Below are 115,343 nucleotides of genomic sequence, written 5' to 3'. Positions count from 1 at the left end.
AAGCAACGCTCTGGTGATAGGTTCTGATCAGGTCGCTGTGATTGATGGTCAAATCGTCGGCAAGCCACTGACTGAAGAGAAAGCCTGCAAACAATTACAGGCAGCCTCGGGGAAAAGCATCACCTTTTATACCGGGCTGGCGCTCTTTGACAGCCGCAGCGGCCAAACTCAGGTGGAAGTCGAACCTTTCACTGTGCATTTCAGAAACCTGAGCCAAGATGAAATCGCCGACTATGTTCGCCGCGAGCAACCACTCTGGTGTGCCGGCAGCTTTAAGTGTGAAGGCTTGGGCATCGCCCTGTTTCGGGCCCTTGAAGGACGGGATCCCAACACACTAATAGGTTTACCCTTAATCCTGCTCATCGAAATGCTCTCCCGTCAGGGTATAAAAGTATTGGGAGATGCTGCGGCGCCAGTAAGCTGAAGGCTCAGGCGCTGCCTCTTACCTGTACCTATTCCCTCCTACAGACTTGCCAAGGCACATGTGGCACTGTGATGCAAGATGATACGGGTGTCGGATGGGTCTGAATCTTATCACAACAAGGTAAATTGAAGTGCGTCAGCGCGGCTTTCGCTCTACACTAATAACAATTAATCAACATATCTCTTTTGATGATCCCTTGTAGAGTGAAAAGATGACAGATACCGAAGAAGCCTTGGCTCTACTGGCTGCTCCCTGCACAGATAAACGCTTTTTTCAACGGGCACTGCGCGCACTCGCCTTGGTGACCCAATGTCGCTGGGCCGGCTTTGGCCGACTCAAAAACAATTCCCAAGGCGAAATCATCGCCTTTTGTGACAACAAACAGTCTCTGCCTGCTTTTGAGTTTGAATTGGCCGGCTCTCCCTGTGAGTCCCTCTATCAACAACAGGAAACCAGCACTCACATACTCCACGCCCGTGATCTGCAGAAACGATTTCCCCATTTTGCCATGATCCGCGAGATAGGCGCCCAGAGTTATCAGGCCGAGTTGATCCTCGGCAGTGATGGCAAACCGGTCGGCCATATTTTTGTACTCGACACTCTCCCCCAGGCCGAAAGCGCCAAGTCAAAAGAGTTTTTCCGGATCTTGGCCCAGCGTATCGGTCTCGAATATCACAGAATGTTGGTCAGTCGCGAGCTATCCATGCACAAGCAGATGATAGCCACCACAGATCATCTGTTGGCATTTATCGGTACCGACTACTGTTACCGTATGGTCTCCAAAGGGTATGAGCAGCTTTTCAACCGCGTTAAAGAGGAGATCATAGGTAAGCATATTACTGAACTGCACGGTGTAAGCGTGTTTGAGAAGAAGATCCGGCCGCTACTTGAGCGGGCCTTTAACGGCGAAACGCTGGAAGCCAATCAGTGGTTGCATCCACCGCATCTGGCCGCGCCGTTACTGATGAGTGTACGACACTCACCCTGCATCAATGATGCCGGCGAAATTTGCGGCGTCATAGTCTCGTCCCACGACATCACCCGTCTGTCGGCGCTGGCCTTATCCAGCCTGGGCACTGAGCCATTGGATCTTAATAGCGGAAGCCTTGGTGCGAAGGACTTGAGCACAAAGAACCTGAACAAAGAGAACTTGAGCGCAGAGCCCCCAAACGCGAATAACCTGAGTACCCAATTGGGCCAGGAGTTGAAAACCGCCAATTCCTGAACTTGCACTTCACTTTATTTAGGGACTGTATTCCCGTAAGCATCATAGGTGATGTAAAAGCCCCAATGGCGTGTCGATAATAGCTTTGGGCGCTGCTTCATGTAAGCGTTCGCGACTATGGGCGCCATAACTGACCCCTATGGCATCCATACCGGCACAGGCAGCCATATTGAGATCGTGTACCGAATCACCCACCATCAAGGCTCTCTCAGGCGCTATCTTTAATTCAGCCAATAGCTGTTGCAGCATGTCCGGGTGTGGTTTACTTCTCGCCTCATCGGCGCTGCGACTGGCATGAAAAAACTCTCCAAGCCCAGTTTCCCCCAGTACACGTTCAAGACCTGCCCTTGCCTTACCTGTCGCCACTGCCAGCAGATACTTCTCACTGCGCAGCTGTGACAGCAGTGCCGGAGTTTCACTGAAAAGTGGGCTAGGCGTGGTATCAAGCAGCAGGAACTGCTGCTTATATTCCTCTCTGAGCGCCTGATATTCGCCAACACTTCCCGCTGGATAGAGGCATTGCAAGGCCTCTGTCATAGATAGGCCAATAATGTCACGTACTGCCTGCTCCGAGGGTATAGGCAAGGCCATTACCCTTGCCGTATTTTCCATACAGCGGACAATCTTGCCTATTGAGTCCATCAGGGTGCCGTCCCAATCGAATATCAGCAGCTCGTATGCCTTCATGGCCTGTTTCCTTATTCTTTGCTATACCCGAGTAAGTTTATCCAACAACTCAAGTAACTCAGGATCCAAAGGAGCCTGCACTGTCATTTCAGTCTCTGTGTCAGGGTGAGTGAACTTAAGTTGCGCCGCATGCAGAAACAAGCGATTCAACCCGAGTGCCCGCATACTGTCATCAAACTTTTGCTCACTGTACTTTTCGTCACAAGCAATAGGATGACCGGCATACTGGCAGTGTACCCGGATCTGATGAGTACGACCGGTAACCGGGCTGGCCTGCACCAGTGTGGCACCGTCATAACGCTGCAAAATTTTGAAGCGGGTTTCCGAGGCCTTGCCTTCGGTATTTACCCGCACAATGCGTTCACCCGATTTGAGCGTCAGCTTCAGCAATGGCGCCTTAACCACCTTGTCGTGCTTTTGCCACTCACCACGAACCAGCGCCTGATAGTCTTTTTGCATCTGCTTGTGCCTGAGCTGGTCATGCAAGTGCTTTAGCGCGCTGCGCTTCTTGGCAACCAAAAGCACTCCGGAGGTGTCTTTATCCAGACGGTGCACCAACTCGAGAAACTTTTGTTGCGGTCGCAGGGATCTCAGCGCTTCAATCACGCCGTAATCCACACCACTGCCACCGTGTACGGCGATGCCGGCCGGTTTGTTCAGTACCAGAATATGCTTGTCTTCAAAAAGAATTCTGTCCTCTAGGCGCGATACCCGCTCCAGGTTGGCGGAAGGCGCCGTGCGGTAGTTTTCTTCACTGACCCTAACCGGCGGAATGCGTACCTGGTCCCCTTCGGCCAACTTGTATTCAGGCTTTATCCGTTTCTTGTTGACCCTGACTTCGCCCTTGCGCACTATGCGATAGATCATGCTCTTGGGCACGCCCTTGAGCTTGCTGAGCAGAAAATTGTCAATGCGCTGGCCAACATTGTCTTCGTCAATGGTCACCAGGCGAACTTGCTGATTGGGTGATGGCGTCTCGGTATTCATAACACTTATGTTGCGGTTCGGGGCGCGCTATTGTACAACATGTTGAGGCTTTTGATTGCCGATTTTTTTGAATTCAGCTATATTTCAGCGGCGAACCCTGCGTATTGATGAGCCATTGCTCAATCTATGAACGGTTCGAACAGTGGAAAGCGCTTGAGCGATGTCTGACCTCCGAGGTCGCAAATAGTTGATTTGCAAACCGTACATAAAAGAACACTACTGAAAAAATTGTTTTTACGGTTAAACCTGGATGGAATTACGAAATTCAGACCACTTTCAAGCCGCCACTATGCTGTTTTCGAAAGTTAATGTTAACTCGTCATCAAACGACACGGCTCGACTTCGGCATTACCGGATTATTATTGAAGAATTTATGGGGTTGGTTGATGTTTTACAACGAATTCCTTGTTTTTGTAATCATTGAAAAATAAGCCATAAATAGGATGCGACACGCAGCGAATGCGTCTAACAGCAATGCGCACCTCCCTGCCTGGAGGAACGCCGAGAGGCGTCGCCCGAATGAGACCAGGCCCGTAATGCAGCGACCAGTACGTTTGATGACCTCTTATTAAGAAGAATGACGTCATCATGAAACGGATGTTAATCAATGCAACTCAATCCGAGGAGTTGCGCGTTGCCCTGGTTGATGGGCAACAGCTCTATGATCTGGATATCGAAAGCCCAGGCCATGAGCAGAAGAAAGCCAATATTTATAAAGGTAAAATCACCCGCGTAGAACCCTCTCTGGAAGCGGCTTTTGTTGACTATGGTGCCGAACGCCATGGCTTTCTGCCACTGAAAGAGATCGCCCGCGAGTACTTCCCCAAAGGTTACTCCTTCCAGGGTCGTCCCAGCATTAAAGAAGTGGTCAGTGAAGGCCAGGAAGTCATAGTTCAGATAGATAAAGAAGAACGTGGTAACAAGGGCGCCGCCCTGACCACCTTTATCAGTCTGGCCGGCTCTTACCTGGTACTCATGCCCAACAACCCTCGCGCCGGTGGTATCTCCCGTCGGATAGAAGGTGATGAGCGCACTGAGCTGAAAGAGGCCATGGAAAACCTGGAAGTGCCCAACGGCATGGGGCTGATTGTCCGCACCGCAGGTGTTGGCAAGGCCGCCGCCGATCTGCAGTGGGACTTGAAGGTATTGCTGCACCATTGGACAGCGATTCAGGAAGCGGCCGAGAGTCGCCCTGCTCCTTTCCTGATTCATCAGGAAAGCAATGTTATCGTTCGCGCCATCCGTGATTACCTGCGCCGTGATGTAGGCGAAATTCTGATCGACCACCCACAAATTTATGCCGATGCCAAACAGCATATCTCCCTGGTACGTCCTGATTTTGTCGACAGAGTCAAACCCTACTCATCTGAAGTGCCGCTCTTTACCCACTATCAGATTGAGTCACAGATAGAATCCGCATTCCAGCGCGAAGTCAGACTGCCTTCCGGCGGCTCTATCGTTATCGATCCCACCGAAGCACTGACCTCTATCGATATCAACTCCGCCAGAGCCACCAAGGGTGGCGATATCGAAGAAACCGCACTGAACACCAACCTGGAAGCCGCCGACGAGATTGCCCGTCAATTGCGTCTGCGCGACTTGGGCGGCCTGGTGGTTATCGACTTCATCGATATGACTCCGGTCAGACACCAACGCGAAGTGGAAAACCGTCTGCGTGATGCAGTTCACCATGACCGTGCCCGTGTGCAATTGGGCCGTATTTCCCGCTTCGGTCTGATGGAAATGTCCCGTCAGCGTCTGCGTCCGTCTCTGGAAGAGTCCGCCGCTCACATCTGCCCACGCTGTAACGGCCAGGGCACCATTCGTGGTACCGAGTCGCTGGCACTGTCGATTCTGCGCCTGATGGAAGAAGAAGCCATCAAGGAAAACACCTCTCAGATTGAGGCCATAGTGCCCGTGGATGTCGCGGCTTACCTGCTGAACGAAAAGCGCAAGGCCATACGCATCACTGAGCAGCGCCATGATGTTGAAGTCTATGTGATCCCGGATCCACACATGATGACCCCGAACTACCGCGTGGTGCGTCATCGCAAGGACGACCAGATCTCTGAAGTCAGCTACCAGCGTGTGGAAGAGCCGGAAAACAAACTGTATGAACCACGTAAACTGGAACGTGCTGCTGCACCCAAGCCAGCCTTGAGTGGTTTTGCTACACCTCTAAAGCAGGAAACTGCCGAAGCACCGCAGACAGCCAAACCGGCGGCCAAAGCCGCAACGACTGAAGCGGCCAAGCCCGGAATAATTTCCCGTTTCTTCGCCGCCCTGGGTGCCATCTTCTCCTCTTCCGAGCCACAAGCCGACAAGAAGCAGGAAAAGAGCACTAAAGACAATCAGGAAGGCAGCGGCCAGAACAACCGCCGTAACCGTCGCAATGACCGCAACGACAGACGTCGTAAGAGTGGTGATGACAAAGACGGTAACCGCGATTCACGCAGCCGCAACCGTAAATCGTCCGCCAATGAGCGCCCTGCCCGTGATAAAGACGAGCAAAGCAACAAGCGTCAGGCAAACGACACCGGCAAGCCAACCCGTGGTGACCGTAACGACAAGGCTCCCAAGTCAGAAGCTGTAGATGAACGCAAGAGCCGCAGCAAGGCCCGTGACGAAAGCGAGCAGGAACCAAAACAGGAAGCCGCCCGTGAGCGTCGCCAACGTCGCAACCTGCGTCGTAAGGTGCGCATTGAGGCCAGCGATGCACAGGAAGCCGTTGACAATACAGCAGAGGCAACCAGCGCCGAAGTGAAAGCCAGTGCCCAGGCCAAATCTAAAGTAAAGGTCGAGGCAAAAACCGAGGCCAAGCCAGCTCGCGCCAAAGAGAGCGATGCCAAGGATAACGCCGAGCAAGCTGACAAGCCGCGTCGCAGCCGTCGTAAGCCTGCCGCAGCTCAGGCTGAGTCCAAGGAAATGGAAGTTCAAGCCGAAGTTGAAGCCAAGTCAGAAGCCAAGAGCGAAACCGCTACCGAGCTGAAGGGTGAAGAGTCAACTCAGGTTGCCACTAAAGCCCAAGGCGCAGAGGTGTCACAAGACATTCAGGCAAGCGCCGAAGCCAGCCCTGTTGCCAATGCTGAGCAAATCGCTGAAACCAGTGTTCAAGCTAGTGGTGTTCAAAGTGATGCCGAAGCCATCGAGAACACTGAAGAAGACGATAAGCCCAAACGTGAAGGCCAACGCCGTAGCCGCCGCAGCCCTCGTCATCTGCGCGCAGCCGGTCAGCGTCGCCGCCGTACTGAACAGGAAGGCGAAGAGTCTGAAAGCACTGAAAAGGCAAGCACTGAAAAAGCAGCCTCTGAAGTAGCAAATAACGCTAAAGAAGAGGTTGTCGCCGAGGCATCAGCGCCTGCCGCTGCCGTTGAAGTCGCCGCTGAGCAAGCAAAGCCTGCCGACAAAGCTCAAGAGCAAGCTGAACCTCAAGTTGTTGCCAAGCCGGCTCCTCAGGTTGAAGCCAAAGCTGAAGCAACAGCCGAAGCTCAGGTTGAGACCAAGCCTCAAGCCGAGGTCGCTGCCAAGGTAGAAGTCGTTGCCGATGCAAAAGCCGCCGAAGTCGAGGTAAAAACTGAGCCCAAAACAGCAGAAGCCGAGCCAGTGACAGCGCCTGAAGCCCAAGCTGAAAAAGCTGAAGTTGCAAAAGAAGCTGCGCCATCAAAAGCGGCAGAGAAAGCGAGCGAAGCGCCCAAGGCAAAAGCTGCTGAAGAGATTGCATCCAAGCCCAAGGCAGAAACTGCATCGGCAAGCGTCGCCGCCTCTGCCCCTATGGCCAAGCCGGCTGCTATCAGCCGCCCTGCGCGCCAGTCAAGCAATGAAGCCAAGGAAAGCCCGGCAGCAACACCTGCAACAACCCAGGCAAGCGCCGCACCAAGAGTCAGTCGCTTCAGCACTATGGTTGGCTCAGATACAACCAAGCCACAGGTGGATCAACGTGCTCACGTTGAAGTGCCCAAAGGCCGTGAGTATCAGGCCAATGGCGAAACAGCGCCACGCAAGAGCCATGGTAACAGCGCCGAGTCAGATATGGCCCGTCCCTGAACCTAAGTGTTGCTGAGAAAAAACCATGCCCGAGGGCATGGTTTTTTTATTTTGATCTGCTTCACACTTCTGTCACAACAGAAATTTTGCTAGTATGCGCAACTTTGTTTTTAACCCTCAAGATGGGATCCCAAGCTGAATGTTTGAACTGATACGCCATAAAACCAGCAGTCACAAGGCGGATATACTCTCCGGCCTAACGGTTGCTATGGCGCTGGTGCCCGAAGCGGTAGCCTTTGCCTTCGTCGCTAAAGTAGAGCCTATGGTGGGCCTTTATGCCGCCTTTATTATGGGACTGATCACGGCTCTCATCGGCGGCCGTCCCGGCATGATATCTGGCGCCACCGGCGCGATGGCCGTGGTCATGACCAGTCTGGTGGTGTCCCACGGCGTCAGCTATCTGTTTGCCGCCGTAGTGCTGGCCGGAATAATTCAAATTACCGCCGGAGCACTGCGTCTTGGTAAGTTCATTCGCATAGTGCCTTATCCTGTAATGATAGGCTTCGTCAACGGCCTGGCCATAGTCATATTCCTGGCGCAACTGGGGCAATTTCAGGTCAAAGTCGGCGAAGAGGAGATGGCCTGGTTACCCGGTGCAGATATCTGGCTGATGCTGGCGCTGATAGCCATGACTATGGCTATCATACATTTTCTGCCTAAGCTGACCACAGCCGTGCCTTCATCCCTGGTGGCCATACTGGCAGTAACCGCTCTGGTGGTGGGCCTGGATTTGGATACCCGCAACGTGCTCGATTATTTGCGCAATATGAGCGGTAATCCTGAGGCAACTATCGCCGGCACACTGCCAAGCTTTGCCATTCCGGCCGTGCCCTTCAACCTGGAAACCCTTTATATCATAGCGCCCTATGCCGTTATCCTGGCAGCTGTTGGCCTGATTGAGTCTCTGCTGACCCTGACTGTGGTCGATGAGATGACCCAGACTCGCGGCCGTGGCAACAAGGAATGTGTCGGCCAAGGCGTGGGTAACGTCACCAGTGGCTTTTTCGGTGCCATGGGTGGCTGCGCCATGATTGGTCAGTCGATGATTAACATCAACTCAGGGGGCCGCGGTCGTCTTTCCGGGATCACCGCCGCCCTCACCTTGCTGTGCTTTATTCTGTTTGCCGCCGCCTTTATCGAGATGATCCCACTGGCCGCCTTGGTCGGGGTCATGTTTATGGTGGTACTGGGAACCTTTGAATGGGCCAGCTTTAAAGTAATGCGCAAGGTGCCCAAGCACGATGCCTTTGTTATCGTGCTGGTGACTGTGGTGACGGTATTTACCGATTTGGCGATTGCGGTATTTGTCGGGGTGATAGTATCTGCGCTGGTATTTGCCTGGGAGCATGCCAAACAGATCAGTGCTCAAAAGAGTATAGATGCCAACGGTTGGGCGGTTTACCGCCTCAATGGCCCACTGTTTTTCGGCTCGGCGGCTTCGTTCCTTGAGTTGTTTGATGCCAACAATGACCCCAAGGATGTCGTGGTCGACTTCCAGTCATCCCGGGTCTGTGACCACTCGGCTCTCGATGCCATAGACACCTTGGCCGAGCGCTATGTGAACCAAGGCAAACGCCTGCATCTTCGTCATCTTTCCAACGACTGCAAGCAGTTGCTGCACAAGGCCGGCGATCTGGTGGAAGTCAATCTGATTGAAGATCCCAGATACAAGATTGCCGACGACAAGTTAGACTCGTAAATTAACACTGTCCAGACCATAGAAAAACGGCAAGCTGAGGCTTGCCGTTTTTTTATTCTACTTCAGCTTGGCACTGAAACGCCGTCGCACCTTATCCAGCTTGGGTTTAATCACCAAGGCACAATAGGGCTGCTCACCATGGAGCGCAAAATAGTCGTTATGATAGTTCTCCGCCGGATAGAAACCATCAAAGGCGGTCAACTCTGTCACTATCGGCGCGCTAAAGACGCCTTCCTCATCCAGCGCCTTAATCATGGAGGACGCCGTCTCAATCTGCTTATCCGAGTGTGCGAAAATCACCGAACGATACTGAGGCCCCACATCGTTGCCTTGGCGATTCAAGGTGGTGGGATCATGACTGGCAAAGAACACTTCCAACAGCTCGGCATAGCTGATGACAGTGGGGTCAAAAACTATCTGCACCACTTCGGCATGGCCGGTTGCGCCGCTGCATACCGCCTTGTAGTTGGCATCTTTTGCCGCGCCGCCGGCATAGCCGGAAGTCACTTGCGTAACCCCGGCCAAGCTTAGAAATACCGCTTCTGAGCACCAGAAACAGCCGCCGCCCAGGGTGGCCGTCTCCAAACGCTTTTCAGTTGTCGGCTGCTGAGCCTCGGCATCATCTATGGCCTCAAAGACCATGGAGACAGAATTGACGCAATGTCGCAAATTCTTGGCGGTTAACCCCTCTCCTTCAAACACATGTCCCAGATGACCACCACATTGACTGCAAACGATTTCTGTTCTGCGACCATCGGCGTCGGGTATCCGGGTGACGGCACCAAAGATTTCATCGTCAAAGGCGGGCCAACCACAATGGGCATTGAATTTATGCTCGGACAAATACAAGGGGGCACCGCATTTACGGCACAGATATCGCCCCTTGGCATTGTGTTGATACAGCTCTCCACTGAAAGGGCGCTCTGTGCCTTTTTCCTCTATGACATAACGCTCAAACTCGTTCAGGGGTTTCATTTAACGCTCCTCGATTGCTCTGCGTAACCCATAAGACCCGAATTGCAGTGGTTACCGTTCACTCTAGTTACACAGAGCCATAAAAGTGACTTGGATCACTTTACGTTGCCCCTATAAAGACATCAAGGTAGACTTGCGCCCGGGTCACCCGACTGCCAACAAAATGTCCTTAGAGACACGAGTATCGGGTCAATAAAAATAACCAAGAAAGATGATGATGAAACTGGAAACCATAGACTATCGCGCCGCAGATGCTGCCGAGCGCTTTGTAGAATCCCTGCGCAGCACCGGCTTTGGCGTGTTGCGCAACCACCCTATTTCACAACAGTTGGTGCAGGATATCTACCGCGACTGGCAGGAGTTCTTCAACAGTGAAGAAAAACAGGCCTTCATGTTCAAGCCGGAAACCCAGGATGGTTTCTTTCCTGCGAGCATTTCAGAAACCGCCAAAGGCCATACGGTCAAAGACATCAAAGAGTACTTTCACGTCTACCCCTGGGGCCGCATTCCTGAGCAATTGCAGGACAACATCCTCACCTACTACCAAGAAGCCAATGCGCTGGCCGCCGAGCTTCTGGACTGGGTCGAGGCGCACTCGCCTGCCGAGGTGGCAGCCAACTACCGCACTGCGCTGTCGCAAATGATAGCCAATAGCCACAAGACGCTACTGCGGGTACTGCATTATCCGCCAATGACAGGTGATGAGACCCCGGGCGCCATTCGCGCCGCCGCCCATGAGGATATCAACCTGCTTACCGTATTGCCCGCCGCCAACGAGCCCGGGCTACAGGTGAAAAGCCTCGATGGAGAATGGCTGGATGTTCCCAGCGATTTTGGCAACCTTATCATTAACATAGGCGATATGCTCCAGGAGGCTTCCGCCGGTTACTTCCCATCGACCACTCATAGGGTGATCAATCCGGAAGGTGCCGATATGAGCAAGTCGCGGATCTCACTGCCGCTGTTCCTGCACCCTCGCCCCGACGTAGTGCTGTCAGAGCGCTATACCGCCGACAGCTACCTGATGGAGCGCCTGCGCGAACTTGGGGTTATCTAGCGCCTGCGGGCGCTTTTTTCAGTTCGGAATGCTACAATAGCGCTCTTTTTTTCAGTTTTCAGCAGGATAAGCAATAGATGGCGATTCAATGGTATCCGGGACACATGCACAAGGCCCGCAAAGAGATAGAAGAGGTGATGCCTCAGATAGATCTGGTGATCGAAGTGCTGGACGCCCGAATACCTTACAGCAGTGAAAACCCCATGGTGGCCAAGCTGCGCCAGGACAAGCCTTGTATCAAGTTGCTGAATAAGTCTGATCTGGCCGATCCCGAGATAACCAATCGTTGGATTGAGTACCTGGAGCAGGAACAAGGAGTGCGGGCACAAGCCATCACTACCCTGCAACCTGCCATGGTCAGAAAGATCCCCGAGCTGTGCCGCAAACTGGTTCCCGTGAGCGAAGGTGCGCTCAAGGATATTCGCACCATGATCATGGGCATCCCCAATGTGGGCAAGTCCACCATCATCAATACCCTGGCCGGCCGGGTGATTGCCAAGACAGGTAATGAACCTGCGGTGACCAAGGCGCAGCAAAGGATCAACCTTAAAAACGGCATAGTGCTGTCCGACACGCCGGGGATCCTTTGGCCCAAAGTGGACAATGAAGCCTCGGGTTATCGCCTGGCGGTCACAGGTGCCATCAAGGACACCGCCATGGAATATGAGGATGTGGCCCTGTTTGCCGCAGCTTACTTCCTGCATGCCTACCCGGAGGCGATGATGGAGCGTTATAAGCTGACCTCCCTGCCCGCCACCGACATCGAACTGCTCGAAGAGATAGGCCGCAGGCGCGGCGCCCTCAGAAGCGGCGGTCATATCGATTTACACAAGGCCTCGGAACTGCTGCTACATGAGTTCCGCTCAGGGAAAATCGGCCAGCTGTCACTGGAAACGCCGGAAATGGCCCAGGCAGAAGAGGTCGAAGTGGCCAAGCTGCTGGCGGAGAAAGAGGCCCTGAAGCAGGCAAAGAAAGAAGCCGACAGGCTGAAGCGCTCCGGCAAACGCCATCAGGGTTAAGTTACCCTCAAGAAACAAGCTTAGCGAAAACAGGCCGCCATTGTGGTCTGTTTTTGTATGTCACTTATCCAACCAATTATCCAACTAAATTCCGCATAAGCTTTATGACTTAAGTCCTTTGCAGAACCGCTCACCGCGCCGGCGGGATACTCCTGGGCCTGGCGGCCTGGATCCTGGCAAACAGCCCAGCAATGCTTAACTCCAACAGATCCAAAACCTGCTCAAAGCCGCTGTCGCCACCATAGTAAGGATCCGGAACTTCCCTGATGGGAGTATCGGCAAAGTCCAGCATCAAGGCCAGCTTGTGTTTGTAAATCTGCGGACAAGCCTCATATAGGGCCTGAAGATTCTCACGATCGGCCGCCAGAATAAGATCGAAATGAGCAAAGTCCCGCGCGCACACCTGCCGGGCTTTGATCCCTGAAAAATCCAGCCCGCGCCGCTCACCGGCGGCGCGGGCGCGCCTGTCCGGCGACTCCCCTGAGTGATAACCTATGGTGCCGGCAGAATCCAACTCCAGTGTCAGTCCCATGGCCTGAGCCTTGGCCCGGGCTACAGCTTCAGCACTTGGTGAGCGGCAGATATTGCCCATACAAACCATCAAGATACGGTTGATTTCACCCTCACTGACACTTGGCACACTTTGAAATTCCACCTTAAGGTTCCTTATTGGCTGACACGGCAGGATTGCGTTCTGCATCCGGGTCGGCCGCAGAGACTTTTGCCTCAATAGCCTCTGCCGGGAAACTGAGTCGATAGTCGGATCTTACCCTAAGGAAGCGGGCAAACCTAGGCTTGCCGCCCGAGGTCAGCCCGGAGAAAGCAAAGGTCACCCAGGTTCCGGGAAGTGGCGGTGAAGCCCTCTCGGCATCGGTGAAACCTGTTCCCAGACGAAAGCTTACCCCAGCCTCGGTTTGCACCAGCAAGGCGCCCATCATGCCTTGATACTTGCCCTTTCCCGGAAGTATCGCCAGTACTCGCGCCTCGGCATCTTCCACAGGTTTGAGTTTTAACAAGGCATCACTGCGCCCCGCCAGATACATGGCATCGATGCGGTGCGCCATCAGGCCTTCGCCCCCTTTGGCCACCACCTGTTGTAACCACAGATGTAACTCTTGCGTGCTGCTCAGACGCCGCTGCTCGATGACATAGAGATAAGGGGTCAGTTGGTGATACTGCTTGAACGCCTGATAACGTTCAGCAAAAGCCATTTTCAGCCCGGGGGCATCGAACAGATAAAAACCCAGCTGGCGCCAGGAGTCTGCTTCGCCTAAACCTCTGGCCAGCAGCGATGCAGTATTAAAGCTGTGATAGCCGCCCCAAAGCTCTCCTTCGAGTGCCACGGCAGGAAAGTCCTTCACAAACCAAATTGGTGCAGGAATCACTCTGCCCGAGCGGCTCAGCAAACGCCTGCCGTCCCATCTGGCGCGGACACCATCGAGTTTTTCACTGACAAGAAAATCCTTGATATCGGCCTTTTGTTGTTGCCAACGACCGGCCAGCTCCGGGGCCGGTAATTCTCTATCACCGGCCGCCGGAAACGAGAGCATAAAAGACAAGGCCAGCAGAAAAGTTTGCAGCAGTAACAGCATGGCCGGAAAACGTTTAAGGTATGCTGTTGTCGGTAACGATTGCAGATATTGCATAAGCCCTCCCTGGCTATCGGCCAATTGCCTGCTACATCCTATAGCAGAGACCAAAACTACAAAGATCAAAACTACCAAGAGTATAGAAAGTCGTGGCGGTTATGGTGACAACTAGTTTAACGATTATCGAAACGGCCCTACCCGCTTTGCCAAACCTCCCACCATGCCATAATAACGGCCAAACACCCGTGGTAGGTGCAGTAACTGTTATATCAGCGGTAAGATGAGCTGCTATAATGCCGCCGCACCTTGGAAACCTCAGCGCCACTGCACTAATAGCCAAACTAGTCACGAGTGACCAACGCGAGGTCAATAAAGGAAGCGACAAGTTGCAACCCCATTAACCCAGGAACCTTTCACGGTTCAGCGGGTCTTTATACAGCAACCGGCCTTAGCCACAGATCAAGAATTGAGAGAATATGAAACCCGCCAACAATCACGGACTGAAACGCATTTTCCGCGCCACCGGCTTTTCCATCAAGGGCTTATGCTCAGCCTGGAAACATGAAGCCGCCTTTCGCCAGGAAGCCGTACTGGCATTGTTAATGATCCCGCTGGCGTTATATCTGGATGTGGCCAAGACAGAAAAAATACTGCTGATAGCGACGGTATTTATTGTCATCATTACCGAGCTGTTGAATTCGGCCATTGAAGCCGTGGTCGACAGAGTGGGTGATGAAATTCACCCCTTGAGTGGCCAGGCCAAAGATATTGCCTCGGCGGCGGTCTTTATCAGCCTGTGTTTATGCGGCCTGACCTGGGCCGTGGTTATCTGGCCTCTGGTGTTCTAAAGCGCTTTGGTATGTTGATGCACGCTTTGGTATTTTGAATGCTTCAGTAGTAAGGCAACCGGGCATCAAGGCAAAACGCTCAATGCCCGGCCAAGTTTAGAACTGACTTCTGAGGTAGTTGACCGCTTGCAGTATCTGCTCCAGGCGGTCGTTGCCCGGCAAGTAGGCTACGTAAACATTGCGCCTGAGCGGTGTCTTATCATCAATCACAAACAACTCCCCTTTCGCCAGATAAGGTTCAATCATGTTTTGCGGCAAAAATGCACTGCCACCATTATTGAGCAGAAAGTCCAGCGCAATACGAGCCGAGCCGGTATGCAGTACAGGAATGGGTAACTCGGCATAGTCTCTGGCATGTTGGATATTGAATGCCGTGCCCCAATCGACCTTGATGTAATGCCTGTCCGTCAGTTCATCGACGGAGGAAGCCACCTCTGTGCTCACCAGATGCAGCGACACCTCCCCTATCTGCAACAACTCAAACTCTTCCAGCTTAGGGGGATCGAAGGCAATGGCCAGATCCAGCGTTCGGTCCATCAACTGTTTGGTCATGGCCGCCGGTGCCAGAATTTCGGTGCGCAGCGCCACTCCGGCAAGCCCCTGATGTAAGCCTTGCATATATCCCTGCAGATAAGCGTCCCAGATATTGGGCGCCGCACCGATAACCAATTGTACCGACTGGTGCTCACTCAAGGAGATATCCTGTTTGGCCCGCTCCCAAGCGGTCAGTACCGCTTCGGCATGCGCCAGCATCCGCACCCCGGCCGGGGTCGGTTGTATGTTGTTTCGCTGCCGCTCAAACAGCTCGACGCCGAGAATACTCTCCAGCTGCTTAACCCTGAAAGATACTGCGCTACGGGTCAAATAGAGGTTCTCGGCGGCCTTCCCAAAATGGCGGGTATGGGAAACTTCCAGAAATGTCTTGAGTAAATCCGTGTCCATAAAAAATTCTTTATCGTCATAGACAAATTTTTTTGATTTATAAATCAATCATACTAGCCAATACTCTGCTTGCAAATCTCCTCAAGAACCATTTTGTAAGGAATATCGCCATGTTGACCACGACTCCTTCACCATCGGCACTGCAAAGTGCGTCTATGCAACAAGCCGCCAATGAGAGTTTCGTCAGCGAACGCCGTTTCTATGACGACAAGAACTTCCCCAAAGGCTTTCGCCGCAGTGGGGATTTTACTTACAACGAAGCAGAATTACTCGAAAAACATGGCGTTGCCATGAAAGCTCTGGCAGAGGGACGCCAAGCCCCCCGTAACCCGGAGGAGAGTCATTTTGTTGAAGTTGTCCGCGGAAATTCCGCTCCCGGTAGCTTGTTGGAAAAGATCTGGGTAAAGTATGTCAAGTTGGCTTCAGGGAAGCCTTTCTACGCAGTTGTCGGCACCACTTTGGTGAAAAAGGCCGATGCTGAGTATCTTGACGATATGATAGATGACGATGTTCAGGATGAGCCTGAACTTGAGGATGACCAATGAAAATTAGGGTTTGCGACTAAATGCGTGGTTGGATTTTATATAAAGAGACCGCGACTCAGCTAAAACCTGAATTGTATGAGATTAACCGATTGTTGGAGGCCGCCAAGGCCGACAATATCGAACTTGAGGTCTATGCTCCCGATGAGTTTGACCTTACAGTGACCCGAGAGGACAACAAGAGTATTTTACTGAACGGGCAACCAGTAGAGTTGCCCGATTTTATTATTCCTCGTATGGGATCGGGTACCACCTATTTTGCCTTGGCGATTATCCGCCATCTGGAGCGTCTTGGCGTTTATTGCCTTAACTCTTCCAAGGCGATAGAAACCGTTAAGGACAAGCTGTTTTCCCAACAACTGTTGGCCGAAAAGAATCTGCCAACGCCCAAGACCATGTTGGTAAAATTCCCGGTCGATGTTGACTTGGTTGAACGCCACTTGGGTTTCCCTGTGGTGATCAAGACACTGTCCGGCTCGCAAGGCAGCGGCGTATTTCTGTCACACAAGGCACGTGAGTTCGATGATCTGATGCAGCTTATCGAGGCCACCAACAAGAATGCCAACATCATTCTGCAGGAGTTTATCTCCAACAGTCATGGCCGGGACTTGCGAGTCTTCACCATAGGTGGCCGGGTAGCGGGTTGCTACGAGAGACGCGGCCAAGAGGACAGTTTCAAAGCCAATGTCAGCGCCGGTGGCTCAGCCAGCCCCTTTGCGGTCACACCTGAAATAGAGTGGCTGGCAACCCAGACAGCCAACATACTGGATCTGGATGTTGCCGGGATAGATCTGCTGTTTGACAACGGTCACTACAAGATTTGCGAGGCCAACTCCTCGCCGGGCTTTGAAGGACTGGAGTCCTGCCTTCACCTGGATATAGCAGCACAAATACTGCACTTTATCCGTATCCGTTTGGGCATGTTCAACAAGGACTCCAAGAAAAGCGACAGCAGCGAGTCCGAGGCCTGATCCGAACACAAGCTTTAATATCAGACTGAAGCGCTCCTTTATGGGGCGCTTTTTTGTGGTAGATCATAAAAAACCACACATTTGTAAACATTCTATTCACAAAAACCATCATTCTGGTTTAGACTCTCTGCAGTCGCGCGGATTTTCAGCATTCGAAAATACAAGAAGTGTCATCCTGCAAGCTACAGCCGGCAAGCACTCAAACCGCGCACGTGCCGATTTATCCCGGAAAAGGAATCTCTGAGAAGGCACTTGGATTATCTGAGTAACGAAAAGAGATTACCCATTGTTGACACCACACTCTATTAACAATTCAGGTTTGAGACTGTCGCTGACACTCGCCCTGCTCTGCTGCGCCACTACCCAAGCCCAAGCCGGTGAGTGGAGCTTGAATATTGGTGGTTTCTACTCTCAGTCCGACACCAATATGCAAGTTACCGATCCCTTGGTCGGCAATGATTTCGATCTGGATTTTGAGTCTGATCTGCAGTTGGCGGAAAACGAGTTTCTGCCTCTGTTTGAATTGGGATACCGTTTCAACGATAGGCACCACATCTATTTTGACTGGAAACAACTGCACCGCAGTGCCGAAACTCAAGCGGTCAGTCGGCCATTTCAGATCCAGATTGACGATACCGTCTATGATGTCAAGGCCGGTGGCCAGCTGGGCACCACGCTCAATATCGATATCGCCCGTATCGGCTATGGCTATGATCTGTTTCAAGGCAACGGCTATAACATAGGGGTCAGTGTAGGGCTGCATACCATGTTCATTGAAAGCAGCTTCGAAGGTTCAATCGGGGCCTGTGCCACCTCAGAGCTCAGCGGCAATATCTGCAGCGCCCAGCCCATTCCCAGACTGGTGGATGAAAGCGTTACCGCACCTTTGCCGAATATTGGCCTCTTTGGTGACTATGAGCTGGCACCCGGTTGGCAATTTAATTTGCATGCCCAATATTTTTCCGTGCGCCTTGATGATCTCAAGGGCTCACTGGTCGATATCAGAGCCGGCATGAAAACCACCCTGAGTGATCGTTGGGACATCACCTTGGCCTATAACTATTACAAAGTGGATGTGGATGTGCGTCAGAGCGCATCGGACGCCGCGGTAAAAGTGGCCGACTACAACCTCTACTATAGTTTTATCGGCCCTATGTTATCGATCAGCTACCGTTTCTGAACTTGTTCTCCGCTTGACGGTACAATCACGCTTTTTCCTGACGCTTTTTCCTGACGCTTTTTCCTGACGCTTTTTCCTGACGCTTTTTCCTGCCCCCTTTCCCTGACCATAGTCGCTTATTGGCAGCTCGAGTCAAAGCTGTCATCCACTATCTTTTGCCGACAATCACCAAGTATTCCAGTCCTCTCGCCTGCCAAGCCTCTCAAAAAGTGAGTTTGATAAAAATCCACTCTTGCTCACAGTTACGCATCTGATAATGGTTATCATTTAACAGAAAGGATGAGGGAGGAGGCAAAGATGAGTAACAAGCTGGCAGTCACAGGGCTAAATGATCCTATCGCCCAAACACTTTTTATCCCGCTCTATATGAAATCGTGCCAATCCAAACTGAAAGATGCCTTCTTCTCAGATCCTTGGGCCTGCGCGCTTATCGAACAATTTGATTATGACTTCTCAAGTTTTGACCAATCTGTATTGAGCTCAGTAGGGGTCGCCATCCGCGCGGGTTACTTTGACAGACTCACGGCGGATATTATCGCTACGGCACAGTCCTGTGTTGTAGTCAACCTCGGAGCCGGGCTCGATGCCCGCTTTCAGAGGGTTCAAATGCTGATGGGAAACACGATGGAGGACAAGGCCTCGTTTTACAACCTGGATCTGCCTGAAGTGATTGCCCTCAGAGAGCAGCTCCTTCCTGCGGACAGTTGTGAGACATGCATCAGTGCTTCTGTATTTGATAGCGATTGGATGGATGAACTCAATGCCCGTCATCAGGGCGCAACCTTTGTTTTTATTGCTGAAGGCCTGCTGATGTACTTCGACAATTGTCAGGTACAACAGTTGCTTCAAGAACTGGCCAGCAGCTTTCCTGGTTGCCATATTCTATTCGACGGTATCAGTCGCTGGATGAGGGACAATTCAGATAACCACGACAGCGTAAAATATGCCGGTGCCGGTTTTAAGTTGGCGCTCGACTCGCCACGGGAGATTGAGCAATGGCATGGAAAGCTAAAGGTGATTTCAGTCGCGCATTACGCCGATTTCAAAGAGTGGAAACGAGTAGGTTTCTTCAATTATCTGCTGTCCAAATACATTCCCAAATACTTCCACTCCAGTTTTCTGGTGCATGCCTGTGTCGAGCAGCCATGAAAAACAAAGGCATTCAATTAATTACGCTTTCAAGTGACAAGAAGCATGGACAGGTGTAACCCTTTTTGAGTCACACCTGCCACCAAACTCAGCGCTGATCCTGAGCCCGGCGCTTCTTGAAGTCCGAGTCTTCAAGCCATTGGGGCCAGTCATTGTTATTGGCCAACCGCGCCAGAATATCGCTTATCAAGGCCAAGTCCTGCCGAACCCCATCCAGACTCCAGCTTGGGTCATAATCATCGGCTGCCTTATGATATTTATGGGCAATATAATCCGGGTCTGTATCCCCCAAACTCATAAACAGCAAGCCGGGTACCCCTTCCTTGGCCAGAGCGAAATGGTCCGAGCGGAACATCAAGCCATTTTGCGGCCGGGGATCGGCCTTGACGTTGCGTCCCTGCCCTTTGGCAGCATCATTCAAATACTGCTCCAGCTCTGACACACCCTCACCATAACGCAGGATGTAATCCACGCCTTTACCCATATTCATGCCGTCTATATTGAGAAATGCCACCAGCTGCTTGGTGGGAACCGGAGGATTTTCGGCAAAGTACTGGGCGCCAATGAGTCCGGTTTCCTCGGCAGTAAAAGCGCTGAACAGAATCGAGCGTTTCGGGGCATCAATGCCCTTTTGCTGTTTGAAATGCTTTGCCAGTGCCAGAACACCGGCCACACCTGAGGCGTTATCCACAGCGCCGTTGAGCACCACTTCCTTGCCATCTTCAATGGTCTTTCCCAGGTGATCCCAGTGAGCGTGCATCACCAAGTATTCATTTTTGTGCTCGGTTCCAGGCAACAAGGCCGCCACATTGTGGGATTGCGCCAGTTCTATCTTGTTGTTCAAGGTCAGATTGGCCTTGAGTTTCAACGGCACCGCCTTGAAGCCTTTATTGACCGCCTGTTGCTTCAAGGTATCAAAGTCCAGACCCGCCTGGCTGAACAGCTTCTTGGCGCTATCGTGCTGGATCCACCCCATCACGCCAACCGATGATGCGTTGTTGTCTTTATCCACCAGGGTGTACTTGGTATTGGTGTTGCTGTTACGCACCACTCCCCAACCGTAAGCGGCGGGCGCAGTTTCATGCACAATAAACACGGCTTCGGCGCCCTGGCGGGCCGCTTCTTCATATTTATAGGTCCAACGACCGTAATAGGTCATGGCATTGCCCTTGAATATCATGGGATCCTGAGTAGCAAAGCCAGGATCATTGACCAGCACAATCAGCGTCTTACCACGAACATCCAGGCCTTCAAAGTCATTCCAACCGTATTCCGGGGCATTGATACCGTAGCCGACAAATACCACCTCGCTGTCTTGCAGCTCCACCTTGGGCGTCACTCTTTGAGTGCGGGCGGTGAACTCCTCACCGTTGCTGAAACTCATTGAGCCCAGCTTAAGCTGCATATTCTGATCTGCAGTGATCCTGGCCATGGGCACGGCTTGCAGGTAACTGTTGCCAAACCCGGGCTCAAGCCCCATCTCCTTGAAGGCCTCGGTAAGGTAATCCAAGGTCAGCTGTTCACCGGCCGACAGAGGCGCACGGCCTCCAAAAGCATCGCTGGCAAGGGTTTTCACATCCTGGCGATAGCTGGATTCATCCAGTTCAAAGGGGGCGGCCAACGCCAGAGCCGGCGTTAACAGTGTGGCCAACAGGCCACACACAGAGGTAAATTTCACGACTTCATTCCTTGCTATTATCTATTTTGTTCAGCCATTGTAACAGCGGGGCAGCATTCGGCAATCAGCGCAACAAGGTGACATTCTGTGAGCCTTTGGATCCACAAGCGGCTTAATTTATGTCAAGCTGAATAGGTAATTGCATTGACAATGAGTTCCCCTATGGCCATGACTCTGCTTCAACAAGCCGCCCAATACCTGAAAAAAGCCTTGCCGTTGATGTTAAAACATCAGATACCGACAACGCCGGTCAACTATGCGCTCTGGTATGCCTATGTCAGCGAGCGCAACCCGGCACTCAATGCCAGCCTGGATGAAGCCGTCAGCCAGTACAACACCTGTCCGCCCTCCACGGCGGAACTCCTCTACCGTCATCATCTGGCCCCGGAAGATGAACTGGATGTCAGAGATATGCGCCAGAGTATGGAGGCGATAGCGACCGAGCTGTCTCAGTCACTCAAGGATACCAGCTGCGATGCCGACAGTTTTCGCGCCAAAATCGAGCGTAACTTTGGCCGTATCAGCCGCTTGGATCAGGACGCCATGGATCTTGAGCAGGTAATGGGCATGGTCCGAGCCCTGGTGAAAGACTCGGATGATATTCGCAGCAGCACGGATTATTTGAGCTCGCAACTGAGCAAGGCCCAGCAGGAGATAGACAGTCTGCGGCTACAGCTGCAAAACACCGAAAAAGACATATTGTTTGATGCCCTCACCGGCTGCCTTAACCGCCGTGCCTTCGATGCCGACTTCGATAGCTTGTTGAGTCAGTCGCCGAAGGGCTGCTGCCTTATTCTGGTGGATGTGGATCACTTCAAGCGTTTCAACGATGAATATGGGCATCTTTTGGGGGACCAGGTGCTCAAGGCGGTGGCCAAGCGTCTGCAGGATAGTTGCCGTGACGGCACCAAGTTGTATCGTTTCGGTGGTGAAGAGTTCGCTATTCTGGTGCCGACCAGTCAGCTGAGAGTAGCCCGCCAACTGGCCGAAGCCATGAGACGGGCACTGGAGAAGGTTAGCGTCAGAGACAGGCGCAAGGGCCAGCTCATAAGCAATATCAGCGCCTCCTTCGGGGTTGCCGAGTGGCAGCAACTGGATACCCGCCAATCCCTTACCGAACGCGCCGACACCTTGCTCTATGAAGCCAAGCGTTTGGGCCGCAATCGGGTGATGCCGATATCAGGCTGAAACCGCCAGCGTCTGCAAGGCTTCTGCCTGCACCACAAATCTAAGCTCGGCGCCGCCGCTCAGGCTGTCGAAGGGATAACAGGTGATCAGCGTCAATAGCCGCTCATCACTGCCCATCAACCAACGTGTCTCAGATTCATGCACGACTGCGGTAGCCCGTATTCGATAAAAATGGATCTGGCCATCCATGCCCTGCAAGCGGATCTCCTGCCCCACCCTGGCCCCGGCCAGAATCGCGAAATGGGTATCCCGGTGACCGGCAATCACTGTATTGCCTGTCTCTCCGGCGCTGGCTCCCGAGAGCATCTGCGCCGGTCCAAAGGCCAGATTACGGCCACTGGCCCCGGCCAGCACATAGAGTGGCTCATGCTTGCCTATCCACAATTTGGCCGTGGGGTGGGTATCGGCCCAGGACCAGGGTTTGTGTGCCTGGCCGTCAGTCAGACTCTTGGCCCAGGCCTTTTCAATCAAAAACTGGGCGAACATGGCTTTGGCTTGCATATATCCTCCTTTAAACAGCATGGCCGAACCCGCCACGACCAGAACCACTATCACTATTGAGCAGATATCGCTAAAGCGCCCCCTATTGACCAAGGGCATAGCGCCTGCTGTCAGGGCCTGATGAGCCTGGCTCATCGCCCCGCCTCCTCACAAGCACGGCGGCCAAAGGCCCTGGGGAAAGCCGCCAGCATCAGCGCCGCCAGCAAACTTGCCAACCCCAGCAGCAACATCAGCCGGCTGTCGGTGGCGGTCTGCGGCAACTTACCCTGCCAGCCCTTGGGCGCATGACTGGCCACTTGCCCTTCCCGGGTCGTCGCGGCGTCCGGATTGACCGGGGTGACATCCACTGCAACCAGGCTGGTGTACGGACTGACCAAGTGGTACTTCAGCGACAGCGCTGTGACCTGGCGTTCAATGCGTTCACTGTTGGCAGCATCTTTGGCCAGCTCCAGCGCGGCTATCTGTTTTCCGGCCCAGATGAGATCCAGCCCTTTGGGCTCAGCCTTGGCATTGAGCGCCAGCTCCTGCTGCCAGAATTGGCCATCGATAAGACCGGATACGATAACTGCCTTGTGGGCATTGCTACGCTGTTTGATGCTCACCAATACCGGCTCACCCTGATAGAGATCCGGGATTTGTGCCGGCCAGTAATCCGGCACTGTGCCGTCAGGGTAGCGCAGTGACACATCTGTGATCCTGGGAGCAGAGATTTTTTCCAGCAAGGCAACCACCTTTTGCTCCACCTCCTGCATCTTGCCAATATAGGTAAAGCTGCCACGCCCCAGCTCGGCGGCGCGCTGCATAAAGTGGGAGTTGGGGGCACTGCCTATACCTACGGTAAACAGACGGTTGTCGCCGAGCCTGTCTTTAATCAGTTCAAACAGCGCCTGTTCATTGCCTACGGCGCCATCTGTCATGAAAATCACTTGCCTGAGCGCCTTACTCTCACCTTGCGAACCAATGTTATTTTGAGCGGCAAAATCATTGTTCAATGCCAGCTCAAGCGCCTTGGCCATCTCGGTACCACCGTTGGCTTCCAGGGCGCGAATAAACTGCTGCGCCCGACCTATATTGTGGGCCGTCGCCGGCAAAGAGTTGGCCGCCATGGTTTGCACTGCAGAGTTGAATTCAACAACATTGAAACTGTCCTCCGGTTTGAGACTGCTCAAGGCATACAGCAATGCCTGTTTGGCCTGAACAATTGCATCTCCCCCCATGGAGCCCGAAGTATCTATCACCAGAATAAGCTCCCTGGGCAAGGGCTTGGCCACCTCTTTGCTCTGTGGAGGCATCAACATCAATAGACTGTATTCATCCCTGGCAGCTTGGCCTTCGGCCTGCGCTAAAGAAGGTGCTGGGGTATGGGTCTGGCCTTGCTGGCTGAACAGCGCCGCTGCGGGCTTAACGCCCGGATCCGCTTGCCATTGCAACACAAAGTCGCTGTCGGCCTTGGTATTGTCTTGTTGCAACTGCACCCGAATACGGCCATCACTCAGGGTTTGTTGAGAAATAGCATGATAAGGGGATTCCAGCGACAGCAAGGGAAAACCGGCATCCAGGATAATATCCAAACTGAGGCGATTCTCCTGGCCACCGTTGTGCGCATGGGGGCTTTGCGCTTGGGAGCTTTTAAGATCAGAGCTTTCGCTATCTGTACCGGCAAACATCTTTTCAAGGCCCGCGGCTTCAATCACAGGACTCAGCAACCGCGCCGCCTCCTCCACACCCTTGAAGCTTTGCAGCATGCTTTGAGGCAGATAACGGGGCGTGTGGGTCATGGGAAAGCGCAGGCTAAACTGACCATTACGGTAATCCAATGCCTGCTGGTAGCTGAAGCTGACTTTAAGGGTTTCCCCCGGGGCCAAATTAGCCACCTGAGTGGTGAACAGGTTGGGCCGCTCCTGACTCAGTAAACTGGCGCGCTTGCCCTGAGCCTTGGCCTGCTCAAAAGTGCGCTTGGCCTCTTCCTTTGGTTGAATAACCCCCTCGATGATCCGCTCACCTATTCTCAGCTGCATGCTGTCCACCGCCGCCTCATTGGGCAGCGGGAACAGGTAACGGCCGTGGATCCACTCCTGGGTATCATTGGTGAATGACTGGGTGACGCTGACTCTGTTACTCCAGCCACTGATGCTCATGCTGACTTCGGTTGCCAGTGCCGGGGCCTGAGTGTCGCCAAAAGCGAGCACCCCGGCACCTGGCCATTGCGGATTATCAATCAGTTGAAGGGTACCTTCCTGAGCCTGGACACTTGCAGGCTCTTCGGCAAATTGGGGACCATTCTCGGCCCAGGCTTCAACCGAGCTCACCAGGTTAAACACCAGCAGTGCCAGCAGGGCAAAGCCTGAAAATTGCAGGGCGTTGACGGCCCTGCATAAATAAGTATCAGAATCGCTGTGACTGGCGGCGGGCATTCTCTGAAACTGCTCGTTTTCCTGCCGAGGGATATCCATATTCATTTTGTCGCTCCCTCTCAATTACCGCTTTGTTGATTGGCTGCCAGAGCAGCTCCCTGAGTCTGCAATTTCAGCGTGACCCGACGGTCAAAGAAGTCACTCTCGCGGCTCTGTTTGGCACTGAGGGGAGAACTGGCACCCAAAGCCTGGGTTTGCAAACGCTCTTCGGCAACGCCTTGGCTAACCAAATAGCTTTTCACCGCCTCAACTCGCTGTTCAGACAGCGTCTGGTTGTAATCAGAATTACCACGGCGATCGGCGTAACCGGTCAGATCCAACATCAGCTCAGGCGACAGGCTCATGGCATAGGCCAAATCGTCCAGCTGGCGGGCAAAGTGGGGTTCGATTTCGGCGGTGCCGGTACGAAACTGCACATTCATACCCACTATCAACTCTTCGAGCTGGGTAGCCCGGTCGCGGGAAAGCGCATTAAGACGGCTCTGGGCATCGGCGTATTGCAACGATAACTCCTTCAGTGCTCGCTGCTTCTCACTGAGACTCGCCAGTTGTTCGGTTTGCTCGGCCAGCTGTTGCTGCTGACTCTTGAGCTGCTCGTCATCGCCCACAGACTTACCCACTATGCCGCCGGTGAAGGCACCGATAACAGCCCCCACAGGTCCCCCAACCACGGCGCCCAGCAGTGCGCCTGTGCCAAAGCCAACCAACTCTTCGTTGTGGTCTCTCTCCTGAGTCGGTAAGTTTGGCTGGCTGTCGGCGTGCGCCAGAGAAGAAGTCAGCAACAGTGATGCCATGATCAGGGAGGCTATGGGGGTCTTTTTCATCATCTCGATTCCTTTTGTCTTGTAGAGCTTGCTGCCCAGTTGGCAGCGTTCCTCGTCGTTGAGATGATTAAACCCCATTGAAATGGCAAGTCTGGGGAGCAAAAATGGCACTTTGGCTATCAATTGTGGCAACAAAATGGCAATTGGAAGCGATCGCTTTTTTCACGGCTAAAATCCTGTATAGTCACGGCTATTCACGGCTCGGCAGGAACAAGAGGCAGATGAAACGCATTGCCATAGTGGAAGATGAAGCTGCAATAAGAGAAAACTACAAAGATGTGCTGCAATCACAGGGTTACTCTGTGCAGACTTACGCCAACCGCCCCGAGGCCATGCAGGCCTTCAACACCCGCTTACCGGATCTGGCCATTATTGACATAGGTCTGGAGCATGAAATCGATGGTGGCTTTACCTTGTGCCAGTCGCTGCGGGCGATGTCGGGCACCCTGCCGATTATTTTTCTCACCGCCAGAGACAGCGACTTCGATACGGTTTGTGGCCTGCGTCTGGGTGCCGATGATTACCTGAGCAAAGATGTCAGTTTTCCCCATTTGCTGGCGCGGTTGGCGGCGCTGTTTCGCCGCTGCGAACTCGCCGGCAGCAGCGCTCCGGCCGATACCCTGATGGAGCGCGGCGCCCTCACCATAGATGCCAACCGAATTCAGGTATACTGGCAACAGCAGCCGATTGAATTGACAGTGACCGAATTCTGGATGGTGTACGCCCTGGCCAAACATCCCGGCCATGTGCGCAGCCGCACCGAATTGATGCAGGAAGCCAAGATTTATGTCGATGACAGCACCATTACCTCCCATGTAAAGCGGATCAGGCGCAAGTTTATCGCCGCCGATCCGGCCTTTGACTGCATTGATACCGTCTATGGCATGGGTTATCGCTGGGATCCCGAATCTTGAAGTTTCCCTCCTATCACCCGCCAATAGGCCTCAGAACCAAGACCCTGGTACTGTCGCTGTTTTTGCTGTGCCTGCCCTGGCTTGGCTATCAGTATGTGTGGGAGATGGAAAAATATCTGCGTCACGGCCAGGAGAAAACCCTGGAAGGGACTACTCAAGCCCTGGCTACGGCGCTGCATGAAAGACCCAGGCTGTTCGACAGCCAGGCCAGTTTCCTCAATCAAGTAGAAAAGGGCCGCGATCTCTACGCCTATCCGCTCAACGGCCCCATTCAGCTGGATGGCCGCCTCAATGATTGGGAGGCCTACCGCCATCGCGCCATGACCTATGGCGAAGAGCATACCCTGATGCGCTTGAGTGACAGCCAGTCAACGCTGAGCTTTACCCATATGGTAGGTAAATATGGCGGCTACCTTTACGGCTTTTTCGAGGTAACGGATCCAAAGGTGATTTACCGCGGCCGCAACAGCCTGAGTGTGGATCGCAACGACTATCTGGCTATCGCCACCCTGGCCCCGGATGGCCGTTTTCGCCGCTACACCATAGCCAACAAGCACGATGGCTGGCTCAGCGCCTTCGAGTTGCCTGAAAATCCGGCGCTCAGCGCCCCGGTGACACCAGAGGTCCGCATTCAGGGCCAGTGGTTGAAAACCGATAAGGGTTACAATATTGAACTCAGAATGCCGCTGGAGATGGTGGGCAGTAAACTCAGTTTTGCCATTCATGATGTCAACGACAAAAAGAGCCGCAGGCTGGAAGCCATAGTTGGTACCTCGGCCACTGACCGCGCCGACAAGCTGGGGACGGTTCTGGTACCATCACCGGAAATTGAAAGTATTATCAAAGGTATGGGGCATAACAGCTCGCGGATATGGGTGGTGGATGTCCATGGCCGGGTGCTGGCCAAGTCGGGCGATATTCGCGCCGATTCCAGTGTCTGGACCCGCTCGGTCGAGGAGGAGCGGCAACCGGAAAGCTTCTTTGGCAAACTGGAACACGACTATCTACACCCCATCTACTACACAGTGCTGACCAAGCCGCCTATGGATTTTATCGACTCACTGCAGGACTCGACCGAACTCGGCGGTAGCCATATTCGCCGGGCGCTGAATGGCCAGATGGCCTCCACCTGGCGCCTGACACCGGATAACAAGGCGGTGGTGTTGGCGGCGGCCAGCCCCATCTGGATTGACGATAAGGTGATGGGCGCCGTGGTTGCCGAGGAAACCACCCATGGTATCCGTACCCTGCGTAACCGGGCACTGGAGAAGCTGTTCAATGTGATCCTGACCGTGATGGCCATGGGAACCCTGGCACTGTTTGTGTTTGCCTCCGGGATCTCCAGCCGCATTCGCAAACTCAGGGATCAGGCCGAGCGCGCCATCGACAGCCAGGGGCGGGTTCGCGACACCATTCCACCTTCAAAAGTGCGCGATGAAATTGGCGATCTGTCGCGCAGTTTTGCCAATATCGTCAACCGATTGGGGCAATATACCCACTATCTGGAAAACATGTCCTCGCGGCTATCCCACGAATTGAGAACCCCGGTGGCCGTGGTACGCAGCTCATTGGAGCACTTGAGTCTGCAGCAACTGGACAAGGACACGGCCAAGTACGTCGACCGCGCCCAGGAAGGGGTCAATCGCTTGTGGCTGATCCTCGCCAACATGAGCGAAGCCACCCGGCTCGAGGAGTCCCTGTCCCAGGCCGAGATAGATGAATTCCCACTGACCAAGGTTGTGGCAGGCTGCGTCGCCGGGTATCAGATGACTTACAAGGAACAAGGTTTCGTGCTGGTGTTGCCGGATGAACCTTTGACCATGCGTGGCGTGCCTGAATATGTCGCCCAGCTGATGGATAAGCTGGTCACCAACGCCATTGAGTTCAGCAAAGCCGATACCGATATCCGCATCAGCCTCAAGGTGCAGGGCAAACAGGCCCTGCTCAGGGTGGAAAACCAAGGGCCACTGTTGCCGGAAAACATGACCGAGCAGATCTTCGAGTCCATGGTCTCAGTGCGGCCACAAACGATGCAGTCCAAACCTCATCTGGGACTGGGACTTTATATCGCCAGGCTTATCACCGCCTTCCATGGCGGCCATATCAGTGCCAGCAACCTGAGCGACGGCTCAGGTGTCGAAATTCGGGTCAGCCTGCCGCTGCTTTAAGCCGCGGACAACTTGAACAAGTCTCAAGCCCGCCGCACTGGCAATGACAAGATTCAATGTTAATATGCCTCAAAGGGGCGCTCGCCCCGCAATCACAGACAAGAGTTGCATCCATGAAGAAAGCCACCAAGCTGGTCTCGCTCGGCCGGGACAAAAAGTGGAGCAAGGGAGTGATCAATCCTCCCGTGTTTCGAGCATCAACCGTCGTATTTGACAGCATGGAACAGATGCGCCACGCCACGGCCAATCGCGCCAAAGGGGAGATGTTCTATGGCCGCCGCGGCACCCCGACTCACTTTGCCTTTCAGGCGGCCATTGCCGAACTCGAAGGTGGTGTTGGCACTGCGCTCTACCCTTCAGGCTCTGCGGCCATCAGTGGCGCCCTGCTGTCTTTTCTGAAGGCCGGTGATCACTTGCTGATGGTAGACAGTGTCTACGAGCCCACCCGGGATCTGTGCGACAAGCTGCTCAAGGGGCTGGGGATTGAAACCAGTTACTATGACCCCTTGATTGGCACCGGTATCCGCGAGCTTATCCGCCCCAATACCAAAGTGCTGTTTCTGGAATCTCCCGGCTCCATCACCATGGAAGTCCAGGATGTGCCGACCCTGTGCCGCATCGCGCATGAGCATCAATTGGTCACCATGCTGGACAACACCTGGGCCTCTCCCATCAATTGTCGCCCGTTTGAGATGGGCGTCGATATCTCGATTCAGGCCGCTACCAAGTACATAGTGGGTCACTCGGATGTGATGCTGGGTACGGCGACCGCCAATGAAGCACACTGGGATACCCTGAGGGAGAACAGCTATCTCATGGGCCAATGCACCTCTGCAGACGATATCTTTCTGGCGGCCAGGGGGCTGAGAACCCTGGGGGTGAGAATGGCGCAACATGAAAAAAATGCCCTCAAAGTGGCCAATTTCCTGGCGCAGCGCCCGGAAGTGGATCACCTGCGCCACCCGGCGTTTGCCAGTTGCCCGGGGCACGAGTTTTTCCTGCGTGACTTCAGCGCCGCCAACGGCTTATTTTCCTTTGTGCTGAAAGAGGGTAACCGCCAGGCGATGACCGCCTTCGTCGAAGGGATGGAGCACTTCAAGATGGGATTTTCATGGGGTGGCTTCGAGAGCCTTATTCTGGCGATATCCGGTATAGAGAAATTGCGCACGGCAACCCAGTGGGAAAGCAGCAAGCCCCTGGTGAGACTGCATATAGGTTTGGAAGATCCGGACGATTTGATTGCCGACCTCGAGCGAGCCTTCGAGCGTTATCACACCGCAATGCAGGCTTAATCAGCAAAAAGCCCGCTTGAATGCGGGCTTTTTAAGCTTATCGCTGTTAGCGTCAGTCAAAGTCCAGCTCATCTGCCGACACTCCTACGCCCAATTCACGGGATAAGGCCATCTGCTCACGAATATCCTCTATTCGCCTGCGTGCAGCGCTTATCCGTATGTCTTTTTTACTGACCCGGTTATTGGATGTCAGTGTTCCCTCTTGGGCCGCTTCGCTCTTGCCTCTACTCACAGATTGATTAAATGACATGTTCTTCCCTTAACTTCACGCCGGTTCTCTCCAGCTGTCTCAAGAGCGCTTCCTGCTCACTTGGGGCAAAGCCGGTAACCCGGAGTTAAAAACGACACATCCGGTATTAAACACACCGGCAACCCTCACATCATGCCTTATTAAAGAGCCCGTTCCTATCGGAAAGTTCCCTTATTTTAATTCCGTTCAGCAAAAACTCAGGCGTATAAAAAACAAACAAGTGCAAACGCTCAATTAATTAACGCACGACACACCTTATAAATGCATAGAAACATTTGCTTACTATTATCGGTGATACAATTTTGTTTAAATAAAAACATATATTTAACAATGTATTTTAAAGAGCAACAAGAGCAAAAATAACATATTGATTTTAAATAGATTAACTCTTCATCCTTAGTTGTTTTATAAATGTTAATTTTAAATTAATTTTAAATTAATAAATATAGACAAGTGTTGCCAAATCTAGGTTTAAATTGAATCATATCTTTGTCATTGAAACATTTGACAAACAAAATAAAAACATTACCACGCAAGGCAATTTACAATAATAATCAAGGAGAGAGATATGACATCCATATCTACAACAGCCAAGGCCGTTCGCTTCGGTCTTCTGGCTGCTGCAACCAGTATTGCTTGTACAGGTTTCAGTTATGCTGAAGATAAGCCTGAAACATTTGAACGTATTGAAGTCACAGGTTCAAAAATCAAGCGTATAGGGGAGATAGCACCAACACCCGTCACAGTGATCACAGGCGATGGCCTTATCGAAGCAGGTGTTACCAACGTAGCAGATCTGCTGCATAAGATGCCTAACACTCTGGTTGGTCTGTCACCGGAAACCACCAACAACACTGTTTTTGCCAGTGGTCTAAATAACACTGACCTGAGAGGACTGGGCTCCGACCGTACTCTGGTGCTGGTTAACGGCCGGCGCTTTGTAGCCGGCTCGCCAAGCTCAGGCGCCGTGGATTTAAACAACATCCCAACCGCCATGGTTGAGCGTATTGAAATTACTACAGGTGGCGCTTCTGCAGTTTATGGCTCTGATGCCATTGCCGGGGTGGTCAACATAGTGACCAAAACCAGTTTTGATGGCTTGGCTATCGATGCTTCTACCACCCGTCCTACCGAAGATGGTGGTGAAGAGGAATACGCCTCGCTGACTTTCGGCTCTGACTTGGGTAAAGCCAACTTTGTGACCAACATCAGTTGGTCACGTCAGGGGCAGATTTCATACATGGACAGAGAGTTCCTACGTGAAGCGCCGATTGTGGTTCGCAATCAGAATGCCAATGGCCCGAATGATCCGCAGGCAGTAATGTGGGGCTATGGTCAACAGGTACTGGCTTCATACAGCAAGACAGGAACTTTTGTCTCCAACGGCACCCGTTATACCTTCAGCGATGACGGTCAAATTCGGCCAATGGATCTGGGTCAGCCACTGCCGCCGCTGACCAGCGGCCGGGTGGACTATCTCGGTGGTGAAGGCTACAACTTTGCCGAGAACTCTTTCATCAAGACGCCACTGGACAGGATCAATTTCTTTACTGTCATGAACTATGACATCAATGATGATCATAAATTTACCATGGAGGCCAACTACACCAAGTCTGAAGCCTATGGTGAAAGTTCACCTGCATTCCTCAACTTCCGTCTGTACGATGACAATGCCCTGCTCTCACCCGAAGCGGCGGCTTTGGTGACGGCCGGCGAATCCAAGGCTGGCGCTGGGGTAAACGTAGGCTATCTGGCATCTGATTTCGGCAACCGTAAATACAGTCAGGACAGAACCACAGCGCGTTTGGCACTGGGTGTTGAAGGTGCGCTGTCCGATACCTGGTCCTATGACGTTTACGCCACTGTTGGCCATGTTCAAGCCGACACCGAATGGTATGGCGAAATGTTCGAGCAGCGCTTCTATGACGCTGTCGATGTGATTAAAGATACCGACGGTAATCTGGTATGTCGTGACGAATACGCCCGAGCCAATGGCTGTAAGCCTCTGAACGTATTCGGCCGCGGCCAATATGATGAAGCCGCCTACAACTGGGTCAGCACAGATGCCATTCGCCGCTCATCGATAGATCAATACGTCGCCGGTGCCTCTGTCAGCGGCGATCTGTTTGAACTGCCAGCCGGCTTTATCGCTGCTGCATTCAGCGTTGAATACCGTAAGGAAACGGCTGAAACCCTGCCGGATCCGGCAATGCGTGAAGGTTTACTGTTCAACAACCAGTCTCAACCACTTTATGGTGAGTTTGATGTGACCGAGGCATCAGCCGAATTGTCCATCCCGCTGCTGCAGGATGTGATGTTGGTGCAGGATCTGACGCTGGAAACCGCTTTCCGTTACATGGACTACTCCACCTCCGGCTCTGATACAGCCTGGAAAGTGGGTATCAACTGGGCGCTGAACGACGATCTGCGCATCCGTGCCAACCGTTCAAAGTCTGTACGGGCACCTAACATTGCCGAACTGTACAACCCATCCAGCCAAACCTTCCGCACGATCAACGATTATTGTGCTGCCAGCTTCAGGAACAGGATCAACCCTGATTACCTGGACAATGTGTTGGCCAACTGTGCGGCTCAAGGGATCCCGACCGACTTTGAACCTTCCCAGGACTGGTACGGTTCAACTCGTCCAGGCTTTATTGTGGGTAACCAGGACCTGAAAAACGAAGTAGCAGACGACATCACTCTGGGCTTTGTGTACACCCCGTCTTACCTGGAAAACTTCAGCCTGACGGTGGATTACTGGAAGTTCGACATGGAGAACGTGATCAACAGCTTCAGCGGTGGTGAAGTGGTCAAGTACTGCTATCAGTCCAGCAGCTTAGATAACGACTTCTGTCCTTTGCTTGAACGTGATCCCGATACCCATGAGATAGTTAACTACTATGAGAAGCCGGTTAACTCGGCATCCAGTATCACTTCAGGTTTCGATATTGAAGCCAACTATCGCCTTGAAACCAGCTTCGGTGACTGGGGCTTCCGCCTGTTCAGTACTTATCTGGAAGAGCGTTCATTCAACTCTACCGGATTCGCCGATGATGAAGTCAAGGAAGTGGGTGAGCAGGAGCGTCCACGCTGGCGTCACCGCTTCACCACAGACTACACCTACAATGACTTCTCTGCCGTGCTGACAGCCAACTATCGCAGCGGCACTGTGCTGGACAACGAATGGTCACCCAATCAAAACAACTATAACGACATCCCGTCTTATACCACTTTTGATTTGACCAGCCGTTACAACATCACAGATGCATTGCAGGTTCGCGCCGGCATACTCAACATGTTTGACCGCACCCCACCTCGCCAGCCAGGCGTATATAACCAAGGTGCTTACTACGACATGCTGGGTCAGCGCATCACCCTGGGTGTGAATTACAAGTTCTAATCCAGTAGCAACCCCAAAAAAGCCTCGATCTCGAGGCTTTTCTTTTTATATCTTGACCTATCAGTTTACCGCCCTTGGCTCATAGGCATCGGTTCCCCATAGCGGCACAGTGGACAGGGCGTGCTTGTGGCTGCCGTTGGTTTCTTTGGTGGAATAGGACAGATACAGGAGTGTCTGGTGTTCGCTGTCATAGATACGTCTCACCTTGAGGCTCTTGAACAAGATGCTCAAGGACTCGGTAAACACTATCTCGCCCTTCTTCCCCAGTTCGATACTGGCCAGTTGCGCCTTGGTTATCGGTCCTGTCTGGCGACAGCTGATACTCATATCCGATGGGTCGGCAAAATCCAGATTGGCCTCTATGCGACTGATATGACAGGTTACACCGGGCAGTTTGGGATCTGTCTTGGCATCTATGATCACATCTTTGGTGGTAAATACGCCCAGGCTGACCTTGCCCACATCATCGCCGCACCCGGCGAGCAAGCCTGTTGCCGCAGTCACGACTAAGGTGGCCAAGAGTGGCGTTTTTTTCAGTGCCATGAAGAGTCCTCTTTCAATTAAAGTGCAATTTAACGGTACAGGCGCTCGGCCCAGCGGGTCAAGCCGGCCACCACTGAGCCGAAGTGATCGCCACTGACTAAAGCCACATCCGGGAAACGCGCGCGGATCTGCTCGGTAATATACGGGCTCTTGGCGCTGCCACCTGTGAGATAAATGACATCCGGCTGACATCCCCCTTCCGCCAAAGCCTGGGTGATAAGCTTGTGCACCGTTTCGAGCGATTCATCGATGGCGGCGACAAAGGTGGCGGCATCGACATTCACAGTCAAGGGCTGCGGTTTGGGCGATTCGACAAAACCTATATCCATAGCGGCTTGCTTACTGTCGCTCAGGGCGATTTTAAGCTGCTCGGCACTGCGCACCAAACGATAACCCAGCTGATCTTTTTGCACCTTCAATAAGCGCGCAAGTTTCGCCTGCTCTTTGGCATCCCGCTGCAGCTCTTCAATCAACTTGCGACTACTCAAGGCAGAAAACTCCCGCTGGGCACTGACATCGTTGACGGCGACCGCGTTCCAGAAGGGTTGCCTTGGCATAGGCTTGCCTGTGATCAGCGCACTGCCGAGCCCCAAGTGCGGCATAAAACCAGCCATCGCCAGAGCGATATCCAGATCGTTGCCCCCTACCCTTTGACCACTGTGGCCCAGGCAGTCGTCACTGCGATCTTTCTTGTCTTTAAGCTCAGGCCCCATGCGCACAAAGGAGCAGTCGCTGGTACCGCCGCCAATATCCACCACCAGCACCCGCTGCTCCCGGGTGAGTGTCGACTCAAACTCAAGGGCAGCCGCCATAGGCTCATACAGAAAAGCCACATCGGTGAACCCGGCGCGCCGGGCCCCCAGAGTCAAAATGGCCTCGGCTTGCCGGTTGCTCTGCTCGCCGCCAATGCCCTGAAAGTTAACCGGCCGCCCTATCACCACCTGGGAAATAGCCTGTTTCAGGCTCTGCTGTGCCCGGGTATGAATTTCCTGCATCATCAGGGTGACGATATCTTCAAACAGCGCCATCTGATTGCTGAGCAGGCCCGAAGCACCGAGGAAGGACTTGGGCGAGCGAACATAGAAGCCCTCTTCCGGCATCTCCATATAGGTTTCAATCGCCTGATTGCCGATGAATACCGCTTGCTCGTTGGCAAGCAAATCCAGCTCCAGGCGCGCCGTTCGGGCGCGACTCAGCTCGGCGGCGCGTTTGGGTTTGAAATCAGCCTGGGCCGCCGAAGGCAAGCGCTGCAGCACAGATTCGGAAATGAGTTCCCGCTCCATGGCATAAATGGTCGACGGCATATAGTTGCCATCCTCGGCCAGAGGCAAGAGCCGGGTCTGGCCCCCATCCATCACACCAATGGCGCAGTTGGCACTGCCATAGTCAAAACCTGCAAACATTCCGTCCTCCTGCTTTCGCTGGCTCGAAGTGGCCCGGGCGCCGCTTTTTACTTTGAAGACAAAGCCTCAGCGCCCTCTCCCGGCCAGGAAACCGGCCGAGAAAAAAGAGCGCAACATAGCATAAGCCGGGCAGAAAGCCCAATCGCCAATATCGCTCTCTTTGACCAAAGTGGGGGCATTGTCATTCTTTCGACATAAATTCACTCTACCTTTAAGGAATGCTTCTTGCGTTCTTGCTTTCTGGTAAAGGGCTAAGGCCATTTGCTGCAAACCGCGCCTTGTATCCAGGTCTATAAGCCAACGCAGAGCACACATGGGACTTGTTCGCACCTTCCTTAGCGCCGGCGCAACCCCGAATTCAAACCTGAGCCGGGCCGAAATAGCGTCAAACCAAGAAACTGCGCCCCGCCTTTATTCTCTGATTACAAGCGGATATCGGAGTGTTATTGTATATCTGCCGGGCTTTCTCTATGTCCGGCGTCTGCTCACGAGGAGTCTTTGCCGTGTCACCGTCCGTCGAAAAATTTTCTCTGGATAAGGAGCTTTCCTGGCTGTCTTTCAATGAAAGAGTCTTGCAGGAAGCAGCCGATCCTCTGGTTCCTCTGGTGGAACGGGTTCGCTTTCTGGGCATATTTTCCAACAACATGGATGAGTTCTTCCGGGTCAGGGTTGCTGCGGTGCGTCGCTCGATTCTGTTATCCAGCCTGCAGGAAGGTCGCAACTCCAGCCGCCATTTAATGGCCAAGATCCAAACCAAGGTATTGATACTGCAAGAGCGTTTCGACGCCATTTACGGCGAGTTAATGCGGGAACTGGCAAGACACAGCATCTTTCTCATCAATGAGAAACAGCTGAGCGATTTTCATAGCCAGTGGCTGAAGAAACACTTCAAGGATCAGCTCAAGCGCCACATCACGCCGCTTATCCTCAGCAACCGCTCCGAGCTGTTCAAACAACTCAACGATGACACCACCTATCTGGCGGTGTGCCTCTACAGCCGGGAAAAGCGTCAGTACGCCCTGGTGGAAGTGCCCACCAAGAATGTACCGCGTTTCATCCAACTGCCGGCAGAAACCTCGAAGCGCCGCAAGCATTTGATTTTGCTAGATAACATAATCAGACACTGTGTCGATGAGCTATTCGCCCCCTTCTTCGAATATGAAGAGATTGAAGTCTTCTCCATGAAGCTGACCCGCGATGCCGACTTCGATCTCACCGATGAGCTGGAACAGAGCCAACTGGAAAAGCTCACCAAGGGCCTGAAAAAGCGCCTCACCGCCGAGCCGGTACGTCTGGTGTATGACAAAGAGATGCCGGAGCATATGCTGAGCATGCTTACGGCGCAGCTGAATATCTCCAATACCGAGTGCCTGATCCCCGGCGGCCGTTACCACAGCTTCAAGGACTTTATCGGCTTTCCCAATCCGGGACGCAAATACCTGGAAAACGACAAGCTTCCGGCACTGGACTCGGCCGGATTCAGTGTCTGTGCCAACAAGTTTGACGCCATTCGCCGCGGCGACATCATGCTTTATTACCCCTATCACAAGTTTTCCCACTTTACCGAGCTGGTGCGCCAGGCGGCCTATGATCCTGCCGTCAAGTTCATCAAAATCAGCCTCTATCGGGTGGCGAGAAAGTCCCATATCATCCAGTCGCTGATAGATGCGGTGAAAAACGGCAAACAGGTCACCACTGTGATTGAACTCAGGGCCCGTTTCGATGAGCAGGCCAATATCGAGTGGAGCCGGGTGCTGGCCGAGGCCGGCGTCAAGGTACACCATGGGATCCCAAGCTTGAAGGTCCATGCCAAGATGTGCCTTATCGGCCGCGAGGAAGCCGGTGCAATGCGCCTCTATGGCCACATTGGCTCGGGTAACTTCAACGAGGGCACGGCCAGGGTGTATACCGACCTTTCGCTGTTTACCGCCAATCAGGAAATTGCCGCCGAAATAGAGCAGGTATTTGAGTTGATTGAGCACCCTTACAGACGGGATAACTTCCAGCATCTGATAGTTTCCCCCTATGATGCGCGCCAGAAGCTGACCGGCCTTATCGAGCAGGAGATCATCAATGCCCAAAGCGGCATCAAGGCCGCCATCACCCTCAAGCTCAATAATCTGGTGGATGAGGCGATGATCCAAAAGCTGTATGAAGCTTCCAGCGCCGGCGTCAAAATCCGTCTGCTTATTCGCGGCATGTGCGCGCTTATTCCCGATATTCCCGGGATCAGCAACAATATTGAGGTCTTCAGCATAGTGGACCGATTCCTCGAGCACTCGCGGGTGATGCTGTTCCACTCAGGCGGTGAAAACAAACTCTTTCTCTGCTCCGCCGACTGGATGGGGCGTAATATCGATAACCGTATTGAAGTCAGCACCCCGGTATATGATCCTGGCTTGAAGCAGATGATCCTCGATACCCTGGCGCTGCAATTTACCGACAACATCAAGGCGCGGGTGATCAACAAAGATCAATCCAACCCCTACCGTAAGCGGGGCAACAAGCGTAAGGTAAGATCCCAGATAGCCATACATCAGTATCTGGGCAACTACGAAAAACAGCGGCAACTGGATCTGGCCAAGCCCCAGGAACCGACGCAATAGCAAAATGAGGACCACCTTGACTGCAACACCCAAGCATTTTGTCGCTGTGGATATGGGCTCCAACAGCTTTCATCTGGTGATAGCCCGCGAGCAGGATGGCAGCATTCAGATCCTGCATAAAGAGAAACGTCTGGTACAGTTGGCCGAGGGGCTGGATCTGGACAACAGGCTGGATAATGACGCCATAGCGCGCGGTCTCGCCTGCCTCAAGGATTTCAACCTCAGGTTTTCCACTCTGGATCAAGCCAGAGTCAGACTGGTGGCCACCCACACTCTGAGAGTCGCCCGTAACCGTGAGGCCTTTATCGAGGCTGCCAGGGCCATTATGCCCTACCCGGTCGAAGTGGTCTCCGGCCATGAAGAGGCGCGCCTTATCTACAAGGGCATAGCCCACAGCCAGGAGTTGGCAGAGCGCAACCTCATCATAGATATCGGCGGAGGGTCAACAGAGGTGGTGCTTGGCCACAAGACTCAGGCGCAGATACTCTCCAGCCTGCGCTGTGGCTGTGTCAGTTATAACCAGAAATACTTTGTCGACGGCAAGCTGACGCTGGAGAACTTTCGCGCCGCCCAGGCAGCGGCCGATAAACAGTTTGCCTCACTGGCCAAGGAATATTTCAGTGGCCAGTGGGATCTCACTCTCGGCAGCTCTGGCAGTGTCAAGGCCATCTGCGAAGCGATGCAGCACTTCTTCAACGATGAAACCATCACTCTGCCCAGGCTCAAGCAGTTGAAACAGCAGTTGCTGGACTGGGGGCATGTGGATCAGATTGAACTGCCGCAGGTGGACAGCAAACGTGCACCTTTGCTACCGGCGGGGCTGGCTATCCTGATCAGCTTCTTCAAGAGGCTGCCGGTCACCGAGTTGCAGTTTGCGCAAGGGGCTCTGCGCGAAGGCGTACTATACGAACTTGCCGGGATCAGCCAATTCGGTGATGTCAGCGGCCGCACTGTCGAGAGCATGGCCAAACTCTATCATGTGGACTTGAACCATGCCGCCAAGGTGGCCACTTCCGCCAAACAGCTGTTTGATGCTGTTGCCGACTGTTGGCAACTCGAGCCCTGGCGCTCCCTGCTGGAACATGCGGTGAAACTGCATGAGATAGGGATCCATATCAATTCCCGCGCTCACCACAAACACGGCGCCTACATCATAGCCAATAGCGATCTGCCCGGTTTCAGCCAAGAGCAGCAACAGCTGCTGGCACTGCTGATTGGCAACCAGCGCAAGAAACCCAACCTGGAGGCGCTGGCACAACTGGAGCCCGCTCAGAAATTACGCCTAATCCGCCTAATGGCGCTGCTGCGGCTCGCCGTGTTGCTGAATCTCGGCCGTATCGCCCGCAGCTTGAAAATCACCCGGGTAAAACCCACGGCAACAGGCATGCAGATAAGCCTGCCCGAGCCGCGTCAACGCATCAGCCTGTTTGCCAAAGACCTGCAGCGGGAGCAAAAGCAGCTCGCCCAGTTGGGTTTTGAGCTGCAGATAAGTTATGCCGATAACTGACGTCCTGTGACTAGGCCCTTGTTATATCGGTAACTGGGGTTAATCAGTGGCTATGATGTCAGTGGCTGTGATGCCCGCCTTCAAGCTGCTGCCCATCTGCCGAGTAGAAGCCTGAGCTGCCATGTTGAATAAAGCCCTGGGTGATCATCTTGGCAATAAAAGGGTCTGACTCACTGTCGCCCACATCGGCAAAGTCGAGGTCCTGGAAACCTGAGGTAAGCCGCTTGAAACTCTCCTGGCTCACAGGCGTCAGTTTGCTGAGCCGATAAACAATACGCTGCTCACCTTGAGTGATAGTCATCTCGGCCGGCAGTTCCAGCTCGCTTATCCAGCTCAGTTGCAAAGACTGCGGCTCGGTGGCACTTTTGTTCGCGTGACGATGATTTTCCTCATGACTTTCTTCATGACTCTTGCTCTTAAGGGTATAGCTCTGACGGGTGAAGCAGCTATCCTGCAGGCTTTGGCCCTTTTCAAATTGACTCAAGGCAGCAGGCGATATCAGGTGGAACTGCCTATCGAGATCGGTGTGAATATTCAGCGCCAAGAGATCGCCGCGGCGATAGCTGATAGAGCGTTTCTCCTGGGGGAAATAACGCACATACTCGCCATTTCTATGCCAAGCCTCATAGCTGACAGGGCTGCGCTGATAGATGATGGTATCGTCAAAGCGCGTCAGGGTCAGTTGCTGCTGCCTGGCCTGCTCACCGCTGCCAACAGTGATCTGATAGCTGGCTTGAAAACGACCGGGGTTGGCGGCACAAACATTAGCATTATCGCCAATTGAGCCGCCCGCTTTGACATGGGCGTGCTCTTGGCTGCCAGGCTGGTTGCTGACAGACAAAGTATTGGCCATGGCAAACTGCCCCAGCGAAGCTGTGATCCCCAGAGCGAGTGACAGCGTGAGTGACAATGTGATTGATAATGTGATTGACAACGTGAGTGGGCGACCAAGAACGCGAGGGGCTGTGCAATGAGCTGTGCAAAGAGCTATACGAGGAGCGATATGAAGCGCTACGCGGGAAAAAAGGGGGAACGCTGGCTTGAATGTTACGCGAGACATAATAAACCTACTGATATTACTCTAAAACCAAAGAAGCAGCCTGACACCCTGCCTGAAACTAGGGGCAGGCAGGGGCATCAGGCTGCGAAACGCTAAACCTTATTGCGCCGCGGCGGCCTCGGCCTTATTGACCAAATCACCGGCAAAGTTCATCACATGGAAGATGTGGTTCTGCTCAACCGTACCCTGAACCAGGCTGGCACCCGGGCCGCGAGCGAAGATGGCCACATCTTCACCGGCATGGGTTTCACTTTCCAGCGGCACCAATGCCTCCTGATGGAACCCCACACTCTGGGTGTCTATGTAATTCAGATCCACCCGACCAGGCTCGGCGGCATAGTTGTAACGCTCATCGCCACCGGTCGCCAGCGAGCCAAAGCCCAGGCCATTGGCATAACCAACCGTGGTATAAGGCATGCCGTTGGCATCGGTAGAGTTGGTGACCGACGGCTGACCGTTGGCATCGTTACTCTTCACCAGGCCCAGGATAGGATTACCTCGGGTCGGATAGCCGGCGATGGTGAACACATGGCTGTGGTCGGCGGTAACCATCAGCAAGGTGTCATTGGCCGAAGTCTTCTCCATGGCGACACGTACCGCCTCAGACAAGGCTATGGTGTCGTGCAGGGCACGGGCCGCATTACCGGCATGGTGAGCATGGTCGATACGACCGGCTTCAACGATCAGGACAAAGCCTTTGTCGTTCTTTTTCAGAATATCGATACTCTTGGCCGTCATCTCTGCCAGGGAAGGCTCGCCGGTAACACCGGTCTCGACTCTGTCGTAGTCATATTCCATATGAGAGGAGTTAAACAGCCCCAGCGCATGCTCTGTGCTGCCGGTATCCATCGCCAGGAAGCTGTCACGGTCGGTAACGTAACTGGCGTTGGGGTACTGGGACAGCCACTCGGCGGTCAGATCGCGACCATCGTTACGCTTACCTGCTTTGCCTTCAGGATCGATAGTGGTGTTGGGAATAAACGCGCGGCGACCACCGCCCATAACCACATTGATCCCTTTGCCGTTATTGAAGTCCAGCATCTGGGCGGCAATATCTTTACAGCCGTTGGTGACGGCTTCGGCCGGCAAGTTGCTGTCCGCTTCCCAGTCGCGATCCGGCACATGGGCATAAGTGGCCGCCGGGGTAGCGTGAGTGATACGCGCAGTTGAAACCACACCGGTAGCCATACCCGCCATGGCGGCCAGCTCCAGCGAAGTCACCAGGTTTTGACCGCTGGCGGAGGAACAAACACCGCGCTCGACACCTTCAGCCTGTGAGATCACGCCAACGTCCGTCTTCACCCCGGTGACCATGGCCGTCATGGTGCCGGCCGAATCCGGGGTTTGACCATCAACGTTATATGTCTTGGCCAGGCCAAGATAAGGCAGAGTCTCAAAGGAGAGTGAGTTTTCCTCTCCGGTTTGCCCCTTGAGTTGACCATCGAGGATCCGCGCCGCCGTCACAGTTGAAACGCCCATGCCATCGCCGACAAACAAGATGATGTTTTTCGCCGCCCCCGCCTGGGTGTTATTGCTCATATTGGACGCCTTGGTGACGCGGTTTTGACCATCGACATACCATTGATTAACGGCGGTCCAGTCTTTTCCGTCACTGCCGTTGCTTCCATCCGTGCCCGGGGTACCTGCGGTGCCGTCCTTGCCGTTGTCACCGTCACTTCCACAGGCCGCCAAACCGAGAATCGCGGCCAAAGACAGTACCAGTAATTTCTTATTCATTTCCTTGCTCCCAATTAATACTTAGTACCGCCAAGCTCTTGGGCTTGATTGATAATGTGGAAAATCACGTTCTGCTCCATTACACCCTGCACCAGGTTGGCGCCGGGGCCTGTGGCATGCAGACTAATGTCTTCACCGGCGTGGGTTTCACTTCCCATAGGAATAAGAGCTTGTTGCATAAAGTCTTTGTCTTGAGTGTCCACTGAGGTCAGGTCGTCACGGTTCCCCACAACTGCGCCCGGGCCATTGGTATAACCCAAGGTGGTGTATGGCTTACCATCGAGGGCAGTAGAAAGGTTTCCATCTACGCCGTGTACCAGACCAAGAATGGGGTTACCCCGCTTCGGATAACCTGCGATGGTGAACACGTGGCTGTGGTCGGCGGTGACCAGAATGAGCGTCTCTTCCGGGTTGGTGTTTTCGACCGCCGCCTTAACGGCGTTGGAGAGTTCTACCGCATCGGCCAGGGCGCGCTTGGCGTTACCGGCGTGGTGACCATGGTCGATACGACCCGACTCGACAATCAGCAGATAGCCCTTGTCGTTCTTCTGCAAAATCTCGAGAGATTTCGCTGTCATCTCAGTCAATGAAGGTTCGCCGCCCACATCATCGGCGCGGTCCGCTTCATATTCCATGTGGGAGGAGTTGAACAAGCCCAGCAGGTGATCTGTAGTGCCGGTATCTATGGCATCAAACTCTGTGCTGTTCCATACATAGGCGGCGTTATCCAGGTTGTCGACCCAAGCCTTGGTCAAGTCCAGGCCATCCTTACGCTGCCCTTTCTTGTTCTCGCCATCAGTCACTGTTTCAGGGATAAAGGCGCGGCGACCGCCCCCCAGGGCGACTGACAGGGCATTGTCTTTATCGCGCATCACCATCTGGTAGGCGATATCTTTACACTCGTTGGCTACCGCCTCGGCAGGCAAGTTGGCGTCAGATTCCCAGTCACGCTCCGGGCTATGGGCATAGGTTGCTGCCGGAGTGGCGTGGGTGATACGTGCAGTACTCACCACACCGGTAGATAAGCCTTTGGCATTGGCCAGATCCACCAGAGTCACCAGCTCATTGCCTTTGGATGACAGGCAGTTGCCACGAAGGCTCTGTTCGGATACCGAAATCACCCCCGCTTTGGACTTTACCCCGGTCGCAATGGCCGTCATGGTGCCTGCACTGTCCGGTGTTTGCTGGTTGGTGTTATAGGTCTTGATCAATGCGGTATGGTCAAATTTCTCAAAACTCAGGAAATTCTCTTCACCACCCTGGTTACCGGCCAGCTGCTGCCCTTGGTAGATACGCGCAGCAGTCAAGGTGGAGATCCCCATACCGTCACCGACAAACAAAATGACGTTTTTGGCTTTTGCTTTTGATTCTAATGTAGCCTTGTCTGACACCCGCTGGGCGCTTTCCTTATACCAATGGCTGTCAGTTTGAACACTGGGTAACACGGCGCTATTGGCCGCCATGGTTACCAGGCTGCAAGAGATCAACGCAGCTAATCTATTTTTCATCACTTTCATCATCCGTATTGGGTTGAAGTAAATTGTTCGCTATTAAAAATAAAGCGGCCTGATTGTCAGGGATCCAGATGACAGATTTGATTAATCAAGATTGCAGTTATGTGAAGCTCTGCGTTTAAACGACACAAATCAAAGGAAAAGCTGGCTTTTTGGCCAAGAAACCTGAATGGGGATTGGATGAGGAGAAAGCTGCTGTTTGTTCCTGTTATCGAAAAACCATAGTGACAGGGATAACCAGGACTCTGAACTAAGGAAAGAACGAATAAGAAAAAGGAGCCTGTGGGCTCCTTGGATGATTAGATTTCTTACCGCTATCAACAGGTTTGCTTGGCCTGCTCTTTCTGACGCTGTTTTTGCTCACGGCGCTTATGGATCACTTCTTTGACATCGGCGCCTATGTGAGCCTCACCGCGGCGCTTGGCCAGTTGCATCTGCCGCTCACGCTCGATAAATCGCCGGCGCTGCTTTTCATCCAGCTTATCTATGCAATGGGGACAGCTGACACCCTGCTCATAGGCCGGGCTCTGCATATCGGCCTCGGTTATCGGCATCCGGCAGGCATTACATTGATCGTACTGGCCTTTTTGCAACTGGTGATCCACTGAAACCCGGTTGTCGAAGACAAAGCATTCTCCCTGCCACAGACTCTGCTCTTCGGGCACTTCTTCCAGGTATTTGAGGATCCCACCTTCAAGGTGATACACCTCATCAAAGCCTTGTTGCTTAAGGTAGGCGGTGGACTTTTCACAACGGATCCCGCCGGTGCAAAACATGGCTACCTTCTTGTGCTTGGCCGGATCCAGCTGCTGCTTCACATATTCGGGGAACTCGCGGAAAGTCTCGGTCTCGGGATTGACGGCATTCTTGAAGGTACCAATTTGCACTTCATAGTCGTTGCGGGTATCAACCAGCAGCACATCGGGATCGGAGATCAGCGCATTCCAGTCTTGGGGTTTGACATAAGTGCCGACCACTTCTCTGGGATCTATGCCTTCCACCCCCATGGTGACTATCTCTTTCTTGAGTTTGACCTTGGTGCGGTAAAACGGCATCTCATCATCAAATGAGCGCTTGGAGACGATATTATCCAGGCCATTCTGGGCATCCAACCAGGCCATCAGGGTATTGATGCCGCTTTCCGAGCCGGCCACTGTGCCATTAATGCCTTCGGCAGCCAGCAGCAAGGTGCCGCGAATACCATTGTCTTCCATGGTCTCGAGCAACGGCTGACGCAAAGCCTCATAATCCGGCAGGGAAACAAACTTATATAAAGCGCATACAACTATTTTGGACATCATTACCTCAACTTCTGCTGGCTGGAACCTAATTTCCAGTGCATAACAGCCTCACCTTCTGGAACCTTCCTTAGGTGATCGGCCTCCCAAAATGGGGGCGCCATTCTACCCCAATCACAGTAGCGCAAATAGACAGCAAAAGTAGGGTTATTAGGCGATTTCTGAATCAAGTAGCCGTATCGTAACGACTTAATCCTATACACGTCTTTGGGCAGGCGACCTTGCCTGTCACCCGAGTCATTCCTACAATGGCTGTTTTATTGAAATGCCAAGGGAATCTTGTGACTCAAGTAAGCCGTCAAACTGTGCTGTACAGCTTTCGCCGCTGCCCCTATGCCATGCGCGCCAGACTGGGCTTGATTGCCGCCGACCAGTCTGTCGTGGTGCGGGAAATTCTGCTGAAAAATAAGCCGCAGGAGATGCTGGCCCTATCGCCGAAGGGCACAGTGCCTGTGATGCAACTCGCCGATGGAAGGGTGCTTGACGAGAGTCTGGATATCCTCTTCTGGGCATTGGCGCAAGCCGATCCCCACTCATTGCTGCCGCAAAATCCTGAGGAAGAAAACCTTACCTCAGCCCTGATTGCAACCAATGACAGGGCATTCAAGCCTTTGCTGGACAGATACAAATACTTTGACCGTTATCCTGAGTTCAGCCAGCAAAGCTATTTCGAACAAGCGCTCGAGTACTTGCTGCCACTGGAGCAGAGACTGGCTGAGGCTCAAGGGCTGCAAGAGCAAGCCATGTTGCTCGGGCGTATGAGCGCGGCGGACCTCGCCATCTTCCCTTTTGTGCGCCAATTTGCCCATGTGGATAGAGCCAGGTTCAATGCAGCCCCCCTGCCCTGTCTGACTCAATGGCTGCAGGCCTGGCTCGAGCACCCCTGGTTTATCCGCGCCATGAAACCCAAGCCTCTGTGGCTGGAAAGCGGCGAGCAACAGCCGCTTTAGCGCCTGCCGAGCAATCTTGGCAAGCGTTTGCGTGCTATCGGGATCCCGCCAGGTTTTACAGATGGGACGGTCTGGGGGCGCTGGTATCATCGCCGGCCAAACGCCGCACTTCGGGGGCTTGGCCTTCAGCGACCGCTTGTTTGTAGTTTTGATGCATACGCACCGCCAAGGCCAAATCAGGCCTGATGATCAAACCATCCTCCGCCACATCTATGCCACTGGCTTCACACCAGCTGAGCAGTTGACGTTTACGGCCCGCCAGCACCAGGCTGACGCCGCGGCGCTTCAACAGGTGCGCCAAATCGGCAATCATGGCCATCACACTGATATCCAGATGACTGAAACAGGCCACAGCATCGACTATCACACAGTCCACCGGCTCGGGCTGCTCTTTTAACCTGGCCAGCAGCTGGCGTTTGAAATAACCTGCGTTGAAATAGGTCAAGGGTGAGTTGAAACGGTAGATCATGATCCCCGGGATCGCCGTAGCCTTGTCACTGCGGTCGATACTGCGCAGCACCCCTTTACGATCGACACCGAGCAGCTGCTCAGAGGGTTTCATCACTACCCGGATAAATTGGAACAAACCCAGCAGCACCGCCAGGGTGATCCCCGGGATCACCCCGATAAAGAGCACGGCCAACAGGGTGATCAGTGCCAGGGTAAAGGCGCCGTTGTCGCGCTTTCTCAGCTTCCAGATCCCCTTGATATCAATCAAAGAGAGCGATGCGATAACCAGCACCACCCCGAGCGCCGCCGAAGGGATATATTGCAGCGGCGCAGTCAGGAACAGAGCCACCAGGGCTATCAGCAGCGCCGCTATCACAGAAACCAACTGCGACTTGCCGCCATTGGCATCATTAACCGCGGTGCGCGAATCGGCGCCGCTGATGGCAAAACCCTGAGACAGCGCCGAGGCGATATTGGCAAATCCAAGCGCGCGAAACTCTTTATCAGGATCTATATCGTAGCCGTTTTTGGCGGCAAAGCTGCGCGCTGTCAGCATCATGGAAACGAAGCTCACCATGGCAAGGTTCAGCGCCGGCATCACCAGTTCACGGCTGAGCCCCAAATCAAATACCGGTGCCTGAAACTCCGGCAGCCCCCCTTCAATAGTGCCGACCACCGCCAGTTGATACTGCTGCAAATCAAACAGCCATACCAATAATCCTGCCACCGCAATCGCCACCATGGAGGCAGGTAGTTGCGGCCGCAGACGCTTGACCAGCAGGAACACCAGCAAGGTGGCCAGACTCATGCCCAATGTTGGCCAGTGAGTGCGCGACAGATACTCGGCACCGCCTGCCAGGCGCTCCAGCAAATAGCGGGAGTCGAAGCTAAAGCCAAAAATCTTCGAGAACTGGCCGACGATAATGGTTATCGCCACCCCGTTGAGCAGCCCCATCAAAATCGGCCGCGAGAGAAACTCGGCAAGCACCCCAAGCCGAAAGCGGCTGGCCAGCAGACACCAAATGCCCGTCATCAGGGTCATGGTCATCACCAACTGCCAGTGCACCTTGGCATCGCCGGCGGCCAGTGGCGTCACCACAGCGGCTATCACGGCGCAGGTTGCGGCATCCGGACCCACTATCAGTTGCCTCGATGTACCAAACAAGGCATAAATCAACATAGGTAAAATACAGGAGTAAAGCCCGGCCACGGCGCTGACCCCGGTAAGCTGGGCATAGGCGATGGCCACAGGCAAGGCCACCGCGGTTACCGACAAGGCGGCACGCAGATCATCCCGCAACCATTCTTTTTGGTAATGCAGCAATCCTGCCAGCCCGGGAAGTGATTGAGTCAGCAACTCCCTGGTGTTCCATTGTGGAAAATTAACTCGCATATTCAGCACTCAACTCCATCAATTTAAGCGCATACTGTCCTGAGTGGATAATGTAGTGAGCTTATGCCAGGAAGTCATCCAGGGCGAAATAAAATATTCTCACTATTCACATTTCCGCTTTTGTTTGTCAGTAATGTAAAGAAACGACTTGGGGGATTGGCTAAGGAAGGCGCGAACAAGTCCCATGTGTGCTCTGCGTCGGCTTACGGGCCTGGATGCAAGGCGTGGTTCGCAGCAAATGGCCTAGTCCTTTGCAAGAAGCACAACACAGCAGGCAGACCTGTAAGCCACGCCCTTCGGGGCTTTCACAGCAACCGGCTTTCTGCGTTATCCGACTTCGACAGGCCCCGGCATGCCTTCAGTCAGATGCCTTGAATGCCAATTGTTGTGTAAACCAGAGTGCCACGAGGACTTATTTGCACCTTCCCTTATTGGGCGCCGCGACTTAACATAAACCCCAAGCCCTTTTTCGTGGCATGAATCACACTCCTGACTAAGCATCCAATGCTTTTTGGCCAATATAATGAGGTTAAATTGGATACCCAACCCCAGATAACCAGGCGCACGCCCCAAGGACTGCATCTGGCCTTGCTTATTCCCATGCTGTCGGCCATCGTGGCGATAACGCCTTTGGCTATCGACATGTATCTGCCGGCCATGGCCACCATAGCCGAAAGCTTCCATTCCGATATCACTACAGTGCAGCAGTCTCTGAGCCTGTATCTGGCCGGGTATTCTCTGGGTATGCTTACCTTTGGGCCTTTGGCCGATCGCTTCGGCCGTCGTCCTTTGGTGATCATTGGCCTATCGGGATTTATGTTGGTCAGCCTGGGATTGGCGCTATCGCAAACGATAGAAATGTTTTTAAGCCTCAGATTTGTCCAGGCCTTTATCGGCGCCGCCGCTACCGTGGTGATCCCCGGCTATATCAAGGAGGTCTATGGTGACAATACGGCCAAGGGCATGTCCTATGTCAGCCTAATAATGATGCTGGCGCCGCTGCTGGCTCCATCCATAGGCAGCCTAATTCTGGAACTGGGTGAATGGCATCTGATTTTCTTTATTCTCGCCTTCTATGCCCTGCTGCTGCTCATGCTGGTATTGCTGAAACTGCGTTTGCCTTCGGATATGCAAGGCGCCGAGCGCAGCCGCAAGTCATTCTTTGGCGCCTATGCCACCGTCTTTACCCGGCCCGGGGTTAAGCTGCATATCGGCAGCGGCGTGCTGACTTCATTCGCCTTTTTCTGCTATCTGACAGCCTCGCCGTTTGTCTATATGTCGGTATTTAACTTGGATAAGTCACTGTTTGCCATACTATTCAGTACCAACGTAGGCGCCTTGATGCTGGCCAATATTATCAACTCACGCATTGTTGGTCGCTATGGTTCAAGACGCATGTTGGTTGCCGCCACTATGCTCGGTAGTATTGCCGCTACCGGGCTGTTACTGGTGAACCTGCTCGACTTGAGTTACCACTTTACCGTGGCCATGCTGATCCCCCTGATGGGATGCCTGGGGATAATGTCGGTTAACGCCGATGCCATAGTACTGATGAAGTTTCAGCAGGAAACAGGCACAGCCACCGCGGTTATCGGCACCCTGAGGTTTGGCTTTGGTGCTCTGGCAGGACCGCTGCTGGCGCTGTTTTACACGGGTACTGCCGTGCCCTTTGCCGCGTTGATGCTGGCCTCTGTGCTACTGGTGGGTCTGTGCCAGTTCGCTGTCAGTCGCCGCCCTGTGCCCGAATGCCGCAGTACCGGTTCCTAAAATAAAGCTGGCGGTAAAGCACGCTCAAGCGTTTGAAACCGCTTGAGCGAAAAGCGCCGTTTGTCGATTTCCGCAACCCAAAGAACCACAATTTTCAAAGACTGGGTTCATACACAAGGAATTAGCGGCGCTTTAGACCAAAGTCTAAAAAGATCCTCAATTAGGTATAAAACATAATAAATTCAATACGTAATAAATAGCACTTTAGCAAAACCCTACCGCAATCAGGGCCGCTTTTCGGCGGCAAAAATGAAATTTATTCATGCTCATAAAAAAGCTGCTTCCAGGGGCTTGAAAACTTCTCTCTTTCCAATATGATGAAATTCTGTCCATTGGTGACAGAGACCCATTCCCTACAGGGAAGTGTGCCCCAAGGCCGGGTCGACAGCTGGCCGGAACTACCCTTCCGGCCCGAATTAGAGCGATAACCGTCGCTGTAAAAGTTACTGTTTACCGTAACGGTATCTTATCAAGGAGTACCAAATGGAGATGCTTTCAGGCGCCAGCATGATAGTGCGTTCGTTAATTGACGAAGGCGTAAAACATATATTCGGCTACCCGGGTGGCTCAGTTCTCGACATCTACGATGCCCTGCATCAAAAATCCGATATAGAACATATTCTTGTCCGCCATGAACAGGCGGCCGTGCACATGGCCGATGGTTACGCCAGAGCCACGGGCAAGGTCGGCGTGGTATTGGTGACATCCGGCCCGGGAGCGACCAATGCCATTACCGGCATCGCCACCGCCTACATGGATTCAGTCCCTCTGGTGGTGCTTTCGGGCCAGGTGCCCAGTAACCTGATCGGCAATGATGCCTTCCAGGAATGCGATATGATAGGGATCTCCCGCCCTGTGGTGAAACACAGCTTTTTGGTGACAGATCCCACCGAAATTCCCACCATTATCAAGAAAGCCTTCTATATCGCGGCCAGCGGCCGCCCAGGCCCTGTGGTAGTGGATCTGCCCAAAGACAGCCTCAACCCGGCGATACTGCACGAGTATCAATACCCGGAAGAGATTAAGATGCGCTCCTACAACCCGACGCTTTCGGGTCACAAGGGCCAGATCCGCCGGGGTTTGCAGGCCTTGATGGCCGCCAAAAAACCAGTTCTGTATGTGGGTGGAGGCGCCATTATCTCCGGCTGCCACCAGCAGCTATTGACACTGGCCGAACGACTGAAACTGCCTGTGGTCAATACGCTTATGGGGCTGGGCGCCTTTCCCGGCTCTCATCACAACAACCTGGGCATGCTGGGGATGCACGGCCTGTACGAAGCCAATATGGCCATGCACCATTCAGATTTAATCTTCGGCATTGGCGTGAGGTTCGATGACAGAACCACCAATAATGTCGCCAAATATTGCCCGGATGCCACCATACTGCACATAGATATCGACCCTTCATCCATCTCCAAGACCATCAAGGTGGATATTCCGATTGTAGGCTCGGCCGATAAGGTACTGAACGAGATGCTGCAATTGCTGGATGAAGACAAGGTAACGCCTCAGGATGACGAGGCGCTGCAACACTGGTGGCAGCAAATTGCTTCCTGGCGCAGCCGCAACTGCCTCGAGTATCAGCGCAATGCCGAACGGATCAAGCCTCAGCAAGTGATAGAAACCCTCTATCGCCTGACAAACGGTGATGCCTATGTAGCCTCGGATGTTGGCCAGCACCAGATGTTTGCCGCTCTCTATTATCCTTTCGACAAACCACGGCACTGGATCAACTCAGGAGGCCTTGGCACCATGGGATTCGGCTTGCCGGCCGCCATGGGTGTCAAGATGGCGATGCCGGATGAAACCGTTGTGTGCGTCACCGGCGACGGTTCGATTCAGATGAATATTCAAGAGCTTTCCACCGCACTGCAATACGATGTGCCGGTGAAAATCATCAACCTCAACAACCGCTTCCTCGGGATGGTGAAACAGTGGCAGGACATGATCTACTCGGGCCGCCACTCCCACTCCTATATGGACTCAGTCCCTGATTTTGCCAAAATCGCCGAAGCCTACGGCCATGTGGGGATCAATATCGACCATGTGGATGAACTGGAGAGCAAACTGGCACAAGCCCTGGCCATGAAAGACAGGCTGGTGTTTGTGGATATCAGTGTTGATGAAACCGAGCACGTCTACCCGATGCAAATTCGTGGTGGTGCTATGAATGAAATGTGGCTGAGCAAGACGGAGAAAAGCTGATGAGACGTCGAATCATATCTGTATTGATGGAAAACCAGCCCGGCGCCCTGTCAAGAGTTGTCGGTCTCTTCTCCCAACGCGGCTACAACATTGAAACTCTTACGGTTGCGCCCACCGATGACCCTACCCTGTCCCGGCTGACAGTCGCAGTTGAGGCCAATGAAAGCATTCTGGAGCAGATAGAGAAGCAGCTGCACAAGCTTATCGATGTGCTCAAGGTGTCCAACATCACAGAGTCCACCCATGTGGAGCGGGAACTTGCCTTGGTCAAGGTCAAGGCAAGCGGCGCATTGCGGGAAGAAGTGAAACGCACCGCCGATATCTTCCGCGGCCAAATCGTTGATGTGACAGCCAATCTCTACACAGTACAGATGGCCGGCACCAGCGATAAACTGGATGCCTTTATTGCCGCGCTGACCGAAGTCACCAAAGTGGTGGAAGTGTCTCGCTCCGGAGTCGTGGGGCTTGCCAGAGGCGACAAGGCGATGCGCGCCTGAGTCTCCCCGCCAAAGTCCACGCATGAAAAAACCAGGCTTGAACCTGGTTTTTTACTGTCTGTGAAAACTTATGTTATTGCAGAGGTTTGCTTATCCGGATAACCACCCGGCGGTTGCGGGCCCGCTCGTCACTGGAGTCGTTTGAAGCCACATGGCGGCGCTCGCCGTGCCCTTCGGTATGGATCCTGTCACCCGGGATACCCCGCGCCACGAAGAACTCTTTGACTGAACCGGCGCGCTGCTGAGACACCTTCTGGTTGATACTACGACCACCATAGCTGTCGGTATAGGCGTCTATCAGCACCAGTTCCACTTCGGGAGCATAGGCCAGGTACTCCTGCACCCGCGCCAGCTGCGCCTTGGAATAACGGGTCAACTCGGTACCGCCCATCTCATAGGTAAGCACGGTAAAGGCGATATCATCGAAACTGTAAGGCAATAGATTGGCCAGGCACTGCTTGAACTCGCGGTATTTCTGGGCAAAGTTGGCCGCAGAAAGGCCGACCGCCACCTTGTTGCTTTGGTTGTACCAATCGCTGTAGTAGAAAGTGGGTTCCATACCGCGATCCAGCTCTGCCAGCATGGACCAGGCGGCCTTTTTCGGCACTTCACCATTGAAGTATTTCTGGTAGCTCAACTCGGTAATCGCCTTGGATGTCACCCCGGGACGCCAGGCCGGCGCCTTGCTCATCAAGCGGGCATGGGTCACGGCATCAGGCTTTTGCCACATATCCAGAGTAAACTGCAGATTCAGCTCTTTACCCGCATGACTGGAAAACACCGCCTTGCCGTAGGCGGGAATGTCGTGCTCCAGGCTGCAACCTATGGGGGTATTTTGCGCCACGCGCCAATGAGAGTCGTCAAGTGACGCCACATAGTGCCTGAGATCCGCCATCGCCGACAGCGGCAGACAAAGAGTCGACAGCAGGAACAGTTTACGCCACATAGAAATCTCTCTTTTCGCATACCATGTTGTCTCTATCGGCAAAGAAATTCATTCCTTTAGCCTATAAAAACAACAATCGAACATGACACCCTGTTGATGTTTTAGCATAATAGCCGCTTCGTTATTTTCCAGGGGAAATGCATGACTCAGCCAAGCCTAGCCAACCAACTCAAGCACAGATTCAGGGGCTATTTCCCTGTGGTGATCGACGTGGAGACCGCTGGCTTCAATGCGCAGACCGACGCGCTGCTGGAGATTGCCGTCACCCTGCTGAAGATGGATACCGAGGGCAATCTGGGAATAGACAGAACCCTGCACTTCCATATCGAGCCTTTTGAAGGCGCCAATCTCGAGCCGGAGGCACTGGCATTCAACGGCATAGATCCCAACAACCCTCTCAGGGGCGCCGTCAGCGAGAAAGAAGCTTTTCTGGAAATATTCAAGGCGGTGAAGAAGGCGCAGAAGGCGGCCGATTGCCACCGTTCTATCATAGTGGCTCACAATGCCGCCTTCGATCACGGCTTTGTCAGTAAGGCAATTGAGCGCAATGATATCAAGCGCTCGCCGTTTCATCCCTTTGCCACCTTCGATACCGCCACTCTGGCCGGATTGGCCATAGGCCACACAGTGCTGGCCAAGGCCTGCGCCTTGGCCGGGATCCCCTTCGACAACAAAGAAGCCCATTCGGCGCTTTATGATACAGAGCGCACCGCCGAGCTGTTCTGCTATATAGTGAACCGCTGGAAAGCCCTTGGCGGCTGGCCTTTGCCTGCCGCTGCCGAAACCCCACAGGATGTGGTCTAAACCCGCTCAAAGATACGCTCAAACATAGCAAGTCGGCTCGGACATATAAGCCGACTCAAACTAAAGTGTTTCCCGTCCTCACGCCAAATCCTTTGAGCATCTGGTGTGAGGGCGCATCAAAACCCAGCGACCAAAGACCAGCGTTCAGAAACCCGTTCAGAAACCAGTGACCGGAAACCAAAGATAGCCTGGCTCAAAACCAAAGTCTTGAGCCTCATGTTTAAAGCCCGGTGCGACTATCGAGTTTCAGGGCTTTAATCAAGTCGAATACTTCATGGATTTCTTTGAACACTTGCTCTATGTCTGCGCTGAGATCCAGCGGCTTGAGAAGATCCAGTTGCGGCTCAAAATAGCTGTGCTGACAGGCTATTTTGACAAACAATCGCCCCTGTCTAAAACAGGCTTCCAGCTCGCCTTGATAAAATCCTGATAGTGACAACAAACGTTCCATAGTCGCTGTATTGAGCACATATCTGGCTTCGAGCTGATCGTCACTGTAGACCTCAAATCTACGCTCAAAGTCCGGGTCTTCCAGCTTTACCCTCGAGAGCTTGTTTCTGAACTGCGCCAAGCCATTGGCCATAAAACCTTTATCGCGGCGCACTTGGATGGTCGCGGAAAATGTCTTCGGCAGGTCAAACTCTATCACTATGCCATCGAACAGCGTCTTATATTGGGGACCATTATCGTTCTTGCCTGTGCGTTCGAGTAACGTCAGTTCCCTAAGCAGAAAAGGCACATTAAGATATTTGCCTCTGACCGAGTTTTGAAAATAACCTTTGTCATAGTCGGGAAAGAGACCATAGTCTTTATAGCTTTCCAGTTCAGGCAATCCCGAGGGGTTGAACGCAAAGCTTTTACCGAAATACCCCAGCAGCAGAGGATAGATCTCCTCGACTATCTGGGTACGCAGTTCACTTATCTCACTGCCAGCCCAGATGTTGGCCAACACCACCACCGCCAGAGATAGCACGGCGCCGCCAAAGCCGATAAAAAACACCCCTTCTTTAAAATTCAACATCAAGGCGCCGTAGAAACCCATGGCAAAAAACAGCAAAAATGCCGGAATGCCGATAAAGGTGAGAGGCGCAACTATCTTTCTACGCTCTTTATACCTGGCAGCAGCGGCCTCTCGAACCGACTCATAACGCCGACACTTGGGTGCAATCTTTTGCGCATAATATTGGTCGAAGGCCTGCTTGTCTTGCTCCGGAATAGCAAACTCCATTGAATTCATCCTGTTTTCCTTGCTATTTTTCCGGTTCAATTAGCAACTATCTAGAACCTTTCGTCAAGCTCTTAGCTCTGGAATGGGCAATAAAGGTTTAGATAGGTATAAAAAAAGCTGCCCGAGGGCAGCTTTATAAAGCTATACAAGCAATTACAGCTCTTCAGCGTTCTCAGACAGGTAGGCAGCAACACCGTCTGGGCTGTCTTTCATGCCTTTCTTGCCTTTTTCCCAACCTGCAGGACAAACTTCACCGTGCTCTTCGTGGAATTGCAGCGCATCAATCATACGCAGCATTTCATCGACGTTACGGCCAAGAGGCAGATCGTTAACGACCTGGTGACGCACCATGCCTTCTTTGTCGATCAGGAAAGAACCGCGGAAAGCCACACCGGCTTCAGGGTGCTCAACATCGTAAGCCTTACAGATATCGTGGCGAACGTCGGCTACCAGAGTGTATTGAACCTGGCCGATACCGCCTTTTTCCACTGGGGTGTTACGCCATGCATTGTGAGTAAACTGAGAATCGATAGAAACACCGATCACTTCAACGCCACGCTTCTTGAACTCTTCCATGCGGTGATCGAAGGCGATCAGCTCAGATGGGCACACGAAGGTGAAATCCAGTGGGTAGAAGAACACTACCGCAGGCTTGCCTTTGATTGCTGCAGTCAGGTTGAAGCTGTCAACAATTTCACCAGAACCCAGAACAGCTGCTGCAGTAAAGTCCGGAGCCGGACGGCCTACTAATACGCTCATTTTATACCTCCATCTATGGATTGAGCTGTGAATAAAACAGAATCCGTTTTAACTACAAGCCATTATAAGAGGTGCCATGCACCTGACAACCTATTTAGGATCAATATCACGCTTTTGCTGCATTTTAAGGCTTGTCTGGGTAAGAAATCGGCAAGTGTGCGGCCACGACAATAACCAGGCTCACAAAGCGACTCAATAACCTTAGGATCCAGTTCACAAAGAGAGATTTTTTCCCGCAAACACTGATTGCAGCTGGACATCCAAGCCCCCCCAGTCAAAAATAGCCCCTTTGTTTAGCGAATAAGACTTTACTATGAACGCAGTTGTGATTGCCGTCTGTCTGATGCTCGCTCTCAGCCTGGCCCGGGTCAATGTGGTGATCGCCTTGACGATCAGCGCCCTGGTCGCCGGCTTGATGGGAGGACTGGACATCCACCAGACCATAGAGGCATTCAATACCGGCCTGGGCGGTGGAGCCCAAATAGCCCTGAGTTATGCCCTGCTCGGCGCCTTTGCCGTGGCCCTGTCCCACTCAGGGTTGACCACTTTGATCTCCACTACTGTGATCAAGGCCCTTGGCAAGGATCCCGATAGTCAAAACCTCAAGTGGGTTCGCAGCTTGTTGCTGCTGTCCCTGCTGGCCATGGCTATCAGCTCACAAAACATTCTGCCGATCCATATCGCCTTTATCCCCATTCTGGTGCCGCCACTCTTGCATCTGATGTCCAAACTCAAGCTGGACAGGCGTTTGGTCGCCTGTGTTATCACCTTCGGCCTGGTCACCACTTATATGGTGTTGCCTGTGGGCTTTGGCGGCATATTTCTAAACGACATACTGCTGGCAAACCTGCAGTCCAACGGCTTAGAGGCCCAGTCAGGGGATATTCCCCAAGCCATGCTTATTCCGGCCGCCGGCATGTTGGCCGGACTGTTGACGGCCGTGTTTATCAGCTATCGCAAGCCAAGAGAGTACCGGGAAGAGCAGATCCTCGCCGCCGAGCCGGAAACCGGACTCAGCAAGCGCAACATCATCATTGCCGTGCTGGCCATTCTGGCGACTCTGCTGGTGCAACTGCAGACAGATTCGATGATCTTCGGCGCGCTGGTCGGCTTTATGATCTTCTCATTCAGCGGCGCGCTCAAACATGTGGCCGATGAAGATATCTTTAACCAAGGCGTGCGCATGATGGCCAACATAGGCTTTATCATGATAGCCGCGGCCGGTTTCGCCGCCGTGGTCAAACAAACCGGTGAAGTGCTGACTCTGGTGAGTGCCATAGGGGAATTGATCGGTGACAACAAAGGCCTGGGCGCGCTGTTGATGCTGGTGGTGGGTCTGTTGATCACCATGGGTATTGGCTCATCCTTCTCGACTATCCCCATTATTGCCACCATCTATGTGCCGCTGGCACTGAACTTTGGTTTCTCTGTGCCTGCAGTTATCGCCCTGGTCGGCACCGCCGCAGCACTTGGGGATGCCGGCTCACCGGCATCGGACTCGACGCTCGGCCCCACCGCCGGTCTGAATGCCGATGGTCAACACGATCATATCCGCGACAGCGTGATCCCAACCTTTATTCACTACAATATCCCGCTGCTGATCTTCGGCTGGATTGCCGCCATGGTACTCTAAGCGCTGCCTTGGGGAGTGATGGCCCTGAATACAAAAAGCCAGTCTGTATCAGACTGGCTTTTTTGCTTTAGCGGCCTGTTTTACAAGCCGGGGCCGAGCTTATCAGCGCGGTTTCAGGCCTGAGTTTCTTCTATCAGGCGGTTACCTGAGCCTATCTCAATTTTCCGCGGTTTCATGGCTTCAGGGATCTCGCGCACCAAATCTATATTGAGCAGGCCGTGTTCCAGATGGGCGCCTTCGACGGTCACATAATCGGCCAACTGGAAGGTACGTTCAAAGCCGCGCTCGGCAATGCCCTGATACAGGTATTTACGCTCCGGAGCCTGTTCGCCCTTGGTGCCTTTCACCAACAGCTTTTCGCCCTCGCTGGTGATCTCCAGCTCATCCATGGCAAAGCCTGCAACCGCCATGGTGATCCGGTAACGGTTCTCACCCAAGAGTTCGATATTGTATGGAGGGTAACCGGCATTGCCATTGTTGGCGGCGGCATGTTCGGCCAAACGGGCCAAACGATCAAAACCGATAGCGCTGCGGTAAAGGGGAGTCAAATCATAGTTACGCATAGTCATATCCTCATAGATTAAGCAATATGTAGTGTCGGGCCGAATCATCGCACCCTAGGTTCAAACGGCCGCCCAATGGCACGGCCTTTCATTTATCGGTCAAGGCGCTTCCCCTGCCGACACTCAATAGATAGGGTCGGGCAATGGTATTTCAAGTCCAGGTAGAATTATTTGGTTAAAAATCACTCAAAGCCACATGGCCACCCTGCTCTTTTGCCACAAAAAAGCAGCCCCGAAGGGCTGCCTCTAAAGTGACTTAAAATGCTATTTACTGAGGCACTTCACAACCCAGTGGGCTGTTGGAGTTTTCATAAACGATATCGCCTACCGGCTCGTAATCAACGGCCTTGATGCTTTGCTTCTCTTTCAGGAAGCTGTAGAAGACTTCGGCATCAACATAGCCGGTTTGTACAGGATCCAGCTTGGGATAGCCGTCACCGCCCGCGGCGTTGAAGCTGGGTACAGTGAAGGTGTAGCTGTCTGTTGCACTGTAATCCTTGCCGTTGACTTCGCTGATAGCGACCGACTTGGCCTGACAGTCAACTGTCATTTTCACACCTGTGATCTGGGCATAAGCCCCTGAACCGCGCTGCATGGTAGCCACTACACCCAGATAATCGCTGAGCTCGGCACCTGTCATAGTGCTCAGGGTGATCATGTTACCGAAAGGCTGCACTGTCAGTACATCACGGTAGCTGATATCACCGGCGGCGATAGAGTCACGTACACCACCCGAGTTCATCACGCCGATATCGGCATTAACCTTGGTGGCCTGCGCCATGGCGAGCAAACGGCCCAGGTTGGTCTGCTGACCACGAACCACGGCGCGATCGCCTTCCAGTTTTCCATCGGTAGTGGCGATGATTTCGCCCAGTTTTTCACTACCCTTGTCCTGATATTGCTGCAGCACAGCCTTCACTGTGGTATCGGCAGGGATCGGCTCACCGGCCAGTTCCTCTGTCTTCTTGCCTTCGGCATCCAGTTTTCTCAGGTTGACCGGGATCAGCTTGTAGCTGGCCAGGTGTAGTTTACCGCCATAATATTCAAAATCGGCGCGGCCAACATATTTACCCCATTCATGGGCTTGCATGATCCAGGTGCCGTTTTGCTGATCAGGGCGACAATCATCACCTGGGTTGAAATCGGCATAGCTCTGGGTACCGGGTTCCATACAAACCGGGTTCTGTGAGTGGCCACCTATGATAACCTGCAGCTGTCCCTCTTCCAGGGCGCGAGCCATGGCCACGTCACCCGGGGCGTTGCTGCCGTTCTGGCCATCGGCATAGTGACCCATGTGAGTGGTCGCCACTATGATGTCGGCGGCTTTCTTATCATTGATCTCTTTGATGACCTTTTTGATCTCTTCTTTGGGATCAGTAAACTCAAGCTCGCCGATAAACTCAGGGTTACCTATCTTGGCGGTATCTTCTGTGGTCAAACCTATGACAGCCACTTTAAGACCTTTAACATCGAAAACCTTGTAAGGCTCGAAGTAACGGGTGCCATCTTTTTTGTAGATGTTGGCAGCCAGCATAGGAAACTCGGCGAGCTCACGCTGCATATCCAACACGCTCAGTGGGTTATCAAACTCGTGGTTACCCACGGCCATGGCGTCATAGCCAATTAGGTTCATGCCGATAAAGTCAGGCTCGGCGTTTTGCAGATCCGACTCAGGCACACCTGTGTTGATATCACCACCGGAGAGCAACAGAGTCTGGCCGCCGTTGCTTTCCACTTCGTTGCGTAAGCGCTCAACCAGCGTCTTACGGGCTGCCATACCATACTCACCGTCACTGTTTTCCCAGAAGCGGCCATGGTTGTCATTGGTGTGTAAAATGGTGAACTTGGTGCAGTTATCGGCGCCGCAGACTTCCGGTGCCGGATCCTTGTCATCACTGTTACAACCGGCGAGAGCAGCCAGAATGGCTGTCGCCAAAAGTCCTTTCATCAGTTTATTAGACATAATTAAATCAACCCCATGTTTTTATTTATTTTTACCATCATCATTAATAAGCGGTGAAGCGAACTTCCCGCGCCCGACATACTAGCAAGATTAAGTCGAACATGTGTCATTTTTATTAATAAAAGTGAGCTAAATGTGTGATTTTAAGGCGGGAAATAATACAGTTTGTTTACGTTACCAAATAACCCCCTAAACGAGGGGGATATCAAAGCGGGATATGCTGCGGGACCAGGATTTAAGAACTCTAACCAACCATAGTTATCTTGCTGTTATTTAAGATAATAACTAAAGCTTGCCATGAGACATGGCTATTGTTTGGCAAAACAAACAGCCCGGGTGATAATTTTCTTGCCCCAGGCTGCTTAATTTTCAGGCGCTCAACCCTTAACTGTCACTTAGGGAAGGTGCGAATAAGTCCTCGTGGCACTCTGGCTTGCACAGCAATTGGCGTTCAAGGCATCTGACTGAATGCATGCCGGGGCCTGTCAAAGTCGGATAACGCAGAGAGCCGGTTGCTGTGCAAGCCCCAAAGGGCGTGGCTTACAGACCTGTCTGCTGTGTTGTGCTTCTTGCAAAGGACTCAGGCCATTTGCTGCGAACCACGCCTTGCATCCAGGCCCGTAAGCCGACGCAGAGCACGCATGGGACTTGTTCGCACCTTCCTTAGCTCAAACGCGCCTGCAGCCACTGACTGATGAGATTAAGCTCCTGCGGTACCACGCCGTGCGCCATTGGGAAAGTGTGCCATTCAAGCCGATATCCCCCCTGCTCAAGCGCCTCTTTAGCCATAAGCCCGGCACTGAGGGCAACCACATCATCCTGCTCGCCGTGGCATTGCAAAATAGGTGTATCACGGTTGGCGCTGCTCACGTCTTCCGGCAGTTGCTCACCTCCAGGCAAATAACAGGACAGCGCCATAATACCGGCCAAGGCTTCGGGATAACGCAGTGCGGTAAAGAGGCTCATCACCCCACCTTGGCTGAAACCGGCAAGCACAATACGGTTGGCGGCAATGCCCTGAGCGACTTGCTGCTCTATGAGTTGTCGAACCAAACGCTCGGATTGCAACACCCCTGGCATATCGGCTCTGTCATGGAGATTGAGGCTCTTGATGTCATACCAGGCGCGCATCACATAGCCACCATTGACAGTAACAGCCTGCTCAGGCGCATGTGGAAACACAAAGCGTATCGAGTGATCGGCAGGCAGTCCCAATGCCGGCACCACAGGGGCAAAGCCGTCACCCGAGTCACCCAAACCATGCAACCAGATAACACAGGCCGTGGCCGGCTCCCGGGGTTCAACAACAACGGCATCCAGGGTGGCTGACGACATAACAACATCCTTCTTGATAGGCAAAAAATGTGACCGACATCATATCAGGCTGAAGATTCCTTGCCAGTACCATTCTAAAAATTCGAATAAAAACACATGTATTTCGCGCTTTACCCATAAATAACCACCACCTAGACTGAGATGCGAGCCATGAAAGCAAAGCCGTTAAAGGAGCGACAGATGGGATTATTGCAGCAGGGCAAATGGGTTGATCAGTGGTATCAGACAGACAAAAGCGGCGGCAAGTTCGTCCGTGAAGATGCAAAGCTGCGAAACTGGATCACCCCGGACGGCAGTCCGGGCCCCAGTGGCCAAGGCGGATTCAAGGCCGAGCCGGGCCGCTATCATCTCTATGTTTCACTCGCTTGCCCCTGGGCCCACAGAACCTTGATATTTCGCGCCTTGAAGGGATTGGAAGCGCTGCTCCCTGTCACTGTGGTCGAGCCCCACATGTTGGAAAACGGCTGGGAATTTGCCACAGAGGCGGCGGGCCCAAAGGGCGGCCACCATATCCAGGGCGCCGAGCAAGACCCTTTGTTTGGCAAAGCATTCCTCTACCAAATTTACCAGCTCGCCGCGGCCGATTACAGCGGTCGGGTGACAGTACCTGTGCTGTGGGACAAACATCATCAGACCATAGTCAGCAATGAATCGTCGGAAATCATCCGTATGTTCAACTCCGCCTTCGATCATCTGACCGGCAATAACCTGGACTTTTACCCGCCCCATCTGAGAGAGGAGATAGATACGCTCAACGAGTTCATCTATCCCAATATCAATAACGGGGTTTACCGGGCCGGTTTTGCCACCTCACAACAAGCCTATGAAGAGGCCTTTGAGCAGCTGTTCAGTGCCCTTGACAGATTGGAGTTGCAATTGAGTGAACGCCGCTTTCTCACAGGTTCACAAGTCACTGAGGCAGACTGGCGCTTGTTTACCACTTTAATCCGTTTCGATGCCGTCTATGTGGGCCACTTCAAGACCAATAAACGCCGCATTGAAGACTACCCGGCGCTGAGCCAATACCTGCGCGATCTGTATCAGTACCCCGGCATTGCTGCCACGGTCAACTTTGAACATATCAAACAGCACTATTACTACAGCCATGGGCAGATAAATCCCAGTCGCGTCGTACCCAAGGGCCCCGAGTTAGACTATCAGCGCAGCCATCAACGCCACAGACTGGAATAGTAAATCACTCGGGCGTCAGGCCGTAAAAGTCTGCCAGTTGCTCGAGCTGTTCATCTGAGTCGAGCCGCAGCTGCCAACGCACGGCGCCGGCATCGGCCAGCAGAATGCAAGGGCCTTTGAGCAAACGGATATCGTCGCTCAGCGCCATCAACACTGTCTGCATGGCCGGCAAGCGTACCTGCAGCTCATTGGGACTCAGCAGCAATCGCCCCTGCTCGCAGTCAATTTTCATCCCCTCTCCTCTCAATGGTTTTTCAATCAAAAACGCCCGCAGAAGCGGGCGTTTTCAGTTAAAGCCAAACTCAGTGGTGATGGCCACCGACGCCATGGGCATGACCATGGGCTACCTCTTCATGGGTGGCTTCACGGGCGGAAACGACTTCGATATCAAAGGTCAGCTCGCGACCGGCCAATGGGTGATTGATGTCCACAGTGGCCATAAACTTGCCCACCTTGACCACAGTCACCTGACGCTGGCCTTGATCTGTATTGACGACCGCGCGCATGCCTGGCTTCCATACTTTGGCGCCCATCAGGTGTTTTACCGATACGCGCTGCTCGGCGCCTTCAACACGCTCACCGTAAGTTTCAGAGGCAGGCAAGGTCACACTGAACTTGGCACCTATCTCTTTGCCTTCAATGGCTTTCTCGACTCCGGGCATCATGTTGTCATGGCCATGCAGATAGGCGATGGGATCGTGCCCCTCGTTGGTTTCCAGCACTTCCCCCTTTTCATCGCGCAGTGTGTAATTGAACTGCACCACCATATCTTCTTTAACGCTCATTCTGAGTCCTCAGTATTCATGATTCCGGCGCAGCTTAACAAAACTGTCGCCTGCACTCCACTGCTTTGGATTACCGCCCGGCGCCAGGCACTATCGCCAGATGCTCGAGTCGCTCCAGCACCTGGTGGTTTTTAAGTGCCAACTGACAAACACCACCATCGATTTGATGCTTAACAGAGCAATCCACACTCCAGCTGCGCAGCAGATATCCGGCCAAGGCCGCGTTGCTGGCCACCTTGAGTTCACCATCCTCCATACGATAGTCGAGCATAATCGCCTCCGGATGCTTCAGGCTCGGATGGGGTACCAACACCAGTTCCACCGGCGTCAACCAGTTGTTGTCGGCTGCCGGTTGCTCCTTGGGCAAGGGAGAGCCCTCAAGTTCTCTGGCCTGCTTGATACGGGTCACCACAAAGTCGTTGAACTTGCCATGCTGTCTGTCAAATGCCCGTACATGCCAGCGCTGGCCGTTGTTGACCAGGGCATGGGGCACAATTTCACGGAGGGTTTCACCGCTTGAGGTGGAAACATATTGCAGTGCCAGCGCCTGCCCTTGCTGAATTGAACGCATCAGCGCCGCGATAATCTCGGTATCCGGATGAATAAGCCGCACCGCATCGAAACAGACCTGGCTGGGAACCAGGGGCTGTGACAAACCATCTCCAAAGCCACGGGCCAGACCCGAGAGAATGGCTTCGGGATCGTGATGAAACAGCGGCTTGAATTCATGCTGGCGCTGATAATGACGGCTGGGGTGCATCAGCTTGAGGTTCTGCGGCGCCAATTCACGATAGAGGCTGAAGTCGCGGGTGGCGGCCGCCAATCCGGTGGCAAACTTGGCAATCAGATCCTGACGACTGACCTGGCCAAAATACTGCAGACTGAAATCGATAAAGGCCAGACGCTGACGCTGGCCGTGACTCAACTTATCTATGTTGCTCATCTCGCTGCTCATATCATTCCCTGAGTTCAAATAGGTGAGGGAGAACGCCAATTTCTGCTGCCGGCATTATCCGGGCAGCTTCTTGGCGCCTTTATGAGCTAACATTAGCCAATCCCTTGGCTGCTGGCAATCATTTTGATTAGCAGAACTAGAGTCCCAGGGCTTTAAAGGTTTCGGCAGAGGGGAAGCCGTCGGCTACCAAGCCTTTGCTGAGCTGAAACGCCTGTAAACTGGCGCGGGAGTTACGCCCGAGAATACCGTCCGGCTTCCCGGCATCAAACCCCTGCTCATTGAGCTTTTGCTGCAGCGCCTTTATCTGGGCGCGGCTCAAGCGGGTTTGCTGCGGCGGTGCTTTGGCCAGCCGTCCGGCGCCACTTATTCTGTCGGCCAAATGGCCTACTGAGATGGCATAAAACTCAGAACGGTTCCAACGCTGGATCACCTGGAAGTTATCGTAGCCGAGAAACGCAGGGCCCTCGTGCCCGGCGGGCAGATAGAGTCTGGCTTCCATCTGGGCCTGTGGCAGCACCTCGCCATTGCTCTGGGTCAATCCCAGCGCCTGCCAGTCGGCGAGAGACTTTTTCTGCCCCAGGTGCTGATAATCAAACGCCTCAGGTAAGCGAACCTCCCTGCCCCAGCGTTCGTTGCGCTGCCACCCCAGGTGAGCAAGAAAGTTTGCCGCCGAGGTCAGGGCATCATCTGTGCTGTTCCAGAGATCCGCCTTGCCGTCACCGTCACCATCGACGGCATAACTGGCGTAGGCACTGGGCATAAACTGGGTGTGTCCCATGGCACCGGCCCAGGAGCCTTGCATATCGGCGGCAGCAAAACCATATTGCTGGCTCAGCTTCAGCGCTGTCATCAACTCCTGGGTAAAAAAGCCAGAGCGGCGGGAGTCACAGGCCAGAGTCGCCAGCGAGTCCAGGACCGGCATCTTACCCTTGTAGCCTCCGAAATTGGTCTCCATGCCCCAGAAAGACAAGAGATATTGCGGCGGCACGCCATACTCGCGCTTGAGCTTGTCCAGCAGCGCCTTGTGCTCAACCAGCAGTTCCCGGCCCTTGGAAACCCGCCAATCGGTTACCCGTTTATCGAAATAGTTGGCAAATGTCTGGGTAAACTCGGGCTGACTGCGATCCAGCTCTATCACTCTGGGGACAAACTTGAGTGGCTTAAGATGTGAGTCGATGGTCTGTTGACTGATGCCCTCGGTAAGGGCCTTGTCCTGCAACTCCACAATACACTGAGGAAAAGCCGCTTCCCCGGCTTTTATCAGGGCTTCTACAGGATCCTCATTCTGGGGGGCTGCCAGCGTTTGCGTGGCCAGCAGCAGGGGAAACCAGGATAATACTCTGAACACCTTCCGACTCCTTAAAAGATTAAACACCCCATCAAGCTCCATCCTAACCAGTCGCACAGCGTTTTTTAAGCCCCGCAGGCATAATTCCCTGCCGTTGAGCCGATTTTTAAGCATTTATTCCTGTTTGTTCATCTGAGGTTAAGATTCACTTGGACTCCAGTGCTTATGCCGTATAATGGCGCCACTAACCCTTGCTCAAGAGAGAGATCATGACTGATTTAGCGCCGGCACTGAGCCAATTTATCGATAACGTCAAAGAGCACCAGCAGGTGTGGGGCTTGCAGGACGACTCCGGCGAAGGCTGGGTGGTGTGTGACTCCAGTGAATATGAAGACACAGATGTCATGCCGCTTTGGTCTGATCAGGCGGTGGCCCAGAGCCATTGCACCGAGGAGTGGGTCAACTTCGCACCCGTAGCGATTTCACTGGAAGAGCTGCTGGAGTTCTGGATTGAAGATCTCAACGAAGATGGCGTATTGATAGGTATCGATTGGCGCGCCGAGCAGGAATGTCCCGAAGTTGAGCCGGTAGAGCTGGCCAAGTTCCTGGTGGACGTGGAAGCCGAATAAGCTTTACCCGGTCGGGAGTCACCAAGGCTCCCGACTTCTTTTAAGACTCAGAGCAGCATCTGCACAACCCTATGCCCTGTCCCTTGGTCGACATCCCCTTTAATTGCCGTCACAGCTGCTGGTTTTGTGCCGAACCCTGCGAGCACGTTTTTGCCTTTAGAGCCTCCCCCCATGCAGAACATGCCTCACTGAGCGTGCCAGCCTGTAAGGAGTGCCTGACGCTGGCCCGCCAACATACTCTCACCTCGATATACGAGTGCCGTATTGCGGTTAAAGATGCGTTGATGAAGCGCTACGCCAAACATCTGGCCATAGGGCTGAATTGGACCCGTGAAGAGCTGGAAGAATCGGAGTTTTCCTGCAAAATTCTTGGCGGCTTTAAACGCAGCGCCTGGTTTATGTATGAAGTGGCCAGAGACAGGATCAATGCCAAGGGCTGGCCCCTGTGTATTGATGGGGTTCCGCTGAGCGACGAGACGCCAAATACCGGGTTTGACTTCGACGGTTTGCACTACAGCTCAGTGTTTGCCGCCATAGAGCACTACGCCAAAAACTTTGCACTGGATAAAGACTTTCTGCAGGCCTTGACTGCCATCTGCGGCCGCGACAGATTTGCCTTTGCCGTGCGCCTGGCCAGACTCAACATAGCCGCGGACAAACGCACCAAGAAGCAACTTATCCGCGAACTGGAGCAGGAAAACAGCCGCTAATCAGCCGAGCTGACGAATTCTGTCCTGCACGGCTTCCACCAGCAGATCCGGCTGGAACTTGGAAATAAAACGATCGCAACCCACCTTTTCCACCATCGCTTTATTGAAACTGCCACTGAGTGAGGTATTGAGGGTGATATAGAGATCGGCCATCCGCTTGTCGTTGCGCACCTCATAAGTCAAACGGTAACCGTCCATTTCAGGCATCTCGGCGTCGGTGATCATCATCAAAATCTGATCTGTCACCTTGAGCCCCTGATCGCACCAGGATTTGAGCAGCGTCAGCGCCTCGCGCCCATCGCTGCGTTCAATCACTTCAAGCCCCAACTGCCCCAAAGTATCGCGAACCTGGCGTCTGGCAGTGGGCGAATCGTCGACAATTAAAATCTTGTGCCCCGGCATCTTGGCCACCAAGGACTCATCCAGCACACCTTCCGAGAGACGCACGTCATAGTGGATGATCTCCGCCAACACCTTTTCCACATCGATAATTGACACCAACTCAGTTTTACCCTGAGTCTCAATACGGGTAATGGCGGTAAGGTAATGATTACGGCCGGCAGTCTTCGGCGGTGGCATGATATCGCCCCAGGTCATGTTGACGATATGCTCAACCTTGCCCACCAGAAAACCCTGCACACTGCGGTTGTATTCTGTGATGATAAGGTTAGCGTCTTCGCCCACCGGCATGGGCGAAAAACCTATGGCACTGCGCAGGTTAATGACAGGGATGGACGTACCGCGGATATTGGCGACGCCACTGATGGCGGGATGACTGCCGGGCATGGCAGACAGTTCCGGCAGTTTAACTACCTCTTTGACCTTGAATACATTGATGGCAAACAGCTGGGTCGAACTGATCCTGAACAGCAGCAGTTCCAGACGGTTCTCACCCACGAGTTGGGTACGTTGATCTACGGATTCCAATACTTTTGCCATAACGACTGCGTTTCCAATTTAACTTCGGAGTATTGAGCAAATTATAGTGGTAAAGCGGCACAACAAACCATGCTTCAAGGCAAATTTAGGCTAAATTGTCTTAAATGATACGCACTTGGATGCTGTTATATCGGTTGCAAAAGGATTAAACGCATAAGTGCTTATAGAGTGGAGCTGGGCAAAAACAAACCGCCAAGCACGACAAGGCCCAGCTTGACCCGTCATTATCCTGCTCAAGCTTTGCCGACGGTTTTACGGGCCAGGATGATACCCGCCAGCGCCGGCAACTGGTGTTGGCGGATAATCTCAAAGTTGCCGGTATCTTCAAGAACAGCCAAGAGTTCAGCGTGATTGAAACGGTTTTCCTGGGGATGTTCAAACAAACGCCGACTCAAGGGATTACAGATAGCAACGCGATAAAGCTCTTCCATGACGAAATAGCCGCCAGGGCGCAATACTCTGTGTACTTCGGCCACCGCCTGTTGCCAATCCGGAATATGATGAAAGGTGGCAAAATCGACCACAAGGTCAAACTGGCTATCGGCAAAAGGCAAGGTGCTGCCATCGCCCTGGCACAGATGCAACCAGTTTTGATCCGAATACCGCCCGGCGCAGTGGCTGACCATGTCGAAATCAAAATCGAGCGCCCACACTTCTTCCGCCCCCAGATCCTGACGCACAAGCGCGATTCCCTCACCAAAGCCGCAGCCTATCTCCAAGGCGCGACTAAAAGCAGGTAAAGGCTTGGCAAACAGCTTCAACAACATCCGCCGCTCCAGCTGTCTTTGCAGCCACAAACGCAGCGGATGCCTGACTATCGATTTTTCAAAGCGATTGAGTTGCATGAATGGCAAACCACCCAAGATAATTCATGGTTAATATTTAAGGCCCTTGCGGCGACAATCATCTTCACTCTTCCCCAAAGGGTTCCAGCGGCAGTTGATCCCAATAGATGCCCTGACCGAAGAAGTCTTCCAACAGTTGATTGAGCCGCGAAAAACTGCTCACCCTTTGCGGCTTGCCACTGATACAGTGCCACACGTACCTGTGGCAGTTATTGTCAAACAAGTCATAATCCCGATACTGAAACAGGCTCTCGCCGGCGCGGGCCAGCGCCTGTTCACTGACCAGGGGCATTCTTTGATGATCGCAGGCAACAAACACCTTGCTGCCGCTGCGACCTGCCAGGAAACGCTTCACCGACACTGGCCGCACAAGGCCGCTGCCGTGGAGTTCGGCCAACATACCGTCACCGAGCCAGATACCTGTGTGTTCAATGACCCCGAATACGTGGCAGCACACCAGCATCCCGGGCTGCACTCGTTTGACACTCTGACTGTGAAACCATTCACTGGGTGTCAGCCGCGCCTGCCCCTTGGCCCCCTTTGTCGGCATATCCTTGAGTACTCGATTGCGGGCGACTTTCTTACGCTTCTGCCCTTCATCGGCAAGCCACACGGCGCCGAGTGCGGCAGAGCCGAGCCAGAGTAACGGAAGTGCCATAGCTTTGCTCCTTAACGCCTTGAGTGGCACTTTGAAATTAATCGAATTCGGGCCGCTTGGCAAAGTTCAATTCGACCAAGCTCAGTTCTGACAACGCTCTGCTCAGTGTCAAACCAAGGGAATACACCCAGGAAGTGCTCACCGACTGCTATACCCAGGAGAGGAAATCGGCCACAGGCTCTTTGGCAGCATCACAGCTTTGCGCCAGAAACAGCTCACCACAGGCCAGCGCGTCAGTCAGGGCATTGTGGGCCGAATACGGCGGCAGATGATAGCGGCTGCGGCAAGCGCCGAGGCGCAGACTACCGCTTGGCAGCACCTCCTGTTGCCGCTGCAGGCGGGTCTTTTCCAGCAGCAGGGTATCTATCACGGGAAGATGCAGCTTAGTACCGTATGCCTGCTGACAAAGCCTGCTGAGAAAAGCGCAGTCCAAAGGAGCATGATGCATCAGTAAAATGCGCCCCTGACTTTGCCGTAACAGCCAAGGCAAGAGCAGTTCGGGCGCCAGCGCCCCCTGTTCAAGATGGCGATCCATAATGCCGTGAATCGTGGCGCTCTGACCGACACTGCCGGCAATACTTACCAATTTGTGGCGGGCGCCGCTGAGCTCCAGTCTGCCTTTGTTGATGGGCACCACACCGATGGAGAGTATCTGATCGCAACCCGGCTCTAGGCCGGTCATTTCCAGGTCCAGCGCCATCAAAGGCGCCTCTGCCACAGGCTTGGATAACACAGGACTCAAGGACTGGTAAAAAACCTTAAGTGGCTCCTTAGCCTGCCAACAATGCCAGGCCAGGCGGGCTTTGTGCAGCAAAGGCATCCTAGAAACTCCGGGTAAACTTGAGTCTCAGCGCCGCCTGGGCATCATGCACGACCTTGAAGGCATCCCTGAGTTGATGACGCATCAGTGAAGAGAGTGCCTGCGGCATCAGAAAATTGCTTATCTTCTGGCCTTGCTCAAACTGACGCCCCTGATTGGCCAGCCGCATATGGGCAATAAATTCATGGGCATCGGCAAGATTAAGGGCATCTTTGCGGCTCAACAGCTTGCTCTCCATCAAGGCGCGGATCCGTTTGGCGGTATTGACCTCTTTGACGCCGGCGGCCAATGCATATACCCGGGCGATGTCATTGATAAGGGCGCTGCCCCTGTGTTTAAGATCCATCCCCTTGACCTCACTGCCATCCCTGTCGAGCACGAATTGGCGGAAAAATCCCAATGGCGGCGACTCACTTAAGGCATTGCCGGTCAGGGCCGCCAGAAAGATATCCTTGTCTTTGGTCTGCGCCAGCACCTTGTCTTGCAGCGCATCGAACAGGCTGTCCGGCCCATATACGGAGCGCATATCGAAAAAGATGCTGGCATGCATCAAGGCCTTGGGCTCAGGGGTGTTGACCCAAGAGGCAAACTTCTGCTGCCAACTTGCCAGCGACAAACACCAGTTGGGGTTTTGCGCCATGATATCCCCGGGGCAGTATACATAACCGCATTCGTTGAGCCCGGCGCACACTCCCTTGGCCAAGGCCTGAAAGTAACCTCTGGCATGCTCATCCGGCTCTTCGGCCAGCAATAAACCATTGTCCTGATCCGAGCATGCGGCCTGATCCTGCCGCCCCTGAGATCCAAATGCCAACCAGCAAAACGCCATCGGCGCCTCCCCGAGCAGCGCCTGATTGAGCTGGATAAGCCTGCGGGTAAGCGCATCGGTAACAGAGGTCAGTACCCGGCCAATCTCCTCGGCACGGGCATCGGCACTGATAAGGTTTTGCAGCAAAAGTGGAATTTGTCGACTGACGCCGATAAGGCTTTGCAAATCTTTTTGTCGCTCTATCTCGCCTATCAGCAGCAAAGGTTGGGATGCCTGACTTCGCAGTATGTCTGTGCTGGTGATCATCCCGACCGGCTGCTCTCGCTCCATGACCGGCAGATGGTGAATGTTGTGCTCGCTCATCAGCAGCATGGCTTCAAATACCAGGGCCTGGGCATCTATGTATACGGGCTGGCGGGTCATGGCTTGAAACACGGCTTCATTGCCGGTAAGCCCCTCGGCCAGCACCCGATTACGCAGATCCCTGTCGGTGAGGATCCCCACTAGTTTGTGATTATCCAGTACCAAGACAGACGACACCCTGTGCTTGCGCATCAGCTTGGCCGCATCCGTGATACAAAGGCGGTGATCGACACTGACAGGCTCATGGGTCATCAGGGTGCTGATCCGGCTGGTCGTGGTCAAATCCCTGGCCCGAAAACGACCTTGGTGGCGCAACCGCTTGGCATAGGCGCGGTTGAAGAAGCGATCGAAGCTGCGGCACTCCAGGCGCAGAGTGTCAAACAGCGCCGGTGGCACATGATAGACCAAACCATCTTCGAGGATCAGCACCTTGTTACTGATCTCCTCGCCCGACAGCAAAGAGGGAAAGCCAAAGCAATCGCCCTCCCCCAAGCGGTCCAGCAACTCGCCCTCGGCATCGCGCACTTCAAAGGCGCCGCTGCGAACGATATAGAGCATGGGGTTGGCCGAATCCAGCGGCACGGCTTTCATCGACTTGCTGTAATAACCTATGCCGATGGTGCGGCAACATTGCTCCAGCAAGGGTTTCGGCAGTTCATCGAAAGGAACCGTCTGTTGCAGAAAGCTGCGAATAGGCAGCAGTTCACTCTCATCCATGGGCGGCCTTTAGAGTTGGACTGACTAATCTCAATATTGCCCACTCTGTATCATGCTGGCTATCTGGCTTTAGTCGAATACCGCCAGAACCAAGGCAGAAAGCCCGAAACAGAAAGCCCAAACCAAAGAAAAATAGAAAGTTGAGTATCCAACCCAAACTGCACTGATAAAAAAATCCCCCGGCCAAGCGGGGGATCTTCCATTTATGCAGCATCAGACTATCAGTGTTCCTGCGCCGTGCCTGCACCTTTGGGGAAACGGATGGATTCAACCATTTCCTGTACATGCTCCGGAACAGCGGCTGTCATCTTGGCAACAATAATCGCCACAACAAAGTTGAGTATCATGCCAATCATGCCTATTCCTTCAGGCGAAATACCAAACAGCCAGTTTTCAGCGCTGTTATCGGCAGGATTAATGAACTTGAAGTAGATGATATAAGCCGCGGTAAAGCCAAGCCCCACCACCATACCGGCTATGGCTCCTTCCTTGTTCATCGACTTGGAGAAAATACCCATCACGATTGCCGGGAACAGTGACGATGCCGCCAAGCCAAAGGCAAAGGCCACCACTGCCGCCACAAACCCTGGCGGATTAATCCCGAAGTAACCGGCAATCACTATACCAACAGCCGCCGCGGTTCGGGCATAGAACAACTCCTTCTTGTCTGAGATGTCCGGCATAAAGTTTTTCTTCAACAAGTCATGGGATACCGAGGTTGAGATAACCAGCAGCAAGCCCGCAGAAGTCGACAGCGCCGCCGCCAGACCACCGGCTGCAACCAGAGCAATCACCCAAGCCGGAAGATCGGCGATTTCAGGGGTCGCCAGCACCATGATATCGCGGTCGATATTCATCTCATTGCTGCTGTCGTCGGTGAGATTACCCTTGGCGTAGTACATCTTGCCGTCGCCATTTTTATCATTCCACTTGATAAGCCCGGTGGTTTCCCAGTTTTTGATCCACTGCGGCGCCGACTCATAGGCAACACCTGTCGATTCAGGACCATTGATGGTTTCTATCATGTTCACCCGGGAGAACGCCGCCAAGGCAGGCACAGTGGTGTACATAATGGCAATAAACACCAGCGCCCAACCGGCACTGATACGGGCATCTTTCACCTTAGGTACGGTAAAGAAACGCACAATAACGTGTGGCAAACCGGCAGTACCTACCATAAGCGCAGCAGTGATGGCGAATACATCTATGGTGCTCTTGGCGCCTTCTGTGTATTCAGTGAAACCCAGCTGGGTTTGCAGGCCGTCGAGTTTTTGCAGCAGATACACCCCGGTATTATTCCCGGCGGCGTCTATCAGTTCAGCGCCAAAACCGATTTGTGGAATGATATGGCCTGTCATCATCACAGAGATAAAGATGGCCGGAACCATAAAGGCGAAAATAAGTACGCAATATTGGGCCACCTGAGTGTAAGTGATCCCCTTCATGCCACCGAGTACGGCGTAGAAGAACACTACCGCCATACCTATATACACCCCGGTATCGACATCCACTTCCAGGAAGCGGGAGAACACCACCCCAACACCGCGCATCTGCCCGGCAATATAGGTAAAGCAGATAAAGATGGCGCAAATCACAGCCACCACTCGGGCCGCCTGGGAGTAATAACGCTCACCAATAAAGTCAGGCACAGTGAACTTGCCGAACTTACGAAGATAAGGCGCCATGCACAAAGCCAGCAACACATAGCCGCCGGTCCAGCCCATCAAGTACACACTGCCATCGTATCCGACGAAAGAGACAATCCCCGCCAGCGAGATAAAGGAAGCGGCCGACATCCAGTCTGCGGCCGTCGCCATACCGTTCATCACTGGGTGAACCCCGCCACCGGCAACATAGAAATCTTTGGTAGAGCCGGCTCTTGACCAGATGGCAATCCCTATATAAAGGGCAAACGAGAGCCCCACAATCAAAAACGTTAATGCTTGAACATCCATACGGCCCGCTCCTTAGTCTTCGTGTACGTTATATTTTTTATCTAAGGCATTCGCTTTGGCCGCATATACGAAAATCAGCACTACGAATACATACATGGAACCTTGCTGGGCAAACCAGAAGCCAAGCTTGAATCCCATAAAATGAATTTCATTGAGAACATCCACCAGCAAAATCCCACAACCGTAGGAAACCACGAACCAGATGGCCAGTAGTGCCAGTACCAAGCGCAAGTTTTCGCGCCAGTACCCCTTTGCCTTGTCATTGTTTTCAAAACCCATAGCGACTCCCCTGTGGTAATAATTATTAAGTCACAGTTAATCTAGCAACCGCCGGGAGTGCCACAATCAAGACCTTAGTCTAACCCCAAATTTACACATTAATAACAATTGTAAAAATCCAATATTTATCAGCTGGTTAAAACAAAATACGCCAATAAAACGCTCGTTTAATTGGCGCTTATTATTAGACCAATGTCGAAGTGATTTTCAGGATGGTTTGCATCAGGAAGCGGCCCTTCTCCGCCATGGGAAGGGTCGAACAAGAACCCAAAGCTGCCATAAACGCTTTTATCGAACCGAGGTGGAATAAACTCTTATGACCATTCAGGCTCTTGTCTGAATTTGTTCGGCAGATTAATGCCAAAAAGCGTAAAAAAAAGAGGCCATTCGGCCTCTTGATTGCATTTTCTTGACTGCATTTGCAAAGTGGTCGCTATGGCGCTTCCTGGTTCAAATAGAGGACAAGCGCTGCCAGCTCCTTGGGATCTGAGCTTTGGGAGGTGATCAAATACTTGCCATTGACCAAGAGTGAAGGCACACCACGGATCCCTGAGAGCTGAGTCTGGGTATCATAATTGGCCAACGCCAGCTTGCTGTCGGCCGAGCCCAAGGTTTGGTTAAGCTCTTGCTCATTGACCCCCTGCGCCAAGAAGAAATCCTTCAACTGCTGCGGCCGATCAAAAGCCTGATGTTTCTCATGGATCCTGTTGAAAATATTGCCGTGCACCTGATCGGTTATCCTGAATTTTTGCGCCAGATAATAGGCTTCCTGACTGAGGATCCAGGAGGGACGCCCGGCACCGACCGGGGTTCGTTCAAAATCCAGTTTCCCCTTCAGCAGGGCAGCAGTTTGCTGCATCAAGGGATCCTTGTGATAGCAATGGGGGCAGTTATAGGAGAAAAACTCTCTGACTATGCCACTCTTGGCTTCCGGGATCCCTGGCACCTTGACATAATCGCGCCCTTCCTGAAAATCGGCCGCACTGGCACTGAAACTGCCGAAGGCCAAGAGTATCAGCGGCAAGGCTCTCACCATTCTGGATAAAAAAGACATAGGGTTTCCTCTTGTTCTGTTTTTAGTCACGCTTTTTATTGGCAAGCGGCAATAAGGCTATCAGCCTCGGGGTAACTGTATTCAAAGTCAAGCTCGCGGCAGATGAGAGAACCATCCACCCACTTACCGGTTTCACTCTCTGTTGCAAACTCAGGCGATGCCAGGCCAAGCGCCTTGGCGGCAAGCGGATAGAATTCTTGCCTGGTTGGATGACACGGCGCACAAAGGTTATAGATGGCCCCTGGGTTAGCGGCGGTCAATAACTGCAGGCAGGCATTTATGCAATCATCGAGATGCACCAGATTCACCACGGCGTTTGCTCCGGGCAGCCCTTTCTTGCCGGCCAGGAAGCGCCCGGGGTGACGGCCAGGTCCAACCAAGCCAGCAAATCGGATGACAGTGACTTTGAGACCTTCGTTGGCAAGCGCCAGTATCTTCTGCTCAGCCATCGCCAAGGTGCCGGAATAGCTGTCCGCCGGAGCATCAACAGATGTCGCCTCTGTGACCACGCCCTGAGACTGTGGGTAAACCCCTGAACTACTTATAAACAACAGACGTTTGATGGAACTTGCTGCAATCACAGGCAATAAACGCTCGAGAGAGGACAGATAATCATTGGCGCCACGCCTGAGGCCGGGGGGGATATTGAGCACCAAGGCATCACAGCCATCCGGTAACGAAGGTAAAGGTGCAGGCTCAGCAAGATTGAGGGTTACGGCATCCATCCCCTCTTTTCTCAACAGATCCGCGCCCTCCTCGGTACGCTTACTGCCGCAAACCTTAACGCCTCTGGTCTGCAGTTCCTTCGCCAGTGGCAAACCAAACCAGCCGCAGCCCCAAACCGCAATATGTTTCATCGCCCTACTCCGTTGTAAACCGAGCTCAAGCATAAGACAAATAACAATAAAAACCAGAGGTGGGCCTATGAGTGGCCAAACTTTGGCCGCTCACGGCAAGAGAAAGCGGGTTGCAAACTATTCCAGGGCGCTAAAATAAAAACTGATGCTGGCACCGGTTTGCAGGGTTTTTGAGGCGCCTTCGGTCAGTTCATCAGACTTGAGCACGGCCTCCACGCTGACCTCCTCATCCATCAGAAAGCGCAACTTAGGCTCGCTGCCATCGCGTTTACAGGCCCAGACCTGGGGTTGTCGCACCTCTGCGGTCGTCATCATCACCTTGCCGACACTGTTGTCAGACAGACTCACCAGGGTGCCAGGCGGATATATACCCAGCACCTTGACCAGCGCCGAAATCAACTGCTCCTGATGTTGGCCGACCCGATTTTTAAACAGATAACCCAGGGCAATTTGCGGTGACACCATCTCCTGACGCGCCAATTGGCTGTCATAGTCATTGGCCAGTGCCACTATCTGAGTGGTCAGGGGCAGCTTGGCCAGCTTGAGCCCATCGGGGTAGCCTGAGCCATCGATAAACTCATGGTGATGCATCACTATATGCAGTACCTCATTGCCGAACAGGCCACTGCGCTTGAGCATGTCATAGCCAAAATTGGGATGCATGGAGAGAAAATTGCTTTCATGGGGGCTCAAGGGGCCGCGCTTGCGCCTGATGGCATCGGGCACCTTGAGTTTGCCTATATCGTGCAGCAGTGCCCCCAGAGCGATGTCCCTCAGCTTGTCCTTGGACAACTCAAGCGAATGACCGATCATCAAGGCCAGTACCGCCACCGATATCCCGTGCTGAGTCACGCTGGGAGCGCCTTCACCACTGGACACCAAGGCCAACTTGGGATTATCGGATTCTAACAGATGCTCCAGCATCAGCTCTACCAGAGCTGAGGCTTCACGAACGGCGCCTTCGGGATCGGACACCAACTTACTGACCACGGTACGACTGTCATTAATGGCATTCAAAAAACGCCCCTGGCTCTTGCGTATCGCCTTGCGGGCAGAGGCTTTGGGATCCGGTTTATTGTCCTTTGTTTGCTCTGTTGCCTGCTGCGCCTCGTCTTCCTCTTCAATCACATCATTGAGCAGCTCCTCGTCGGAGAGCAAGATGACATAGGGCACCCCGAGATTACGGATCATCTCTATCTGGCTGGCATCTTTGATTTCTATACGATTGAACAAAAAGGGATGATCTGTCCAGGACAGAGGCAACTTGACTGTAATGCCGGTTTGCAGGCGTGACAGCGGGAGATGGATCCTTTCAGCTTTGGCCACTCAAAGTTTCTCCAGAGAACAACTTGATAAACAAGGTTTTAAAAACCAATACCCAAGAGTCTTAACTATAGACCATTGAAAACCAAGCGTAAGACTTCAGCGCCAAATTTATGACAAAAACAGCATATTTGACAGTGTTTTAGTTCCTAAACGGCCGCTGAAGCCCTTTTCTGTTCATATTTCATCCAAAATAGTTGCAATTGATAACTCTTTAAGCCGAAATATGCCAAGGGGTCTCTGTTTTATATAGCAAAAAACTGCCAACCTTGCCTTGTATGTCACTCCAACTTGTCTTGTTTTTGCCAGTCGTTCAAATAGTGGCGCAAATGAGCCGACTTGGCGAGGTACAGCAAAGACCAGAACAGCAGCAAGGCATCCAGCGCCAAATTCCAACTGAACAGCCAGTCGCTGTGACCAAGACGTTGAATAAGCAGCATGCCGTCTATCCCCAGCAACAGCGCCAACCACCAACGAATTTGCCGAAATAGTGGGATCACCACCTCAAATACCCGTTTACGTTCCGCCACGATCAAACCATAGACCAGCAAGGCGCCGACGCCGGCGGCCAGAGCCAATAGGAAGTCGCTCTTTTCCGGATAAAACAGCCGCACCAGAGCAGCCCTGTCGCTGGCCTGGGTCAGGGACGCTGCAAACACACACCAGCCGCGGGCCAGAAACAGCACTATGATGTAAAGCAGTAACGGCGGCTTGATATGACCGTTATTGTCGAGCCAGCGTACATGTTCAAATTTAAGCAAGGGCAGAATTCCATCATTGTGACTCACCCAGACAGACCCTGGCGCAGCCATCATAAAAAAGTAACCGAAAGCGCTCACGCTTGTGACTGACTCCGGCTTTTAGGCAGATGAACCTACAGGCCTTGAGTCCGAAGCATCTTCCAAAACAATGAGGTGGGTCCTGCGGCGGCGCAATTCAAGTTGTGTAAGACAAATAAGCTAAATAAGGGGGCCTGAACAGACTGTTTGGCTTTTTGAGTCTGAAATGTTAAGAGTCCTTATCAACTCGGGTCAGTTGATGCTAAGTGAACATAAAAAAGCCCTGCAGCTTGGCACAACGTAGTTCACTTAAGCGGAGCTGCCTTGTGATTAACAGGATATCGGGTCTTTGATATTTTTACCGCCCTAGGCCGATTTGGCTTAGGGCGTTTGTCTATAAAAAGGATGGACAAGTCTCCTCGCAGACTGTTTAGACGCTTCGGCGTATTACCTGGTGACACCGCTTTGCTCATGACTTTGAGCTGACTTGCGATGAACTGACAAGCGTACTTAAAGCTGATTTCATTGGGCATTCGACCATGCTCTACTGCCGCTTGGCTCGCTTCTCGTCTCACCAAGTCATAACCAAAGTCGGCAAAGCAGTTTTGAATAGACATAAAAAATCGGAAACCTACAAACAGGTTTCCGATTGTCTCTCATCAGGAGGTTCGGTCAACCGATCCTTATCTGATCTACGTTGCGCAGCTTAGCGGGGCTTAAACAGAGAAATAAAGCTCAGGGCTGCAGCAGCGCCAGCAGGCCGGCTTCATCCAACACCTTAATCCCCAGCTCATTGGCCTTGGTCAATTTGGAGCCAGCGGCCTCGCCGGCCACCACGCAGTCTGTCTTCTTGGAAACACTGCCGGACACTTTGGCGCCGAGCGCCTCCAGCTGCGCCTTGGCGTCAGTGCGGCTCATCTGGCTCAGGGTGCCGGTCAATACCCAGGTCTGCCCCTTGAGCGGTTGCTCGTCTTCAGACGGCGCTTCGATGGCAGGCCAGGTCACCCCGGCGGCCAGCAGTTTATCTATCACCTCAAGGTTGTGGGGCTGAGCAAAAAAGTGCGCCACATGCTGAGCCACTATGGCACCGACATCTTCCACTTCAATAAGCTGCTCGACACTCGCTTGCTTGAGGGCATCGAGCTCTTTGAAGTGCCGTGCCAGGTTGGCGGCGGTGGATTCACCCACCTCACGGATCCCCAAAGCGTAGAGAAACTTGGCCAGGGTTGTTTGTTTGGCCGCCTCTATGGCCTGCACCAGATTGGTGGCCGACTTGAGCCCCATCCGCTCCAGCATAGTCAGGGCCGAAGCCGTGAGTGAGAACAGATCCGCCGGGCTCTGTACCAGCTCCTTATCGATCAGCTGCTCGACTATCTTGTCGCCCATGCCGTCTATATCCAGCGCCTTGCGGGAGGCAAAGTGTTTGATGGCTTCCTTGCGCTGCGCTTCGCAGAACAGGCCACCGGTGCAGCGGGCCACGGCTTCGCCCTCGAGGCGTTCCACCTGAGAGCCACAAACCGGGCATTGCGCCGGGAAACAGATCTCTTTGGCATCCTCAGGTCTTTTTTCCGGCACCACGGCAACCACTTGCGGGATAACATCACCGGCGCGGCGAATGATCACTGTATCGCCAATTTTGACCCCAAGGCGGGCGATTTCGTCGGCGTTGTGCAAAGTGGCGTTGGAAACTGTCACCCCACCGACAAACACAGGCTTGAGCCTGGCGACCGGTGTCACGGCGCCGGTGCGGCCTACCTGAAAGTCGACCCCTTCGAGCAGAGTCATCTCTTCCTGGGCCGGAAACTTGTAGGCGATGGCCCAGCGCGGTGCACGGGAGACAAATCCCAGTGTTTGCTGCGCTTCTATGCTGTTGACCTTGAATACCACACCATCGATTTCATAGGCCAAAGCACTGCGGCGCGCCATAATATCCCGGTAGTAGTCATCCACTTCGCTGAGGTCCTTGGCAAGGCGGATCTCACTGCTGACCGGCAATCCCCAAGTTTTAAGCTGCTGCAACTGCCCAAGGTGGGTGTCCGCCAGCGGGAAGGATTCCGGCTCAACCACACCCAATGCATAAGCGTAAAACGCCAGTGCCCGGGAGGCAGTGATCTTGGAGTCCAGCTGCCGCAAACTGCCGGCGGCGGCATTACGCGGATTGACAAACAGCTTGTCTCCCTTGGCTCGGTTACGCTCGTTGAGCGCCTCGAAGGCCGCCTTGGGCATGAATACTTCACCGCGCACTTCCAACAGCGGCGGATAATCATTGCCCCTGAGTTTCAGCGGCACGGCCCGAATGGTACGAACGTTTTCGGTAATATCTTCACCGACCGCGCCATCGCCCCGGGTGGCGGCACGCTCCAGCACGCCATCGCGATAGAGGATACTGACCGCCAGACCATCGAGCTTGGGCTCGCAGCAATAACTGAATTCGCCGACTCTGTCAGTCACCCGCTTATGGAAGGCGGCAAAGTCTTCTTCACTGAAGGCGTTGTCCAGACTGAGCATAGGTTTGAGGTGAGTCACCTGTTCAAACTTGGCCAGCGCCAGACCACCGACTCTGAGGCTTGGAGAGTCGCTGCGTTGCAGTTCAGGGTGCTCGGCCTCCAGCGTCTTGAGCCGCTGCATCAGGCGGTCATATTCAGCGTCGGGAATGCTGGGGTTGTCATCCACATAGTAGCGAATGTTGTGCTCGTTAATGGTACTTATCAGCTGATCAATTTCGTTTTCAATGGCTTGCATAAAAATTCCGCACAAAACAAAGGCCGCAGAGGCGGCCTTGGATAGAGAGACTCACACAGGCTCCCTGATGGATATCAGCCCTGAGCCCGAATACGGCCCAGGTAAGCTTGTTTGGTGTCCTGATGCCATGGCTGACGCTGGCCGTCCAGCAGATCGGCACCAAGATCATCCGCCAATTGATGGGCGGAATTGAGCATGATGGAAAAGTTCATCAGCGGATCACCGTGACAAGGCAAGGTCATAAACAGAACTATCCCTTGAGTGTTGAACTGCTCCATGTTGTCCGGGTCAAACACCCCGGGCTTAACCATGTTGGCCAGGGAAAACAGCACCCGACCTGTGCCGGCGTTGTCTTCATGGCGATGGAAAATGTTCATGTCACCAAACTTGAAGTTCAGTGCCAACAGGCAAGGCAGCAGCTCAGCACCGCTGAGGCTCTCGCCCTCTTTGGCAACCACATGCAGTACCAAAACATCTGTGGGATCGGGCAACTCATCGTGGCGCGATTCTTCCTTGGCCTGCTCGCGGGTCTGTTGTTCAGTGGCAAGTTGTGGCTCTGGCTGGCTGTTTACCTGATGACCGGCCTGGGCTGTGGTTTGAGTGTCGCTGTGATTATCAGCACCCAGCCCAAGCTCCATCTGCATTTCGGCAGTATCTTCTTCATCATCGATATGTAACACAGGCTCTTGCCGTTGTGGCTTGCTGTTCACTCTCGGCTCGGGTTTGGCGCCTGAGAGGGAAAACGACTGTTCGCCTTCAACTTCATCCTGCTGAGGCGGCTGGAAACCAGGTTTACGCAACTTGCTGCTCTTGAGCTTGGGCGGCTTCTCGTCCGGCGAAATTTTACGCACCCTCACCTCACCAATTCCATCGGCATCGAAACCTTCGCTGTCACGCCGGGCCTGGTCCTTGTAGAAACCTGTCAGCGGATTTTCTTTCAGCGACTTGGGCTGTTGTTTGCGGATAGACCAGAAACCGTGAACCAGCACGGCGATGATGGCAATCGCACCCAACACAAACAATACCAGTTGCAAATTTTCCATTGGTTACCTGTTTTCCTATGGTTATCCGGCGTCGGCCATAGCCACCGCTTCTTCAATATCGACTGCGACTATGCGAGAGACACCCGGCTCATGCATAGTGACACCTATCAACTGATCAGCCATCTCCATGGTGAGTTTATTGTGGCTGATATAGATAAACTGTACGCTGTCCGACATCTCCTGCAAAAGGCGGCAGAATCTGTCGACGTTGGCGTCATCCAAGGGTGCATCGACCTCATCCAGCATACAAAAAGGCGCCGGATTGAGCCTGAAAATCGCAAACACCAATGATAAAGCCGTCAGAGCCTTTTCTCCACCCGAAAGTAGATGAATCGTGCTGTTCTTCTTGCCCGGTGGCCGGGCCATGATGGTCACTCCGGTATCGAGCAAATCATCGTCTGTCAGTGCCAAATAGGCACTGCCGCCACCAAATACCTTGGGAAACAACTCGCCCAGTCCGGCATTGACCTGCTCAAAAGTCGCCTTGAAGCGACTGCGGGTTTCCCTGTCTATCTTGCGGATCGCCTCTTCGAGACTGGCCAGCGCCTTGTTGAGATCTTCATCCTGGGCATCGAGATAAGCCTTACGTTCTTTTTGCTGCTCATACTCTTCAATGGCCGCCAAGTTAATGGCGCCGAGGCGACTTATCTTACGCCGAACCGATTCCAGTTCATCCTGCCAGGGCGCTATTTTTGCTTCATCCGGCAGGTTTGCCGCCACTTCATGCAGCTTGATCTGCTGCTCACTGAGCTGCGCCAATTGGCTGTCGGCCTGACCTTTCAATCCCTCGCGACGTAACTTTAACGTGCTGATTGTCTGAGTCAAGTGCTCCAGTTGTCCAAGCTGTTGTTTTTGCTTTAAAGCTGTACTATCCAACTGCTGTTGCTGCTCGGCAAGTTTGGCCCGGGTGCGCTCAAGCTCCGTCTGCATCCCGTGCTGCAGCGCAAGCAACCCTTCCAGGCGTTGCTCCAGCGGTTGCAGCTCGGCCGTATCTGCATCTTGCTGCGGTTTATCCAGCAATTCCCTGCGCTTATGCTCGGCCTGCTGCAACTGCTCGGTCAACTGTTTATGCCGCTGCGATGCCAACGCCAAGGCGGTTTTCTGCTCCGCCAGAGTCCCGTTCAAGGTTTTTAACTGGCGCTCGAGTTCGCTCAGGCTGACTTTAAGGCTGTTTTTTTGCTGATTGGCCTCGTTGTGGCGCTCACTCAGCAATCGCTCCTGCCGCTGGCGCTCATACAGAGTATCATCGGCAGCAAACTGACTCTCAATCAGCGTCTCCAGCTCAAGCTGCTCCTGCTCGAGGCGCTCTTTCAACTCGGCGATTTCCGCTTCTATCTGTTGCCTTTGTCTGAGTTCGCGTGCCGCCTGCTCGGTGGCCGCCTCACAAGCCATCACAGCGCGGGTCAACGCCAGTTGCTGTTGCTGTAGCGCCTCGGACTTGAGCTGCTGAGCCTGCCTTAATTCGTTGAACCTATCCTGAGCCGCTGTGGTTTGTTGCTGCGCGTGCCGGCTCTCGCTTGCAAGCTTATCGAGCTCGGCCTGAATGGCGCCCAGCTCGGCGGTAAGCTTCACCAGTGACTGGCCATCCTCGGCAAGTGTCAGCTTTACATCATGCGCAAAAAGGTTGCCATCGCGGCAGAGGATCAGTTCCCCCTCTGCCAGCCCCTGCTCGAGCAAGTTGGATGCCTGCTGCGCCGACTCGGCCCAGCGCACCCTGTTAAGCCAGGGGCTTAAGTTGACGCCGGCGCTGACCGGCCCCCAACTTTGGCGGCGAGTCTGAGCAAAACCCTTGCCATCAAATGGTTTGGAGTCAGGATAGACAGCGGCGCGCATCAAGGGGCCAAGCCAGGCCTCAACCACTTGCTCCCAACCGGCCTCAACCTGAATTTCCTGCCAAAGCTGAGTCAAGGCAGTTTGTGTTGCTTGCGTTGCTTGAGCGGCGCCTTCGAGCCACTGACTTATCAGCTCCAGGCGGCCAGTTAGCCCCGAGCGGCGCTGCACCAACTGCTGCTCCGCTTGTCTTGCTTGCTCCAGCGCCTCCTGGGCCTTGGTCAACTCTGCGCCATGCCGTTCGATATCGGTTTTAGCTGCCGCCAATTGTGACTCACACAAGCTGACCTGCTGCTGAAGCTCAGCCGGGTTTGCCCCGTTATCGGCCTCAGGTTGCTGCAATCTTGCACTGAGCTTATCAAGCTGCTCGCTGCGCTGGGCATGTTGCTGCTTAAGATGCTGCTCCCGGGTAGCGGCCAGCTCCTGTTGATGCTTGATATCTCTGACCGCAGTCACCGCCTGTTGCAACTCGCCGGCAAGGCTTTCACTTTGCGAGAGCGCCGCTTCATACTGCTGGCTCAGTTCAAACTGCTGCTCTTCCAGCTCTTCCTGGCGCGGCAAATGTTGCTGCAAACTGTCATCCAGGGTTTGCTCCTGCTGCTTGGCCTGAGTCAGCTGTTCATTCAATGTGGCGATTTGCTGTTGCAGCGCACCCAATTCAGATGCCTGCTGTTTATCCCGTTCTTTGAGATACTTGAGCTGCTGCTCGATACGGGCGATTTCAGTGTTGTTGTGATAAAAATCGGCAACCTGGCGCTGCTCCTTTTCACTGAGTTCATCCTGAGCCAGCTTTTGCCGAGTCAGGCTCAACTCCAACTCTTGTTTCTGCGCCTGTTGCTGGGCCAGCTCGGTCTCCAGCCTTTCTATCTCGCTGTTTTGCGCCTCGGCCTGATCATTGAGCTCCAAAAAACGCATCACCAAGAGTTCGGCATGCAAGCGCCGCTCGCTTTGCTTGTATTCCCGGTAGCGTTTGGCGGCCTGAGCCTGAATCGTCAACTTATCCAGTTGCTTACCCAGCTCGGAGCGAATATCCCCCAGGCGCTCAAGGTTTTCACGGGTATGGCGAATACGGTTTTCCGTGTCCTTGCGCCGCTCTTTATAACGGGAGATGCCTGCGGCCTCTTCGATAAAGACCCTGAGTTCCTGTGGTTTGCATTCGATCAAGCGGGAGATGGTGCCCTGGCCTATGATGGCGTAGCTGCGCGGCCCAAGGCCGGTGCCCATAAAGATATCCGTAATATCCTTGCGGCGACATTTTTGACCGTTGAGAAAATAAAGGGCTTCGCCATCGCGGGAGACCTGGCGCTTGACGGAGATTTCACCGTAGTTGGCATACTGGCCGCCGATACGCCCAAGGGCGTTGTCGAATACCAGCTCAACGCCGGCGACAGAAACAGGCTTACGGGCACTGGAGCCGTTAAAGATAACATCGGCCATGGAGTCACCGCGCAGGTGTTTGGCCGAGCTTTCACCCAGCACCCAGCGCACGGCATCAATCACATTGGATTTACCACAGCCATTGGGGCCGATTATGGCCGTCAGCGGATTGAGAAAAGGGATTTTGGTAGCATCGACAAATGACTTGAAGCCAGCGAGTTTTATCTGTTTGAGTCTCATATTTGCCGTTGGATGTCAGTGCCGATTGTTTTTGTTTTGCGGGCCAATCCTGAAAGAAATTCAATAGCCTGATTGAAACGCCGCCGTCCTGGCCCAAGAAGCTGTATAAGCGCTGTCACTTTAGCAAAGCGGGCCGCATTTTGTAACGTTTTTTATTCCCTTGGCTGCGTTTTTCCCTTGTTTTCGTGGCCTTGGTTGCTCAAAATCGGCCTAAGTATTCTTTTATTGAGAGTAAGTGGTACATGTCCGCATCTTCAAGACCCGCCAAGAGCGGCGTCAACTATTTTCTCGAAGGCTTTAGCCTGATCAAACAACCGGGCTTGCGCAGCTTTGTGTTTATTCCGCTGATGATCAACCTGCTGTTGTTTGCCGGCGTCATCTATTTTGCCATAGGCCAACTGGGGAATGTGTTTGCCTGGCTCGAAGGGCAACTGCCGGACTATCTCAGCTGGCTTAATGTGATCCTCTGGCCACTGGCGATTATCACCCTGCTGGTGCTGCTGTCGTTTATCTTCAGCTCTGTGATGAACTGGCTGGCAGCGCCATTTAACGGCCTGCTGGCCGAAAAGGTAGAGCAACTACTGACCGGCAAGCCGCTCAATACCGGCGGCACCTTGGATTTAATCAAGGATCTGCCGCGGATCCTCGGCCGTGAATGGCAAAAGCTGGTGTATTACCTGCCGCGAGCCATACTGATCTTGCTGCTGTTTTTTATCCCGGTGATTGGCCAAACCGTTTTCCCTGTGGTCTGGTTTATCTTCAGTGCCTGGATGATGAGCATCCAATACTGTGACTATCCTTTCGATAACCACAAGGTGGCGTTCAAAGAGATGAAGTTTGCCCTGAAAAATACCAAGGGCAGCAGTATGAGCTTCGGCGCCGCCGTCACCCTGTTTTCCATGATCCCGATAGTCAACTTTATCGTAATGCCGGTTGCCATTTGCGGTGCCACCTCCATGTGGGTCGACAAATATCGCGAAGCCTATCGCAATCCGGGCATAGCGCCAGATTAAGCGCCGTAAGGCCAATTGAGACACAAAAATGCCTGCAGTTGCAGGCATTTTTTATTGTTGAGGAAAGACCTGCCTTAACAGGCACGCAGAATTAAACTGCCGATGGAGTAACCCGCACCAAAGGAGCTCAACAGGCCCAGCTCCCCCTGTTTGAAGTCCTGGTGATATTTATGGAAAGCGATTACCGAGCCGGCCGATGCCGTGTTGGCGTATTGATCCAGCACCACGGGCGCCTTCAAAGGCTCAGGGGTTTCACCCAGGAGCTTTTTCACCACAAACTGGTTCATATTGATATTGGCCTGATGCAGCCACAGACGCTTGAACTGCTCCGGCGTGATACCTGCTTCTTCGAGCTGCGCATCCAAATGCTGGTATATCATGGGCAGCAGCTCTTTAAAGACCTTGCGCCCCTGTTGATGAAACAACTTGTCTGCCTCGCCGGAAGTGGCCGGATCACAACGGTTAAGGAAACCAAAGTTGCTGCGGATATTGTTCGAGTAATGGGTAAAGCAGCGGCTCGACAAAATTTCAAAGGCTTGCTGGGCGCGGCAAGTTGCGGCCGGCTCCAATACCAAGGCCGTTGCCACATCACCGAAAATAAAATGGCTGTCGCGGTCACGATAATTGACCTGAGCCGAACATATCTCAGGATTGATGACCAACACGCGCCCGGCGCTACCACTGCGAATGGCATTGGCCGCTGTCACCAGGGCAAAAGTCGCCGAGGAACAGGCAACCTGCATGTCAAAGCCATAACCCCGGGTGCCGAGGGCTTGTTGAATTTCAATCGCCATCGCCGGATAGGCCCGCTGGGTGTAGGCACAGGCGACTATCACCAAGTCAATGTCATCCGCCTTGAGGCCGGCGTTATCAAGCGCTTGCTTGGCCGCATGCAAGCCCATTTCAGCCTGCAGTGACAGGCTGTCGCTGGCACGTTCAGGGATCAACGGCATCATGACTTCAGGATCCAAGATCCCCTCTTTGACCATCACAAATCTGTGTTTGATGCCTGACGCTTTCTCAATAAACTCACTCGATGAGTAATTCAGCGCCGCCACATGGCCAAGATCTATCTGGGCACGGTTCTCGGTATTGAACAGGTCAACATACTGATTGAAGCTGTCCACCAGTTCTTGATTGGTTATTCCTTCCGGAGGGGTAAACAGCCCGGTACCGGAAATGACAATCGCATCCTTCATAAACTACCTTCTTATTGTTTTGTGACCGGATCCGCCTGCAGCACCGTCTCTGTTGGACTCATGCGTGGCTTACTCAGATCGATGACAACTGTTGCTGAGATCTTATCCTGGATGGCTTGCCTGTTGGCATCCCAAAAAATCTGCAAGAAACCCAGCAGTCCAGTGGCAAAGCCTGCACCGTATCCCCCGTAACGGCCAAAGGCGTCCCATAGGGAAAGCTTACCACCTCCGAGGGAAATCACCCGCACCCGCATGATTTTTTTGCCTAAAGTCTGACCATCAAACCAGGCAGTGAACAAGGTAAAATAGAATGCCGCCCAGCCAAATCCAAACCCGAGGTCATTGAGCATCCCCTTGGCCCAAGCGAGCAAACTGTATTGTGTTTCTTCCTCCTGCTCGTCCTCTTCAGCTCCCGGTCTTGAGTCGTCTTCGGCAGATGCCGGCTTGGTTTGTGTGTCGATTTTTGCATCGGTTTTTGCATCGGTTTTTACATCGTTTTTTGCATCGGTTTGTGCGTTAGCCCTTTCATTGAGTGCCGCTACAGACTCGGGCTTGATTGAAGCCAACTGCGGCATCAAGTCTGCATTTATCGCCGCAATATCGGCTGAAGCAAGCGGCAAGTCATCCAATGCACCTTGCAGCATGGTCTCGGCCTGGGTACGTGACAGCCCTGCCTCAGCCGCGGCATTGACCAGCAAACCCGCTTCATGTTGGGCACAGGCCTTGTCCTCACACAAACTCAAACGCAACAGCTGCGGCGTCAAGGTCAGCAGTGTCTGCCCCTGAATTTCATTATCGCGACGCTCTTGCAGGCCGTTGACTTTTATCATCTGCGGCACCGCAGACCAAAGCAAAACCACCGCCATAAACAGGTACAAAAGCCCCTTGGCCCAAGTGGAGATCCTGTTGGCGTGATTGTGTATATAATAAGCCAGCAGGCACACCAAAAGCACAAACAGCGGGCCGGCCTGTTCGGCCAGTACTGCGATCAACAAACCGTCTATCGTGATAGCCAGCGCCCTTTTCCAAGGCTTTGCCAAGGGGGTGTAGAGTAGCTCCGGCGCCACACTGAATGCGGCCGGTGTCACTATGCTGCGGGGATCTTTGCCCGGATACAGCTTAAAGCCGCTCTGTTCCCCGGTTCGATTCGGATTTGCCTCCTCGGCATTGAAGTTGTGATCCAAGCCTGCTCTCCTATTTGGAATAGAATGTTGATTTTTGGTTAACATCGAATTGGCGTTGAGATTAACATAAAGCTAAACTGGCTTACTCCGAAGTTACGAATAACAGAGATTCATGTAATAACTAAAAAGAATAAAGAAGAACAAAGATTCACTTCTCTTTGATCTCATGGAGATTATGCTTTAGGGATGCAATCAAAGGAGGCCAGCAAGCCATGAGCAAAATTTTCGAAGACAATTCCTACACCATTGGTAACACTCCACTGGTTCGTCTTAACCGCGTCAGCAACGGCAAGGTGCTGGCCAAGGTAGAAGCCCGTAACCCAAGCTTCAGTGTCAAATGCCGTATTGGTGCCAATATGATTTGGGACGCCGAGAAAAAAGGCCTGTTGACCAAAGACAAAGAGCTGATTGAGCCCACCTCGGGAAATACGGGTATTGCGCTGGCCTATGTTGCCGCGGCCCGAGGTTACAAGTTGACTCTGACCATGCCCAACACCATGAGTCTCGAGCGCCGCAAGCTGCTCAAGGCACTGGGCGCCAACCTGGTACTGACTGATGGTGCCAAGGGCATGAAAGGGGCCATCGAAAAGGCCGAGGAAATCCGCCAATCGGCGCCGGATAAATATCTGCTGCTGCAACAGTTTGACAACCCAGCCAACCCTGAGATCCACGAAAAAACCACAGGTCCTGAGATCTGGAACGATACCGATGGTCAAATCGATGTATTTGTTGCCGGTGTCGGTACCGGCGGCACCATTACAGGGGTGAGCCGTTATATCAAGAACACTCAAGGCAAGGCGATCACTGCTGTGGCCGTTGAACCAGCCGACTCACCAGTGATCAGCCAGACTCTGGCGGGCCAACCTGTGCAGCCGGGTCCGCACAAGATCCAGGGAATAGGCGCCGGCTTTATTCCGGGTAACCTGGATCTGGAGCTGATTGACAAGGTAGAGCTGGTCACCAATGACGAAGCGATAGAGATGGCTCACAGGCTGATGAAAGAGGAAGGCATTTTGGTGGGGATCTCCTCCGGTGCCGCCGTCGTTGCCGCCAACCGCATCGCCGCTCTGCCAGAATTTGCAGACAAAAATATAGTGGTGATCCTGCCATCTGCCGCCGAGCGTTATCTGTCCTCGGCCCTGTTTGTCGGCCAATTCGGCGATCAGGAAAACGTGCAGTAAGTAAGCATAAACCGCAACTTGAAAGCCCTGTCTAATGACGGGGTTTTTTTATACCTCTAACGCTATCAGCCCAAACGCAGCGAACTGAAGACCCCCTTTTGATGCCACAATTCAAAGCAGCAGTAACCACATATTTGCCCTCTTGATCAAAGTTTTATGCAACTGGCCTGTACTTGACTTGGGCTTTGGGCCATAAAGGCTTTTTTTGAACCTTTCCCACGGCTCCCAAGACAATGCCCTTTTTCAGTGAACCCGCCAAACTCAGTGCCTTCGAAGCCAAATTTGAAGCACAAAAAATCGCCTTCGCTCCGGTCAGTTTTCAGGTGACCCGCTGCCTGCTGCAGTTCGATATCCTCAAGCATATAGATGCCGCAGGCGATGAGGGCATTAGCCTTGAGATACTCAAAGAACAAACCGGGCTGACAGAATATGCTCTGGGCGTTCTGCTCGATATGGCGCTCTCCATGGGGCTAGTTTGGCACAAGGGAGACAATTACATCCTCGACAAGACAGGCTGGTTTCTGCTGCATGATGATATGGCCGCCACCAACCTCAATTTTATCCACGACATCTGTTACCAAGGCCTGTTTCATCTGCAACAGGCGCTGGAGCAAGGCTCTCCCGAGGGACTGAAAGTATTCGGCGATTGGCCCACTATTTACCCAGCCCTGAGTCAGTTACCGACAGAAGCGAAACACAGCTGGTTCGCCTTCGATCACTATTATTCAGATCATGCCTTTGACAGCCTGATGCCACGCATATTTGCCAAAGGGCCAACTCATTTGGTGGATATCGGCGGCAACACCGGCAAATGGGCCTTGAAATGTGCCGGCTACAATACACAGTGCCGGGTAACCATAATGGACCTTGCTCCCCAGCTTGAGCTGGCCGCCGAGGCAGCAAAAGCCGCAGGTTTGAGCGGGCGGATATCCGGCCTGGCGTGCGATCTGCTTGCCCCTGACGGCCCCTTTGTGACCGACGGCGATCTCTATTGGATGAGCCAATTCCTCGACTGTTTCAGCGAGGCACAAATCCTGGCCATCCTGCAGGCTTGTGCCAAAGCCATGCCGGCGACAGCCGAACTCTGTATTCTGGAAACCTTCTGGGACAGGCAGCCCAATGCCGCTTCCGCCTACTGTGTCAATGCCACCTCGCTCTACTTCACCGCCATGGCCAATGGCAACAGTCGTATGTATCACTCCAAGGTATTGCTGAAACTACTGCAACAGGCAGGTTTCTATGTCGATGAAGATATCGATGACATAGGGCTTGGGCATACTCTGCTGCGCTGCAAGCTTAAATAAATTTGAATCAATGAATAACTTAATTTCGATTTTATTAATCAAAGACCGATTTTAGACTAGGACCATCAAATTGGAATCTAGAGGTCACAGTATGAAACTCGTTGCCACTACCACTGAAGAACTCAGCACTCACGAGTCCAAGTTCAGTAAAGCCGCCTTCAGGCGGCTGCCAAGCCCTCTGGCCGGGTTGGCGCTGGCTATCGCCAGCCTGGGCTGGGCCTGGGAAAACGTGTCAGCAGAATTTCCCGGCCTGGCATTGGGCGCGGCGATTGCCGGCATATTACTGTCTCTGCTGACAGTCAAATTCATTCTGCATCCTGAATTACTGAATGAAGAACTGCGCCACCCTGTGGTCGGCAGTGTGTTGCCCACCTTTGCCATGGCACTGATGGTGATTTCTAAAGCCGTAGGGATCCATCTTCCTTTGTGTGGCTTCCTGATCTGGTTGACGGCTATCGCCATTCACTGCTGTTTACTGGCGGCCTTTGTGCTGCATAGAGCAATGGACTTCAACCTGGAGCATATGGTGCCCAGTTGGTTTGTGCCCCCTATCGGCATGGTGGTGGCAGCCGTGACCTTTCCCGGCGCCGAAGCCGGCGAGGTAGGCGCTCAAATCGCTCACATCATTCTGATGTTCGGCCTGGTCAGTTACTTGGTGATGCTGCCTGTGATGCTCTATCGCTTGATCTTCTGTAATCCGGTCGCGGATGCAGCCAAGCCTACCATAGCGATTCTGGCAGCACCGGCCAGCCTGTCTCTGGCCGGCTATCTGACCCTGACTCCGGCTCCTGAGCTTTGGTTGGTCGCCCTGCTGCTGAGTCTGGCCCTGCTGATGACCCTGGTCATCTATCTGGCCTTCCTGCACTTGCTGCGCCTCCCTTTTAGCCCTGGGTTTGCTGCCTACACCTTCCCCATGGTGATAGGAGCCACAGCCCTACTGAAAACAGCCGCCTGGTGCAACAGCCAACCCATGCTGCAATCGCTGCACCGGCCACTGGCGCTACTTGGAAATATTGAGCTTGTGATAGCCAGTGCTATTGTCGGCTTCGTCGCTATCAGTTACCTCAGACACTACCGCCCCTGGTCTCTGGGAAACTGAAATTCCCATACACAGAAACCCGCAAGAGCGTGATACAAATCACGCTTTTGCGATTTATTGGATCTTCAATGGTTCATTGAAATCTACTCAAGCTCCTAGACAAAGCAAATTCAACTCTTCACTACGAACAAGTTTAAACATTAATAAAACATTTTAATCCACACAAATTTACAACATAGAATAGTTTGCTAATTAATGTGACTAATTAGTCAGCAAGATCGAGAGCCACAACAAATAAACGCTGTACGTTATATTTATGATAACAAGATGGGTATATTTGGTTTCAGTATAATTTAATTACATCTGTATTATCCTTGTTGCACTTTTTATTTCACTAAGGTTATATTCCTGATACATCCGGAAACATTTTTTAATTAATTCGGATGAAAAAAATAAAAACACACATAAGTATCAGGGAGAAAATAATGCAAGCTAATTCTAAATTAGCCAAAGCAGTGCGCTTTGCGTTAATTGGTGGTGTTGCAACTGCAGCTTATTCCGCACCAGCATTGTCGGCAGAACAAGATCAGCAAACGGCTAATTCTGCCGTTGAGCGTATCTCTATCACTGGCTCACGTATCGTACGTGAAGGTGCCGTGGCCCCTACCCCGGTGACAGTAATTTCGGGTGAAGAACTTCTGTCTACCGGTGTTACCAACATAGGTGAAGCCCTCAACCAGTTGCCTGCTCTAGGTAACACCTATTCTCTCGCCAACTCTGGACGTTACATTGGTACTGCCGGAGCCAACCTGTTGGATCTGCGTACCATGGGTACCGACAGAACCTTGGTGCTGGTTAACGGTAAACGCCATGTTGCCAGCTCAGCGGGAAGCTCTTCGGTTGACGTAAACACGATTCCGAGTGCCTGGGTCGAAAAAGTGGAAGTCATTACGGGTGGTGCATCTGCTATTTATGGTGCAGATGCAGTAACAGGCGTAGTTAACTTCATTCTGAAAAAAGACATTGTCGGCTTGGATATTTCCGCTATCAAAGGTCGAGCCGATGACAGTGGTTTTGGTAAAGACAGAGTTTCGCTTTCTTACGGTACAGATATCAATGATGGTCGCGGTAATATCGCCTTCGCCGCAGAATACAGCGCTCAGGATAGACTCAGAGCGTTCGATCGTGATCAAACCAAAACCTCATTTACCAGTCTGAAAAATACCAACAGACCCAAGGATGCCGACGGTAACTATATCGATTCCAATGATCCGTCTGATCCAGACAAGTATTTCCTGCCAAACGGCGGACATTATAAGATCAGCAACGCCGGTACCTTCTTCCTGGATGGTTGGAAGACCTTCAATCCAGACGGGACTATCCGTGATGTCTACATCGGCCCTAAAGTTGATGGGAACTATTGTGTCGACTGTGACTTCACCAACTTGAGACAGTTTGAAGATCTGCAACCAGAATTCAAGCGTTATAACCTCAACCTGAAGAGCAATTATCAGCTGAATGACGATATGAACCTCTACTTTGAGGCCAAATATGTCAACAGTCAGGCCAGTGATTATGGTCAGCCTGCCTTCTTCTTTGGCAACAAGGTAAACACAATTAAGGTTGATAACCCTTATCTGGATCCCAACCTTGTTGCTCTGATGAAGAGCAACAAGGATGCGGACGGTAACCCTCAGCCACTGGATTCAATCGTCATCAACCGTTTCATGGCCGACCTGGGCCAACGTGTCGAGGACGACACCCGTGAAACCCAGCGCTACGTACTGGGTCTAGAAGGCGTCTTGGCTGATGACTGGGATTATGACCTGTACGCCATCTATGGCCAGACAGATCTGGAACGGGTGAACAAAAATAACCTGATTTATGCCAACTACCAAAATGCCCTCGATGCTGTCATGCTCGACGGTAACATAGTCTGTCGCAGCGAAACCGCCCGCGCTGAAGGTTGTGTGCCGGTCAACATTTTTGGTGCAGGTAACCCAAGCCAGGAAGCCATTGACTACATCAATACCACTTCTGTTGGCACCGCAGTGATCAAGCAAACCGTTTTGGGTGGCACTATCACCAATTCCGGGCTATTCGAACTGCCAGCCGGTTATGTAGGCCTGTCTACCGGTGTTGAGTACCGCAAAGAAGAGAGTGAGATCAAAGAGCCTGAGAATGCTGCAGGCACATTTTTCAACGCCTTGGGTGAAGACAAAGGTGATTTCGATGTCAAGGAAGTGTTTGCCGAAGTATCAATACCTCTGCTGGCCGACTTGCCGCTGATCCGTCAGTTGGATATGGATCTGGCCGTACGGTTCGCCGATTACAGCACCATTGGCAATGCGACCACCTGGAAAGCCGGTCTGAGCTGGGAAATCAACGACGAGTTGAGAATGCGCAGTACCTATGCTGAAGCCATTCGAGCGCCTAATATCAGCGAGCTGTTTGGTGCCCCAAGTCAAACTTTCTTCCGGGTTGATGATTCATGCCGTATTGATAACCTCAATAACCTGGCCGATTCTTCCACTCGCCGCAAGAACTGTGCCGCGCTGGGTGTACCTACTGATTTCAATGATCAGTACGATGCCAAAAGCATAGAAGGCAAGAGCAGTGGTAACCGGGAACTGAAACCTGAAGAGTCCACCAGCTACACTGTAGGGCTTATCTATCAACCTGAGTTTATCGAAGGTCTGTCTATGACACTCGATTACTGGAACATCAAGATTGATGATGCCATCAGTTCTATCGCGGCTCAGGACATCATAGATCGCTGCCTGGATTCGACCAGTGGTATAGATAACCAGTATTGCGCGCTGATCACCCGTGACCCATCTTCACACCAGATAACGTTGATTCAGAGTCACTCTCTGAACGTTGCAGCCTTGGAGGCCTCTGGTGTTGACTTGGATCTGGCTTATAAGACTGACATTCTGGGTGGTGATTTCAGTGCCAACCTGATTGCGACTCACCTGCTTAAGCGCCGGAACTTCTCCTTCCAGGATAATCCCAGCGATTACGAAGAATTGGCCGGCACTTTGGGATATGCAGATTGGCAGGCTAACCTGACTCTGAACTACAAGTATGAAAACTGGCTCAGCTACTGGCGTACCCGTTTCGTCAATGACGTCAGCTTGTACACAGATAAGGAACTGGCTCGCAACGCAAACCCAAGTTCAAACATGCAGTACGACGATTACTTCATCAGTGATGTCGCCGTGGGTTATCAGTTTGATTCCGGTATAACGCTTAAGTTCGGTATCGACAACCTGTTCGATAAAGACTTGCCTTATGGTACGACCGGTACCACAGCAGGTTCTGCAGCGTACGATAACGTCGGTCGCTTCTACTACACCAGTCTGAGCTATTCCTTCTAAGCTCATTTAAACTGAATATTATTCGGTAAATAAGCGGCGCATTTTGCGCCGCTTATTATTTATTCAATCAACCCCAAAAAAATGTTAATTAAATGTTTTTATTGTGTTTTTAAATATGGTGGCCAATGTTTTTTAATGGTTTCAAAACATCTGATTACATCTTTATTACAATAAATAATCGGGTAACAAGCATTTAACCACTTGTATTATTTGTATCTTAATGGTTACATTTTGTCGCCGAATTGTTCTATGCCGGCTCGAATAAATACAAAAAGACAAAATAAATATCATAAAAGGATATAAATGATGAATCTCAGTGTCAGCAAAGCTGTGCGCTTCGCCCTCTTTGGCGGCGCAGCAGCGGCCACTCTTAGCCTACCTGCAGTTCAAGCCAACGAAAACGAACAACTGGAGCGCATCGAAGTTACCGGTTCACGTATCAAGCGTACCGACATGGAATCGGCACTGCCGGTAACTGTGATGAGTTCTGAAGACATAGCCAAAACCGGTCTGACAGATGTTTCTGCGGTACTGGCACAAATGCCATACAACACTGCGGGCAGCTTCATCAGCGACGCCGGCAGCTCTGCCAGTAACCATGCCAGCTCGGGCATGCGTGGTCTGGGTTCAAACCGCACCCTGACCCTGATCAATGGCCGCCGTATCGCACCATCAGCCACTTTTGGTGCCGATGCAACCAACCTTAACCTGATCCCTATGGACGCCATCGAGCGCATTGAGATCCTTCGTGACGGCGCTTCTGCCATCTATGGTTCCGATGCCATTGGTGGTGTAATCAACATCATTCTGAAGAAGAACTATGACGGCCTTGGATTCGATCTGAAATACGCCAACCCGACTCAGGGTGGCCGTGATGAAATGTCGGCGTCGATGACCTTCGGTAACACAGGCGATAAGAGCACCAGCCTGGTAATCATAGAGCACAAGAAGTTTGATCCTCTCAAGGGTGGTCAGCGTGATCATTTGACCGCCAACTGGGATGAGGCCTATGGCCGCAGCTCTCTGTATGCACCGGAAGGTACCTGGCGCCCAGTGGCTGCCCGCCCAGGCAAAAAAGAAGACGGAACCTTTGAAACGCCAACCTACACAGGTAACTATGTACCGGGTAAAGACTGTCCGGCCGATCAAATCGTTCAGAGCAAAGATGGTCCACGTTGTGGCTATAGCATGTATGAAGGCACCGATTACCTGCCGGATCAGACCAAAGACTCTTTGTTCAGCAACCTGACTTACAGAATTACCGACAACCTGGAGTGGTTCGGTCAGGCGATTGTGATGCGTGACAAGTCCACGACTTCCTCTACCGCACTGTGGACCCCTAACCTGTACATAGCTGCCGACAACCCACTGAACCCAACTTATGGCACAGCCAACGCCAGCGAAGTACAGGCTTACCACCGTCTTACCGGTGTGGCCGATCGCAGCACGACGTTCAAGTCCGATGTGATTGACGTGGTTACCGGTCTGAACCTGGAGCTGGATGCCGGTTCACTGAACTGGTATGTACAGTACTCAGATCAGCAGGTAGACATAAGCACTGACTCCTACGTGTTTGAAGACAACCTGCAACAAGCCGTCGATGCCGGCCTGTACAACCCATTTGTTCTGGGCGGCAATGCGACTCAGGCAACCCTGGACAGCTTCCTGCACACCGCCACCCGTCAAGCTGACTCCAAGACCACAGCGACTGCCATTTCCTGGGCTGCGCTGGCGCCTATCGCACTGCCAGGCGGTGACATAGGTTATGCCGTGGGTGCCGAGTACCAGAAGATGGAATTCAGCGATCGCCGCGACGCGCAGCAAGCTGCCGGCAAAGTACTGGGTACTTACGGTGGTGACTCCGCCGGTGAGCGTAACTACAAGGCTGCCTTTGTTGAGCTGGAACTGCCGGTCACTGACGATCTGAACATCAAACTGGCCAGCCGTTATGACCAATACAGCCTACCGGACGAAGGCCAGCTGTCCAGCTCTATCAACCTGCGTTACCAGTTGTTGGATAACCTGGTACTGCGCGCCTCTTACGGCCAGGGTTTCCGTGCTCCGTCACTGGATGATCTGCTGGGCGAAGCCGCTACCAGTTATGACAGAGTGATCGACACCAAAGGCTGTCAGATGCTGCCGGCTGACCAACGCGAAGGCGCTGATGTGTGTGAGTCAACTCAGTATCTGCGCAAGAGTTCAGGTAATCCGGAGCTGAAACCTGAAGAGTCTGATCAGTATGCCTTCGGTGCAGTGTGGAACATCACTGATGATATCTCTCTGGTTGTGGACTACTACAACATAGAGATCAGCAACCAGGTCAGCTACGTTGGTGCCCAGACTATTCTGGATCTGGAAGCCACGACCGGCCTCGGTGCGTACGATCCTAAATATGTCTATGTGAAGCGTGATACCGACGGCAAGATTGAAGAGATTGGCGCCGGCTACATCAACATGGACGGGGTACAAACCTCGGGTCTGGACGTCTCTTTCAGCTCGCGCTTCGAGCTGGGTAACTACGGCAACCTGAAGTTCGCACTGGAAGGCACCTATGCACTGGAATACACAGAGCAGGCCAGCCCGGTCGACCCACGTTACGACGTGCTGGGTACCAAGGGATATCCTGAGCTGCGTTTCAACTCCACCTTCAGCTATGAGTACGATGCCTTCAGCGCCTCGCTGATCGCCAAGTACATAGACTCCTATGCCGGTGAAACGCCACAGCAGCAAGCTGCCAACATCGACAAGCAGGACTTCGGTTCCTTCACCACTTGGGATCTGGCCATGAACTATGACTTTGACAAGTTCGGTAAAGTCACAGTCGGTGCCCGTAACCTGTTCGATGCCATGCCTGCGGTGAACTATGAGCTGTCCTACCCAGGTTATGACGCCGATACCCACAACATTATCGGTCGCGTAGTCTACGCGGGTTATCAGATCCGCTTCTGATAAGCGCTTTAATAGCCAAAAGCGCAGTCATTGACTGCGCTTTTTTTTGTTTAATTCCATCCTCAACAATCAAGCATGGAGCTTCATTCCGCTTTGTCCTGTGTGGTAACCAAAACTTCCCTTACCGGCAACCATGCCTGACAGCCCAACATGGCCAAGAGGGAAACCAGCAAGGCCGGTACCACAGGGTGAATATGAAGCGGCAAAGGCAAGGCCAGCCATTGCAGCATTCCATAACTCAGCAATCCGGAAATCATCGCGGCAAACACCGAGTTGCCAGTCAATGAAGGCCAGAATACCGCCGCCAATATTGGCCAGAGAAACACCGCCTGCAGCGCGCCGAAAGCCGCCAGATTGAGCCAGACTATCATGGCCGGCGGCTCTAGCGCCCAGTAACAGGCGAGCGCAGCAATCATCAACATAGCGATGCGGCTCAAACGCAGCTGGCTTTGCGCCGAGGTTTGTGGCCTCACCTTAACCCAGGCATCCCGCACCAGACTGACCGCTGCCTGCAGCAACATGGAGTCCACCGACGACATCACAGCGGCGATGGGCGCCGCCAGCAACACCCCGGCCAAAAGTGGCGAAAACAGTCCGGAGATCAAGGTCGGCATGATCTCATCCGGTACCTGCAAATCGGGATAAAGTGCCCTGCCCATCAAACCGATAAGATGCGGTAACAGTGTCATCAAAACACTGATAAGAGTGCCCCAAATAATGCCTTTCTTGAGCGCCTGGGTATCTTTAACCGCCAATAAACGCACCACAGTATGTGGCAGCCCAAGCGTACCGAAACAGATAAGCACCCAAAACGACAGCATCATGGGCCAGCCCAGTTGCCCTTCATTGCCGTGGGGCTGCAACAAGGCAGGATCTTCGCTGGCCACCTTGGACATCAACTCTGTCATCCCACCATGGCCAAGCAGGGTGAAAAACAGCAGCAAGAGCCCCAGTAGCATTACTATTCCCTGAAAGGCATCTGTGATGGTCACCGCCCGAAAACCACCGCTCAGGGTGTAAACCAACACTGTCACCACAAACAGTGCCAGCCCCAGGCTGTAGTCGATACCGCTGACCCCGGCAAACAACCTGGCGCCACCGATAAACTGCACCGTTATCATGGCGATAAATCCAAGCACCAAGGAGCCCAGCGCCAACATGCTGACTCCTTTATGTTCGAAGCGGGCATCCAACCACTCAATCAAGGTGGCGTAAGGCGCCTTGGCCGCGAGGATCTTCGGCCCCAGCACTCCCAGGGTCAGCATGGCGACCGGCACCTGGATCAAGGCAAGCCATACCCAGCCCAAACCTATCTTGTAGGCGGCGCCCGGACCACCAATAAAAGAGCTGGCGCTGGTATAGGTGGCCACCAGCGTCAAGGCCAACATGGGGCCATTGAGAAAACGGCCACCGATAAAAAAGCGCGCCGCCTTATCCTGATAGAGGCTGGCCTTGTCTTGTCTGGCGGCTATAAAGCGGGTCAACACCAGGCTGAGCAACAGATAAAGTAATACCGGGATAAGAGTGGTCACTCTTTATGCCCTCCCCGGCCAAACAGGTAGAAGAGTCCCATAATGAAAAACAGCGGGGTCAGGATACAGGACAGCCAAAACCATAAAGGCAGGCCGTAATAGTCAGGTTTTGAGTCCCAGACACCCATATCGGTCAACAGGGGCCCCAGAGCCCACAATAGGGCGTAAATCAGGGTAAGTATGATGGCCAGACGTGCCATGGATGGCATAACGGCCTCCTTGGATTGCTCCTGGGGTTGGAGCGTGACAGCAAAAAGAAAGCGTTGATTCTAATCAACTCTTCCCCCGAGTGCCAAGGCATGACTCAAGTTACGCTTTGGTTGTGGGATAAAGTTATCACCCGGTTACCTGATGATATTCAGTTAACTTTTTGACTGCATGCCGAATTAACCATGACAGGACTCACAGCCCTGAGCCTGCTCCCGAACAGGTCACAACGGCCCAAAATTCAAGACCCGGCTCAAACTTTGACACCAGTTTGTGAAGCTGCGGGAATAAGGATTTACTTAAATAGACTGTCGGCGGATCCCCCAGTGTCGGCGCTATGGCATACAATTGTTAACCTGCTCGCAAAATTTAGCTTTTCCCTGTGGGTAAAGGCCGATATCAGATGCCGACAGCGCGGCTCTGTGTTAATATTTTTGTGGTAAATTGGTAAGACCAATTTTAAGGTTGGATGCATAACGAGCGATTCTTTGAACAGACTTTCTCGGGGTAGCTAAAACCTCAACCTGGGCTCTGTAAGTAAAGAAGATGGAGATTGCGGCAACATGGGAGATGTAAACATTTCCAGTTTGCAGCCATTCATCGCGAGCAACAGCACAGATTGGACTTTTATAACGTGTTACAAGCTTATGCTTGGGTCAAACACCAAATAGAAAGCACAGGCTGCGGTAGATAACACTGCAAGATAATTAAGATTGCGGTGAATTGTTTCAAGACGGTTTTTCAGACAAAAAAGGAATGGCAAAAGGTAGTTTAATTTCATAATTCAGATTGCACGGCGATTAAATTGATCTTAATCACGTAATTTAATTACATTTTGCTTATAGTTAACGAATTTGATGGCTCAAGGGTCATCACACAGAACAAGCGATAAATGAATTTCATAACCTAAACCGGTGGCCAGCCACCAAATGAGCGAAAGAAGGCAGCTATGAACAACAGTCCTAGCCCATTTGATGCATCAACCCCTGCCAATACTGCGCAGAAGGTCGAGGATGCGGCCGTCGTCAAAATCGGCCGCGATACCCAGTCGACCCTGTTGCTGGCCATGACTGCGGGGGTGTTTATTGGCCTCGCGTTTATCTTCTATGTTGTCGCCACTGCCGGTGGCAGCGCCCTTCCCTACGGTCTCAACAAACTCATCGGCGGCCTGTGCTTCAGCCTGGGCCTGATGTTGGTGGTGGTACTGGGCGGCGAACTCTTCACCTCTACTGTATTAACCATTACTGCCAGAGCCAGCAAACGGGTCACCACCAAGGCCTTACTGCGCAACTGGGGGCTGGTCTATCTGGGCAACTTTATCGGCGCCATGCTACTGGTAGGCCTGATGATCACCGCCAAACACTATGATGCCGGCCACGGTTTGATAGGCCTTGGTTACATGAAGACCGCTCAGGCCAAACTGCACCATGACTTTTTCCAGGCCATCGCCCTCGGGATCATGTGTAACATCATGGTGTGTCTGGCGGTATGGATGGCCTATGCCGGTCGCTCGGTCACTGACAAACTGCTGGCCGTGGTGTTGCCGGTTGCCATGTTTGTCGCCGCAGGTTTTGAGCACTGTATCGCCAACATGTTCCTTATTCCCATGGCCATTATCAGCAAAAATATGGCCGGCACTGAATTCTGGACAAGCGCCGGGGTCAGCCCCGAGCAGTTTGCCGATCTCACATGGAGCCAATTCGTGTTCCATAATCTGGTTCCCGTCACTCTGGGTAATATCGTGGGGGGAGCTTTATTTGTAGGGTTGACTTACTGGTTTGTGTATCGCCGTCCCTTGCTGGCCAAGCAAGGCAGCGAGGCCAGCAAGTAACTTTATCTCAACTAGAAGGTATGAGTACTATGACCGAGAAAACTGAGCTGTTTGCAAGCGCATGGGAAGGCTTTGTTCCCGGCGATTGGAAGACCGAAGTCAATGTACGTGACTTTATCCAGAAGAACTACACCCCCTATGAAGGTGATGAGTCTTTCCTGGCTGGCCCCACCACTGCGACCACAGCCCTGTGGGACAAAGTCATGGAAGGCATCAAGCAGGAAAACCGCACCCACGCTCCGGTCGACTTTGATACAGACAAAGTCTCTACCATAGATTCCCATGATGCCGGCTACATCAATCAGGAACTGGAAACCATTGTTGGTTTGCAGACTGATGCGCCACTCAAACGCGCCATGCTGCCCAACGGTGGTATCCGCATGGTTGAAGGCTCCTGCGCCGCCTATGATCGCGAGCTGGATCCTGAAATCAAATATGTCTACTCCGAACTGCGTAAGACCCATAACCAGGGTGTGTTCGATGTTTACACTCCGGAAATTCTCGCTTGCCGCAAGTCAGGTGTACTGACAGGTTTGCCCGATGCCTACGGTCGTGGCCGTATCATTGGTGACTACCGTCGCGTAGCCCTCTACGGTATCGACTACCTGATGAAGGACAAGGTTGCCCAGTTCACTTCACTGCAGGCTCAGATGGAAGCCGGTGAAGATCTGAGCAACGTTATCCAGTTGCGTGAAGAGATTGCCGAGCAGCACAGAGCGCTGGGCAAGATGAAGAAGATGGCAGCCAAATACGGTTATGACATCTCCGGCCCTGCCAAGAATGCCAAAGAAGCCATCCAGTGGACCTACTTCGGCTATCTGGCCGCGGTGAAGAGCCAAAACGGCGCTGCCATGTCTCTGGGCCGTACTTCAACCTTCATCGACGTTTATATCGAACGCGATCTGAAAAATGGCGTGCTCACCGAAGAGCAGGCTCAGGAAATGATCGACCATTTCGTGATGAAACTGCGTATGGTGCGCTTCCTGCGTACCCCTGAATACGATGAGCTGTTCTCCGGCGACCCAATCTGGGCTACCGAATCTATCGGTGGTATGGGTCTGGACGGTCGTCCACTGGTGAGCAAGACCAGCTTCCGCTTCCTGCACACCCTATACAACATGGGTCCAAGCCCAGAGCCAAACATCACTGTGCTTTGGTCCGAGCAGCTGCCTCAGCCATTCAAAAAATACTGCGCCAAAGTGTCTATCGACACCAGCTCCATCCAGTATGAAAACGATGACCTGATGCGCCCTGACTTCGAGTCCGATGACTACGCCATCGCCTGCTGCGTGAGCCCCATGGTTGTGGGCAAGCACATGCAGTTCTTTGGTGCCCGTGCCAACCTGGCCAAAACCATGCTGTACGCCATCAACGGTGGTGTGGATGAAAAGCTGAAAATTCAGGTTGCTCCTAAGGCAGATCCTATCACAGACGAAGTGCTCAACTATGATGACGTCATGAGCCGTCTCGATGGCCTGATGGACTGGTTGGCAACTCAGTATGTCACTGCGTTGAACACCATCCACTACATGCACGACAAGTACTCTTACGAAGCCGCGCTGATGGCGCTGCACGACAGAGACGTACGTCGCACCATGGCCTGTGGTATCGCCGGTCTGTCTATTGCTGCCGACTCACTGTCTGCCATCAAGTATGCCAAGGTGAAACCGGTTCGCGATGAAAACGGTATTGCCGTAGACTTCGAAATCGAGGGTGATTATCCCAAGTTCGGTAACAACGACGCCCGTGTTGACGACATCGCCTGTATGCTGGTTGAAGGCTTTATGGCCAAAATTCGTGACAAGAAGATGTACCGCAACGCCATCCCAACCCAGTCAATCCTGACCATTACTTCCAACGTGGTGTATGGTAAGAAGACAGGTAACACTCCGGATGGTCGCCGCGCCGGTGCACCATTTGCCCCGGGTGCCAACCCAATGCACGGCCGTGACGAAAAAGGCGCTATCGCTTCATTGACCTCAGTGGCCAAGCTGCCCTTCGCTCACGCTCAGGACGGTATCTCTTACACCTTCTCCATTGTGCCCAATGCACTGGGTAAAGATGAAGATGCCCGCCGCACCAACCTGGCTGCGCTGATGGATGGATACTTCTCCCACAAGCCAGGCCATGAAGGTGGTCAGCACCTGAACGTCAACGTGATGAACCGTGAAATGCTGGAAGATGCTGTCGTCAACCCTGACAAGTATCCACAGCTGACCATACGTGTTTCAGGCTATGCAGTGCGCTTCAACTCACTGACCCCTGAGCAACAGCAAGACGTGATTACCCGTACTTTCACCAAAGCACTGTAATCCGCGTTTGAAACCAGGCTGCAGCGGCCGCCGCTGCAGCCATTCCAAGGAGAGCACATGACAGTAAAAGGACGGATCCACTCGGTGGAATCCTTTGGCACAGTAGATGGTCCCGGCATTCGCTTTATCGCCTTTATGCAGGGTTGCCTGATGCGCTGTAAATACTGTCACAACCGCGACACCTGGGATCTGGATGGCGGCAAGGAAGTGACGGTCGCGGAGCTGATGGAACAGATAGTCAGCTACCGACCTTTTTTGGAAGCCAGCTGTGGTGGCGTGACCGCCAGCGGTGGTGAAGCTGTGTTACAGGCTGAATTCGTTGCCGAGCTATTCAAGGCCTGCAAGGCCGAAGGCATACACACCTGTTTGGACACCAACGGCTTTGTCCGTAAATACACAGAGGTGATCGACCAGTTGCTGGACAACACAGATCTGGTGCTACTGGACATCAAGCAGATGGATGATGCCAAGCATATAGATCTCACCAAGGTCAGCAACCAGAGAACATTGCAGTTTGCGGAGTATCTGGCAAAACGAGGCCAGAAAACCTGGATCCGTTACGTGGTTGTTGGCGGCTATACAGACGATGAAGCCTCGGCCGAAAAACTGGCTGAATTTATCAAGCCAATGACCAATGTGGAAAAAGTGGAATTACTGCCCTATCACGAACTGGGCAAACACAAGTGGGAAGCCATGGGTGAACACTATGAACTCGACGGCGTGTCGCCGCCAGATCGCGAAACCATGGAGCGAATAAAGGCTATATTTATCCAGAAAGGGATCAATGCCGGCTACTGATTCAGAGTTCTTCCCAAAATCCGGCATCGAGACGTTCAAAGGCCAATTTGAGGATCTGCGCCATATCCATATAGCAGGCCTTGGCCCCTAAAGGGCGACTGCTCACCCCAAGCCCGGAAAGCTTGGCATTGAGTTGATTTCCCCAATCGAGCAAGGACAGCGGCAAGGGATGGCGAGCACGCCAACCCAGCCACAGATAGCCCTGCAAAGGCAGGCTGAGAAAGAACAGAAAGATAGCTATGGCCTGGGGAAGATAGTCCCAACCATAGAAATAGAGTGGCGCGGCAGCCGATAGCATGGCCAACACAGGCATCAACTGCAACGCCAACTGAGTGGCACGAATAACGCGAAACTCAGGAAAAAAGAAACCCAGTTGTCTGACCATGGGCCAGGTCTTCATATAACGATGACCTTCCCTCACGGTTTTGAGAAAGTTAAGGCTCAATCAAGGCACCTGAAACAAGCATAATATTGCTTTTACCTTAGCACAGTTCCCTATTCGGCCCCAACAACGGCTTGACGGCAGGAACGCAGTGAAACAGGTTACAGGCGAGTCCAGTTCACCCGTAACTCATTAATTAAAAACGGCGAAAGGTTTTTAACATGTCTAAAAAACTGGTATTGGTTCTAAATTGCGGCAGTTCTTCTTTGAAATTTGCAGTCATGGATGCACTCACGGGCGATGATCAGATCTCAGGTCTGGCCGAGTGCTTTGGTCTGGAAAACTCCCGCATCAAATGGAAACACAATGGCGAAAAGCATGAAGCCGCACTGGGCGCATTTACCGCGCACCGTGAAGCCGTGGAGTTTATTGTAAACCAGATCCTGGCTCCCCTGCCTGAACTGGCGTCACAGATCCTGGCGGTGGGTCACCGTATCGTGCATGGCGGCGAAAAATTCACCCGCTCGGTTATCATTGACGACCAGGTGATCAAAGGTATCGAAGACTGTGCCTCACTGGCACCGCTGCACAATCCGGCGCACCTGATAGGTATTCGCGCTGCCATGGCCTCGTTCCCAAGCCTGCCTCAGGTTGCCGTGTTTGACACCGCCTTCCACCAGAGTATGCCTGAGCACGCCTTTGTCTATGCCCTGCCCTACAAGCTTTACCGCGAGCACGGCATTCGTCGTTACGGCATGCACGGCACCAGCCATCTGTTTGTCAGCCGTGAAGCGGCCAAGGTGCTGGGTAAAGAGCTGGCCGATACCAATGTAATCTGTGCTCACCTGGGCAACGGCGCTTCGGTCACGGCGGTTAAAGGCGGCAAGAGCATGGATACTTCCATGGGCCTGACACCACTGGAAGGTTTGGTGATGGGAACCCGCTGCGGCGATATCGACCCCTCCATCATCTATCATCTGGTGCACCAACTGGGTTACACCCTGGAGGAGGTCAACAACCTGCTGAACAAGCAGAGCGGCCTTTTGGGGATCAGCGAACTGACCAATGATTGCCGTGGTATCGAGGAAGGATATGCCGAAGGTCACAAAGGTGCGACACTGGCACTGGAAATCTTCTGCTATCGTCTGGCAAAATATATCGCCTCCTACACTGTGCCATTGGGCCGTCTGGATGCCGTGGTGTTTACCGGCGGCATAGGTGAAAACTCCGACATTATCCGCAAGAAAGTGCTGGAACTACTGTCCATCTTCAACTTCCAGGTCGATGATGAACGCAACCTGGCCGCCCGCTTCGGCAATGGCGGAATTATCACTAAAGATGAAGGCACTCTGGCCATGGTCATTCCCACCAATGAAGAGTGGGTCATCGCCGAAGACGCTATTAGTTTGATAGAAGAATAATATGACCAATCAGCCGCCTGGTTAGCCTGGCGGCTTTCATGTTTTTTGACTTTACAAGATTCACCGGAAAACCATCGACTCCGAAGAGGTTTTTATGTCCCGTAACATTATGTTGATCCCCATAGGCACTGGCGTCGGTCTGACGTCTATCAGCCTGGGGATGGTTCGTGCATTGGAACGCCACGGCGTTAAAGTGCAATTCTTTAAACCCATTTCCCAGTTGCGCCCGCAGGATCACGGCCCTGAGCGTTCAACTACCATCCTCAGCAAGTCCCCCACGGTCAACCCGCTTGAGCCGTTTGAAATGGCCCACGCCGAAGCGCTGATCCGTGCCGATCAGACGGATGTGCTGATGGAGCAAATCATCGCCCGCGCCAGTGAAATTGCCGACAACACTGAAACCCTGATCATCGAAGGCCTGGTGCACACCCGTAGCCATCCGTTTGCCGATGATGTCAATTATGCCATTGCCAAGGCGCTCGACGCCGATGTGATTTTTGTCGCAACCCCAGGCAACGACAGTCCGACCGGGCTGATGAACCGCCTCGAAATCGCCTTTAACTCTTGGGGTGGTAACAAGAACAAGCGTCTTATCGGCGCCATCATTAACAAGATTGGCGCGCCGGTGGACGACGAAGGCCGTGCCCGCCCGGATCTGTCTGAAGTATTCGACCATCAGGACGTTCAGCGCAGCGATACTGCCGGTATGTTCCAGTTGCCGGGCAAGAGCCCACTGAGGATCCTCGGCAGCGTGCCTTACAACCTGGATCTGGTGTCCCCCAGAGCATCCGACTTGGCCAAGCACCTGCGTGCCCGCATCATCAATGCCGGTGAGATGAACACTCGCCGTCTGCGCAAGGTAACCTTCTGTGCCCGCTCTATTCCCAACATGGTGCAGCACATCAAGACAGACTCGCTGCTGGTCACCTCTGGCGATCGCTCCGATGTTATCGTTTCTGCCTGTCTGGCAGCGATGAACGGCGTCAAGATTGGTGCCTTGCTGCTGAGCGGCGGTTATGAACCTGAGCCTGAGATCATGGCCTTGTGTGAACAGGCCTTTGAAACCGGCCTGCCTGTGTTCCTTATCGATACCAATACCTGGCAAACCTCGCTCAATATTCAACGCTTTGACCACGAAGTACCTGTGGACGATGCAGTGCGTATTGAACTGGTACAGGAATATGTTGCCGGTCATATCGATCAGAGCTGGATTGAAAGCGTCACCGAGAACTCGCCCCGCGAGCACCGCCTGTCGCCACCGGCTTTCCGCTACAAACTTACCGAGCTGGCCCGCGCCGCCCGTAAGACCGTGGTGCTGCCTGAAGGCGATGAGCCGCGCACCATCAAAGCCGCCGCCATCTGCGCCGAGCGCGGTATTGCCCGCTGTGTACTGCTAGGCAAACGCGACGAGATTCTGCGTATCGCAGCCCAGCAGGATGTCATTCTGGGAGAGGATGTCGAGATTATCGATCCCGATGAAGTGCGTGAGCGCTATGTCGAACCTATGCTGGATCTTCGCCGTCACAAGGGCCTGACCGAAGTAGTTGCCCGTGAACAGCTGGAAGACAACATGGTGCTGGGCACCATGATGCTGGCCCAGAATGAAGTGGACGGTATCGTTTCCGGTGCAGTCAACACCACGGCCAACACCATTCGTCCACCACTGCAGCTGATTAAGACAGCGCCCGGCTCCAGCCTGGTCTCTTCCATCTTCTTCATGCTGATGCCGGATCAAGTGCTGGTATATGGTGACTGCGCCATCAACCCGGATCCCAATGCCGAGCAATTGGCCGATATCGCCATCCAATCGGCCGAGTCGGCCAAAGCCTTCGGCATTGAGCCCAGAGTCGCGATGATCAGCTACTCAACCGGTGACTCAGGTACAGGCTCGGATGTGGATAAGGTGCGCGAAGCCACCCGGATTGCCAAAGAGAAGCGTCCGGATCTGGTGATTGACGGCCCACTACAGTACGACGCCGCAGTGATGCCCAATGTGGCTCGCTCCAAGGCGCCGGACAGCCCGGTTGCCGGTAAGGCAACTGTGTTTGTGTTCCCGGATCTCAACACGGGTAACACCACTTATAAGGCCGTTCAACGAAGCGCCGATCTGATCAGCATAGGCCCTATGCTGCAAGGTATGCGTAAGCCGGTGAACGATCTGTCCCGTGGCGCCTTGGTGGATGACATAGTCTACACCATCGCCCTGACCGCCATTCAGGCCACTCAGAGTAATTAATGGTCCGATAGCCAATTCAAGAAAAGCGTCTGCTCCGGCAGGCGCTTTTTTGTGGTCTATTTCACATAGGAGCTCACTCAGCGAGCATCAAAAGCTGAAGAACAGATTGGTTAATGGAAGGTTTATCGGGATAAATCGATACCGGCCTGCGCACCTGCGCGTCTTTTCAACCTACCCTTTGGAGCTGGCAGCTCAAACCTCTATAAGAACTGATATTGGATACTGACTGCGGCTTTTATCAGCAAAAGCTGTACAAAATCAACGCAAAGGATCCTTTACGCCAGTTATGATTCAGCCAGGAATGAGTCATCAGGAGAGAAACGGATAGGGAAAAGTGCCAAGCGTCAAAAAATAACCAGCGACAATTTAACGACGATATCAATCGCTTAGGAAGTATCTATCGAGTCTTCAACACACTTGTCCACAGATTCTGTGGATAAGAATCTCTGCGCTATCCTCTTTATATGCCACAGGATCGCCGATCCCGTCAAGCGTGCGGCATCGGCTTGCGATCAATACTAAAAAAACCGATACTGTTTGGCACCAATCATTAGGGTCAACACTATGAGATATTTACTTTTTCTTTGTCTGCTAGGCCTATTTGGCTGCAATGATGACCCGAGTAAAGCCACCATAGACAGCCCGGAACAAGTCGCCCTGGGATTCTTTCAGGCCATCTACGTAGATAAGGATGTCGAGAAGGCAACCCATTATGTCGATGATCCGATGAAGGAGGTGCTGAAAAGTTACTATATCGCCGCCTCTGTACAGCGCCATATGCTCAATCTACAGATGACAGATGTCACCCTGGAGATTGAAGAGATAGATATCGACTTCTTTCGCAAGTTCACCGATGACGTGACTGTCGTGGTCAAATTTACCGGCCGTAGAGGTGGCCGCCCCTGGGTCGATGACAGAACCATTCGCCTGCATAAACGGGGCCGGGCCTGGGTGATAGTGGAAATTCTCCCGGAAACCGGCAAGATCAACTCAGGTTCCCTGTAATAATTGTGCACTGACCCACGCAAGGGCCGAAGAGGTTTATCCCTCAAAGCCCGCCGTGCTAAACTCACAGGCAATTTTCACTCAGTCTGATTACTATGAAACAACTGTTGGATTTCCTGCCGCTGGTCATCTTCTTTGCCGTTTATAAGTTTTACGATATCTATGTCGCCAGTGGCGCCTTGATAGCCGCAACGGCGCTGCAACTCGTGGTGACCTACCTGCTGTACCGCAAGCTTGAGAAAATGCATCTCATCACCTTTGCCATGGTGGCCGTATTCGGTACCCTGACCTTGGTGTTTCACGACGATGCCTTTATCAAATGGAAAGTCACCATAGTCTATGCCCTGTTCGCCTTGGGTCTGGGTGTCAGCCAATTGCTGAATAAGCCTGTACTCAAGGGCATGCTGGGGCAGGAACTCAAGGTCGCCGACAAGATATGGGCCAGAGTCACCTGGTACTGGGTCAGTTTCTTTATTATCTGCGGCCTTATCAATATCTATGTCGCCTTCAGTCTGAGTCAGGAAACCTGGGTCAACTTCAAGGTCTTTGGCTTGACCGCAGTGACGCTACTGAACACCATAGCAACCGTGGTTTATCTCTTTAAACACATCCCCGAAGAGCAACGCAAGGAACTCAAATAATGTGGTATATGATCTCATCTCAAGATGTTGAAAACAGCCTGGAAAAACGTCTTGCCGCTCGTCCGGCCCATCTACAGCGCCTGCAACTGCTGGCCGATGAAGGACGATTGATGCTGGCCGGTCCACATCCCGCCGTGGACAGTGAAAACCCGGGGGACGCCGGATTCAGCGGCTCTTTGGTGGTGGCCGAGTTTGAATCGCTGGAAGCCGCCCAGGCCTGGGCCAATGCCGATCCTTATGTTGCCGCCGGCGTTTATCTGAGTGTTATCGTTAAACCCTTCAAGCGAGTGCTGCCCTGATGAAAATCGTTTCCTTCAATATCAACGGACTGAGAGCTCGTCTGCATCAACTGCAACAGTTGATAGACAGTCACCAGCCGGACATCATAGGGCTGCAGGAAACCAAGGTGCACGACGAAGCCTTCCCTCTGGCCGAAGTGGAAGCCATGGGTTATCAGGTACATTTCCACGGTGGCAAGGCCCACTATGGCGTGGCTCTGTTATCCAAACAGGCCCCCATTGAGGTTCAAAAAGGCTTTCCCACCGACGATGAAGATGCCCAGCGCCGGCTTATCGCCGGAAAGTTCATCCAGGACAACGGCCGCGTGCTGACAGTGATCAACGGCTACTTCCCCCAGGGGGAGAATATCAATCACGAGACCAAGTACCCGGCCAAGCGTAAGTTTTACGCCGACCTGATGCAGTATCTGCAAAACTCATTCAGCCCGGATCAGGATATTGCCATCATAGGGGATATCAATATCTCGCCGCTGGATCTGGATATCGGCATCGGCGATGCCAATGCCAAACGTTGGCTGAAGACAGGTAAATGCAGCTTCCAGCCGGAAGAGCGTGAATGGTTGCAAACCCTGCTGGATTGGGGTTTGGTGGATACCTTCCGCCAGTTGCATCCACAGCGTAGCGAACGCTACTCCTGGTTTGATTATCGCAGCCGTGGCTTTGATGATAACCGCGGCCTGCGTATCGATGTGATCCTGGCAACCGAGTCGCTGGCAAGCCGTTTGAGTGAGGCCGATGTGGATTACGCGCTTCGCGGCATCGACAAGCCCTCGGATCACGCGCCTATCTGGAGCTGTTTTCGCTGACATTGTCGCTAACGCTGATGGCGCTGCTGATGCTGACCACAGCAAGCGGCACGCCTGAAGCAAGAAACAAAGCTCAGGAAACGCTATAACGCAAAACGCCGACATCTGATGATGCCGGCGTTTTTTTATGGCTCAGCTTCTAGCAGTTCAACTGGTTTTATACTGTGCCAACAGCCGGGTCAGAGCGGCAGAAGCCTGGGCCAGTTTTTGACTCAGCTCTATCGCCCTTTCGCTGGCCTGGCGCATCTGATCCGAGTGGCTGCGGATATCGCCAAGCTGCGAGCTGATCTCCCGGGCCGACACGCTTTGCTCTTCGGCCGAGGCTGCGATTTGGCTGCTGCGATCAAATACCGCATCCACTGAGCCACGCATCCCCTCAACATCCGTACCCACCTGAATGATCGCCTGGCGGCTTTCATCAGCCTGCGACACTATCGCCTCGGTCAACTGAGACAAATTGCGGCTGCCCGCCTGCAAACCCTCAATCATACGTTGAATTTCCACTGTCGCTTCCTGGGTTCGCCCCGCCAGGGTCCGCACCTCGTCGGCAACCACGGCAAAGCCGCGCCCCTGTTCTCCGGCTCTGGCAGCCTCGATGGCGGCATTGAGCGCCAGCAGATTGGTCTGCTCGGAAATACCATCAATAGTGGTCACCACGGCGCCAATCTCGGTGGCATCCCGCGACAGTTGCGATACCGAAGAGAAAGCCTCGGCAATCCGGCCCGACAACTCTCCTATACTGGCAACCGTTTCTGCTATGTGTCTGGCGCCCTGGCCCATCTGAGAGGCGTTGTCCCGGGTCTGGGAAGAGGTTTCGGCGGCGTTATGGGACACTTCGGTAATGGCATTGCTCATCTGCTCCATCGCCGTGGCCACAGTATCGAGAAACTGCCACTGAATTTTGCCCATCTCATCACCGGCGGCGGCTTGCTCGGCAAATTCGGAAGCCGCCATCGACAAGGTTTCGGCATTGCTGCTGATGGCGGTGACCATTTCGCTCATGTTATCGGCGCAGCGGTCAATCTCGCGGGCTATCAGGCTGAAATCATCTGTGCCGAAGAAATTGAGCCTAAAGCTCAAATCGCCGTCAGCCAGGCGTTTGATTGCCATATACATATCCCAGAGTCCGCCGCCGAGTGAGGTGGAGATCCAATAGCTAAGCTGAAACAGTGGCAACAGCCCGACAAAAGCCCACAGCAGCATCCAGTTCGCCCGGCTGAGCATCTCTTGCTCCTGCAGTGTTAAGCTGTCACCGAGCCAGTAGTTGCCGTCACGGCTACTGAGCATGACTTTCACCTCGGCGCGCGGTTCATTGCGGCTAAGGCCTTGCTGCTGTAGCCAAAGATCGCGCTCCGGCTCGGGCGCCAGCTGGAGCAGGGTCTCGGCTTTGGCTTGTAAACGCGCCTCAGCGCCCTGGGTTACACTGGCATCCAACTGCCACCAGTTGGCCAGTGCGATAGCGGCGGTTATGGCGGTAACCAGCGAACACACAAGCCAGAATTTACCGTTGAGACTGAACTTAATCAGCATGGCATCAACTTTTCTAAATTGGATCTGCTTCATCAGTGCTCCTCAGCGCGAAGCTAAAAGCCGGGACAGGACCCTGGCAGTATAATCTATTACTCCACCACCCTTTCGACCGGCAGAGGTTTTGTTTGAGTTTGACGACTGCGGCTGGTTTGGCAATAGCCCATGAGATCGGTCAAGCGACTCATGGCATAACCGAATACGGCACCAATCAGCAGCGGCGGCATAATAGCCGCAATATCCGCCGACATGGCAAAGGTGATGCAACAACCAATAAAGGCACCGGGAATAAAGTTAAGTTTACCGAAGCAGGCCTGCAGGCACATGGCACTGGTGGCTATGCCGGTGAAGATCCAGCCAAATACCGGCGAGACAAAGAAACTGCTGCCGCTGATGATAAGCCAGGCCCAGAATACTCCCGATGTATTGGTGCACCAGGCCTGAAGCAAACCGGCGAACCCACTGCGTCCTTGAGCAAAGAAAGTACTGCACCCCAGAAACCCTATCCAGGTGATCAGACCAAAGGTGTCGGCAACCCCACACCATACAGTGGCCAAGAGGCCGGCAGATATTGCTGCATGCCAACGCTGTTGCATAGGAGTATCTCCACAAAATGTAACTATTGGTTAAATTACCCCGTTTTTGATAACAAAAACCGGATCTACACCAAAAAAGGGCCTATTAATGCCGAGACCTGGCTCACTTTGCAAACATTTAGTAGTAAAAAAACAATAATGGAGTGAATTTCAGCCAAATAAAAACCCCACCTGCATAGCAGGTGGCTTTGAACAGCCCCCTAGAAGGGGGCTAAAAGAATC

At 53.1% G+C, this 115,343-nt stretch carries 91 protein-coding genes and 1 pseudogene (1 of these 92 running past the window's edge); 42 read left to right on the top strand and 50 right to left on the bottom strand.

Going from position 1 to position 115,343, the window contains the following annotated elements:
* Both ON072_RS02905 and ON072_RS02900 read left to right on the top strand, forming a co-directional pair.
* Positions 1 to 424: the 3' portion of a Maf family protein gene (locus ON072_RS02905; RefSeq protein ID WP_144168482.1), read on the top strand. 224 nt of this gene lie to the left of the window's left edge; 424 of the gene's 648 nt are visible here — the last part of the coding sequence; the start codon falls outside the window, past its left edge; its stop codon occupies positions 422 to 424.
* A gap of 211 nt (positions 425 to 635) precedes the next feature.
* On the top strand, positions 636 to 1,649 hold the full coding sequence (locus ON072_RS02900; protein ID WP_144224831.1) for a PAS domain-containing protein: 1,014 nt from the start codon (positions 636 to 638) through the stop codon (positions 1,647 to 1,649).
* Between the two features lie 42 nt (positions 1,650 to 1,691).
* Here the strand turns inward: ON072_RS02900 and ON072_RS02895 are convergent, their stop codons facing one another.
* Together ON072_RS02895 and rluC are read right to left on the bottom strand one after the other, a co-directional pair.
* Positions 1,692 to 2,336: an HAD-IA family hydrolase gene (locus ON072_RS02895; RefSeq protein WP_123116231.1), complete on the bottom strand. Its 645-nt coding sequence runs from the start codon at positions 2,334 to 2,336 to the stop codon at positions 1,692 to 1,694.
* A gap of 21 nt (positions 2,337 to 2,357) precedes the next feature.
* The gene (rluC, locus tag ON072_RS02890; protein ID WP_054743938.1) at positions 2,358 to 3,323 is read right to left on the bottom strand and encodes a 23S rRNA pseudouridine(955/2504/2580) synthase RluC; all 966 of its coding nucleotides are present in this window, start codon (positions 3,321 to 3,323) and stop codon (positions 2,358 to 2,360) included.
* A 588-nt stretch (positions 3,324 to 3,911) separates the two neighbouring features.
* Between rluC and rne the strand changes: the two genes are divergently transcribed.
* Together rne and ON072_RS02880 are read left to right on the top strand one after the other, a co-directional pair.
* Entirely contained in the window at positions 3,912 to 7,367 is a 3,456-nt protein-coding gene (gene rne / locus ON072_RS02885) for a ribonuclease E (protein WP_261752466.1), read from the top strand.
* Positions 7,368 to 7,506: 139 nt separating this feature from the next.
* On the top strand, positions 7,507 to 9,066 hold the full coding sequence (locus ON072_RS02880; RefSeq protein ID WP_028779322.1) for a SulP family inorganic anion transporter: 1,560 nt from the start codon (positions 7,507 to 7,509) through the stop codon (positions 9,064 to 9,066).
* Positions 9,067 to 9,123: 57 nt separating this feature from the next.
* Here ON072_RS02880 and ON072_RS02875 read toward each other — a convergent pair whose 3' ends face one another.
* Positions 9,124 to 10,041 carry a bifunctional methionine sulfoxide reductase B/A protein gene (locus tag ON072_RS02875; RefSeq protein WP_123116229.1) on the bottom strand — a complete coding sequence of 306 codons (918 nt, stop codon included), beginning with the start codon at positions 10,039 to 10,041 and terminating at the stop codon, positions 9,124 to 9,126.
* A 217-nt stretch (positions 10,042 to 10,258) separates the two neighbouring features.
* On the opposite strand from ON072_RS02875, the gene ON072_RS02870 reads away from it, so the two are divergent.
* Together ON072_RS02870 and ylqF are read left to right on the top strand one after the other, a co-directional pair.
* Entirely contained in the window at positions 10,259 to 11,098 is an 840-nt protein-coding gene (locus ON072_RS02870) for an isopenicillin N synthase family dioxygenase (protein ID WP_025009539.1), read from the top strand.
* A gap of 77 nt (positions 11,099 to 11,175) precedes the next feature.
* Positions 11,176 to 12,117: a ribosome biogenesis GTPase YlqF gene (gene ylqF / locus ON072_RS02865; protein WP_025009538.1), complete on the top strand. Its 942-nt coding sequence runs from the start codon at positions 11,176 to 11,178 to the stop codon at positions 12,115 to 12,117.
* 130 nt (positions 12,118 to 12,247) lie between these two features.
* Here ylqF and ON072_RS02860 read toward each other — a convergent pair whose 3' ends face one another.
* Positions 12,248 to 12,718 (bottom strand): low molecular weight protein-tyrosine-phosphatase, encoded by a 471-nt coding sequence (locus tag ON072_RS02860; protein WP_245003319.1) that lies wholly within the window; start codon positions 12,716 to 12,718, stop codon positions 12,248 to 12,250.
* 55 nt (positions 12,719 to 12,773) lie between these two features.
* Positions 12,774 to 13,763 (bottom strand): DNA ligase, encoded by a 990-nt coding sequence (locus ON072_RS02855; RefSeq protein ID WP_245003305.1) that lies wholly within the window; start codon positions 13,761 to 13,763, stop codon positions 12,774 to 12,776.
* A gap of 419 nt (positions 13,764 to 14,182) precedes the next feature.
* Between ON072_RS02855 and ON072_RS02850 the strand changes: the two genes are divergently transcribed.
* Positions 14,183 to 14,554 (top strand): diacylglycerol kinase, encoded by a 372-nt coding sequence (locus ON072_RS02850; protein WP_025888399.1) that lies wholly within the window; start codon positions 14,183 to 14,185, stop codon positions 14,552 to 14,554.
* 96 nt (positions 14,555 to 14,650) lie between these two features.
* Here ON072_RS02850 and hdfR read toward each other — a convergent pair whose 3' ends face one another.
* Positions 14,651 to 15,496, bottom strand: coding sequence for an HTH-type transcriptional regulator HdfR (gene hdfR, locus ON072_RS02845; protein WP_100144079.1), 846 nt, complete (start codon positions 15,494 to 15,496; stop codon positions 14,651 to 14,653).
* Positions 15,497 to 15,606: 110 nt separating this feature from the next.
* Between hdfR and ON072_RS02840 the strand changes: the two genes are divergently transcribed.
* The 4 genes from ON072_RS02840 (at position 15,607) to ON072_RS02825 (ending at position 19,338) form a co-directional block, all read left to right on the top strand.
* Positions 15,607 to 16,041 (top strand): DUF413 domain-containing protein, encoded by a 435-nt coding sequence (locus ON072_RS02840; protein WP_208146885.1) that lies wholly within the window; start codon positions 15,607 to 15,609, stop codon positions 16,039 to 16,041.
* Between the two features lie 20 nt (positions 16,042 to 16,061).
* Positions 16,062 to 17,009, top strand: a complete 948-nt coding sequence (locus ON072_RS02835; RefSeq protein ID WP_025009532.1) for an ATP-grasp domain-containing protein — start codon at positions 16,062 to 16,064, stop codon at positions 17,007 to 17,009.
* A gap of 286 nt (positions 17,010 to 17,295) precedes the next feature.
* Positions 17,296 to 18,189 carry a hypothetical protein gene (locus ON072_RS02830; RefSeq protein ID WP_373455040.1) on the top strand — a complete coding sequence of 298 codons (894 nt, stop codon included), beginning with the start codon at positions 17,296 to 17,298 and terminating at the stop codon, positions 18,187 to 18,189.
* Between the two features lie 297 nt (positions 18,190 to 18,486).
* Positions 18,487 to 19,338, top strand: coding sequence for a class I SAM-dependent methyltransferase (locus ON072_RS02825; RefSeq protein WP_025888396.1), 852 nt, complete (start codon positions 18,487 to 18,489; stop codon positions 19,336 to 19,338).
* A gap of 88 nt (positions 19,339 to 19,426) precedes the next feature.
* Here ON072_RS02825 and ON072_RS02820 read toward each other — a convergent pair whose 3' ends face one another.
* Entirely contained in the window at positions 19,427 to 21,016 is a 1,590-nt protein-coding gene (locus ON072_RS02820) for a M28 family metallopeptidase (RefSeq protein ID WP_025888395.1), read from the bottom strand.
* 162 nt (positions 21,017 to 21,178) lie between these two features.
* Between ON072_RS02820 and ON072_RS02815 the strand changes: the two genes are divergently transcribed.
* On the top strand, positions 21,179 to 22,204 hold the full coding sequence (locus ON072_RS02815) for a GGDEF domain-containing protein (protein WP_101058841.1): 1,026 nt from the start codon (positions 21,179 to 21,181) through the stop codon (positions 22,202 to 22,204).
* On the opposite strand, the gene ON072_RS02810 is transcribed toward ON072_RS02815, so the two are convergent.
* The 3 genes from ON072_RS02810 to pdsO are packed head-to-tail and all read right to left on the bottom strand — an operon-like array spanning position 22,196 to position 25,946.
* On the bottom strand, positions 22,196 to 22,804 hold the full coding sequence (locus tag ON072_RS02810; protein ID WP_144224857.1) for a class GN sortase: 609 nt from the start codon (positions 22,802 to 22,804) through the stop codon (positions 22,196 to 22,198). The genes ON072_RS02815 and ON072_RS02810 overlap by 9 nt on opposite strands.
* Positions 22,805 to 22,836: 32 nt before the next feature.
* A complete protein-coding gene (locus ON072_RS02805) occupies positions 22,837 to 25,164 on the bottom strand; it encodes a marine proteobacterial sortase target protein (RefSeq protein ID WP_167714690.1) in 2,328 nt (775 codons plus the stop codon).
* A gap of 14 nt (positions 25,165 to 25,178) precedes the next feature.
* Positions 25,179 to 25,946, bottom strand: coding sequence for a sortase-associated OmpA-like protein PdsO (gene pdsO, locus ON072_RS02800; RefSeq protein ID WP_101094910.1), 768 nt, complete (start codon positions 25,944 to 25,946; stop codon positions 25,179 to 25,181).
* Positions 25,947 to 26,164: 218 nt separating this feature from the next.
* Between pdsO and pdsR the strand changes: the two genes are divergently transcribed.
* The 3 genes from pdsR to ON072_RS02785 all read left to right on the top strand — a co-directional run bounded on the left by pdsR (position 26,165) and on the right by ON072_RS02785 (position 30,317).
* Complete coding sequence (gene pdsR, locus ON072_RS02795; RefSeq protein WP_025009526.1) at positions 26,165 to 26,857, top strand: proteobacterial dedicated sortase system response regulator; 693 nt, start codon at positions 26,165 to 26,167, stop codon at positions 26,855 to 26,857.
* A complete protein-coding gene (gene pdsS, locus ON072_RS02790) occupies positions 26,854 to 29,025 on the top strand; it encodes a proteobacterial dedicated sortase system histidine kinase (RefSeq protein ID WP_025009525.1) in 2,172 nt (723 codons plus the stop codon). Before pdsR ends, pdsS begins: the two co-directional genes overlap by 4 nt.
* A gap of 113 nt (positions 29,026 to 29,138) precedes the next feature.
* Positions 29,139 to 30,317, top strand: coding sequence for a cystathionine beta-lyase (locus tag ON072_RS02785; RefSeq protein ID WP_044734353.1), 1,179 nt, complete (start codon positions 29,139 to 29,141; stop codon positions 30,315 to 30,317).
* Positions 30,318 to 30,369: 52 nt separating this feature from the next.
* On the opposite strand, the gene ON072_RS02780 is transcribed toward ON072_RS02785, so the two are convergent.
* Positions 30,370 to 30,567 (bottom strand): PA3496 family putative envelope integrity protein, encoded by a 198-nt coding sequence (locus ON072_RS02780; protein ID WP_025009524.1) that lies wholly within the window; start codon positions 30,565 to 30,567, stop codon positions 30,370 to 30,372.
* Between the two features lie 568 nt (positions 30,568 to 31,135).
* Between ON072_RS02780 and ON072_RS02775 the strand changes: the two genes are divergently transcribed.
* The gene (locus ON072_RS02775) at positions 31,136 to 33,970 is read left to right on the top strand and encodes a TonB-dependent receptor plug domain-containing protein (RefSeq protein ID WP_045283744.1); all 2,835 of its coding nucleotides are present in this window, start codon (positions 31,136 to 31,138) and stop codon (positions 33,968 to 33,970) included.
* Between the two features lie 60 nt (positions 33,971 to 34,030).
* Here ON072_RS02775 and ON072_RS02770 read toward each other — a convergent pair whose 3' ends face one another.
* On the bottom strand, positions 34,031 to 34,513 hold the full coding sequence (locus ON072_RS02770) for a CreA family protein (RefSeq protein WP_144130813.1): 483 nt from the start codon (positions 34,511 to 34,513) through the stop codon (positions 34,031 to 34,033).
* Between the two features lie 29 nt (positions 34,514 to 34,542).
* A complete protein-coding gene (yegD, locus tag ON072_RS02765; RefSeq protein WP_025888390.1) occupies positions 34,543 to 35,916 on the bottom strand; it encodes a molecular chaperone in 1,374 nt (457 codons plus the stop codon).
* A gap of 470 nt (positions 35,917 to 36,386) precedes the next feature.
* Between yegD and ppk1 the strand changes: the two genes are divergently transcribed.
* Both ppk1 and ON072_RS02755 read left to right on the top strand, forming a co-directional pair.
* The gene (gene ppk1, locus ON072_RS02760; protein ID WP_174840002.1) at positions 36,387 to 38,522 is read left to right on the top strand and encodes a polyphosphate kinase 1; all 2,136 of its coding nucleotides are present in this window, start codon (positions 36,387 to 36,389) and stop codon (positions 38,520 to 38,522) included.
* A 16-nt stretch (positions 38,523 to 38,538) separates the two neighbouring features.
* A complete protein-coding gene (locus ON072_RS02755) occupies positions 38,539 to 40,029 on the top strand; it encodes a Ppx/GppA phosphatase family protein (protein ID WP_391564174.1) in 1,491 nt (496 codons plus the stop codon).
* A 58-nt stretch (positions 40,030 to 40,087) separates the two neighbouring features.
* Here the strand turns inward: ON072_RS02755 and ON072_RS02750 are convergent, their stop codons facing one another.
* From ON072_RS02750 to trhO, 4 genes are all read right to left on the bottom strand, one after another.
* The gene (locus ON072_RS02750; protein ID WP_261752464.1) at positions 40,088 to 40,939 is read right to left on the bottom strand and encodes a hypothetical protein; all 852 of its coding nucleotides are present in this window, start codon (positions 40,937 to 40,939) and stop codon (positions 40,088 to 40,090) included.
* A 249-nt stretch (positions 40,940 to 41,188) separates the two neighbouring features.
* A complete protein-coding gene (locus tag ON072_RS02745; RefSeq protein WP_096141667.1) occupies positions 41,189 to 42,826 on the bottom strand; it encodes an alkaline phosphatase in 1,638 nt (545 codons plus the stop codon).
* A gap of 14 nt (positions 42,827 to 42,840) precedes the next feature.
* On the bottom strand, positions 42,841 to 44,343 hold the full coding sequence (locus ON072_RS02740; RefSeq protein ID WP_274625943.1) for an alkaline phosphatase: 1,503 nt from the start codon (positions 44,341 to 44,343) through the stop codon (positions 42,841 to 42,843).
* Positions 44,344 to 44,657: 314 nt separating this feature from the next.
* Positions 44,658 to 45,638 carry an oxygen-dependent tRNA uridine(34) hydroxylase TrhO gene (gene trhO, locus ON072_RS02735; RefSeq protein WP_144224854.1) on the bottom strand — a complete coding sequence of 327 codons (981 nt, stop codon included), beginning with the start codon at positions 45,636 to 45,638 and terminating at the stop codon, positions 44,658 to 44,660.
* Positions 45,639 to 45,919: 281 nt separating this feature from the next.
* On the opposite strand from trhO, the gene ON072_RS02730 reads away from it, so the two are divergent.
* Positions 45,920 to 46,588 (top strand): glutathione S-transferase, encoded by a 669-nt coding sequence (locus ON072_RS02730; RefSeq protein ID WP_232786027.1) that lies wholly within the window; start codon positions 45,920 to 45,922, stop codon positions 46,586 to 46,588.
* Between the two features lie 55 nt (positions 46,589 to 46,643).
* Here ON072_RS02730 and ON072_RS02725 read toward each other — a convergent pair whose 3' ends face one another.
* Complete coding sequence (locus ON072_RS02725; protein WP_107352205.1) at positions 46,644 to 48,431, bottom strand: SulP family inorganic anion transporter; 1,788 nt, start codon at positions 48,429 to 48,431, stop codon at positions 46,644 to 46,646.
* 534 nt (positions 48,432 to 48,965) lie between these two features.
* Here ON072_RS02725 and ON072_RS02720 point away from each other — a divergent pair.
* The 3 genes from ON072_RS02720 to ilvN all read left to right on the top strand — a co-directional run bounded on the left by ON072_RS02720 (position 48,966) and on the right by ilvN (position 52,900).
* Complete coding sequence (locus ON072_RS02720) at positions 48,966 to 50,198, top strand: multidrug effflux MFS transporter (protein WP_443096452.1); 1,233 nt, start codon at positions 48,966 to 48,968, stop codon at positions 50,196 to 50,198.
* 483 nt (positions 50,199 to 50,681) lie between these two features.
* Complete coding sequence (locus ON072_RS02715; protein WP_101059194.1) at positions 50,682 to 52,403, top strand: acetolactate synthase 3 large subunit; 1,722 nt, start codon at positions 50,682 to 50,684, stop codon at positions 52,401 to 52,403.
* Complete coding sequence (gene ilvN, locus ON072_RS02710) at positions 52,403 to 52,900, top strand: acetolactate synthase small subunit (protein ID WP_025888373.1); 498 nt, start codon at positions 52,403 to 52,405, stop codon at positions 52,898 to 52,900. Before ON072_RS02715 ends, ilvN begins: the two co-directional genes overlap by 1 nt.
* A gap of 73 nt (positions 52,901 to 52,973) precedes the next feature.
* Here ilvN and ON072_RS02705 read toward each other — a convergent pair whose 3' ends face one another.
* A complete protein-coding gene (locus tag ON072_RS02705) occupies positions 52,974 to 53,846 on the bottom strand; it encodes a flagellar protein MotY (protein WP_274625942.1) in 873 nt (290 codons plus the stop codon).
* Positions 53,847 to 53,987: 141 nt separating this feature from the next.
* On the opposite strand from ON072_RS02705, the gene rnt reads away from it, so the two are divergent.
* The gene (gene rnt, locus ON072_RS02700) at positions 53,988 to 54,650 is read left to right on the top strand and encodes a ribonuclease T (RefSeq protein ID WP_025009507.1); all 663 of its coding nucleotides are present in this window, start codon (positions 53,988 to 53,990) and stop codon (positions 54,648 to 54,650) included.
* Between the two features lie 220 nt (positions 54,651 to 54,870).
* Here the strand turns inward: rnt and ON072_RS02695 are convergent, their stop codons facing one another.
* A complete protein-coding gene (locus ON072_RS02695; RefSeq protein ID WP_264921194.1) occupies positions 54,871 to 55,887 on the bottom strand; it encodes a DUF3137 domain-containing protein in 1,017 nt (338 codons plus the stop codon).
* A gap of 144 nt (positions 55,888 to 56,031) precedes the next feature.
* Entirely contained in the window at positions 56,032 to 56,637 is a 606-nt protein-coding gene (locus tag ON072_RS02690; RefSeq protein WP_025009505.1) for a peroxiredoxin, read from the bottom strand.
* Between the two features lie 313 nt (positions 56,638 to 56,950).
* Between ON072_RS02690 and ON072_RS02685 the strand changes: the two genes are divergently transcribed.
* Positions 56,951 to 58,270 carry a Na+/H+ antiporter family protein gene (locus ON072_RS02685; protein WP_028779346.1) on the top strand — a complete coding sequence of 440 codons (1,320 nt, stop codon included), beginning with the start codon at positions 56,951 to 56,953 and terminating at the stop codon, positions 58,268 to 58,270.
* Between the two features lie 113 nt (positions 58,271 to 58,383).
* On the opposite strand, the gene ON072_RS02680 is transcribed toward ON072_RS02685, so the two are convergent.
* From ON072_RS02680 to ON072_RS02670, 3 genes are all read right to left on the bottom strand, one after another.
* Positions 58,384 to 58,833: an Hsp20 family protein gene (locus tag ON072_RS02680; protein ID WP_028779347.1), complete on the bottom strand. Its 450-nt coding sequence runs from the start codon at positions 58,831 to 58,833 to the stop codon at positions 58,384 to 58,386.
* 268 nt (positions 58,834 to 59,101) lie between these two features.
* Positions 59,102 to 60,796 carry a bifunctional UDP-sugar hydrolase/5'-nucleotidase UshA gene (gene ushA, locus ON072_RS02675; protein WP_093982861.1) on the bottom strand — a complete coding sequence of 565 codons (1,695 nt, stop codon included), beginning with the start codon at positions 60,794 to 60,796 and terminating at the stop codon, positions 59,102 to 59,104.
* 663 nt (positions 60,797 to 61,459) lie between these two features.
* Positions 61,460 to 62,131, bottom strand: coding sequence for an alpha/beta hydrolase (locus tag ON072_RS02670; protein ID WP_044734340.1), 672 nt, complete (start codon positions 62,129 to 62,131; stop codon positions 61,460 to 61,462).
* Positions 62,132 to 62,311: 180 nt separating this feature from the next.
* On the opposite strand from ON072_RS02670, the gene ON072_RS02665 reads away from it, so the two are divergent.
* Complete coding sequence (locus ON072_RS02665; RefSeq protein ID WP_261752459.1) at positions 62,312 to 63,322, top strand: glutathione S-transferase family protein; 1,011 nt, start codon at positions 62,312 to 62,314, stop codon at positions 63,320 to 63,322.
* A 4-nt stretch (positions 63,323 to 63,326) separates the two neighbouring features.
* Here ON072_RS02665 and ON072_RS02660 read toward each other — a convergent pair whose 3' ends face one another.
* The 4 genes from ON072_RS02660 to ON072_RS02645 all read right to left on the bottom strand — a co-directional run bounded on the left by ON072_RS02660 (position 63,327) and on the right by ON072_RS02645 (position 66,410).
* Positions 63,327 to 63,554, bottom strand: coding sequence for a DUF3389 family protein (locus tag ON072_RS02660; RefSeq protein WP_025009501.1), 228 nt, complete (start codon positions 63,552 to 63,554; stop codon positions 63,327 to 63,329).
* 70 nt (positions 63,555 to 63,624) lie between these two features.
* Positions 63,625 to 64,107, bottom strand: coding sequence for an FKBP-type peptidyl-prolyl cis-trans isomerase (locus ON072_RS02655; protein WP_261752458.1), 483 nt, complete (start codon positions 64,105 to 64,107; stop codon positions 63,625 to 63,627).
* A 70-nt stretch (positions 64,108 to 64,177) separates the two neighbouring features.
* Positions 64,178 to 65,062 (bottom strand): WYL domain-containing protein, encoded by an 885-nt coding sequence (locus ON072_RS02650; RefSeq protein ID WP_234519015.1) that lies wholly within the window; start codon positions 65,060 to 65,062, stop codon positions 64,178 to 64,180.
* A 136-nt stretch (positions 65,063 to 65,198) separates the two neighbouring features.
* Positions 65,199 to 66,410, bottom strand: coding sequence for a lytic murein transglycosylase (locus tag ON072_RS02645; protein WP_391564184.1), 1,212 nt, complete (start codon positions 66,408 to 66,410; stop codon positions 65,199 to 65,201).
* A gap of 209 nt (positions 66,411 to 66,619) precedes the next feature.
* On the opposite strand from ON072_RS02645, the gene ON072_RS02640 reads away from it, so the two are divergent.
* Complete coding sequence (locus tag ON072_RS02640) at positions 66,620 to 66,979, top strand: DUF2750 domain-containing protein (protein ID WP_025009498.1); 360 nt, start codon at positions 66,620 to 66,622, stop codon at positions 66,977 to 66,979.
* Between the two features lie 71 nt (positions 66,980 to 67,050).
* Positions 67,051 to 67,689: a hypothetical protein gene (locus tag ON072_RS02635; protein WP_129979023.1), complete on the top strand. Its 639-nt coding sequence runs from the start codon at positions 67,051 to 67,053 to the stop codon at positions 67,687 to 67,689.
* Here the strand turns inward: ON072_RS02635 and ON072_RS02630 are convergent, their stop codons facing one another.
* The 15 genes and pseudogenes from ON072_RS02630 to ON072_RS02560 all read right to left on the bottom strand — a co-directional run bounded on the left by ON072_RS02630 (position 67,690) and on the right by ON072_RS02560 (position 86,279).
* Complete coding sequence (locus ON072_RS02630) at positions 67,690 to 68,628, bottom strand: chemotaxis protein CheV (RefSeq protein ID WP_028779355.1); 939 nt, start codon at positions 68,626 to 68,628, stop codon at positions 67,690 to 67,692.
* A 233-nt stretch (positions 68,629 to 68,861) separates the two neighbouring features.
* Positions 68,862 to 69,473, bottom strand: coding sequence for a class I SAM-dependent methyltransferase (locus ON072_RS02625; RefSeq protein WP_261752457.1), 612 nt, complete (start codon positions 69,471 to 69,473; stop codon positions 68,862 to 68,864).
* Between the two features lie 64 nt (positions 69,474 to 69,537).
* Positions 69,538 to 70,131 (bottom strand): hypothetical protein, encoded by a 594-nt coding sequence (locus tag ON072_RS02620; RefSeq protein WP_025009494.1) that lies wholly within the window; start codon positions 70,129 to 70,131, stop codon positions 69,538 to 69,540.
* Positions 70,132 to 70,279: 148 nt separating this feature from the next.
* Positions 70,280 to 70,951: an exonuclease domain-containing protein gene (locus tag ON072_RS02615; protein WP_261752456.1), complete on the bottom strand. Its 672-nt coding sequence runs from the start codon at positions 70,949 to 70,951 to the stop codon at positions 70,280 to 70,282.
* Position 70,952: 1 nt separating this feature from the next.
* Entirely contained in the window at positions 70,953 to 72,800 is a 1,848-nt protein-coding gene (locus ON072_RS02610) for a DUF294 nucleotidyltransferase-like domain-containing protein (protein ID WP_261752455.1), read from the bottom strand.
* A 221-nt stretch (positions 72,801 to 73,021) separates the two neighbouring features.
* On the bottom strand, positions 73,022 to 74,755 hold the full coding sequence (locus tag ON072_RS02605) for a sodium:solute symporter family protein (protein ID WP_025009491.1): 1,734 nt from the start codon (positions 74,753 to 74,755) through the stop codon (positions 73,022 to 73,024).
* 12 nt (positions 74,756 to 74,767) lie between these two features.
* Positions 74,768 to 75,034, bottom strand: coding sequence for a DUF4212 domain-containing protein (locus tag ON072_RS02600; protein ID WP_025009490.1), 267 nt, complete (start codon positions 75,032 to 75,034; stop codon positions 74,768 to 74,770).
* Between the two features lie 433 nt (positions 75,035 to 75,467).
* A complete protein-coding gene (locus tag ON072_RS02595; protein WP_025888354.1) occupies positions 75,468 to 76,088 on the bottom strand; it encodes a thiol:disulfide interchange protein DsbA/DsbL in 621 nt (206 codons plus the stop codon).
* Positions 76,089 to 76,123: 35 nt separating this feature from the next.
* Complete coding sequence (locus ON072_RS02590; RefSeq protein ID WP_025888352.1) at positions 76,124 to 76,945, bottom strand: SDR family oxidoreductase; 822 nt, start codon at positions 76,943 to 76,945, stop codon at positions 76,124 to 76,126.
* Between the two features lie 117 nt (positions 76,946 to 77,062).
* Positions 77,063 to 78,271, bottom strand: coding sequence for an HD-GYP domain-containing protein (locus ON072_RS02585; RefSeq protein WP_028779362.1), 1,209 nt, complete (start codon positions 78,269 to 78,271; stop codon positions 77,063 to 77,065).
* 278 nt (positions 78,272 to 78,549) lie between these two features.
* Positions 78,550 to 79,056: a DUF2919 domain-containing protein gene (locus ON072_RS02580; RefSeq protein ID WP_223828941.1), complete on the bottom strand. Its 507-nt coding sequence runs from the start codon at positions 79,054 to 79,056 to the stop codon at positions 78,550 to 78,552.
* A 296-nt stretch (positions 79,057 to 79,352) separates the two neighbouring features.
* A pseudogene (locus tag ON072_RS02575) lies at positions 79,353 to 79,634 on the bottom strand (IS4 family transposase); the annotation flags it as partial.
* A gap of 148 nt (positions 79,635 to 79,782) precedes the next feature.
* Positions 79,783 to 81,789: an NAD-dependent DNA ligase LigA gene (gene ligA, locus ON072_RS02570; protein WP_190535627.1), complete on the bottom strand. Its 2,007-nt coding sequence runs from the start codon at positions 81,787 to 81,789 to the stop codon at positions 79,783 to 79,785.
* Positions 81,790 to 81,863: 74 nt separating this feature from the next.
* On the bottom strand, positions 81,864 to 82,832 hold the full coding sequence (gene zipA / locus ON072_RS02565; protein WP_096141646.1) for a cell division protein ZipA: 969 nt from the start codon (positions 82,830 to 82,832) through the stop codon (positions 81,864 to 81,866).
* Between the two features lie 21 nt (positions 82,833 to 82,853).
* Positions 82,854 to 86,279 carry a chromosome segregation protein SMC gene (locus ON072_RS02560; protein WP_261752452.1) on the bottom strand — a complete coding sequence of 1,142 codons (3,426 nt, stop codon included), beginning with the start codon at positions 86,277 to 86,279 and terminating at the stop codon, positions 82,854 to 82,856.
* A gap of 242 nt (positions 86,280 to 86,521) precedes the next feature.
* On the opposite strand from ON072_RS02560, the gene cysZ reads away from it, so the two are divergent.
* Positions 86,522 to 87,292, top strand: coding sequence for a sulfate transporter CysZ (cysZ, locus tag ON072_RS02555; RefSeq protein ID WP_274625941.1), 771 nt, complete (start codon positions 86,522 to 86,524; stop codon positions 87,290 to 87,292).
* A gap of 74 nt (positions 87,293 to 87,366) precedes the next feature.
* On the opposite strand, the gene ON072_RS02550 is transcribed toward cysZ, so the two are convergent.
* Both ON072_RS02550 and ON072_RS02545 read right to left on the bottom strand, forming a co-directional pair.
* Positions 87,367 to 88,491, bottom strand: a complete 1,125-nt coding sequence (locus ON072_RS02550; RefSeq protein WP_101058192.1) for a beta-ketoacyl-ACP synthase III — start codon at positions 88,489 to 88,491, stop codon at positions 87,367 to 87,369.
* 11 nt (positions 88,492 to 88,502) lie between these two features.
* The gene (locus ON072_RS02545; RefSeq protein WP_425289639.1) at positions 88,503 to 89,609 is read right to left on the bottom strand and encodes an RDD family protein; all 1,107 of its coding nucleotides are present in this window, start codon (positions 89,607 to 89,609) and stop codon (positions 88,503 to 88,505) included.
* Positions 89,610 to 89,887: 278 nt separating this feature from the next.
* Here ON072_RS02545 and cysK point away from each other — a divergent pair, with 278 nt between their 5' ends.
* The 5 genes from cysK to ON072_RS02520 all read left to right on the top strand — a co-directional run bounded on the left by cysK (position 89,888) and on the right by ON072_RS02520 (position 99,528).
* Positions 89,888 to 90,856, top strand: a complete 969-nt coding sequence (gene cysK, locus ON072_RS02540; protein ID WP_025011786.1) for a cysteine synthase A — start codon at positions 89,888 to 89,890, stop codon at positions 90,854 to 90,856.
* A gap of 233 nt (positions 90,857 to 91,089) precedes the next feature.
* Positions 91,090 to 92,160 (top strand): methyltransferase, encoded by a 1,071-nt coding sequence (locus ON072_RS02535; protein WP_274625940.1) that lies wholly within the window; start codon positions 91,090 to 91,092, stop codon positions 92,158 to 92,160.
* A 91-nt stretch (positions 92,161 to 92,251) separates the two neighbouring features.
* Entirely contained in the window at positions 92,252 to 93,259 is a 1,008-nt protein-coding gene (locus tag ON072_RS02530) for a TDT family transporter (RefSeq protein WP_274625939.1), read from the top strand.
* A gap of 425 nt (positions 93,260 to 93,684) precedes the next feature.
* A complete protein-coding gene (locus tag ON072_RS02525) occupies positions 93,685 to 96,579 on the top strand; it encodes a TonB-dependent receptor (RefSeq protein WP_044734326.1) in 2,895 nt (964 codons plus the stop codon).
* Positions 96,580 to 96,882: 303 nt separating this feature from the next.
* Complete coding sequence (locus ON072_RS02520) at positions 96,883 to 99,528, top strand: TonB-dependent receptor plug domain-containing protein (protein WP_028779373.1); 2,646 nt, start codon at positions 96,883 to 96,885, stop codon at positions 99,526 to 99,528.
* An 83-nt stretch (positions 99,529 to 99,611) separates the two neighbouring features.
* Here ON072_RS02520 and panF read toward each other — a convergent pair whose 3' ends face one another.
* Together panF and ON072_RS02510 are read right to left on the bottom strand one after the other, a co-directional pair.
* Entirely contained in the window at positions 99,612 to 101,060 is a 1,449-nt protein-coding gene (gene panF, locus ON072_RS02515) for a sodium/pantothenate symporter (RefSeq protein WP_144379855.1), read from the bottom strand.
* Complete coding sequence (locus ON072_RS02510; protein ID WP_025011781.1) at positions 101,057 to 101,269, bottom strand: DUF997 family protein; 213 nt, start codon at positions 101,267 to 101,269, stop codon at positions 101,057 to 101,059. Before ON072_RS02510 ends, panF begins: the two co-directional genes overlap by 4 nt.
* 947 nt (positions 101,270 to 102,216) lie before the next feature.
* Here ON072_RS02510 and focA point away from each other — a divergent pair.
* Genes focA through pflA form a run of 3 tightly spaced genes read left to right on the top strand, consistent with a single transcriptional unit; the run spans position 102,217 to position 106,208 of the window.
* Complete coding sequence (gene focA, locus ON072_RS02505; protein ID WP_025889524.1) at positions 102,217 to 103,098, top strand: formate transporter FocA; 882 nt, start codon at positions 102,217 to 102,219, stop codon at positions 103,096 to 103,098.
* A gap of 29 nt (positions 103,099 to 103,127) precedes the next feature.
* Positions 103,128 to 105,410 (top strand): formate C-acetyltransferase, encoded by a 2,283-nt coding sequence (gene pflB / locus ON072_RS02500; RefSeq protein ID WP_028779374.1) that lies wholly within the window; start codon positions 103,128 to 103,130, stop codon positions 105,408 to 105,410.
* 57 nt (positions 105,411 to 105,467) lie between these two features.
* Positions 105,468 to 106,208 (top strand): pyruvate formate lyase 1-activating protein, encoded by a 741-nt coding sequence (pflA, locus tag ON072_RS02495; protein ID WP_025011778.1) that lies wholly within the window; start codon positions 105,468 to 105,470, stop codon positions 106,206 to 106,208.
* A 1-nt stretch (position 106,209) separates the two neighbouring features.
* Here pflA and yfbV read toward each other — a convergent pair whose 3' ends face one another.
* Positions 106,210 to 106,653, bottom strand: a complete 444-nt coding sequence (gene yfbV / locus ON072_RS02490; protein WP_028779375.1) for a terminus macrodomain insulation protein YfbV — start codon at positions 106,651 to 106,653, stop codon at positions 106,210 to 106,212.
* 158 nt (positions 106,654 to 106,811) lie between these two features.
* On the opposite strand from yfbV, the gene ackA reads away from it, so the two are divergent.
* The 6 genes from ackA to xthA all read left to right on the top strand — a co-directional run bounded on the left by ackA (position 106,812) and on the right by xthA (position 112,998).
* Positions 106,812 to 108,011: an acetate kinase gene (gene ackA, locus ON072_RS02485; protein ID WP_025011777.1), complete on the top strand. Its 1,200-nt coding sequence runs from the start codon at positions 106,812 to 106,814 to the stop codon at positions 108,009 to 108,011.
* Positions 108,012 to 108,105: 94 nt separating this feature from the next.
* On the top strand, positions 108,106 to 110,247 hold the full coding sequence (gene pta / locus ON072_RS02480) for a phosphate acetyltransferase (protein WP_107004683.1): 2,142 nt from the start codon (positions 108,106 to 108,108) through the stop codon (positions 110,245 to 110,247).
* A gap of 564 nt (positions 110,248 to 110,811) precedes the next feature.
* Positions 110,812 to 111,252, top strand: a complete 441-nt coding sequence (locus tag ON072_RS02475; RefSeq protein WP_025011776.1) for a hypothetical protein — start codon at positions 110,812 to 110,814, stop codon at positions 111,250 to 111,252.
* A gap of 95 nt (positions 111,253 to 111,347) precedes the next feature.
* Positions 111,348 to 111,893, top strand: coding sequence for a septation protein A (locus ON072_RS02470; RefSeq protein ID WP_025011775.1), 546 nt, complete (start codon positions 111,348 to 111,350; stop codon positions 111,891 to 111,893).
* Positions 111,893 to 112,192: a YciI family protein gene (locus ON072_RS02465; protein WP_025011774.1), complete on the top strand. Its 300-nt coding sequence runs from the start codon at positions 111,893 to 111,895 to the stop codon at positions 112,190 to 112,192. Before ON072_RS02470 ends, ON072_RS02465 begins: the two co-directional genes overlap by 1 nt.
* Positions 112,192 to 112,998 (top strand): exodeoxyribonuclease III, encoded by an 807-nt coding sequence (xthA, locus tag ON072_RS02460; RefSeq protein ID WP_025011773.1) that lies wholly within the window; start codon positions 112,192 to 112,194, stop codon positions 112,996 to 112,998. Before ON072_RS02465 ends, xthA begins: the two co-directional genes overlap by 1 nt.
* Before the next feature lie 147 nt (positions 112,999 to 113,145).
* Here the strand turns inward: xthA and ON072_RS02455 are convergent, their stop codons facing one another.
* Positions 113,146 to 114,561 (bottom strand): methyl-accepting chemotaxis protein, encoded by a 1,416-nt coding sequence (locus tag ON072_RS02455; protein ID WP_044734322.1) that lies wholly within the window; start codon positions 114,559 to 114,561, stop codon positions 113,146 to 113,148.
* A gap of 56 nt (positions 114,562 to 114,617) precedes the next feature.
* Complete coding sequence (locus tag ON072_RS02450) at positions 114,618 to 115,121, bottom strand: DUF1097 domain-containing protein (protein WP_025889517.1); 504 nt, start codon at positions 115,119 to 115,121, stop codon at positions 114,618 to 114,620.
* Positions 115,122 to 115,343 lie beyond the last annotated feature (222 nt).

The organism is Shewanella sp. K8 (assembly GCF_028823715.1).
Lineage (GTDB): Bacteria > Pseudomonadota > Gammaproteobacteria > Enterobacterales > Shewanellaceae > Shewanella > Shewanella algae.
The sequence above is the reverse complement of the archived record's forward strand: the minus strand, read 5'-3'. Positions and strand labels throughout refer to the sequence as shown.

Excerpts from the sequence above, each read along its gene's own strand:
- cysK (WP_025011786.1), top strand. The coding sequence starts at position 89,888 with ATGAGCAAAATTTTCGAAGACAATTCCTACACCATTGGTAACACTCCA.
- pflB (WP_028779374.1), top strand. The coding sequence starts at position 103,128 with ATGACCGAGAAAACTGAGCTGTTTGCAAGCGCATGGGAAGGCTTTGTT.
- rnt (WP_025009507.1), top strand. The coding sequence starts at position 53,988 with ATGACTCAGCCAAGCCTAGCCAACCAACTCAAGCACAGATTCAGGGGC.
- ON072_RS02725 (WP_107352205.1), bottom strand. The coding sequence starts at position 48,431 with ATGCGAGTTAATTTTCCACAATGGAACACCAGGGAGTTGCTGACTCAA.
- ON072_RS02850 (WP_025888399.1), top strand. The coding sequence starts at position 14,183 with ATGAAACCCGCCAACAATCACGGACTGAAACGCATTTTCCGCGCCACC.
- ON072_RS02450 (WP_025889517.1), bottom strand. The coding sequence starts at position 115,121 with ATGCAACAGCGTTGGCATGCAGCAATATCTGCCGGCCTCTTGGCCACT.
- ON072_RS02870 (WP_025009539.1), top strand. The coding sequence starts at position 10,259 with ATGAAACTGGAAACCATAGACTATCGCGCCGCAGATGCTGCCGAGCGC.
- rluC (WP_054743938.1), bottom strand. The coding sequence starts at position 3,323 with ATGAATACCGAGACGCCATCACCCAATCAGCAAGTTCGCCTGGTGACC.
- ON072_RS02610 (WP_261752455.1), bottom strand. The coding sequence starts at position 72,800 with ATGGATGAGAGTGAACTGCTGCCTATTCGCAGCTTTCTGCAACAGACG.
- ON072_RS02655 (WP_261752458.1), bottom strand. The coding sequence starts at position 64,107 with ATGAGCGTTAAAGAAGATATGGTGGTGCAGTTCAATTACACACTGCGC.
- ON072_RS02560 (WP_261752452.1), bottom strand. The coding sequence starts at position 86,279 with ATGAGACTCAAACAGATAAAACTCGCTGGCTTCAAGTCATTTGTCGAT.
- ushA (WP_093982861.1), bottom strand. The coding sequence starts at position 60,796 with ATGTCTAATAAACTGATGAAAGGACTTTTGGCGACAGCCATTCTGGCT.
- ON072_RS02650 (WP_234519015.1), bottom strand. The coding sequence starts at position 65,062 with ATGAGCAGCGAGATGAGCAACATAGATAAGTTGAGTCACGGCCAGCGT.
- yegD (WP_025888390.1), bottom strand. The coding sequence starts at position 35,916 with ATGTTTGCAGGTTTTGACTATGGCAGTGCCAACTGCGCCATTGGTGTG.
- xthA (WP_025011773.1), top strand. The coding sequence starts at position 112,192 with ATGAAAATCGTTTCCTTCAATATCAACGGACTGAGAGCTCGTCTGCAT.
- ON072_RS02520 (WP_028779373.1), top strand. The coding sequence starts at position 96,883 with ATGATGAATCTCAGTGTCAGCAAAGCTGTGCGCTTCGCCCTCTTTGGC.
- ON072_RS02770 (WP_144130813.1), bottom strand. The coding sequence starts at position 34,513 with ATGGCACTGAAAAAAACGCCACTCTTGGCCACCTTAGTCGTGACTGCG.
- ON072_RS02625 (WP_261752457.1), bottom strand. The coding sequence starts at position 69,473 with ATGCAACTCAATCGCTTTGAAAAATCGATAGTCAGGCATCCGCTGCGT.
- ON072_RS02660 (WP_025009501.1), bottom strand. The coding sequence starts at position 63,554 with ATGAAAATTGACTGCGAGCAGGGGCGATTGCTGCTGAGTCCCAATGAG.
- ON072_RS02840 (WP_208146885.1), top strand. The coding sequence starts at position 15,607 with ATGTTGACCACGACTCCTTCACCATCGGCACTGCAAAGTGCGTCTATG.
- ON072_RS02705 (WP_274625942.1), bottom strand. The coding sequence starts at position 53,846 with ATGTGGCGTAAACTGTTCCTGCTGTCGACTCTTTGTCTGCCGCTGTCG.
- trhO (WP_144224854.1), bottom strand. The coding sequence starts at position 45,638 with ATGTCCAAAATAGTTGTATGCGCTTTATATAAGTTTGTTTCCCTGCCG.
- ON072_RS02835 (WP_025009532.1), top strand. The coding sequence starts at position 16,062 with ATGCGTGGTTGGATTTTATATAAAGAGACCGCGACTCAGCTAAAACCT.
- ppk1 (WP_174840002.1), top strand. The coding sequence starts at position 36,387 with ATGTCCGGCGTCTGCTCACGAGGAGTCTTTGCCGTGTCACCGTCCGTC.
- focA (WP_025889524.1), top strand. The coding sequence starts at position 102,217 with ATGAACAACAGTCCTAGCCCATTTGATGCATCAACCCCTGCCAATACT.
- ON072_RS02775 (WP_045283744.1), top strand. The coding sequence starts at position 31,136 with ATGACATCCATATCTACAACAGCCAAGGCCGTTCGCTTCGGTCTTCTG.
- ON072_RS02620 (WP_025009494.1), bottom strand. The coding sequence starts at position 70,131 with ATGGCACTTCCGTTACTCTGGCTCGGCTCTGCCGCACTCGGCGCCGTG.
- ON072_RS02900 (WP_144224831.1), top strand. The coding sequence starts at position 636 with ATGACAGATACCGAAGAAGCCTTGGCTCTACTGGCTGCTCCCTGCACA.
- ON072_RS02550 (WP_101058192.1), bottom strand. The coding sequence starts at position 88,491 with ATGAAGGATGCGATTGTCATTTCCGGTACCGGGCTGTTTACCCCTCCG.
- ON072_RS02860 (WP_245003319.1), bottom strand. The coding sequence starts at position 12,718 with ATGGTTTGTATGGGCAATATCTGCCGCTCACCAAGTGCTGAAGCTGTA.
- ON072_RS02465 (WP_025011774.1), top strand. The coding sequence starts at position 111,893 with ATGTGGTATATGATCTCATCTCAAGATGTTGAAAACAGCCTGGAAAAA.
- ON072_RS02635 (WP_129979023.1), top strand. The coding sequence starts at position 67,051 with ATGCCCTGTCCCTTGGTCGACATCCCCTTTAATTGCCGTCACAGCTGC.
- ON072_RS02605 (WP_025009491.1), bottom strand. The coding sequence starts at position 74,755 with ATGGATGTTCAAGCATTAACGTTTTTGATTGTGGGGCTCTCGTTTGCC.
- ON072_RS02805 (WP_167714690.1), bottom strand. The coding sequence starts at position 25,164 with ATGAATATGGATATCCCTCGGCAGGAAAACGAGCAGTTTCAGAGAATG.
- ON072_RS02810 (WP_144224857.1), bottom strand. The coding sequence starts at position 22,804 with ATGCCCTTGGTCAATAGGGGGCGCTTTAGCGATATCTGCTCAATAGTG.
- ON072_RS02875 (WP_123116229.1), bottom strand. The coding sequence starts at position 10,041 with ATGAAACCCCTGAACGAGTTTGAGCGTTATGTCATAGAGGAAAAAGGC.
- ligA (WP_190535627.1), bottom strand. The coding sequence starts at position 81,789 with ATGCAAGCCATTGAAAACGAAATTGATCAGCTGATAAGTACCATTAAC.
- pta (WP_107004683.1), top strand. The coding sequence starts at position 108,106 with ATGTCCCGTAACATTATGTTGATCCCCATAGGCACTGGCGTCGGTCTG.
- cysZ (WP_274625941.1), top strand. The coding sequence starts at position 86,522 with ATGTCCGCATCTTCAAGACCCGCCAAGAGCGGCGTCAACTATTTTCTC.
- ylqF (WP_025009538.1), top strand. The coding sequence starts at position 11,176 with ATGGCGATTCAATGGTATCCGGGACACATGCACAAGGCCCGCAAAGAG.
- ON072_RS02510 (WP_025011781.1), bottom strand. The coding sequence starts at position 101,269 with ATGCCATCCATGGCACGTCTGGCCATCATACTTACCCTGATTTACGCC.
- ilvN (WP_025888373.1), top strand. The coding sequence starts at position 52,403 with ATGAGACGTCGAATCATATCTGTATTGATGGAAAACCAGCCCGGCGCC.
- ON072_RS02815 (WP_101058841.1), top strand. The coding sequence starts at position 21,179 with ATGGCCATGACTCTGCTTCAACAAGCCGCCCAATACCTGAAAAAAGCC.
- ON072_RS02475 (WP_025011776.1), top strand. The coding sequence starts at position 110,812 with ATGAGATATTTACTTTTTCTTTGTCTGCTAGGCCTATTTGGCTGCAAT.
- ON072_RS02615 (WP_261752456.1), bottom strand. The coding sequence starts at position 70,951 with ATGCCTTTGCTGCACAAAGCCCGCCTGGCCTGGCATTGTTGGCAGGCT.
- ON072_RS02595 (WP_025888354.1), bottom strand. The coding sequence starts at position 76,088 with ATGTCTTTTTTATCCAGAATGGTGAGAGCCTTGCCGCTGATACTCTTG.
- rne (WP_261752466.1), top strand. The coding sequence starts at position 3,912 with ATGAAACGGATGTTAATCAATGCAACTCAATCCGAGGAGTTGCGCGTT.
- ON072_RS02530 (WP_274625939.1), top strand. The coding sequence starts at position 92,252 with ATGAAACTCGTTGCCACTACCACTGAAGAACTCAGCACTCACGAGTCC.
- ON072_RS02745 (WP_096141667.1), bottom strand. The coding sequence starts at position 42,826 with ATGAATAAGAAATTACTGGTACTGTCTTTGGCCGCGATTCTCGGTTTG.
- ON072_RS02880 (WP_028779322.1), top strand. The coding sequence starts at position 7,507 with ATGTTTGAACTGATACGCCATAAAACCAGCAGTCACAAGGCGGATATA.
- ON072_RS02855 (WP_245003305.1), bottom strand. The coding sequence starts at position 13,763 with ATGCAATATCTGCAATCGTTACCGACAACAGCATACCTTAAACGTTTT.
- ON072_RS02690 (WP_025009505.1), bottom strand. The coding sequence starts at position 56,637 with ATGAGCGTATTAGTAGGCCGTCCGGCTCCGGACTTTACTGCAGCAGCT.
- ON072_RS02640 (WP_025009498.1), top strand. The coding sequence starts at position 66,620 with ATGACTGATTTAGCGCCGGCACTGAGCCAATTTATCGATAACGTCAAA.
- pdsR (WP_025009526.1), top strand. The coding sequence starts at position 26,165 with ATGAAACGCATTGCCATAGTGGAAGATGAAGCTGCAATAAGAGAAAAC.
- ON072_RS02895 (WP_123116231.1), bottom strand. The coding sequence starts at position 2,336 with ATGAAGGCATACGAGCTGCTGATATTCGATTGGGACGGCACCCTGATG.
- hdfR (WP_100144079.1), bottom strand. The coding sequence starts at position 15,496 with ATGGACACGGATTTACTCAAGACATTTCTGGAAGTTTCCCATACCCGC.
- ON072_RS02455 (WP_044734322.1), bottom strand. The coding sequence starts at position 114,561 with ATGAAGCAGATCCAATTTAGAAAAGTTGATGCCATGCTGATTAAGTTC.
- ON072_RS02695 (WP_264921194.1), bottom strand. The coding sequence starts at position 55,887 with ATGAATTCAATGGAGTTTGCTATTCCGGAGCAAGACAAGCAGGCCTTC.
- ON072_RS02825 (WP_025888396.1), top strand. The coding sequence starts at position 18,487 with ATGAGTAACAAGCTGGCAGTCACAGGGCTAAATGATCCTATCGCCCAA.
- ON072_RS02525 (WP_044734326.1), top strand. The coding sequence starts at position 93,685 with ATGCAAGCTAATTCTAAATTAGCCAAAGCAGTGCGCTTTGCGTTAATT.
- pdsO (WP_101094910.1), bottom strand. The coding sequence starts at position 25,946 with ATGATGAAAAAGACCCCCATAGCCTCCCTGATCATGGCATCACTGTTG.
- ON072_RS02780 (WP_025009524.1), bottom strand. The coding sequence starts at position 30,567 with ATGTCATTTAATCAATCTGTGAGTAGAGGCAAGAGCGAAGCGGCCCAA.
- ON072_RS02535 (WP_274625940.1), top strand. The coding sequence starts at position 91,090 with ATGCCCTTTTTCAGTGAACCCGCCAAACTCAGTGCCTTCGAAGCCAAA.
- ON072_RS02600 (WP_025009490.1), bottom strand. The coding sequence starts at position 75,034 with ATGGGTTTTGAAAACAATGACAAGGCAAAGGGGTACTGGCGCGAAAAC.
- zipA (WP_096141646.1), bottom strand. The coding sequence starts at position 82,832 with ATGGAAAATTTGCAACTGGTATTGTTTGTGTTGGGTGCGATTGCCATC.
- ON072_RS02680 (WP_028779347.1), bottom strand. The coding sequence starts at position 58,833 with ATGCGTAACTATGATTTGACTCCCCTTTACCGCAGCGCTATCGGTTTT.
- ON072_RS02470 (WP_025011775.1), top strand. The coding sequence starts at position 111,348 with ATGAAACAACTGTTGGATTTCCTGCCGCTGGTCATCTTCTTTGCCGTT.
- ON072_RS02630 (WP_028779355.1), bottom strand. The coding sequence starts at position 68,628 with ATGGCAAAAGTATTGGAATCCGTAGATCAACGTACCCAACTCGTGGGT.
- ON072_RS02685 (WP_028779346.1), top strand. The coding sequence starts at position 56,951 with ATGAACGCAGTTGTGATTGCCGTCTGTCTGATGCTCGCTCTCAGCCTG.
- ackA (WP_025011777.1), top strand. The coding sequence starts at position 106,812 with ATGTCTAAAAAACTGGTATTGGTTCTAAATTGCGGCAGTTCTTCTTTG.
- ON072_RS02785 (WP_044734353.1), top strand. The coding sequence starts at position 29,139 with ATGAAGAAAGCCACCAAGCTGGTCTCGCTCGGCCGGGACAAAAAGTGG.
- ON072_RS02715 (WP_101059194.1), top strand. The coding sequence starts at position 50,682 with ATGGAGATGCTTTCAGGCGCCAGCATGATAGTGCGTTCGTTAATTGAC.
- ON072_RS02670 (WP_044734340.1), bottom strand. The coding sequence starts at position 62,131 with ATGTCGTCAGCCACCCTGGATGCCGTTGTTGTTGAACCCCGGGAGCCG.
- ON072_RS02590 (WP_025888352.1), bottom strand. The coding sequence starts at position 76,945 with ATGAAACATATTGCGGTTTGGGGCTGCGGCTGGTTTGGTTTGCCACTG.
- pflA (WP_025011778.1), top strand. The coding sequence starts at position 105,468 with ATGACAGTAAAAGGACGGATCCACTCGGTGGAATCCTTTGGCACAGTA.
- ON072_RS02740 (WP_274625943.1), bottom strand. The coding sequence starts at position 44,343 with ATGAAAGTGATGAAAAATAGATTAGCTGCGTTGATCTCTTGCAGCCTG.
- ON072_RS02665 (WP_261752459.1), top strand. The coding sequence starts at position 62,312 with ATGGGATTATTGCAGCAGGGCAAATGGGTTGATCAGTGGTATCAGACA.